This window comes from Vibrio sp. 10N.261.52.C2 (assembly GCF_041471425.1).
Taxonomy (GTDB): domain Bacteria; phylum Pseudomonadota; class Gammaproteobacteria; order Enterobacterales; family Vibrionaceae; genus Vibrio; species Vibrio crassostreae_C.
Window position 1 is genome coordinate 1 of the sequence record NZ_JBFROH010000045.1, and the last position, 115343, is coordinate 115343.

Sequence of the window (115343 nt, forward strand, 5' to 3'; positions counted from 1 at the left end):
TCTAAGCGGAGAAGAGCCCCCCTAGTAATCCGTTAAACGCTAATTTAGTAACCTATATAACCCAGTTTTGTCCAAAATCTTCATGATCTGAATTCTTACTCGCGGCGCTTTCTAGCGCGAAAATGTCCAACTATCAGTTAGCCTTTGTGGCTCATTCATCCAATATCAACCGTTTTACTCAGTACAGATGTGGTGTTGTAGGGTGGGAATGACAACGACCTAACCACGCTCTAAGCGTCGTTAAGTCGTTATTGGTTTGAGGTTAGGGATTAATTGAGCGCTTCAATCAGAGTGATTTCGCGTTTGATCTGCTTACTCTCTTGCTCAGTTGCCTGCGCCAGTTTCTTTTCGCGTGTGGTTATGGCTGTTTGTTTGGCTTCGTCAGATTTAAACATCAGCTCTTTCACGTTGATAGAAGCGATGTTTGTGTAGCGGCCATCGTCACTGGTCGGGATTGATATGGTTTCATCGTTAATCAATGACTTTACGATCTCACGCTGTTCATTATAACGGCTTTCTAAACCAGAAAGTGCCCATCGTTGTTGAGGTTTACCTTCATACTGACCGTTCTTTTCTTCTTTAAGATACTTGATGGTCATGTTACGGATTGTGCCTGCTTCTTCTCCATACTCGGCTTCAGTATCAAAGAGTACAGGGAACGATTCACCCTCTAGCACGCCGCCTTTCTTGGTTAGATGACCCATTCGATAGCTATTCATACCAATACGGATTTCGGTTTCATCTTTAACAGGTGTTCCATCAGCAAACGCGAGGTTGGTGATGCGTGTACCTGCAGGCTGAGTAAGGTCGATGGTATAAGCCACGCCCGCGAAGAAGTCATTGGTCGAGTATTTTGATGCTCTGCGTTCAGGGTTAAAGCTGTAGGTTACATCGCCAGGTTGTACTGAGTTGAAGTAGCCCGCAGACCATTCCATGTAGGTTCTCAGCTCTTTGCCTGTCATCTGGTAGACAGTGATTTCGCCACCTGCGTATTGGTAGTTGTACGCGATGTCTTTGGCTTTGATTGGGCCAACATCGAGCTTGGCATTGTCGTTGTCTATTTGAAGCGCGATGACATTGGCTTTAGGTGCATAGAAGAAGCTCGCTTCTTGGAATAGCGCACTGATGCCTGTGTCTTGAACATGGACTTGAGGGATACCGCGGATTTCGTTTTCTGGGACTAAATCAACGCCGGTAAGTTGAGCGACAGGTCTGTTCGCCATTTCTCGGAGTTGTTTGTGGTAAGGCTGGTATAACTCGTCCATATTCTCATCAGAGTCGATACCTTTAATTTTATAGGTGAAGCTGTCTTTGTTGACGAGAGTGAATGTGCCATCGCGCTCTTCAAATTGAAGATCGATACGAGATAGGGCGCGGCCATATCTGTCGGGTTCAGTAATAATAACGCCATTTACAACGGCTTTCTCGATGCGAGTGTGCATGTGGCCAGCGACGATGGCATCAAGCTCTGGGTTTGCATTGGCAATGTCGGTGACACCGGTGTCGGCAATGTCATTCTCGTTCTCAATTCCCATATGGGCAACCAATATGATGGCATCCACTTTATCATCAATCTCTTTGACGATTTTCTTCACTTCCAAGGTTGGATTAGTGAAAGTGACGCCTTCTAAACGGTTGGTACCTTGCGCAAAGACCTCCGTCATTGGGGTATCCATTCCGATCACGCCGATCTTAATGCTACCGCGTTCTAGGATGGTGTAACCAGGCAGGAATGGGTTTCCGTTTTTGTTCTTGATGTTGCCACCGAGAGACTGCCCTTTAAATTGGGTTACGGCCCTGTTGAGGGTTTTGAGGCCAAAGTCGAATTCGTGGTTACCTAAAACCCACACATCGTATTTCATGTGATTAAAGCCAAGCATCATTGGATCAACGGGCTCGTCTTTGAAGGTTTCTACGAAGTTGCCTTGGATGGTATCGCCAGCGTCGACAAGGATAATGTTAGATTGCTCTTTGCGGATCTCACCAACTTTGGTCGCGATTTGGCTCAAGCTACCACGAGTGTTGAGTTTATCTGCCGCGTAATCCCACGCCATAAAATGACCGTGGATATCTGAAGTACCCAGTATCGTGACATCGTGTATATCGCCATCAGCTGCAAAGGTGGGAAAGGCTAGAGAGAGTAGGATGGCGCTTGATAGTATGTGTCTTTTCATAAGTATGTTCACATCGTGGTTTTAAGTATGACGCTACCATATAGAATCGAGGTTATCTTATGGGTGATCAGTATCATATTTCTACTGATATAACTAATTGATGTTTCAAATAAATGTGATTCATGACCATCTCGTAACCACTTAAGTTATGGAGAAATGCACCACAACTCTTCGCTATCTTTTCAATCTTCGATTTCTTTAATCAAACTTCCTAAGCGATGGTGTATTAACAAGCACGCTTGTAAGCTGTTGAACGTCTTGCCTGTTGAAATAAACAAGGTATATATCGTCCAACTCTCACTTACTGTGGCAGTAAGATGATCTTGCCCTCTAGGCGTGTGGTTTTCGATTCAATGAGATCAATCGCGGTTTGCACTTCATCGAATGGTAGATAGCGGTCAACGTCGAGCTGAATGTCGTTTGTGATGAAGTGATCTAGCATGGTCGTGAACTTATCACGGCGAACATCTTTACCTTCTGCTTCCTCCCAATAACGCAAGAAGAAGGTGCTGAAATCGATGTGTTGGTTTTTCGCGTACTCAAAGAAGCGTGGCTCGTAAAAATCCAACGACAGCGTCCCATAGTTGATAAAGCGCCCGTTGTTGCCAAGGGTGTGAACAAGATCGGTTCCGGGTGAGCCGCCAATCGCATCAAAGGCAACGGTTGGCATAGGCAAGCCTAATGCCTTAATTTGAGAAACTAGATCAGCGTTCGCATCTATCACCCAACAGGAAGTGGCAGGGTATTGTGTCTGCTGTGATGTAACGACAATGATGTTGAAGCCGAGTGATGCTGATAACTGGGAGAAGACCTTACCGATGGCTGAACTGCCCGCGTTGATGATCAACACATCCTCTTGGGTCAGCTTGGCTATTTCTGTCGTTAGCACCCATGCGGTTAGCGCATTAATGTACAACTGACAGGCGTAGCCATTGTCTAAATGTTGAGGAATTTGGAACAGATCATCTGGTGATACATCGACATAGTTCTGCCATGTTCCACTGGTTGCCACAAGCACTCGTTGATTCACTATAAACTCAGCACTGCTGGATTCTACAATCCTTCCTACCGCTTCAAATCCCGGTACTCTCGGCGGCTGATGGCTATGTTTGTATTGGCCCACACCATAAATCGACAACAGATCACTAGGGTTGATGTTAGTCGCTTCAATTTGTACGCGAACTTTATCTTTGTCTAGTACCCCTAAAGCGACATGTTCTAACTTGAGAGATTCTTTTGGCTGACCGAAACGGAACTGGCTAATTCGGGTGTTTTGTTTAGTGTCAGTCATAGTTAGGGCACCTTTATGGATTATGAGTACTGTATTGATTTTAAGTGTAGCGTGTTCATAAACAATCTTGGGTCGGTAATATTGCTCAACATGGCTGGTGTTGGTAAACAGTCATCATCAACGTAGTCGACATAGTCTGCCGCCGAATCAAAGATCAAAATATCCAAAGCCAAACGATCCAAGCCATATCGGCCTCGGTGGATCATATCCGCTGAAAACACCAATAAGTCACCGGCGGCTAATGGTATCTGCTTACCACCAGAGATGTCATCGCTGCTCACTTTGCCGTTTTCTTCTTGGCGAACATTGTACTCTTCTTCGTTATCCCAACGTTTGTGCGTGCCGGGGATAAGTTCCATGCCGGGCTCATCAAAAAGGGGCACTCGCAGATGCAATACTTGGGTTTCCATGATGACTTTCATCTGGTCATCAATGTCGTAGTCGTATTGACAGTCACGATGCCAGAAGTCTTTTTGCTGCGGGTTTACTGGGTTGAAAAACAGCTGTGTATTCATGAATGCCGGCTTGTTCGGAATCACCGCATCAACCACATCCATCACTTGTTTCGAGCTGATGAAGTCGAAAAGCACGCTTCTATCGTCGGCAGGCAAATACTCGCTTCCCGTAATTAAAGACGAGTTAAATGCTTCTTCTTTATAGAATTCTTCGTTGTCTGCTTTCCATGATTCATGAAATTTCAGCACGACTTTTCTAAGCGATGCAATTTGAGCTTCATTGAAATAATTTCTGATAACAAAGTAACCATGTTCGTCGTAACGGTCACTTAATTGTTGGCTGTTTTCTACCACTGACTACCTTCGTTCATTCTTTGCTGTATAATAACTAAGGTCAACAGCCCTAGAGATTTCCTGGGCGCATAATGCCAGACAGTCGTCGTTCAACCAAGTAACGAGTGCAGAAGCCTGTAGATTCAGTGATGCGATAAAACTCTATGGGGGCGAGTGTTACATGCCTATCCATATCATGGACTCATGCGATAAAAATCTCCGCATATGTGATCTACCCCCTTTTTTTATAAAATAAAAAGATTCACATGGTGAATGTTTTTGTGGTTTGCATGATTATTGACCATGTTGAAATTTGGTTGCGTATGGAAGATAGAAAATCATGGATGGTTTTTCGCTGGATATGAGAACACTTAATTTTATTATTATTTTGTTCTCTTTCATTTACTGTATTGGCTTGTTGTTATTTCAATTCACTCAACAGTCCATTAAAGGGCTTTCAATCTTTTCCATTTCAATATTTGTTATCGGAACTGGGCCGTTGATGTTGAGCCTAAGAGGAGAGTTCCCTGATTGGGTCACCGTTATTGGTGCCAATATGGTCATTGCGCTTGGTTTTCATCTCGCCTTGTATAGCTTATGTCTGTTTCGAGAATACTCTCTCAAATGCACCTACCTCAGTAGTCTAATGATGTTGGCTCTTTTGCCATGTTTTATTTACTTCACGTTCTATGAGCCTTCCATAAAGGCTCGAATTATCCTCATTAGTTTATATCTGGCTTTTGTGACTCTTTGCACTGCCTTTGCGGTATTAAAGGGCCGGCGTGATGACTTGACTCTAGGTATTCGGATGATGGCCTTGTCATTTACGATATATGGCGGGTTTATGGTTTTTCGAGTTGTGGTGACACTATTTTCCGCTGAGCTCCAGGATTTCATGGCGGCCACTCTCATTCATCAACTTGCCTTTTTAGTGAGCATCGTTCTTATTGTGTCGATGAGCTTTACAATGCTTTGGCTGATTAACGCAAGGTTGCTTAGTTCTATTCACGAGCTGTCCTACAGCGATCCTCTAACGGTACTGGGAAACCGCAGAGCATTAGATGAGATGGTTCCAGTTATCATGAAGCAGGCGGAAACTGCACCTGTTAGTGCCATTATGATGGATATTGATAATTTTAAGTCGATCAATGACCAACACGGACACATTGTAGGTGACCTCGTGATCAAGTCTTTTGCTGAAATGGTTCAAAGTGCAATCAAAACATCGCCAACAGCCAGTGCGTTTCGTTTTGGCGGAGACGAGATAATGATTTTATTGCCCAATGTTAATTTCCTACAAGCACAGGCTATTGCTTGTAAGCTGCGATTATCTATTTCAGAGATCTCAGCCGTGCAAGGGAATGAGATGTTTCTGACGTCGAGTTTCGGTGTCGCTCAGCTTCACCCACATGAGAATTGGGATGGGTTTATTAGTCGAGCCGACAAAGCGTTATATCAAGCGAAAACAAACGGTCGCAATATGACTTCAATTTGTCCTAGTCATATTAACGAGATCGTCACTGCCACATCACCAATACCGCTGCAATAGAGAGTAAGATGAGTGCAAGAATGTCTTTGCGTGCGATGCTTTGTCCTAACCAGAAGTAGGATATCAACACCATGAAGATCACTTCGACTTGCCCAAGCGTCTTTACGTACGGAACGGCTTGAAGTGACATTGCGCTAAACCAACCCAGAGAACCGATAACACTCGCTAGGCTTGTCATTACGACCAGTTTCGACTTCTTGAATATCAGGCGCAGCGTGTCGCGTTCTCTGAAAAAGAGATACGTACAGATAATCACTGTCTGAAGGGAAATGACGAGGAACAGCACCCAAGCAGCGCTATGAGGGAACGGCAACCCTATGCTCAAACTTGCTTCCCGTACCCAAAGAGACGTTAAAGCAAAGGCGGTGCTACACGCCATACCTAATAAGAACACTTTTGGGGACAAGCTTCGCCAGCCAGAAGCGCTACTCATGATTAGCACGCCTAAAGTACCAATAAGTACGCCGACCCAACCTGTTAGTGTCAAAGCAGTACCAAAAAACAATACGGATAGCACAGCAGATACGGGGGCTTCACACTTGGCTAAGCCTGCGCCTATCGCATAGTTTTCGAGCTTGAACAGCATCACCATTAAGCCGGTCGCGAGGATCTGCATGATGGCGGCAGCAACAATATAGAAAACAAACTCACCCGAAAAATCCGGTGCGGATACGGGCTGCCATTGATAGAGGGCGCAGAGGTAAATAAGGGCGATAGGGCTAGCCCAAATAAATCGCGCTAACGTTACGCCAGCCACGCTCATGGTGCCACTTAATTTACTTTGAAAGGCATTGCGCCAAGATTGGCTAAAGGCGGCAAGGAGAGTAAAGGCTATCCAACTAAAAGACATGACGCGTCCATGTGTTATGTAATTTGGTGGTGATACTAACAAAAAATCACTTGATAAGAAGTGTCATTATCTGTTTATAGCCACAGGCTCACCTTTATTCTCTATTCGGCAGTAGAGATATCTTCAACAGTTCGATGCTTTCTTCAGAAGATCGGCTGTTTCTTGTTTTTGAAATAGAACAGCGCGCTGATCAAAACGAACAGTAAGGTGAAGTAATAGAAAAAAGAAGACAGTGAGGCCAAGAAGGCAAGGTTCTGTTCTATTTCTTGTTCGGTGTAGCCCTGAGACACCAACTTATAGTAGTAAGCGTACAAGATACCGATCAGACCGTATCCGAGGTTAAACATCAAACCTTTGAAACTAAGAACGGTGGCTCTGTTGTGTGATTCGGTTTTTTTATTCAGGTGGTAGCTGATGAAAATGTTCATCGTCATGATGATAAAGATTAATACTAGTGCCGGAATGACTCCGTAAATCGACCAACCTAAACTGATCCAGTAATAAGTCGCCATGCTTGCCAATCCCATAACCACAATGAAGGTTTTAGCCTCCATACTCTCTGCTAATCTTCGGCTTTGTCCTGCCAATATAATCTTAAGCAAGCTGATACCCGCACCAATAAAACCAAAGTAGATAATTGGAATATCAATGGCCAGATAGTATTGGCTGTTCATGGTTAGGAACATGCGTGAGGTGTGTTCGAATAGGCTGTAGTAGAGCAAGATGAACAGCACGTAAGGCGTAGCGAATACCCATTTACCCGCATCGATCGTCAATTTAAGACTTGAGATGGTGGTTGCCAATTTGGTTTGGTCGCTTGGCATCACCTTTTTCTCTTCGCGCATATTAATCGCGGCATAGATGGCGATCATCGCTACAAATAGGGTGGCGAACACAGGAATACGCATCAGGTCTTTAGTGCTTTCTGGTTCGGCTAGTCCAAGGAAATGAAAGATGTTCGTCATAAAGTTCACGTCGTACATCGCCGCACCAATCAGCGTGACAAAGATACCGACCGTTGAGGCGACACGAAGCTGGATTTGCAGCACTCGCGGCCACAACTCTTCATTACCTTGTTCTTTTAAGGTGTCGTAAGCCAATGCCTCGTCGGCGCCGCTGGCCAGTGCCATCGCTAAGCCACTGAGAATCCGGTTAATCAGAAAGACTATGAACACCAAGTCGGGGTTTCCGGTTGGCACTAAGGCGATCATTGCGATCTCAACAAACATCACAATCGAAGACAGCACCACCAGTTTCTTGCGGCCTAAGGTATCGGCGAATGCACCCGACGGTACTTCAGCAAGCACAATGGTGGCCGCCCAAACTACATTGAGCATCGCGAATTGAGACAGGGTTAACCCGTAATCTAAATAAAGTAGTGTGAATATAGGGTAGTAAAAACGCGCAAAGTAGCTGCTTCTAAACATCAATAAGTAGCGGACATTGGGAATTTTAAGGATCTCTTTGAGCGTCATGATAATTTCAGTAATTTAGATAACACATTATTATGTATAACCCTTTTACTCTTTTAAATCATGAATTGTTGTCAAATCCCTACAATATCTGGTTTGGGTGATCTTCGAGAGCATGGTTCATGGTGGGTTATAGGCTTCTGTTCTCCAAATCACTTCCCCCCATTCATTTAGTTTGTGGTGCTCGTTTCACTTGTTCGACTGATTTTGGTGCAAGATCGAAATTCTACAACGTCGCTCTCGCATTTACATCTTATTGTATGATTTAATTGTTGGTAGTAATGATACGCAATGAATCCAATGTAATTGAGGAAGCGAGCATGATCTTAGAGTCATTCAGTCTGGAAGGTAAAGTAGCGATAGTGACTGGCTGCAATACGGGTCTTGGGCAAGGCATAGCATTAGGCCTAGCGGAAGCTGGTTGTATGGTTGTCGGTGTTAACCGAACAGAACCTGAAGAGACTATTGAAAAAATGAGTGCAGCAGGCCATTCGTTCTTAAACGTGAGTGCTGATCTTCTCGATCAAGCGTGCATTCCAGGGGTTATAGAGCGCACTTTGGCTGAGTTTGGCCAAGTCGACATTCTCGTGAACAATGCAGGAATTATTCGCCGCCAAGATGCTATTGAGTTCTCAGAGCAAGATTGGGATGACGTAATGAACGTGAACACCAAGACAGTGTTCTTTATGTCTCAGGCTGTTGCAAAGCAGTTTAAGGCTCAAGGTACTGGCGGAAAGATCATTAACATTGCATCGATGCTCTCATTCCAAGGTGGCATTCGAGTTCCTTCCTATACGGCTTCAAAAAGCGCTGTGATGGGAGTGACACGTGCTATGGCGAACGAATGGGCGCGCGACAATATCAATGTGAATGCGATAGCACCCGGTTATATGGAAACGAACAATACTCAAGCTCTGCGTGAAGATGCTGAGCGCAATCAAGCGATTCTTGAGCGTATTCCGGCTGAGCGTTGGGGTAAACCGCAAGATATCGCAGGTCCTTGTGTGTTCTTAGCATCATCAGCATCGGATTACATTAATGGCTATACCATTGCTGTTGACGGTGGTTGGTTAGCACGCTAGTTGGTTTTTTATTCTAAATTTTGAGTTTGCAGCAATCTTGCAGGAGAAGATAAATGAAAATCGCTTTAATGATGGAAAACAGTCAGGCAGGTAAAAATGCCATGGTTGCAGCTGAGCTAGAGTCAGTGGCGGGTGGCATTGGTCACGATGTTTTCAACTTAGGTATGACCGACGAGAATGATCACCACTTAACGTATATCCACTTAGGTATCATGGCCAGTATTCTGATCAACTCAAAGGCTGTTGACTTTGTTGTGACAGGATGTGGCACTGGCCAAGGTGCTTTGATGTCACTGAACCTGCATCCGGGGGTGGTTTGTGGTTACTGCCTAGAGCCATCAGATGCTTTCTTGTTTAACCAAATTAACAACGGTAATGCTCTCGCTCTCGCTTTTGCTAAAGGCTTTGGCTGGGCAGGTGAACTCAACATTCGTTATATCTTTGAAAAAGCGTTCACAGGCGAGCGTGGTAATGGGTATCCACTAGAGCGTGCAGAACCACAGCAACGTAATGCAGCAATTTTGAATGAAGTGAAAGCGGCGGTGGTAAAAGATAACTTTATTGATTCTCTGAGAGCCATCGACCAAGATCTAGTGAAAACAGCGGTTGGCAGCGAGCGTTTCCAACAATGCTTCTTTGAGCATTGCCAAAACCAAGAAATCGCTGATTATGTTCGTTCACTTTTAGATTAATTAGAGCGTTTAGTTCTGATAGAGCCAGCCTTGTTCGGCTGGCTTTTTGATGAATAATTAAAGCAATGTAATGAGACAAACAGTAATCAACTGGCTAAATTGCGATTCGTGTTTTCCTGCATCTACTCTTCATCTTCGGTTTCTTTGGAAGCATTCGAGGCACAGCCTTTCTCTAGCCAGTTGTCCAGTACGTGTTGCAGTACCTTCAAAGAGGTTGGCTTCTCTAGGCGACCATCCATCAGTTTGCTGATCATATCTAACTCGTGTTGTCCTGATTCGCCAGACAAAGCAATGATTGGCGTTTGAGGAGAGCGTGCCTTGATAATTTGGCTTGCGTCAAAACCATTCATTATCGGCATTTGTACGTCCATTAAGATCAAATCGACCTTGTGTGTTTTGAACAGTTCGACGGCATTCTCACCGTTTTTGGCTTGTAAGCTATTGACGCCAAGTCGACTCAAGTACATTTGAACAAGCGTGCGTTGCACTTCTTTATCATCGACGATAAGCACGGTTGGAGCCAAATGGTTCTCTGGGGTTAGCGTACTTGTTGGCTCTGAACTTTGCGTTTCCGCTTGGTTATCTGGCTTAACTTCTGCGTTGGGTTTGTTTTCAGTTGTGGTTTGATTACTTTTCCAATCATTGAAGTAAGGCGTACGAAGTGCGTCTGCTTTGGGTGCATTGGGTACTACCGGGAAGTACAGGTGGAACTCAGTAAACTCCCCAAGTTTAGAGTGGCACTCAACTCGGCCGCCAAATGAACGCATCACACGTTGGCAATAGCCAAGCCCTAGGCCGCTACCACCGCTTTTTTGGTAAGAGAAGAAGTCATCAAAGATCTTATGTGCAATGGCTTCGTCAATGCCAGGGCCGGTATCTCGGAATATCAGAACGTTCTCGTAAGGCCCTGTGTTGGTGCTGATCTCAATTTGGCTTTCTGGATAAGAATCAAAGTAATAGATTGCATTACGTATCAGGTTGAAAATAACGAAATTGAATAAGGTTTCATTGAGCTTTGCCACAAAATCAGCATGTTGTGGTAAACGAATTCGCTCAATGATCTTCTCGTTCTCAAAGCCATAATGGCTGACGGCTTGATCCACGGCCTTGTGGATAGAGGTCATGGTGATTGGTCCATGCTCGGGTGAGCTGTCACTGACTTCTCGCAAGATGATATCAATCAGCTGTCGACCACGTTGAATCGCAGCTTGGCCGTTCTCAATATCAAGTAAGATCTGTTTCGCTGGTGCTTGATTATCAATGTGCTGTTTTAGTAGTTCAAATTGTAATTGCACTTGAGCCAGTGGATTACGCATTTCATGAGCGATTGAGTTAGCAAGGGCACGACTTTGGCGGATGCGTCTATCGGCTTCGATAGTGCTTTGTACTCGAGTTAACAAGGTTTGCAGGGCAGAGATCTCTTCGTTAGAGAACATCTGATCGTTGCTCTTGTGTGACGATACTAACAAGTGCGTGACCGATTTCCCCTGGCCGAATAGAGGCATCACCAAAGCGGTATCGTTGGAGCTCATTTTGTCATACAGGGCTTTGATTGAGCGCTTGGCTGGTGCGGTGTAATCAAGCTCCTGAGACAACTCATCGAACACTAAAACGGACTTGTTAGTAGACAGATAATCTTCGTAGAAGGTTTCGTTGTAGTTGCTGTTAACTAGACGTAGCTTATCTTCTGGAATTTGCAGTAGGCTACCCAAACGACGCATTGCATCATCAATTGAAAGCTTGAAATCCTCTTCTAGCGCGAGGATCTGTTGTACTGGCGTTTTCTTGTTTCCGTAGATAAAGAAGGAGGCGTAGTGGCTTACGCGTTTGTAGAGAACATGCCAAGTGATGCCGATAATCGCACAGATTGGGATAGCAACGAGCCATTGACTGTCATCTGTCAGCGGGATAAATATCGCGCCAAAAGGTATCACCAAAATTGCACACACCAACAACGTATTTAAGCTCATGTACGCAAGGTATTTCACGCTATAGAAGCGAGAGGTCAGTAGAGCATAGCCAACGAACAACATCTCACTGATCGATAAGGCTGGTGGCAGCCAAGTGAGTGAGAAGTCACGCAAGAAGTAGGTCATACCTAGATGGATTGTCGCAGTAGACAGCATGAAGACTAAAATGCCGGCGATCATATAGTTGGTTTTGGCTAAGGTAAGCTTGCTGCTGTTGGCGCGCATGGCCACCAGGTTGAGTAGTGTTAGCACTACAAAGCTAATCATCCCAATAAAGAAGTACGGCGTATGCGGGCCAAACTCAATCACGAACTGGCTTGGGCCTGCAATGGTGACGTGTTCAACGGTTAACCCCGGACTTAAATTGATAAAGAAGGAGTAGACGGTCAGGGTGACGAAAATGGCTTGCTGCCACACATGAACCTTACCATTACGTTGTTCAGCGGCGAGTTTGCACGAGAAGTAATAGGCAAAGGCAAACGCAAAGAACGAGGCGAGGTTGGCAAACTTTGCGGCGAACACGGCGGCCGAGGCCCCAAGTTCCGGTAATAAGTCGGTATGGAAATAAGCGTTACTGCTGATCCACGCAACAATGCAGATCGAATAGGCGATGTAAGGGGCATGGTGTGTCCCTGCGATCACTTCGTTCTTCTGTTTCAGGCGATAGCAGTAATAGAACAACCACATGACAACCACAGCCACGGTTGCAAGCAGTGTGATTGCTTTTGCATAGATGATCGCCTCTAGGCCGAAATCAAACATGTTCATCCTTTTTCACCGAGCTAGTTTTTCCTGCCGAGCGCGACTTTTCTAATGACTTTCTGCTTTCTCGCACTGCGCGTTTGTAGCTTCGAAAATCGACATTATTGAACGCTTTTACCATCATCTCAAAATTCCAGAATCCACGATAAATTGTCGTGCCATCGTCATTTAATTCGCAATATCCAGAATGGAAGTATGCATTGGAATCAATGGTTTGATAAAACTGAAGCATGAAAGGTTGCTCGATAATAGTGAAGCCAATCTTATAGCCTATTTGGTGTAACACACTCATCAGCTCTTTTTGAGAAAGGTAGAGGAAATAGAGCTTTTGTTGGGTATTGCCACTGACTGTCAGACGTAACACCTCACACAGGGCATCTTTGTCGGACAATTGTAACTGGAATTGTTGGTCAAATTCTGGGAGAGAGTAACATTTTGACAGTGTAGGCGGTGTGAAAAGTTGTAACCCTGCGAGTTCATCGTAGCCGTAATTGGGTAAACAGTATTGCCATTGCTCATTGCTGAACGGCGGTGCGTAACTTAGCCAAGTGTCATTCTTAGACCAGTCTTGAATCAGCGCAGAGGAAACCAGTGTTGGAAAGGCTTCATCGACTGGATGCTTGAGCAGAATAAAATGCTTACCTGCCTGAGAAAGGTGTAATAAAGGCAGCATCTCAAACCATTTCTCGCCCTTGATGAACACCTCGAGATTGCTTAAAGCAATGGCATCGCTGATTGGCATTCCTTGTGGGTGACTCGGTGTTTGTACCAAAAGTGGCTCATGTTCTATCTGTTCGATGATCGCACCGTAATAAGCACTGTCATTGATAGGGAGGTCGACATGAGAAATGGAGCTTGGATTTAATGGAGATTTTGCTTTGATCGCAGCAATTTCACACTCACACCAGAAATCTAGCCAATGCATATAGCACTGCCCTACAGCCTGTTCTAGAAGAGCAATTTCTGCAGATAGTGTATTTGGATAGCGCAGAATCAGATCGCGGTAGTCCATCACCTCAAACAATACAGAGTAGCTTTTGTTTTGATGCTCTGGGAAAAGCAATTCTAACTGGCTTCTACGATATTCAGTCACGCTTTGAAAAAGCTCAGTGCGCTCATGTGGCTGATAAGTGCTGATGACGAGCTCTATCAGCGCTCGCTGTTTTATTTCGATAGACAGACTGCTAGCCAACAGTGAGCCTAAAGACGACGTTAATTTCATGTTTAACCTAGCCTAGGTTTATATAATTATTTTTATTTGATCTGCACTATCTATAGGACACTGATTTTAGGTATGTGTTTGAAGTTACGTTACTTTGAGAGAGCTAATCGTAACTTTACTTGTGTCCATGTTGTGAGAAGTAAGTTGCATAATCGGGTGAGATTTTACTACTTGCACCCACCCTTAACAATAAAGATTTTCCATATTTGAATGAATTCACAGATGAACAAAGTACATTATTATCAACAACTTGTAGGGCTGGAACACAGTTTTAAAATCAGACATGATTAAGCCGAGCATAAACTTTTGAATTTATAAAATAATCTCAAATATCTATTTTTTGAACCAATATCATAATCCAAATCAACATGAGCTCATCTTATTAATTACAGCGTGAATGTATTTGGTGTGAGATATGTAATTAACTGATTAATTATGTCTGTATTATTACTCGCTTATTCTCTCGCTACTCATTTTAATGATTTAAATATCAGGTGGATAAAAGCAGAGCTCCAGTGCTCGGCTTGTTTTCCTGACAATCTCCTGTGTTTATAGAGTAGTTACACCATAATCTCTGATGAAGTGATGACATTCGAGGTTTAAGCTTGCCTGCATATGAAACATTATTGCGAGTAATCCCTCGTAAATGATTGAGGTAGAGAGAATTTATGAAGAACGTACGATTAACATCATTACTTGGAACAGCAACCTTGTTTAGTGTCGTGGCGTTAGCTGGGTGTAGTCAGAAATCAGAGGTACCAACTCAACCGCAAGAGAATGCGAACCCCATCTGCAGCACTAAAAACCTGACGGGTGGTTGGTCGAAAAGTGAGATAACACCAGAAGCCAAGCAAGCTTTAAACGCAGTTCTTAGCCAAATGAACACTTCAGCTGATCTCAAGCAGATCTTGAGTGTTCGAACTCAGGTTGTCGCGGGTTTGAATTACGCTATTGAGTTTGAAATGGATAATGGTGAAGTGTGGAACACCATCGTTTACCGTTCTCTACAAGGTGACATCGAAATGACGCAACCTGCACAGAAAGGTCTTCTGTGCTCATAATCTAGATGCGTCTGTATCTTGTTAGATAGGCTTATAGCAAATAAAAATGGCTCCGTATTGGGAGCCATTTTTGTTTTTAAGAAGACTGATTTGTTGAACGTTTTCAGTCGGCCAACTCGGGCTCGGCTAACTCCTGAACACAAGCTCGGCTGATGTCTTCATCAATGTAGGCCATACCGAGTTTATTGAGGTAGTCCATGCGATCGGCAGTGCGAAGCTCGATGTCGGGGCCTGCAATATTGTTGGCTTGATAAATTTCAGTGAGGTGAGACATGAATTGCTCGCCCACACTCATCATCAATAGACTCATTGCGCCTACGTCCGGTCTTACTTTAGCGCGTTGCTTTTCCGATAGGTTTACCGCTAATACGATAGGCTGCTCTTCACCTTCGAAGCGAACGCCTCGCTCACGAACGGTTTGTTGAGCCCAGTAGTACGCCAGTTCTTTGCTCTGGGTAAGAAACACTGGCTCAACCGATTCGGTATAGTTGTTGCCGATGGTCGCCATGGTTTTTGAAGCTGCTTCGTTGAGCGCTTTGTCACCAGAGCGTTTTAGACCTTGGCCTTGAATAGAAGCCAATAAAGCTGAAGATGTGCCGTGATACCAAGTATCACCCGTCGCGAAACCATTCTCTGATAACAGTGTTTTTGCATCTTGTAGGTGTGTAGGTATTGAAGTCATAGGCACTCTCAAAAAATAAGAATCTCAACAAATAGGAATCTGAACAAATATGTATACAGTTAGCTTAAACAGAAGTTGTTCGGTTAACCGTGGTGTGGAACACAAATCTGAGGCTTTGAGATAAAGCTGGCAGTACAAGCTTTATCTCAAAGCCTTCCCCCGGCTCTTACCTAAGTAAGAGAGAAGGACGGGGGAGGCTTTCGTGTTAGCGACTAATCAAAGTGTTAGCGATTAATCAAATTGGTTCGATGTATTCGCTTCGCCCGCTGCTTTTAGTGCGTTCTCACCAGCAAAGTACTCTTTGTGGTCATCACCCATGTCTGAACCAGACATGTTTTGGTGTTTAACACATGCGATGCCTTGGCGGATTTCTTTACGCTGAACATTCGCAACATAACCCAACATGCCTTGGTCGCCGAAGTACTCTTTCGCAAGGTTGTCAGTAGACAGCGCTGCAGTGTGGTAAGTCGGTAGCGTAATCAAGTGGTGGAAAATACCCGCTTCACGTGATGCGTCTGCTTGGAATGTACGGATCTTCTCGTCAGCGCTTGCAGACAGTTCAGTTTCATCGTATTCCGCGCTCATTAGGCTTGCACGGTCGTAAGCTGAAACATCTTTACCTTCTGCTACCATCGCATCGTAAGCTTGCTGACGGAAGTTTAGCGTCCAGTTGAATGATGGAGAGTTGTTGTAAACCAGTTTCGCATTAGGGTGTACTTCACGTACGCCGTCCATCATATCTTTGATTTGACCGATGTGTGGCTTCTCAGTCTCAATCCAAAGTAGGTCAGCACCCGCGTTGATTGCTTCGATACAGTCAAATACACAACGATCTTCACCAGTACCTTGGCGGAATTGGTATAGGCCTGAAGGTAGACGCTTAGGTCGAACTAGCTTGCCGTCACGGTTGAAGCAAACATCGCCTTCAGCCATATCAGCAACATCAATCTCTTCCACATCTAGGTAAGAGTTGTAGATGTCACCTTGGTCGCCCGGCTCTTTCACTACCGCGATTTCTTTTGTTAGGCCAGCACCTTGTGAATCGGTACGAGCAACGATGATGCCGTTGTCGATGCCTAGCTCAAGGAAAGCGTAACGAAGTGCGCGAAGTTTCGCGTGGAAGTCAGCGTGTGGAACCGTTACTTTGCCATCTTGATGACCACATTGTTTCTCATCGGCTACTTGGTTTTCGATTTGTAGACAACAAGCGCCTGCTTCAATCATCTGCTTAGCCATTAGGTAAGTCGCTTCTGCGTTACCGAAACCAGCATCGATATCGGCAATGATTGGCACTACATGTGTCACGTGGTTGTCGATTTTGTCTTGGATACGATCTTGTAGGTTCACATCGCCCGCTTCACGTGCAGCGTCTAGCTCACGGAATAAACCACCCAGTTCACGAGCATCGGCTTGGCGTAGGAAGGTGTATAGCTCTTCTACTAGACCAGCAACCGATGTTTTCTCATGCATAGATTGGTCTGGAAGTGGACCAAAATCAGAGCGAAGTGCAGCAACCATCCAACCAGAAAGGTATAGGTAACGACGGTCAGTCTTGCCATCAAAGTGCTTCTTAATAGAAATCAGCTTTTGTTGGCCGATGAAACCATGCCAGCAACCCAGAGACTGAGTGTATTGAGAGCTGTCTTCGTCGTAAGCCGCCATGTCTGCACGCATGATATCTGCCGTGTATTGCGCAATATCCAGACCTGTTTTGAATTTGTTTTGAGCTCGCATACGAGCAGCAGATTCAGGGTTAATTGCATCCCATGGAGCACCAGCAGCGCTTTTTGCAACTTCAATCATTTCGATATCTTGTGTAATTTGCGACATAACTATTCCTTAGTTTCACGTGGACATGTTGGCCAATTTGGCGAGGTCATTTGATTTGGATTAAATCTAACCATGGACAAATAATAATCATGTATGTGATAATTTTGTTAATTTATAGTTATTATATTCGGTATTTTTCTTATGAATATTGCTCGTATAGACCTTAATTTACTTGTGTATTTAGACATGTTGCTACGTGAAAGAAACGTTACACGAGCTGCAAATCAATTGGGTATTACTCAGCCAGCCATGAGTAATGGCCTTCGCCGATTGCGTGATCTGTTTGAAGATCCACTATTAGTGAGAACAAGTGAAGGTATGATACCGACCGAGCGCGCGCATAAGTTGCAGCCACTGATTCGAAACATCTTGGCGAATGTAGAGAAGACACTGCAGCCGACCACAGAGTTTAATGCAGAAGACAGCGAACGCGTGTTTCGTATCATGGCGAGTGACTATGCAGAGTCGACCATTATTCAACCTCTTCTTAAAAGGTTAAGTGAGATCGCACCGAAAATACGACTGGATATCATGACGCCAAGTGACGTGAGTTATCAGGATGTAGAGCAAGGTACCGTTGATATAATTATCAACCGATTTGACGATATTCCTCAGTCTTTTCACCAGATGAGCCTTTGGCACGACGGGTTTTCTTGTCTATTTAGTTGTGACAACCCGATAGCCGACAACTTCGATATTTTGTCTTATCTAAAGGCGCAACATATTTGGGTAAGTAAGACAGGTATGGGAACGGGAGTGGGGATCAACCCAAGCGAAGCACAAAAGCTTGGTTGGATAGATGAGGCATTAATGCGCATTGGTAAAACCCGTAACATCACGGTGTTTACGCGACACTATTTGTCGGCGATTCTCTTCGCTCAGCAGAAGAACCTTATCCTGACTATTCCTACCAAAGCAGCTCAACTGCAGCGCAATAACCCTAGATTGTTGATCAAGCCTGCGCCATTTGCGATTGAACCCTTTGAGGTGAAGATGGCGTGGAGTCCATTGTTACAAACCAATCCAGACCATCAGTGGATGCGTCGTTTGATTAAAAGTGTCGCTAACGAAATCGAGAGTGGAGTGACGGAATAACATAGTTTGTAGGGTATTTTTTATATGAATATCCAATATAACCGGCATAAATTAGCTAAATTCATGTCCGTTAAGTAAGTTTAAGTCAGTAAAGTAAATTTAAGCTAGTAACGTAAATTTGAGCTAGTCACGAAAATTTATTGAGTAGCCATCAATTAGTTTGAGAGAGATTTTATGAGCAGTCGTATTCAACAGGGAAGCTTGAACATTGATAGCACCCTCTACCAATTAATTAATGAGCAGGTGATTCCTGGAACAGGCATTGTCGCTGAAGACTTTTGGCAATCATTTGCAACCATTCTTGAAGATTTGGCGCCAAAAAATCGCGCATTGCTTATCAAGCGTGAAGATCTTCAACATCAAATTGACGTTTGGCACCAAGAGCGTGCCGGGCAAACGCTAGATCCTGTAGAGTACAAACAGTTCTTACAGCAGATCGGTTATTTGGTTCCTGAAGGCGATGACTTTCAAGTGACGACAGCCAGCGTAGAACCTGAGATCGCAACACAAGCAGGGCCGCAGCTTGTGGTGCCAATCATGAACGCACGCTTTGCACTTAACGCAGCCAATGCGCGTTGGGGCAGTCTATATGATGCGCTCTACGGAACGGACGTGATCAGTGAAAGTGATGGCGCGGAAAAGGGCGGAAGCTTTAACCCTGCTCGTGGCGCTAAAGTAGTGACTTATGCTCGTGAGTTCCTTGATGATGCAGCGCCATTAAACGGTGTCTCTCATAAAGACGTGACCAAATACAGCATCAGTAACGCTAGCATCGGCAATAAGCTCATAGCGACACTCGATAACGGCGAAGAAGTCACTCTCATTGATAGCGACCAGTTCATTGGCTATCAAGGTGACGCAAGTTCCCCTTCGTGCATTCTTCTTAAACACAATAATCTGCACATCGAAATTCAAATTGACCCAAGCGCACCGATTGGTAGCGTTGATGTGGCGGGTATTAAAGATGTGTTGGTCGAAGCTGCCCTAACAACCATTATGGATTGCGAAGACTCGGTTGCTGCAGTTGATGGTGAAGACAAAGCATTGGCTTACCGTAACTGGTTAGGCTTGATGAAAGGTGATCTGCAAGAATTACTAGAGAAAAACGGCAAAACTATTGTTCGTAACCTTAATCCCGATCGCCAATACACCAGCGTGACGGGTGGTGAGATTTCACTAAAAGGCCGCAGCATGTTGTTCATCCGTAATGTCGGCCACTTGATGACTAACCCTGCGATTATTGATGCCGAAGGTAATGAAGTGCCTGAAGGCATTATGGATGGCATGATCACTTCGTTAATTGCGATGCATGATTTAAAAGGCAACAGCGCGTACCAAAACTCGACTGCGAACAGTATCAACATCGTAAAACCTAAGATGCATGGCCCTGAAGAAGTCGCCTTTACTAATGAATTGTTTGGCCGTATTGAAGATGCATTAGGGCTAGATCGATTCACGATAAAAGTCGGCATCATGGACGAAGAGCGTCGTACTTCGGTTAACCTTAAAGAATGTATTCGTGCAGCTAAAGATCGTGTTGTGTTTATCAACACAGGTTTCTTAGACCGAACGGGTGATGAGATTCACACCAGTATGGAAGCGGGGCCTTTTGCTCCTAAAACACAGCTGAAAACCATGACTTGGATTGGCGCATACGAAGATCAAAACGTTGATCTTGGCTTAGCTTGTGGCCTGCAAGGTAAAGCCCAGATTGGTAAAGGTATGTGGCCAGAGCCGGATAATATGGCGAAGATGATGGACGCGAAAATCGGACATCCACAAGCGGGTGCCAATACCGCTTGGGTTCCTTCTCCAACCGCCGCGACTTTGCACGCGCTGCACTATCATAAGGTGAGTGTACCAAGCCGTCAGAAAGAGCTTCGTGAGCGAGTGAGAGCCAATGTCGATGATATTCTTACTATCCCGTTACTGGGCGATCAAAAGCTTACCGCGCAAGATATTCAAAGTGAACTGGATAACAACACCCAAGGTATTTTGGGTTATGTGGTTCGTTGGATTGACCAAGGCGTTGGTTGTTCGAAGGTACCTGATATTAACGATGTAGGGTTAATGGAAGACCGAGCGACGCTGCGTATTTCAAGCCAGCATATTGCGAACTGGTTACGTCACGGCATTTGCGAGGAAGCTCAGGTAATGAAAACCATGAAGCGTATGGCCGCAGTGGTGGATGAGCAAAACGCTGGCGACCCGAGTTACCGTAACATGGCGCCTGATTTTGAAAACAGCATTGCATTTTCAGCGGCGTGTCAGTTGGTATTCGAAGGCTGTGCTCAGCCGAGCGGTTACACCGAGCCAGTGCTGCACGCGATGCGTCTAAAACTGAAAGCGCAGGGATAGTGAAGCAACCGAATAACAAAAACAGAGAATGTAAAATACTAAAAAAAGAAACCCCCTTTAACCGAGCCCAAGGTGCCGCGCTTTTATAGCGCGGCTTTTTTTTGATTCATTTTTGTGGTGGGAAGGGGGGAGAATGGGGCAGGTTAGTGCTCACTAAGACTTAATTATTTCCGAGCCCTAATCACTGCCAGAACTTAGTTACTACCAACCTTATTTTCCGCCAAAGCAAAGATACTTAATGTCCATGTACTCATCGATGCCTTCTTTCGCACCTTCACGGCCAATACCTGATTGTTTCACACCACCGAAAGGCGCGACTTCGGTTGAGATTAGACCATCATTAATGCCGACCATACCGTACTCAAGCGCTTCTGCAATGTTCCACACTCGGTGGATGTTCTGACTGTAGAAGTAAGACGCCAAACCATAAATCGTATCGTTGGCCATCTCGATAAGCTCTTCGTCCGTGTCGAATTTCATCACGGGCGCGACTGGGCCAAAGATCTCTTGTTGAACGATGTCCATGCTGTGTTTTACATCTTTAAGAACAACAGGTTGAATGAAAAGCCCATTAAGTTCCTGAGTTGGCGTGACAGGCGTGGCACCTTGTTCAATCGCTCGGTTTACCAAAGCTTGGATGTTGTTCTTTGCGTTCAGGCTGACAACAGGGCCAATCGTGACACCTTCATCTAAGCCGTTACCAATCTTAAGCTGCTGAACCGCTTGATCGAATTTAGCCACAAACTCATCGTACACTTTACTGTGAACGTAGAATCGGTTTGCACAGACACATGTTTGACCTGCATTACGGAACTTCGACGCCATTGCCCCTTGAACGGCTGCATCGATGTCGGCATCGTCAAACACAATAAATGGTGCGTTACCGCCAAGTTCCATTGAGGTGCGTTTGATGCCTTTTGCTGCTTGAGCCATCAAAATACTGCCCACACGGGTCGACCCAGTGAAAGAGATTTTTTTGATAAGCGGATGCGAAGTGAATAGGTTGCCCACTTGTTCAGGGCTTTCACCAAGCACCACTTGAAGTAGATCTTTAGGGATACCCGCTTGATAAGCCAGTTCAACCACAGCAAACGCGGAAAGCGGTGTCTCATCCGAAGGTTTCACGACAAAGCTACAACCCGCAGCTAAGGCAGGAGCCGCTTTACGAGTGATCATTGCAATAGGGAAGTTCCATGGCGTAATCGCGCTCGCCACTCCGATCGGTTGCTTGATGGTCACCAAACGTTTGCCTGCGACTGTGCTAGGAATGGAATCACCATAAGTGCGCTTTGCTTCTTCTGCAAACCACTCAATGAAGCTCGCGCCATACACCACTTCGCCTGCCGCTTCGGCTAACGGTTTACCTTGTTCAATCGTCATGATTCGAGCAAGGTCATTCTTGTTTTCGAGGATCAACTGGTGCCAGCGATGAAGCAGTGCTGCACGAGATTTAGCAGGAATTTTTGCCCACTCTTTCTGCGCTACATGAGCTCGTTCAATCGCGCTCGCTAGCTCTGTTTCTGATGATATCGGTGCGTGCCCGATGAGTTCACCCGTTGCTGGGTTTGTGACTGCAACTGCGTTGTTCGCTTCTGTCACCATAAAAGAGAGTAAGTGCTGGTTATCAATGTTTAGCATCGTGATTCCTTTGTCGTGATTACTTTAGACGTGTTGCTGATGTGCGGGTTGGCGAGTGTTCAGATCACTTCGACCAAATGTTGATTAGTCGCAGATTGTGGTCGTTAATTCGATAGTTTTGAAGCCCTTGTTTGCGCAAGCATTGTTTACCAAATCATGTCTATCAAAGTAGGTTTTTCGAAATCCATGATCAGCTAAGTCATGGACTTCGAAATTCTCTAAGAAAGTGTTTACTGCTGACTCCAATTATCAGCTTCGATTTTCGCCAGCGCTTTTGCTGCTTTTTGAAGTGCGGGCAAGAATTTTATTGCTTCATCCGGTTTCACTCGAATCACAGGCGCTTGTATCGCTAGGCCTAGGTTTGATTGACCTGTTGGTGATGGGATCAGCACTGCGATACAGACTAAGCCTGGTAAAAACTCTTCGTCATCAATAGCAAAACCTTGGATTTTCGCTTCTTCAATGTCTTTCTCTAGAGTCGAATAGTCGGTAATCGTGTTTACTGTGTATTGAGTCAGCGGCACGTTTTCAATCAGTCTTCTGCGCTGCGACTTAGACATATGAGCTAAAAACAGTTTTCCAGTAGCCGAGCAGTGCACGGGAACGCGAGAGCCGGGGTGCAGGTGAAAGCGAAGGGGAGCTTCAGTTTCGGCACGATCGAGATAGATGATTTCACCACTTGAAAGAGCCGTCAGGTTACAACTCTCACCGACTTCTGCTCTTAGATTTTCAAGGATGGTGCGTCGCGCGCTGTGCATGGTGCTATTCAAAAGTAGGTTTTCGGCAAGTTTTCTTAGTCGAATGCCTGAGCTGTAGTGCTTTTCGTCGCCATCTCTTTGAATGATGCCCGCGGCTTCTAATTGCTGAAGCATTCGGTGCAGCGTGGGTTTTGGTAATCCGGTCTCTTCGACTAAACCTTGAAGAGAAATAAACTCGTCTTTTTGCGCTATCACCTCTAATAGTGCAAAAAGTCGGAGGGTCGGTGTATCCCCTTGAACTTGCGGTGTTTCTGTTTGCATACAGTGATTCATCCTTGCGATATGTCTATGCCTAAGAGTGTACATACCAAATCATTATTCTTCAATTATCTGAATAAAATTTGATCTTTTTTATTATTCCAATAATATAAATGTAAATTATGGAACAATTAATCTCAATAAATGGAATTTAAAGATGAAGGCGATTGAACGGATTATTGATAAAGCTCATTTAGATCGTAAGCGTGTTGTTTTGAGTGAAGCGGAGGACCCGCGAGTGCTAGCTGCTGCAAGAATGGCAATCGACAAACAGCTCGCTCACATCACACTCGTGGGCGATGAATCGGCGATCATCGCTGCTGCAGAACTGCATCACATTAACCTGGCTGGCATTCATATTGTTTCTCCTCAGGCGTCGTCACTCAAAGAGGTGCTCGCTGAGCGGCTGTATACATTAAGAAAAGCCAAAGGCATGACTTATGATGACGCTCTAGAGCTGGTTCAAGATCCACTTGTTTTTGCCAATTTGATGGTAAGGGAAGGGCTGGTCGACGGCACGGTTAATGGTGCGGTTTATACCACTTCTGATGTGGTGCGAGCCGCGCTGCAGATTATCGGCCCTGCACCGGACAGCGAATTGGTGTCCAGTTTCTTCTTGATGATGCTGTGTGAGCCTTTCCATAATCTTAAAGGCGGCATGATTTTCAGTGATTGTGGTTTGGTGATTAACCCCAATGAAACCGAGTTGGCATCGATTGCTGTGGCCGCATCAAACAGTGCTCAGACGCTACTGATGGAAGAGCCTAAAGTAGCGATGCTGTCGTTTTCTACCAACGGCAGTGCCAAGCACGAATCGGTCGATAAGGTTCGTAATGCGGCTCAACTCGTGAAACAACGTTGTCCCGGAATCGCCGTCGATCAGGATGTTCAACTCGATGCCGCGATTGTGACTGAGATTGCCGCAAAAAAGCTGCCAGATTCAGAGGTGAAAGGTCAATCGAACGTATTGATATTCCCCAATTTAGAAGCCGGTAATATTGGTTATAAGCTTGCGGAAAGATTAGGTGGGGCAGTTGCGATTGGCCCGTTGCTGCAAGGGCTGAATCAACCAGCGAATGACTTGTCCAGAGGCTGTAGTGCCGAAGATATCTTTAATGTCATTGCCGTTACCGCGGTACAAGCGCAGCAAGGGAAAGCATCTGACTCTAAGGCTGACTCTGAAGCTGATGTTGAAGAAAGAGAAGAGTCGGAGTTTGAATTCCGGTATTAACACTCGTTGCTTAAACTAATGCGGAATCTTGCACTCATATTTACCCCCAAATAACCTAATTAGGATAGCTAATGGAGTTACCTGTTTTACTCGCCATTCTTGCCACCATTGCGGTAGGTACTTATTTCCAAACTGTCACTGGATTTGGTCTCGGTATCATTGTGATTGGGCTAACGGTCAGCCTTAATCTTGTTTCCCTAAATGTTATTGCCGCGGTGGTGAGTATTGTGACCTTGTTCAATTGCTTGGTGGCGTTGATGGGTAAGCCACTGCTTGGGGAACTCAAGATTCTGGTGGTGTTAGTCATCGGTATTATTCCCGGCGTATCGATGGGCGTGTACTTGCTGGACGCGTTGAGCGAGTCGGCAACCCAAATCCTACGAGGGCTATTGGGTGCCATGGTGTTGTTCGCTGGTTTGAGCTTTATGTTTAAACCTAAAACTAGAACGGTCCGCTCGGCAACCGTATCTTTCCTTGTCTCAGGCTTTAGCTCTGGGTTAGCGGGTGGGTTGTTTGGGATGGCAGGTCCACCGATTGTTTATCATCTCTATCGGCAACCTTTTTCTCTCGATCTGGTGCGAAGCACACTGCTGATGGTTTTCGCTTGTACGTCGATGTCGCGTACTGTCAATGTCTACGCTGCAGGCGACATGGAACAGAGCATACTGTGGTTATCTGCTATTGCTGTTCCCTTGGTGGCGCTTGTCACGATGTTTGCTCGACGTTTCCCACCGCCGTTGTCTAATGATCAACTCAGAAAGTTAGTGTTTATTGTGTTGATGTTGATTGGTGGGTACTTGATGGCGGTCTCTGTATGGTCGTTGTTTTTGGCTTAGAACGTTTTCTTTATCAAAATTATCTTTGAAGGAGGAGGGCTTGATTCTCGTTTAATGCTTGATGACACCCTCCTCACTGACACGTCAGCGCTTTAGCATCTCAAAGATGTTCCTACATAGCCCGAACAAGCAGCTCTCTTGTACGTCCAAGGTAATGTTGTTGCGGTAATATGGGCTCAAATCCACTCCCATCCCCACGCCATGAATCTCAATTCCGTTTTTGGTCGACTCACGTTCAATCACTTGTTTGAGGTGGTTATCCAAATAGAACTGATCGTTGGCGGTGCTGGTGGCGGTATCCATTGGGCAGCCGTCTGAGAACACGATCAAAACCTTTCGTTGAGCAGTGTGCTGTTGCAACCGCTGGCTAGCGAACTGCACCGCTTCGCCATCAATCCCTTCTTTAAAGACATCTGCTTTACGAAGACTCGCAATGCCAAGGCGAGATCGTCTCCAATGCGTATCAAAATCCTTAAACACGATGTGCCGAACTTCGTTCAAGCGGCCTGGGTGCTTTGGTTGGCTTTGTTTAAGCCACTGTCGATAGACCTTGCCACCGTTCCAGTTGTTGGTAGTGAAGCCAATGATCTCAAATGGGATATCAGCCAATCCAACGGATTTGAGAATGGTGTCCATCAGCAGACTTAGCTTGTGACTGTGCTTTTGCATTGAGCCTGAGCAGTCCATCAAAAACGTGATGGCACATTGATGAGATGCACCGATATCAGGTTGATAAAAGACAGTGCGATCCAATGGCGACGTGACGAGCTTGGTGATGGTGGTGGCGTTAACAATGCCTTCTTCTAAATGGTCCTGACGTCGGTTCCTCTGTGGCGTGGCAACAAAGCTAGTGAGCATAGCGGCCAAACGGCGAGTGTTTACTTGTCTCGCCATGATGTCATCGGTGAGTTTCTGTCTCAGTTCGAGTAATAGGGCGCGCCTGACGAGTTTGTCTGCGGCGATGACTTGATCAAATTCTGAATTAAAGACCTGATAATTCGCGCCCGAAAGCTCGAAGACCTTGCTACTGCCCGTGATGTCAGTATCGACGTCTTGATCTTGAATGTCTCCATCAACGATAAGGGCAAGCTGCGCAAGGATTTTTATGTCTTCTTCAATGGTTGGCGTAGCCGAGCTATCGCTCTCTTGCTCTTGGTCGATGAGCTCTTGTGCAAGGGCTGCCAACTCGTTGGCGCAGTGTGCAAACTGTTGTTGGTCGGTTCTATGTTGTTTTAAGCGCTTCAGGCTATGCCCAAAAGTAGGCACGATGCCGGCGCGAGTCGATTCAATGGTCTCAGCAATGGGTTCCGAAACCGGAACACCGGTTAAGCGTGTGTGGATGACTTGCATTAGTGTAAACAGCAACATGCTTATTCGTGATTCGGTGAAGCCATTCTGATGATATTGGTCGCTCCAATACGCAAAGTTGAACTGAATGCTGGTGGTAACGCCTTTTAGATAAGATGGAACTTGCGATTCAATTCGCACCTGCTCGCAGAAGTCATATAACAGACGTTCGACCTCGTTTTTCGGTCGCAATGAGTAGTGAAGATCAGCATCTGAAAGCAAGAGTCGTAATGCCGATGAATCGATCTTGCCTTGCATCGAAAGCTTACTGTTTTTCAGCTCGTGGCGAGATACAAAGGTGAGATCGTTGGTGTGGGCAGACTGTTAATAACAGGGCTTATTGCCTTTATAGAGTCGTTCTCCCCGATAGTTCAGATCGAGTTCACCACTGATTGCTCTGGCGACAGACACACCAATATCGAGGATCTTTTTCTGCTGAGAAGAAATATTGGCCATGGTTTACGACTCCGAGTGCGAATAATTTTGAGTATGCGCTTCCAAGGCTTCACCAAAGCAACGGAAATAGTATTCGCTAACCAGTTCTTTCTCTTCGTCTTCGCAGCGATTTAAGAATGAAAGCCTAAATGCCGTCGCTACATCGTCGAATATTTGGATGTTTTCAGCCCAAGTGAGCACTGTACGCGGAGACATCACAGTCGAAAGGTCGCCAGCCCGAAACCCGTTACGCGTTAACCCTGCGGTCGCGATCATTTTCTCTACTAACTGCTGGCCACTTTCATTATTCAGCTCTGGAAGTTTGGATAACACTATCTTGGTTTCATGTTGTGGGTCTAAATAGTTGAGCGTAGCGATGATGTTCCATCTATCTAACTGACTGTGGTTAAGCACTTGAGTACCCGAATACAAACCTGAAAAATTACCCAAGCCAAGCGTGTTGCACGTAGCAAACAGGCGGAAAGAAGGGTGGGGAGTGATCACGCGGTTTTGCTCGAGAGAAGTGTATTTGCCGTCTTGCTCTAAGAGTTGCTGAATCACAAACATCACATCAGGTCGACCCGCGTCGTATTCGTCCAATACCAATGCGATGGGTTGCTGGATACTTTGTGGAAGAATGCCTTCCTTAAACTCTGTCACCTGCATTCCATCTTTAATGACGATGCTATCTTTGCCAATGAAATCCAATCGGCTTAAGTGCCCATCTAGGTTGATCCTCAAGCATGGCCAGTTCAATCTCGCGGCAATTTGTTCAATGTGAGAAGACTTGCCCGTCCCGTGCGTACCTTGTATCAAGGTGCGACGATTGGAAGTGAACCCCGCCAATATGGCCAGCGTCACTTCAGGATCAAAACAGTAGTTAGGATCGATTTTTGGCACATACTCTCCCGCATGTTCAAACGCCATCACCGTTAGGTTGCTGTCGATGCCAAAGCACTCTCTTACACTTACTTGTCGCGTTGGTATCAATTCCGACTCTTTCATCATTCTTCCCTCTATATAACCCATTACTTGTCGCAGCTATTGCGCTATGTCGTCGATTATTAACAGCTCAACCTAAGTTAACGGCACTTTTTGTACGAAAAACTACCAATAATGTGATCTAGTTTTATTAATTAGAATGAATTGTTCCAATTTAATATAAAAAGTTGACGCGCAAAAATTCTACTACTAAGGTGAAATTGAATTCGAAAAAGAGACAATTCATTCCGAAAAATGAAATTTTGATTAACTCAAGGAGAATGGAAGAATGAGCGAGCAAGAAAAACGTACGGTTGTTTCCGGCACAGTAACAATGACACCATCAGAAGCGTTCGTTGAAACTATGGTTGCTAATGATGTTACCGACATGTTCGGCATCATGGGGTCAGCATTTATGGACGCAATGGATATCTTTGCTCCTGCTGGCATTCGATTGGTCCCAGTAGTACACGAGCAAGGCGCTGCCCACATGGCAGATGGTTACTCTCGTGTATCTGGTCGCCACGGTGTGGTTATCGGGCAGAATGGCCCAGGTATCAGTAACTGTGTAACAGCAATTGCAGCTGCGTTCTGGGCACATAGCCCGGTCGTCATTGTGACGCCAGAGACAGGCACTAAAACAATGGGCTTAGGTGGTTTCCAAGAATGTAACCAGCTTCCAATGTTCCAAGAGTTTACTAAGTATCAAGGACACGTAACGCACCCAGATCGTATGGCGGAATTCACAGGTCGATGCTTCGACCGTGCGATGAGTGAAATGGGGCCTACTCAACTTAATATTCCACGTGATTACTTTTACGGTGAGACTCAAACTGAGATCCCTCAACCAGCACGTTTAGACCGTGGCCCAGGTGGTGAAAAATCTCTGAACGAAGCGGCAGACTTGATTGCTGAAGCGAAATTCCCAGTCATCATTTCTGGTGGCGGCGTGGTAATGGCTGATGCCGTTCAAGAGTGTGCGGCATTAGCAGAAAGATTAGGCGCACCCGTAGTGAACAGCTACCTGCACAATGACTCGTTCCCTGCTAGTCACCCATTATGGTGTGGTCCTTTAGGCTACCAAGGTTCGAAAGCAGCAATGAAGTTGATGGCTCAAGCGGATGTGGTTATCGCTTTGGGTACACGCCTTGGTCCATTTGGTACGTTGCCTCAACATGGTATGGACTACTGGCCGAAGAACGCGAAAATCATTCAGATTGATGCCGACAACAAGATGCTAGGTCTGGTTAAGAAGATTTCAGTTGGTATCTGTGGTGATGCGAAAGCAGCTGCGGTTGCTCTATCTGAAAGATTGGAAGGCCGTGCATTGTTGTGTGATGACAATAAAGGCGCTCGTCAAGACACGGTCGCAACAGAGAAAGCACTTTGGGAAAAAGAGCTTGATGAGTGGACACACGAACGTGACTCGTTCAGCTTAGATATGATTGAGGAAAACTCACACGAGACTCCGTTCTCTGGTGGTGAATACCTTCACCCGCGCCAAGTATTGCGTGAGCTAGAAAAAGCGATGCCAGAAGACGTAATGGTCTCAACCGATATCGGTAACATCAACTCGGTGGCAAACAGCTACTTACGCTTTGAAAAACCACGTAGTTTCTTTGCGGCAATGAGTTTTGGTAACTGTGGTTACGCGTTCCCGACCATCATTGGCGCGAAAGCAGCAGCACCTCATCGCCCAGCTATCTCTTATGCAGGCGACGGTGCGTGGGGCATGAGCCTGATGGAAACCATGACATGTGTTCGTCATAACATTCCAGTGACAGCCGTGGTATTCCACAACCGTCAATGGGGTGCAGAGAAGAAGAACCAAGTCGACTTCTACAACCGACGCTTTGTTGCCGGTGAGCTAGATAACCAAAGCTTTGCTGAAATCGCACGAGCAATGGGCGCTGAAGGTATCACGGTTGATAAGCTAGAAGATGTAGGTCCAACCTTGCAAAAAGCCATCGACATGCAGATGAACGAAGGCAAAACAACCATCATTGAAATCATGTGTACTCAGGAGTTGGGCGACCCGTTCCGCCGAGATGCACTATCAACACCGGTTCGTTTCCTAGATAAATACAAAGATTACGTATAAGTCATAGGAAGTTTGCCCGGCCAGCGCATCATCGAGAAGGTTATCGAGCGCATGGTCGGGTAATATTAACGGGTATTGGCAAGTGCTTAGGTGAAGAACATAAACGCTTAGTTCAATAATCTCTAGTTAAACATTAGAACACTAATTAAATGGCTCATAAGTATATAAGTGGTTTTAGATATATACACTTTGTCACTCGTTATTATTAATCGATCCTTAACTAATGGATCCAAAAATAGTTCTTTGACGAAGATGTATACCTATTATTATTTTGGGAAGTTATAGCTGACGATGTTAATTTTATAATCGTAAATGTTGATGCTTGGATTGTACCGAATTTAAATTAAGTGACCTATTACATGCATGTTGTGAAAAATAAACGTTATATAAGTTCAATAGAAGAACTGTATGAAATAATCGATTCGCTAATTGCTGAATGTAGTGGGTATCGTGGTTTAATTTATAACGTGTGTGATTATGAAAACAGTAATCTGATGCCAAGCTTAGGTCGCTCAAATCGAAAGAATATTCGCCGTGTCGAACAAGAGATTCTCTCGACCGTGAGAGTTTATGGCGGGCATTCGTTGAGTGCACACGAGATAAACGATTGGTTATTGATGTGTTTAGCCAAGAAACAGGGGTTTCCTACCCGTTTACTTGAGTGGACAGATAACCTGGTCAATGCGTTGTGGTCTGTGTGTCATAGCCAAAGTAAAGACTGTATCAATATTATAAAAGCTATTGATTATCAAAATGTTAGTGTTTTTAGCTCGCCGTGTGATCTCAACAAAACTCAGATATTTAATGTGGCGGACTGCGATCAGCAAGAGCCACGCAAGGAGAAGTGGTATTCCATTCACCCATTTAAGGAAGGTGGCAATGATGCCATTCAGCCTTTGTATGATGAGAAAGAGTATTCAAACGGTCTAGTGTCCGTTCATATTCTTCCATCAGTGAAAGTAAACCTGATAAAGGAGTTAATATCCATGAATGTTTTAAATGAACCGACAGAGTATGTCGAAGAGAAACTAACGGATTTAAAAAACGAAGCACATGCAGATAACAACCAAGTCATAAATAAAGGTGAGGGTAATATTGAATTACAAGTGAATACTCATGATCGCCAGCTTGAGCAGTATGGCCGAAAGTACCATCAAGATTTTGATTTCGACTAAAGTCTAATATTTCTACTGATTTTATTTAGAGCTCATATAGATCTAGTGATTACGAGATAAATAAAATTAGAACACCAATTAATTTATAAAAAGATGAAATCTGTGAGCTTAAAGATTGTTTATAAAGTAACTCGAAGTTAGAGTGATGAATCTTGTTATCAAGTTGTTAAATTTTTACAGATCTAGTTTAAACACTCTAATAAAAAAGTGGCGCAAAGCTACTGAAATTTAAACCAATAACGAAAACATAAAGGATTCTGGAATATGAATATGCAAACCAATGCAGCGACATTCGTGCTGGAAAACCAAGTCGACACCGCCTTTTTACAGTCTTTTAGTGATGCATGGAATAACCATGATATTGAAGCGCTAATGTCGTTTATGACCGAAGACTGTGTCTTCCACACCGTGGCAGGAGAAGGCGAACTTGGAAACACTATCGAAGGGTACGAAGCCGTTCGCAATAGCTTTGAATTGGTTTGGCAGAACTTTCCAGATGCAGCCTGGAGTGATCCTGTCCACTTTGTGTGTGGAGACCGCGCGGTAAGCGAATCAACGTTCTCTGCGACTAACCCAGATGGCACCGTCATCGAAGCTCGTATGGTTGATGTGTTTACCCTGAAAGATGGAAAAATCAGCGTAAAAAATGCCTTCCGTAAAACACGACCTCTTTTGACTCCTAACAACACTCCCAAGAGCTAGACACGAAACCAAAATCAGTCCACGTGTTATGACTAGGAGAGTCGAATTATGAGTTTAGTAATGGAACAACCGGCAGCCGATGTGCCGCCAAAGGTGACAAGCACCCAAGCAAAAGAAAGCACCCAAGCACAAGATAAATACGATCCAAAATACGATCCACTTAAAGACAAGAGCCCAGGTCACGGTAAGGAATACGCCCCGACTTATTGGGTAGATACCGCAGGCGCGCCACCTGAAGATGATGGTCCAATTACATCGGATATGGATGTGGATGTGGCGATAATCGGTTCAGGCTACACAGGCCTAAGCACCGCGATACACCTTGCTGAAATGTACGGCATTAAAGCGACTGTGATTGAAGCTAACCGTATGAGTTGGGGCTGCAGTACCCGAAATGGTGGCCAGGCTCAGTGTGCGTCAGGACGTTTGAAGCGTTCTCAGTGGATTGAACGCTGGGGACTAGAAACCGCACTGAAAATGCATCGCGAATGCGTCGATGGTATGAACACCTTTAAGTCTCTGATCAAAGACATTGATTGTGACCCACAGTCGGGCGGCCACTTATACGTTGCCCATCGTCCCAAAGTGATGGCAACACTTGAAAAAGAAGCCAAGTTGCTGCGCGACACGTTCGATTACGATGCGCAGATCTTAGATGCGGAAACCGTAAAGCGTGATTACGTTGGTGATCAAGAAGCGGCAGGCGCAATGCATGAGCCAGAAGGTATTGGTATCCATGCTGGGAAACTGGCGTTTGGTTATCTAAGAAAGGCGAGAGCACTCGGCGTAAAAGTTCACCCAGCAAGCCCTGTTATGGGTTGGGAAACACGTAACGGTGTGCACTACCTGAAAACACCAGGTGGTGTGGTTAAGGCTCGCTCTGTCGGTGTTTGTACCGGTGGTTACACCAGTCAAGGTTTGCATTCAGAGCTTAAGAATCGCCTATTACCTGTACTTTCTAACTCGATGGTGACACGTCCGTTAACTCAAGACGAAATCGCCGCGTGTAACTTCAAAACCAATCAGGTGATTACTGATACCAGAATCCTACGTCATTACTACCGTTTGTTACCCGATAACCGAGTGCAGATCGGTACACGCAGTGCCATCAGTGGCAAGAATGCGCCTGAAAAGAAATACGAAGACATGTTGAGAGCGGATTTAACCCGAAAATTCCCTTCTCTCGATCAGATCAAAATCGATTATTCATGGTGGGGTTGGGTGGATGTTAGCCACGACATGATGCCAAGAATCTATCAGCCGAATCCAAAGCAATCCATATTCTACGCACTAGGGTATGGCGGCAATGGTGTGATGTACTCCGCTCAAGCAGGCAAGCGCCTTGCCCAGTGGATCGCAGGTGAAGGTCATAAGCTTGACTTGCCAATATTTGAATCAAAACTTCCGTTCCCCAACGTGAGGGAAGTGGTGGAATCTGAGATGTTTGCACCATTTCGAAGAGTAGGGCAACAGTTCCTTTATCAGTGGTATTCGTTAAAGGATGAAGTGCTTTAGCTACTCGAACATTGTTTCCAAAATAGGGAAATAGAATTACGACCGGGAAAGTTGTACCAGGTCACCTTGTGAGCAAAGTACAGGCAGGACGTCTGTATGATAGGAAAGGTTAAGACTATGAAATTGATTAAAAATAAAATTATTGCTGGTGTCACTATTGTAGCAACAGCGGTGTTATCTCATACTGCGGCAGCAGCGAATTTTAAAATGGCTATCGGCGATGCTGCTGGTGGTACGCAGTGGGAATTAGCGACCTCATTCTCTGAACTGATGGAGCAAAAAACAGACGGTAAAGTGAAAATCGACCTGTTCCCGAATGGCCAATTAGGCAATGAGCAAGACACCGTAAACGACGCAGCAATCGGTCTTCTCGACTTCTCTGTACTGGCGATCAACAACGTGACGCCTTTCTCTCCAACCGTTGGTCTATTGACCATGCCTTACGTGATTCAAAGCGCAGAAGAAGCAGTGCTACTGACTCAAGGTCAAGTAGGCCAAGATTTAGTTGATAACACGATTCGTGACGCTGGTGTTCGTATTGTCGGTTGGGCTTATTCTGGCTTTAGGGTTTTGACCAACTCGAAAAAGCCTGTTGCTTCACCAGAAGATTTGAAAGGGCTAGTGATTCGTGTTCCTCGTAACGAAATCATGATCGCGTCTTATCAAGCATGGGGTGTAAACCCAACGCCAATGGCGTGGTCTGAGACTTTCACTGGCCTGCAACAAGGCGTGGTAGATGGACAAGATAACCCTTACATCACAGTCCACGCGATGAAATTCAACGAAGTACAAAAGTACGTGACCAACATTCGCTACATTTTCTCTTTGGAACCTCTAATTGTGAGTGAAACGGTCTTCCAACAACAGACTCCTGAAATGCAAAAAATCATTCTTGAAGCAGGTCAGGAAGCGACAGAGCACAGTTTTGCTTATCTAGAAAATACGGAAAACAAGATCCGTGAAGAGCTACAAGCGAAAGGCATGGTATTCACAGACCCAGCAGACAACGAGCAAGAGTGGATCAGCAAGGTGACTAAGTCAGTTTGGCCTAAGTTCTACTCAAGCATTGGAGGCAAAGACAAGCTAGACGACGTTCTTGAGTTACTAGGTAGAAAGTAACGATTAGATTCGCCCTATCTGCTGTTCTGCGCTACTTAATCACCTAGCGATAGAACAGTGAGATAGGGCATTTACATGGCTGTACTCGTTGATCTGTTCTGTACCTGATCTTTTTAGGACCGTGAGCGACTGGTTGTCATGTGGAAATCAACATTGGAGGTTATATGTCAGTCGCTAAAACAATAAAAACGCACCTAAACAACATTGAGGAATATACCTGTTGTCTGCTGCTCGCAAGCTTTGTCCTATTGCTGTTTACACAAATCCTTACTCGTCAGTTCTTTGATTACTCTATCCCTTGGGGGGATGAGGTCGCTACTTACATGTTCGTTTGGTTTGCCTATCTAGGGGCTGTTGTTGCGGCCAAGATGTCGGCGCACAACCGAGTGAGCTTTCACTTTAAATTCTTTCCGCCAATCGTGCAGACCGTGAGTGAAACCATCGCTGACTTCTTATGGCTCTGTTTCAACGGCTACTTCGTTTACCTCAGCTACGACTTCGTGTTCAACAAAATGAATCTGTTTTGGAAGTCTCAGACTACAGGTATCCCGATGAAGTACTTCTACATGATTTTACCTATCGCGTTTTCACTGATGATGATTCGAATTATCTGGAACAACTATGAGCGTTTATTCAAAGGCGCAACCAACGAAGATCCAGAAGTCAAAGAGCTGCGCAAAATGACGGCACAAAAGTCAGCGCAATAGTCATCACAGAGAATAGTCGTAATAGAGAGATGTAATAATGGAATCCTATTTAACTCTAATTTTATTTGGTGGCTTTTTAACGCTGTTAATTCTGGGCGCACCAATCACAGTATCACTGGCTGGCGCTTCGATGGCGGCCTATATGTTGCTCGACAAAAATCCCATCGCTTTAGTACAAATCGCGTTTACCTCGGTGGGTAACTTCCCGCTAATGGCCCTGCCAGCCTTTGTTCTTGCGGGTGCATTAATGGAGGCGGCGGGTATCTCCAAACGTCTGGTGGATATCGCCGAAAGCTTAGCGGGTCCCGTAACAGGTGGCCTTGGCGCAGCAACGGTAATGGCGTGTCTTTTCTTTGGTGCTATCTCGGGTTCAGGCCCTGCAACCACCGCTGCGGTAGGCATGCTAATGGTGCCTGCGATGGTCAAGCGTGACTACGATAAGAGCTACGCATCGGCAGTTACTGCTGCATCTGGTGGCTTGGGCATTATCATCCCACCATCCATTCCCTTGGTTATCTTTGGTATCTCCGCAATGGGCTTAATGGCGCCACCGGAAGCCATTGCTCAACACGGCCAGTTTGCTTCTTTGTCTATTCCAAAACTGTTTGTTGCTGGGGTTGTACCGGGCTTCATCATGGCTTCGACGCTGGTGGTAACCAACTACTTCATTGCTAAGCGAGAAGGCTATAAAGGGTTGACTGAAACCTGGTCGTTTGGCGATGTAAGGCACTACTTGCGCCGCGGTTTATGGTCGATATTAGCGCCGTTCTTGATTCTTGGCGGTATCTACAGCGGCATGTTCACACCAACAGAATCTGCGGTTGTAGCGATATTCTATTCGTTGTTTGTGGGTGTATTTATTCACCGCGAATTGTCGTTCAAAAGTGTGATGAAATCTCTATCGACCACGACATGGATCACCGGACGTGTGTTGTTGATCCTCTTTGCAGCAACAGTATTTGGACGCTTGTTGATCGAGCAAAAGATCCCGGTTGTCGTGGCTGAATCATTACTCAGTTTTACCGACAACATGTACATGGTGTGGGCGCTAACCATTACCTTGTTGTTGTTCATCGGCATGTTTATGGAAACCTTAGCGGCGATCATGATCATCGTGCCAGTGTTACTGCCAATCATGTACATGCTGGGCGCTGATCCAACTCACGTGGGCATCGTGGTGGTGTGTACCTTATCGATAGGTTTTGCAACGCCGCCGCTTGGGGAAAATATCTTTGTCGCCTCGGGAATAGGGGGTTCCACGGTTGAACAAATCACCGCGAAGATCCATCCCTTTGTTCTTGCTTCTGTTGTGGGCGTTTTCGTTATCGCTTTCTTCCCACAAATTACGCTTTGGCTACCGTCCTTAGTCGGCTATTAGGAGAGATAACCATGAATTTATCCAGAATCATCCTCATTGGTTGTGCCGTGTTTGCAGTGGTGAGTGGTATTAGTTTACGTGCGGAACACTCTGAAATAGAGAAAGAAGCCAAGCCTGTCAATGTGCTCGATATTTCTGAACCACATGTTGTCAGTAAGGCTGAAAGAAGAGCCAAAACCTTGCTTGCCAAGGCAGTGATACACGTTCAAAAAGAGGGCGACGATAGCGTCAAAGACTTCATGAGTGACCCTGAATATATCGATGGTGAGCTTTATGTGTTTGCGTTGGGCATTGATGGCCAATTCCTTGCCAGCGGCGGCTCGTCAATGGTGTTAGTGGGTGACAGTGTTTTAGATACGCAAGACGTCTACGGTAATCCTTTTTTCCGTGAAATGATCACCAAAGCAGTACACAACGGTTTTGGTGAAGTGAAGTATCACTGGACCAATCCGACCGATCGAATGGGTGAGCCGAAAACGACTTTCTTTGAACGTGTGGGTGATGTGATTGTCGCTGTCGGTTATTACCCTGAACGTTCCAGTGCGGCCGAAGCAAAGAATTTACTGGCGAGAGCGATGACCGCGATAGTGGAGTCAGAACAAGAGAGCCTAAATGAGTTTAATGATGCCGATGGCAGCTTTGTAGAAGGGGATTTGTATGTGTTTGTGATGGATATGAGCTCTGGAAAGTTGCTGGCGCATGGGGTCTCTCCTGAGCTAGTTGGGCGTTCGCACAGCGAGATTCTAAGCCCTGACGATAAGCCAATTCTTACTGAGATGTTGAACCTTGCGAAAGAAAACGGCCGAGGTGTTTACACTTATCGTTGGTTGAACCCGCTGTCGAGTAAAGTCGAAACCAAGCACACGTATTACCGTGTTATCGACAATAAGCTAGTAGGGGTCGGTTATTACACAAATTCAAACAAGACGTAAAAATGAATATTCTATGATCGTAAGTCTATTTAAATTAATGGCTTACGACTCTTTTTACCCCTAAAAATAGGAGTGTGTAAAAAAGCAATTTAGTAAAATTCACACTGTGAAATTTTTGTTGTGAAATTGTGGCAAAAATACAAGTAGTATGAAAAACATGGAAACCACACAGTAAAGAACAATTTTGAAAAGGGTCTATTGGGATGTTTGACCTAAATGAAATTTAAAGCCGTACGAGGGATAGACTATGAATATGCTGACACTAGACAAAACAGAACTTCACAGAAACCATTCAACATTTATTGCTGAAGCTGTCTTTGCCGTCGAAATGGTGAAAGCAGACAAGCAACTCGAAAAACAGAAAATGGCGAAACAGTTGCTTGATACTTTATTTCCTCTTGAGGCGGGTTCACACGAAGACGCGGTGAGCTACGAGATTGATTACCGACATGTTCAGGTTTACTTCAAAAACGGTGAGCACACCGGCCTAAAACGCGCTAAACACTTTGTAGCTTACACAGGTGATAAATCTAAGCCTTCAGCAATCCTATTCCGTGATGAAAGCGGTACGCACGTTGAAGTGACAATCGGCGCTCGTAAAGGCACAGGCCGTCTGGAGTTGGTTGATATTCAAGATATCCAATTAGAGACGTGCACTACGTTTGGTCAAACTGAGGCGAGCCGTTCTTCTGGCATCCGTCACTGGGTGAGCTTAGTAAAAGGTGATGAAAGTGGCCGCCCGAATGCATCAAGTGAAGACAAAGAGTTCACGGCGAAAAATGGTGAAGACTATAACCTAGGTTTTTGCTTCGCAATCTAACGAACTGTCTTTGAAATGTGCAGTGCTGATCTGTGAGACGCAGCACTGACATTTGAGCACTGATTTCTCTTTTACCTTTGGTAACTTTCCCCGCCCCTATAGCGGGGCTTTTTTATTAGAGCTATAAGTAAATTGGGCGATTATCAAAATTATATGCAGAAATTTTGGATGTGACGTTACAGTGTGTGGTTTTGATTTAAGTTGTTGTATTTAAATAATTTTGTTCTTTTGTTTTATTCTGTTTTTATTAGGTTAACTATCATTGTCAACGGTGGTTTGGGCGACTATTGAGCGAAATCTCAGTCAAAATGCTTTGAGCTGTGCTATAATACGCGCCTTGGGATTGAGCCAGTAAGTCCATTTATCACTAACTATTGTGATTTTTATTGCCTTTTATTTAGGCGATGCGGCGAGCCAATCAAGTAGTAGTTGGATATGGAGAGCGTCCTTATATTCGTTGAATCGGATATGCGAACATCATAATTTATGAGTTTTAAATCAAAAAAGTACAGTATTGATTCTACTGACTATCAAGTTGGTCAAGACAACGTCAGTAAATGGGGCATGGATGTCCATAACACAGTTTTCGTAGCCTCAGTTGGCTTATCTCTTCTCTTCATCATCACTCTTCTTGCTCTTCCTCCTGCAGATGCTAAAGCTGCAATTGATTCTATTAAGGGTGCTGTTCTATCAAAGTTTGACTTCCTGTTTATGTGGGGAGCTAACATCATGCTAGCGTTTGCTGTTGTTCTTGCTTTTTCACCGTTGGGTAAAATCCGTTTAGGTGGCGAAGACGCGACGGCGGACTATTCAATGTCATCTTGGATTGCGATGTTATTCGCAGCAGGTATGGGTATTGGACTTATCTTCTGGGGTGTTGCAGAGCCAACTGCGTTCTTCACTAACTGGTTCGGAACGCCATTAGACGCAGAACCTTTCACAGCCGCTGGTCGTGAACTGGCGCTAGGCGCAACCGTATTCCACTGGGGTTTTCATGCATGGGCTATCTATGGCATGACGGCGCTTTGTCTGGCGTACTTTGTTTATAACAAAGGCTTACCGCTATCAATGCGTTCTGTGTTTTACCCAATTCTGGGTGAGCGTGTGTGGGGCAAAACTGGTGATGTAATCGATGTACTAACCGTACTGGTTACTCTGTTTGGCCTTGCGACTTCATTGGGCTTAGGTGGTACACAAGCAGCAAGTGGTATTAGCCACGTGTTCGGCTTGGAAAACAACATCTTCCTTCAGCAATCTATCATCGTTCTGATCATGGGCTTGGCGATCATCTCTGTACTACGTGGTATGGACGGTGGTGTTAAGTTCCTAAGTAACCTGAACATGGTTATTGCATTCATATTCCTTGGTCTTATCGCTGTATTGAACTTCACAACTGTGCTTGATTCAATGGCAACGGCGGCAACGGGCTATGTGAAAAATATCGTAGCTTTGAGCCAAAGTGCGGGTCGTGAAGACACAACATGGCTGCATGGTTGGACTGTGTTCTACTGGGCATGGTGGGTAGCGTATGCACCTTTCTTCGGTATGTTCGTAGCGCGTATTTCTAAAGGCCGTACGGTTCGTGAATTCCTACTTTGCGTATTGATTATCCCAACATTGGTAACGTCGGCTTGGATGTCGATCTTCGGTGGCGTAGCTATCGAGCAAGTAATTAACCATGTGGGGCAACTTGGCCTCGACCAAGGCATTACAGACGTATCTCTAAGCTTGTTTTACATGCTAGATGCTTATTCGTTCGGTAGCATTCTGTCTGTTCTCGCAGTCGCGCTGATCATCGTGTTCTTCGTTACAACGTTGGACTCAGGTTCTATCGTTATCGATGGCATGACGGCGGGTGGTAAATTAGAAGTGCCAGTGAAACAGAAAGTCGTTTGGGCGGTTATCTCAGGTGCTATCGCGATGGTGATGCTGTGGATTGGTGGTACTCAATCAATCCAAGCTCTGCAATCTATTACGATTATTGCAGCACTGCCGTTTACGATCATTCTTTTGATTGGTTGTGTGAGCTTGTTGAAAGGCCTACTGACAGAAGTCGGTAAAGGGCAAGAAACCGTAACTCAAACTACAAAATAAATCGTGAATTAAGTAAGTCGCTAGATAGAGATTTACTTTACTCAGCATGATTCAAAGCTCTCTTGTACTTGGTGCAAGAGAGTTTTTTATGCCTAGGAAGAAATCAGAGACCAGATAAAAAAGAGCCACAAGTGAATCATCACTTGTGGCTCTTTTCGTTCTTAGTTCTAGGTGCTCGGTTCTAGTTATTAGCGGGTATGAGCTTATGCGTTCAATTCGTGCTGAATAACGTAATCCAAAGCACCAACAACAGCAGCAACTTGAGCATCATTACACTCTTCGTCTGTTACTTTGTCACTGTCTGGGTAAACCTCTGTGGTTGTACCGTACTTACAGTCAGTCACGCCGCCACATAAGCCAAGCTTCTTCATTGGGTAGTTGATCACGCCGTGTTGAGTGACGTCTGAACCAATGATCTTGCCTTCGTCATCCGCAGGCGCAATGTGGGTTACTTTTTCAACTGAAGCGATGACAGCAGCTTGGAATTCAGGTTGTGGGTTTTCAGTATCGCCAACAGTGTAGAAACCGTCTGGGATCATACCTTCGATGTACTCAATGCCATCACGAGCTGCGAGTGAAGGTCGGAATTCAGTTTCATCAGAGTCAGTCGTCTCATGCAGGTCAACGTGAACCAATACTTCTGGCAGAGACGCTACTAGAGCTCGTAGGTTTGCTGATTCTTCTGCTGGCGTACCGTCGTAGAAAGAGCGGTTTGGATCAACAGCATTTGGATTCCAGCGGTTGATCACTTCGTAGCCCCAAGGGCTCACACAAGGTGCGACAACAATGTTGAAGTGCGCCGTGTATTTTTCTGCTTGAGTCGCAGCGAATTTGATCGTGCCATGCACGCCACTGGTTTCGTAACCGTGAACACCACCTGTCACCAGAATCGTCGGCTTTGACTCGTCCCAGTTTTTGCTCTTGATAGCGAAGAGTGGGAAGCGAGCTTCGTCGTAGCTCAGTGCGCCGTATTGTTCGATGTCAAAGCGGTCTGCCAGTGCTTTAATCTTTGGTACAACTTCTTGCTGGTATTCACGCTTAACCGTTCGTTGAGCTAACCATGCTTCACGTTCTGCTTGTTGCCATTTTTGCCCTGGCTTACCAATCGGGTAGGTAGATTCACTTTTCATCAATACTTTTTCTTTTATGTTCGTGAAAGATTAAGACAGATTATTCCTGTCTAACAGAGACAGCAATAGAAAACACAACTTGTGACTTTATTTTTTACAGACTCATAACTTTGATGAGTGAATTGATGGTGTTACATTTTATTGATGGTTCAATTCTTTATAAAGAGACAACAAAATGGCTGGAGCAAGTTTACTAACACTGTTAGATGACATTGCAACCGTGTTGGATGATGTCGCATTGATGTCTAAGGTAGCCGCTAAAAAAACCGCAGGCGTATTAGGTGACGATTTAGCCCTTAACGCCCAGCAGGTATCCGGTGTTTCTGCTGAAAGAGAAATCCCAGTGGTATGGGCGGTCGCAAAAGGCTCATTTAAAAACAAGCTGATTTTGGTTCCGGCAGCACTATTGATCAGTGCATTCATTCCTTGGTTGATCATGCCACTACTGGTGATTGGTGGTCTGTTTCTTTGTTTTGAAGGGGCAGAGAAAATCTTAGAAAAGCTTTTTCCTCATGCTCATCAAGAGGATGAAAAGGGGGAGGATACGAGTACTGGTGAATCCATAGAGGAATATGAGAAGAGAAAGGTCGCAGGCGCGATTCGTACCGATTTCATATTATCCGCAGAAATCATCGTGATAGCACTTGGCACCGTGACAGGTACAAGCATCGTTACTCAGATTCTTGTCGTGAGTTTGATTGCGGTTGTGATGACGATTGGTGTTTATGGCTTAGTGGCAGGGATCGTTAAGTTAGACGATTTAGGCTTTTATCTGCAGCGAACATCGAATGGCAGTACCATTAAAACTCAATTGGGTAATGGGCTAGTCGCGTTTGCTCCCAAGTTAATGAAGACGCTTGCTGTGGTCGGCACTGCTGCGATGTTCTTGGTTGGTGGCGGTATTGTGGTGCACAACGTTCCTGCGATTCATCACTTAATTGAGCTGATTATTATGGACTTTCGTGGACATACGATAGCGACAGCGGTTGTTCCAACTCTGCTGAACGGTGTTATCGGTGTCTTAGCTGGACTGATCGTCGTTGCAGTTTGGACTGCTATCGGAAAAATTCGCGGTAAGTAATCGTTAAATTACTGCTGGGAATAAGACAGTCTTTCATCGAAACAAAAAAGGGTCACCATAATTACTATGGTGACCCTTTTCGCTAAATGGAGGGTGTTTATTTAACAGCCCAAGTGCTTATTTTACAGACCAAGCAATCGCCTCGCCGCCACGGATTGGCACAACGATGTCTGAACCGAAAGGCATCGTTTCAGCAACATTCCACTCTTCTTTAACGAGCGTAATTGTATCTGAGTTACGTGGCATGCCGTAGAAGTCTGGGCCATTGTGGCTCGCGAATGCTTCTAGGTTCTCAATCTTGCCTTCTAAATCGAATACTTCAGCGTACAGTTCAACCGCAGCGTGCGCTGTGTAAGAACCTGCACAACCACACGCTGACTCTTTTGCACCTTTAGCGTGTGGTGCAGAGTCTGTACCCAAGAAGAACTTCTTGCTGCCGCTTGTTGCCGCTTCGATAAGCGCTAATTGGTGCGTGTTGCGCTTTAGGATAGGAAGGCAGTAGAAGTGTGGCTTAATGCCGCCAACCAACATGTGGTTGCGGTTGTAAAGCAGGTGGTGAGCGGTGATAGTCGCAGCAACGTTGTCGTTCGCGTTCTTCACGAAAGTCGCAGCATCTGCAGTTGTGATGTGCTCTAGAACAATCTTCAGGTTAGGGAAGTCGTTCACAATCGGTGCAAGTACTGTGTCCAGGAACTGCTTCTCACGGTCAAAGATATCAACATCGTGAGTCGTTACTTCACCGTGTACCAAAAGTAGCATGCCAACTTCCTGCATTGCTTCTAGTACGTGGTAAATCTTTTGAGCAGAAGTTACGCCTGAATCAGAGTTTGTTGTTGCGCCAGCAGGGTATAGCTTCGCTGCTACAACAGCGCCAGATTCTTTCGCTTTACGAATTTCATCAGGTGTTGTGTTGTCTGTCAGGTAAAGTGCCATTAGAGGCTGGAATTGTTCACTTGGCTGCTCTGCCATGATGCGTTCACGGTAAGCAAGAGCCATTTCGGTATCGGTTACCGGTGGGATCGTATTTGGCATGATTAACGCTCGACCATTGTAACGGCTGATATCGCGAACTGTATCTTTTAATACTTCGCCATCGCGTAGATGAACGTGCCAGTCGTCAGGACGAGTAATCGTAAGTTGTGTCATTGAAGGCTCCCACCATTTGAAGTGTTATGTAGTTGGAGCCTAAACTCAGCGAAATCTGTGAAAGCAATCGCTTACGTTTAGGCGACAGGATGATAGTGGAAAAGTACTTTCATTTCATCCTATTTTTAACTCTTCATGGCTAGGAGCTTGTTTTTATGGATATTTTATTCGGTATCTATTTGTTAATAAGGGTTAGCGGGTGGCTACCCACAGACCATGGATCATTCCTGGAACCCAGAAGAAGAAAGTAAGAATGATATTAATCACCAAATCTTTCCCGGCGCCGCGAGCGAAGAACACGCCAACAGGCGGAAGCAGTACACATAAGATGATAATGACGAGTTTGTTCATGATAAATCCTTTTTATTCAATGAAAGTTCAATGCGGTAAACGTGTTCATATTATAGAACGTCTCGAGAGTGTTACGGCATTGCTGCCTTAATGTACCAAAATAGAAAGCTAAACATCTCAAGATACTAGCCTAGTATCAAGTGTTTAATGCCTGCCAGTTCGACTAAAGTTAGATTGGATGTAATAGTGAGGTTTGAGTTGAAATTGTTTAAATTGAAACATAAATAGTGTGCAGTCTAGCGTTAAACTAGTTACGAATAACTAGTTTAACGCTAGCGTCTTAGGATTATTCGGTATCAACCCAAAGCTCTAATCCATTTAGGTAGCTGTCTCCTGTGGCCCTAAAGCCTGTTAACTGCTCATCTGCGGTTAGAGTATATTCATCGCTATAGTGACCTGAGTAAGATTTGCTACCACAGGTTAACAGTAAGCCACCAGATTTATTATATAGAAAGAGTCGAGACATATCGTTTCCAGACCCAAACTCTGTGGGTCCCCAGACAGCTCTAACTCTACCTATGTCAGCAACGTTTATTGTATGTTTGGCTCCGCCAGTGCCTCCAATATGAGCACCTCCTACCTGCGAGATAGAATCTACAATAAACCCACAGCCAAACGTCACTTGAGCATTGATACGAGTATCAAATAGATAATCATTACCAATGTCATCACCAAGGAATTTAACTGGATACCCTAGAGGTGTTGCATCGACGCAAGCAGCAAATCGAACACTCGAATTGGCATCATATGTACTAACAACTCTATCTGCCATGTTTACGGAATGATGATAGCTAGTTCCACTTGCTCCTTGGTTACTAGCCCAGTAGCTAACGTCAATTGGCCAGTTGTGATTAGTAAACAAACGGCCACTAGTATTGCCATCATCATATAGGCTTCGAAGTTCCGTCACCGTTGGCAATCGTGCTCCTCTAGCTTGGCACAAGTGATTAGCAGTGTGCCAATCGTGAGAAGCCGTGGTGATACCATTTAAAGCGGTAGTACCGTTACCAACTTGAGGTGTGGCGATGATTTCAGCATCTTTAGCATCTGCGTACATCAACGGTGGTAGGTAGATATTCCCTGAGACGATTGGCTCATATGGGTTACCGACGTAACCTTGCAAAATTCCTGTGGCATAGCCCCCTTTTCCATCAGACACAACATAGGACACAGATGTTTCTCCAGGTTGGGTACTAGTGAAATCAAACTCAGTATCATTGAAAAGATTACCATCGTTGTTGGCATCGTTTGGAATTAAGATGGTTGCACCAAAGCTGTATATGTCAACGAGATGAAGAGTATCACCGTCAGGGTCACTTATAAGATCCGCAACATTGAACCTTAATTGTTTACCATAAGGAATTTTAGCTACCTCGTCACCAGAGTCTGGATCTATATAACTGATTTTCCTACGAGATTCTGCTGTTGGTGCACTGTTTGTGTCTGTTGAGACCGCGATATCAATACTACCAGCTAACACACTTGAACCATCACTATAGCTATATAGGATGCGTTCTACGCCGCTTGGTATGCCATCTCCTGGGGTGTAATCAATCGTATTAGTTGATGTGTTTGCAATAGCAGTTGAATTTGTCGCATCACCATTAGGCAATGTAACCGTGGTTGCTAATGCATATGTGCTTGTGTCTAGAGAGTACCCCGCGTTCCCAAGCTCTTTAGCGATATCTATTTGTACAGATGTGAAAGAGGAGGTTAGTCCTGAAATCGGTGTAAGTTGCTCAGTTGACTCACCGACAGCCGCACGAACTGTCGCTTCAGCAAAACCATCTCCTGATGTTGCTGAAGTAGCGCTAATACGCGCCTCTCCATGGTTACTATGGGAGCTCATAGCGATGTCAGAAGGTAGCGCAGCGCCAACTCGATAGCGGTAGTCGCACACTTTTGCACTTTGAGCGCTAATGGTGAAGCCATTGGCATTTTGGGATACAACATTACAATCATAGCTATTATTCAAAGACGTAACTGTCGTTAATGTAACTGACGAATCATCAGATGACTCCATATTATTCGACAAATCAACAAAAAAGGTATTTGTGGGAGTGCTTTGACGAATTACATCCTGAGCATAGTAAAGGGTATCTCCTGATGTTGGAGATTCGGGTTTGGAGTTAGTAGTCGCTTCGTCGCTAGATGCACCACACCCAAACAGCGCCAATGATATCGCTACTGACAGGGATAATTTATGAAAAGGTGCGTATGTACTTATTCTCATCATGTATTTAATACTCATTAGTGAATGTTATGGGAATTAAGCAAAGAGAGCACAGCCCATTATTTATTTGCGTATTCTAACAAGGCTAAATCACTTTAAATTAGCACGAGCTAGTATCTGGCACTGGTGAGTGCCTAGTTGACAGCTGGCGCTATTAGCAATGATATAAGTTAAAACTCAAACTGTTATACGTCTCTAGTATTTATATTGAAGTGGGGTTGTTCATGTGAATAACTACTTTTATAAGATAAGACCGAAGGTGGGATCTAATACCAGTTACTAAATTAGCGAATGAGTAACCTAAGGAATTAAATGCCTAGGTTATTTTTTAGGTGAATGGTTTTCTTGCTCAAATATCCACTAGGCATATCGGAAGGTCACTTTTCTTTACTTGCTAACCAAAACGTTTATTCATTGCATATCATACACCCGAAGTTAGCAAGGGGCTAACTAATCATATTATGAATATATCGAAGGAAATAAAAGTGAAAAAACTAACACTTATTACACTGCTATCTGCAATTACATCTGTTCCAGCTTTTTCTGCACCTGGCGATACCTCTATTGGTTCTGTAGTATTCAGCGGCTTTGTTCCTGGTTTTGTATCCAACGGTGACATCCTTGTTACTGGTGCGGGCGGTAGTGAAGACCCTGCTTCTTTTGTTGGTACGTTACAGGTGAACGCTGACGGTACGTTCGCAACGACTAAAGCAGTTGTTTTGGAAGCGCATGACTACACGGGGGCTGTGCTTGGGGCTTTAACTCCAGCTAACTGGACGGTATCACAAGTAAATGTGCTTCCAGCTTCAATGGGTGAAGTACAGCCTAACATTGTCGTCGGCGATAACCTTTCAGCGACGGAACTTACTGCAGCTGACTACTTAGCTTCAACTCAACTTTCAGCAGGCGATACGATTCAACTGTATGTTGCTAACGATACAGCACACTCAACTCCAGATGATATTGCTGGTACAGAAGTTATCGTTAACGTTGATATGATTGCAACTTTGCCATAAGAAAAAATCTCATTATTTGATAGGCACTTAATTAATTAAGTGCCTTGTTTTTCGAGGCTGATGAAAATGAATATCTATATAAATTATTTCTTTCTATTATTGCTTGTTATTTTTAGTTTCAATAGCTTTGGCTATGAAAGCTATTCATTTCCAGTAAATACACAAATAAATAGAGCGAATTTGTATGACTATTCTATAAATGTAGATTTATCTGATGAGTTTATTGCACTGAAGTATGATGGTGAGAACGAAACCTTTCTAAATGGGCGTTTTTATTCTTATATTAGAACGAATATACCAACAAGCTCTGGGGATTCGTTTGAATACAGTTATAACATATCAGAGTTCACTTCTAAATGTGTTTTCAACGATAGCGGTGAGACTATGTATGATGATTTTGTCGATCTCTATATCGATAGAAAACATTACTCTGATATTTCAGATATACCAAACTTTGAATTTAATAATATTAAAAATACTGAATATGAAAACTCTACCAATGAATTTGAATTAGTGACAAATAAAAATATACCGAGTGATGAGCCATTAGATTGCAATGGTCGTATTACGTTCAATGTGGAGCTTCAACTATAATGTTTATTAGACTTTGGTTTGGTTTAAACTTAATTATCATATTTTTCTTGGCCATAATATATAGTTCAAAATCCGTCGCAAATATTCCAGATGGATTTGAAGATATGTTTGAAGAGAAGTTGATAAGAATGCCACTAATTCTCTCGGCTGATAACAACAAATTATTCTATTCGGAAGCTTTCATCTCGGGTGATGAAGTAAGAATTCCCACTTCACAAAAACAACTTGTAGCACAAGCATTGGCGAATGAACTTGGTATTGAGAAAGATGTTAGCGATGCGATGGCAACAACACTGGTAAATGGGGTTGAATCGAGCCTAGATTGTAAAGGTTATCGAAGTGAATGTGGTCTACTACCTGATTTATATGATTTTGTTTATGTGCCAGATAGCCAATCATTGATTATTCATGTTAACTCACAATTCTTAACTGAGATAATAGAAGAGTCAGAAATAAAATTTGTAAAAGAAGAGATCGATCAAAACGCGATCATTATGTCACATGGTTTGAATCTATCTGGTTCTTATAGCGACAACACTGATTATACATCGTCTTATTCTTATCAACATGAAAATTATGCAGGTTTTGGCAAGTATGGCTATTTGCATAATGATCTAAACTTTAGTGATGTCAATGGTTTCAGTTCGGATGACTCATCGTATAACTATGTTGGTGGTAATACTCGTTTCTCTGTCGGGTATAAATACCAAGAACGCCCTTGGAATAGTACTCAGTTTTTAGAAAATGGCAGCAAAACTTCTGGTTACATGTTGTCGATTGGATCGACGAGAGAGCTAGTAAAAAAATCATCTTCTAATTCTAGACGAGTATATTTGAACATTTCAAGAGCTGGTCGACTAGAAATTAATGATGATAGAGGCCGTGTTCTATTAAGTCGTAATGTGGATGCAGGGCAAGAATACTTTGACTATAACGAGCTACCATTTGGTACTTATACTGCGACAATTCGAATATTTGATGGCAGTGAAGAGTTTTACACAGAAGATAGGTTGATAGTCAATACAAGCTCTTCGTCGATTAAAACCGGCGAACTAGATTATCATATTACAGCCGGTTATTTATCAAGAGACCTGACGAATACGGGACTAGAGGACGATTTTGACCAGAAATCCATCAACTTTGCTTATGATAATTATGAAAGTCCAATGTTCACCAATGGGAAATTGAGCTATCAAGTTACGGATTTTTTTGCACTGGGTGCAGGTTCGTTTATTACAGGGGAAGATAATTATAATTATGTTGGTGGTCACTTATCTTTAGGGGAAGTGTCCAGAATATCGGCAGTAACAGGATTATTTGACGATGGATCTAGTTTTTATAATTTTGATGTGGGGATTTATAACTTAAGTGTATCTTACACAAAATTTGATAGTGAAAATGATAATAGTATTGGAGATATTAGTTTGTCTCAACTTTTATTCAGTAACTCGAACTATACGTCATTATCAGTAAATTACAACAAGTACTTAACGAGAAATATATCATCATATATATCGGGTATATTAACAAAAAACCAATATAAAGATTTTAGTAATGGTTATAATAATGAATCAGAAAGTTGGTCTGCAAGAAGTGGCGTGCAGATATCATCATTACCACTTGACTCAAAGGTGAACTTAGAGTTATCAGCAAGTGAATCGAGCGATATAAATTATGGTGTTATGGCCTCAATAATTATTCCAATAGGCCAGGAAAACACATACACACATAGTACACAAGCACAAATAGATGATAGTGGTGATGTTGCGCTATCGCATAGAGATACAGTCTCAAGTAGTCTAATTAACAGAAACAATCTAAATGTATCAAGCTCTGCGGGACTTTATTATCAAGATTCTACTGAAGACCAAAGCAGTGCCGATTTATCATTGTCTGCAAATTATAAGAATAAATATATTGACTCAAACTCTTATACCTATATCAATTCAAGTAGCAATACAAGTGTTTCTGCATATATTGGTACAAGTAATATCGTAACTTCTCAAGGAATAGAGTTTACGAGTGAAAAGTCATCTTCTTATTTTATTTCGAATAATGATACAGGGGAACTGTCTTCGGATGGAAAATTCTTGGCGGTAGTTAACTCCGAGCAGAATGGAAAACAAAGCAATGCTTATGTTAGTGGAGATGCTTTGACGGTATATCCATTAAAAGAGTTCTATGAATATGAATTCAAGCTTGATACGGAAGCCTCTGATTTTTACAACAATGGTGAGTCTTATACGTCGGCTACTAGTTATCCAGGAACTGTTATCCGTTTGGATACGTCGTTGTCTGAGTTGAAATCATTTATATCGACGTTTAGTGATATAAATGGAAATCCAATAGACGGAGTTGAATGTATCGGTGGAGGTTGTGTTTCTACTGACAAGCTTGTTGAAGGTGTGTATCAATTTAAGGTGAAAGATAAACAACCTTACAAAATTATATCTAAGGAAAACCAATGTGTAATACCGGAGTTATCATCGGTTAATAATTTGAATTTAGGTAATAACTTCTGTATGCCATCATTCGAAGAAAATAGTGAAGGTTATCAGATAGCCCTAGTTGATGGTGTTTATTATTACTACTTAGGGCAATACAAGGATAGTAATATTGTATTGAACTATCAGAACAAACTGAACAACTCAGGTGTTGAAATTATAAACAAAAAGCTTGGCGGTTATTTGTATATATTCGCTAAGTCTCCTGAGCAACTAACTACGGCAAACAAACTGTATGTTGATGAACTCATTAATTATGCAGTTCATATGGAGATGACGCCATATGCTTATAACTAACATAGAGAAAATTATGCAACGTGTAATATTTACTTCGATACTATTAATGACGACCTCTTTTAGCCATGCATTTAGCATAGATAAAATGCTTCTTATAGCTGGAGAAGATGGTAATGGAGTTTTTACTCTGACTAGTTCGAAAACTGAACCTGAATATATAAAAGGTAACGTTAGCCAAGTAAAGGTTGAAAACGGAGAGTTAGAAAAGGTAGAGCTAACAAAAGATAATTTACCTTTATGGGATCTTGCGCTATTACCCAATAAACTGATATTAAATCCGGGGGAAAGACGTCGTGTATCAGTAAAGAATTTATGTCAGGTTAATTGTGATGATTTAGAGAAGGACAAAGTTTATCAAGTGACTTTCATGCCTAGCGTTATCGATGGAGATAAAAAAGAAAGTATAATTGGTATTAATTATGGTTATGCTCCTTATTATATTGTACCTGCAAAAAATACTAATGTTGACTACAAAGTTAAATATAACGGTTCAGAAGTTTATGTGGAAAATAATGGTAACACATTTTTCTACATACAGTTTGATAACTGTAAACCGAATTCTGTTAGTAACAAATGTAAACAAACTAATACAATACTATCTGGTCGAAAGAAAACCATAAAATTAGCAGAAGGCCTGCAAAATGTCGATTCGTTATCCGTTAAGGTAGCCAACCATGATTACAGTTATAACAAAAATATCACTATTAAAAAGAAATAGCCTAATTAGTATAGCGCTATTATTCACGGCTTTAGATAGTAGCCATGCTGCAGATGTATACGGAACGATTACAGCAAACAACTCTGTGGTTTGGAACAATGCGGCGCCAAATAGTTATTTCGGTAGTGAAGCTATATCTCCATCTGCATGGACGATAGCGCAAGAGCAACCAACGGCAGAGTGGTATCCCGCAACGATGGATAACCAACCCGTTAATAACGTTAGCTTTGTTAATCATTCTACAGGCGAAAGTTTTAACACCAGCCTGGAGTTGTTAGGCGTTGAGTATAATTTGGGTAGCTCGGCTAGTTATTTCACATCAAAAGACTACGGGTCAAATGTGGGAATGGGAGTTGCCAATGAGTGTGCAGCTACAAATATAAGTGGTTCGAGTGCGAAAGTGGGCCAAGAGTCGACTTTGTGTGTGTCGCGAATGGGTTACACAGCAACAAGCCGAATAGAGCCTTTTAAGTTTTATCGACCTGCTTTCGCTTTGCCTAATATCAGTAATGATGTGTTCGCAGCCCCTGTTGGATCTGGAACTTTTACGGCATCAATTAACCTTTCACCCACTTACTTTTTTACAAGTCAAACCGGTACGATGACTTATACCAGAGTGCCGGAGACGTTAATTATCACGATTGATTATCAAGCTGCGATCCTTGAATCATTAACGGTACTTGGAGACGGGAATATTGAACCCCAGTATGATACTGCAACAAAAAGGATCTCTGGTACAACGAGGTATGATGTTAGCTTGTTAGGGACTTTACCTACAGGCGTTATTATGACATTTAGCCCTACGTCAGGTGACTATGAGCTTACAAATATTGATAACTCGCTAGAAAAGATACCCTACACAATCACGTGTGCCATTGGCTGCGAAAGCCCTGACAAGGTGATTGTCCAAGACGGAGTACTTAATACCGTATCTTTTCCTGATTCAGAAGTGATTACAGTGAATGGAGAAGGTAGTAACAAAGTTGATGTAGCATACGATGTTAGTTTTGATGTCGATGGAAATGCACTCAGTTCAGGTAATTACCAAGGGTCGTTTAATGTTGTTTATGAGGTGAACCTGTGAACCGACTAATTAATAATATTTTTTTTATGTTTCTAGTACTAACCAGCGGTGCAGCGGTTGCTGAGAAGCCAACTGCTCATATTTTGGGGGTAGGGGCAAACTATGGCTATAATTTTGATGGAGATATGTTTGAGAATTCTCAATCTATTTATTTTCTCTACCAATATAACCGACTTCAATTGAATCTAGGTATCAAACATTATAAATTATTAGATGATTCTGAGTACATACCTGATTTAGGTTTGCTTTATAGTATACATGATGGAGAAGAAATTGATTTAAAGGTTGGAGTCGGATTTGAAGATAAATATCCAACAATAGAGTACCTTGCTGAGTATGCTTTGAATGAATATTTCGGTGCGAGTATCGCACTTAATCAAACGTTGAATGATGATTTTGGGCAAAATCAACGAGAAGCCGTGGTTGGATTATCTTATTATTTCAATGACAGCAAGCGTAAGATTGAGTCTGACCAAGTTGAACCTCGCCCTTCGTCACTTGAAATTACGAAAGCTCCGGATTGCACATCTGACCCAACTGATACGGACTGTGACTTCGATACTATGTCTAACAGTATATCCGAAGTTGCTGTTAAGCCGACATTACCTTATGTCGTACAAGAAGGTGATTGGTTATATGAACTACGTAGAAAGTTCGGCTTCGATTTAGAAGAGATCATTGAGAGTAATGATATTGAAAATCCTGATTTGATCATTCCTGGCCAAGTATTAGAATAAGCTCTTACCGGTAACCTGATCAATATTAAAGTATTACTAGACCTATTTCTTATAAGGTATGGTGATGTTTTTTTTTTGCACTCGATTAAATCTGTCTAACTATTCATCTATGATCTTACATAGCTTACGTTGATGTGAATAATCAAGTGTTGCCAAGAATCATGGTTTACATACCAGATCTTAGGTTCAGGTATTAAATATTACGAAGTTAGATAAAATTTAATTCTCTTAATGTAAAACCATTAAACTACTATGAAGACTTGCAAGATATGTATTAGCGTTTTACTCTTCGGTCTCTCCCTAAGGTTTAACTGCCATCAAATCGCTAACCAGTGCATAATATGCATAAGTCTGGTGAATTGATGTGGCCGTATCCATGCTATATCATGATCGTTATGAATGGACTTTTCTGAACAAATTAATGTTTACAAATCTAACATCACGGATGCAAGAGTGGCTGGTAGGCATTAGACTTCTTTTTTCCTGCGAATAAGCTAAACTCTCATATGTAACCAATTACATTTGAGGTGTTTATGAAGTCGTTTGTCAATATTAAGGTCGTTTTATGTTCGTTTTTATTTTTTGCAACCTCAGCGATTGCTTCTATTAGTGCTGATGATGTCACGTTTTCAGGCCGAGTCGATGGAGATATACGAGCAATTTATTCTGACAAAAGTCTAACGAATGTGGATGGCATGCAAAACACGAAAGCTGTAAGAGGCATGACTCAGAGCAGTTATGTAACATTACTAAACAATGAAGTAGATGATGTAATTGTTCGTGAGGTTGACATGTAGTCAAGCGAACATAGCATATTAGATTCTAACTTTTTACCATATGCTTTAATACTCAATCGCTTAATTACATAGTATATAGATTGTACTGATAATTTAAGTGGGAAAATAATGAGGTATATTGGTTCAATAATATCGAATACGAATGTCAAAACTGTAGAGCTGTGTTTTGAAAGATTGAAGCAAGCAGGAGTTCATCCATCAGAACTATCTTTCGATGGATTGGTACTCCTGTTAATGTGCGCGGAAAGAGACCGCTTAGCAACACTGAGAGCTAATTGAGCATGGGTTTGAACAGGTTTGACAGCCTGTAAGCAAGTTCAAGAACTCGGGTTGAGTAAATAGCTGGCTTGTTTTTATGTGCATTAAAGCTTTAGAATAATAGTGTTTACCAATTTTGATTGCACCGTTGGTTGATTTTTTCTCGTACGAAACAACAGAAAATCCCATTTTTTCGAGTACTTCTGCTGAGCTCTTTATAGCAACTGTTGTGTAGTAGTCGGTAATGTTAGCGTGTTTTGCTAGAAACCTGAATTCTCTATTTAATTGTAGACGAAAAGGTCGCTCGTACAGCGAATGATGGCTCACCGCAAAATAAGCTAATTTTCGTCTTTTATTATAAGGAACGGTTTTTCTTAAATCTATTTCATCAATCGACTTTTGAGAAAGTGTTTCAATTTCGGAGATCATACCTTCAGTCGTGAATATAGTGCCTATGTTATGTCCTAATAGCTCCCCTGTGACGCTGTCGACATATTTATAGGCAATGAAACGTTTTTCATTGCAATATTTTAAAAAATCGATTTTATAGAGTCCATGCTTAATATTCTCATCAGAGGTTTTCTCATGAAAAACAAGTACAGAATTTACAATCTCACTATCATTAGAATTTCCAATCGGATATTCACAAACAGGATTGTGTTCGATCATCGATGTTGACTGATAATTTGCTCTGGCGATCAAGTTATTTAAACTACGGTATTTCTCTTCCATCAGAGTATTGAATTGATCAACTCTATTTTTAGAACTAGGGTCTTGATGTTGTAAATGACTAACTTTAGATAGATAAGGCTCAAGATCGTTGGTAAATTCTCGCAAAACACGAATACTACGGCTAAGAGTTGGTTTAGTTGTTCCTCTTTCCCATCGACTAAGTGTAACGGTATCAATGTTCGATAGATCTCCTCCGAGTAAGTTGAGCTTTGTAGCTGCTTGACTTTGTGTTAGTTCATTCGCGATTCGATATTTTTTTAAGTATTCGCCAAACACAGTAGTTTTCTCCAATCTTTTGCATAAGGCGAAGTATTATTATGTGTAGAAACTTAAGATGGTAGGCATCTTAATTTAAAGTCTGTTTGGCTATGCCTAATGATTTTTGATTGAGTATTGGTTATCCCACTGGGTTGTTTTTATGAGGGTTATTATTTCGGGTTGAGAAAGAAGTGTCGCTGTATCAATTTCGTATAAGCAATGTTCGAATGAGCGGTTGCCTAATTTAAAACCTCCTTTTTCTGACTCAATATCAAATGCTATTTTCTTAAATCCAAGTTGCTCTAAAATTTGTCCGATTTCAGGCCATGCACTAAAGAAATAATAACGTTGAACATTTGAATAGTGAATTAGGTTTATAAATTGAGAAACTAACATACATCGAAATATCTGGAAATTAGAAGAGTAACGATTATAATTACAAACCGATAACTTAGTCGAATTTTTATAACTGACAGATTTTGTCAGGTCGATATCAATGATTTTTGAATGAGTAACTTTGTCAAAATAGTCACTTTCGAATATAAAACTAATTGAGTGACCTACCAACTGCCCGCTTTCTGTTATAAATCTTTTTAAAATAGCTCGTTTGTTTTGTTGGTAGTCATATAGATTAATGTCGAAAAAACCCTTCGGTGTATGGATGGCTGTTTCGTAAAAGATTTTAAGGCTAGATAGTATCTTGTCATCATCTTTCAAAAGAAGTGGCATCTCAGTAATTAAAGTTGATTGTGGCTCTTGTGGCTCTTCATAACTTAATGATGAAAGCTTCGTTACCCTGTTATTAAAACGAAGTTGTTCAACCTCGTCTAGTAGCTTTGTTTCGTTTGGATTAGGTATTAATTCATAAAAGTCACTCAGGTCAACCTGTAAACAACGCAAGATTCTTAGGCATTTTGCAAGTGTTGGTTTGGTTTTTCCTCGTTCCCAACGACTGAGAGTTACCACGTCTACAGAGCGAAACTCTTCATTTGCAAGGTTTAACTTAACAGCAAGCTCACTCTGAGTAAGACCTAGTGAGACTCTCAATTCCTTTAAATAGTCACCAAACATACATTATCCCTAAGCGTAATTTGATCTAATTGAAGTATAGTCATCTACGATAGTTTATGGCGTTTTTAATAACCTATCTAAATGTAACAGACTCGAGATTACCGTTTTGAAACGGCATTGTGTATTTGTACAGGAGTTCGTTTAACTACTTATGCAGTTTGTCTTCACGGTTAAGAAGTAGGCATGTAAAGCTACATATGATTTGTTCATGCTAATCCTTGCTAGTTATTGATCTGTAGTATGGATTAATCACAAAAAGAGGTTTGTTTATGAATACGAATATGTTGTCTGAAAATTTACAAGCCGAAGCACTTATTGACGATGTTAATCAGGGATTGTTTTATCCTGTTTTTCAACCGATAACTAATGGCAATGGAACTGTCGGTGCTGAGGTTTTGTTACGTTGGGAAAAAGGGCACGATGTTGAATCGTCAATTCGCTGTCTGTTAGACTCTAAGAAGATTGCATGGTTTACTCAAATATTCTTGTTAAGAGTGTCCGAGGAATTATTGTCTCAGAAGAAAATGATTGATTTTCTGACTATTAATATCTCCCCTGATCACGTTTTAAGTTTCACTTTTCTACGTGATATTTCCCCAATTTGGCAAGCATGTAATAAGTTGGGTATAACCTTATGGATTGAGCTTACTGAGAATGAACAATACCCGGTTGGCATTGACGAGAAAAGGATGATGTCCCAGTTTGGAGTATGTCGTGGTCTTGGAATTAAAATCGCGATAGATGACTATGGCAGTGGTTATAACACTGGTGAAGCACTGATTAGGGTTGTTAAACCGAACATAGTGAAAATAGATCGGTCGTTAATGAGAAACCGGAGTGATAATTCGACCTTTTGGGAGCGTCTTAGATTTTTAGCTCGGAAGTATCAGATTGAATTGTTATCTGAAGGTATAGAAAACCATGAAGATTTACGTTTTGCACAATCGCAGGGCATAGATTATTTTCAGGGCTATCACTTAGGCAAACCTGGCTCATTGAGTCAATTGTCGAAACAAGGTGCAGCATATTGCTGATCTACTTAAAAATAGCGTGAATAAATTCGGGTTACTTTTAGTGTGTAAAGCATCATCGTTAGTTTCAAGAGTTTTAGGTTTGCCGGAACATAATGCCATTCTATTAGTTTAATCATGCCTACTTAGTATCAAGTGTTTAATGCCTGCCAGTTTATCTATTTATAACCATTTGTTAGCATTGGGACAAACAACAAAACATTGGAATCGTTATGTCGCAGTCACCTTTGGATCAAAAGGCTTTGAAGCAAGAGCTTTCAGGTCAACAGCCCTCCTTATCTCAAATTAATGTGTTTCCGGTTAAATCAGTAGGTGGGATTGCACTCTCTTCTGCTTGGGTCGAAAAACAGGGCCTTACCTTCGACAGACGTTTTATGTTGGCCTTGGCTGACGGCTCAATGGTGACGGCACGTAAGTACCCTAAAATGGTCAAGGTATCTTCTAGCTTGCAACCAGATGGTTTGATCTTCACTTATGAAGCTAAAGAACCGCTGCGCTTAAAGTATGCGAGCTTCAAGATGCAAGAAGCGCCAGCAACGGTGTGGAAAGACAGCTTCACGGCATACACGACATGTGATGAAGCCGATGATTGGTTCAGTGATGTGTTGGGCGTGCGCGTTGAGCTACTGTTTTCTGGCGAGCAATCGAATCGTGTTCGTGAAAAGCTCGGTCACAATGTGAGTTTTGCTGACGGTTACCCAATGTTAGTGATCAGCCAAGCCTCTCTTGATGAACTCAATCGCCGCAGCCCTGAAACCCATTCAATGGATCAGTTCCGCACCAATTTTGTCGTCTCAAACACTGAAGCGTTTGCTGAAGATGGTTGGAAGCGCATTCGAATTGGTGAGGTTGAATTCGAAGCGGTGAAGCCTTGTGAGCGCTGTATCCTAACGACAGTCGATGTTGAGAGCGGCGAATTCAGAGCAACAAAAGAGCCACTCAATACCTTTTCTACGTTCAGAGCCAATGAACGTGGTGGCGTTTTCTTTGGTCAGAACCTTGTGGCGAAAAATGAAGGTCTGGTGAAAGCGGGTGACGTTGTTGAGGTACTTGAAACCAAAGAGAAAGAACATTACGAAGACTCTTGGGTCGAGTCACTGCACTTAACTTGCGTCGAGCGTGAAGAGATCGCTCGCGACTTCACAACCTTTTGGCTAGAGCCAGCGAAAGAGAACAATTTATTACCAAGCTATCAGCCGGGGCAGCATCTACCGATTGAAATGGTGATTAATGGCGAGAAAGTGTCTCGTCGTTACACGTTATCTTCTAGCCCTTCACGCGCAGGTCGTTTGGCGATTTCCGTGAAGCGAGTGGACGATGGTCAAATCTCAAACTGGCTCAATGATCACTTCCAAGTCGGTGACACGCTAGTTGCTCAGAATCCAGATGGCGCATTCTACTTAGAAGATAACCCAACACATCCATTACTGCTGTTATCAGCGGGAAGCGGCATCACCCCTATGTTGTCGATGCTTCGTTACTTAGCCGACCATGGTCAGATTGATGATGTGGTGTTCTATCACCAATGCAGCAGTGAAGAAGATATCCCTTATCAAGCTGAGATTGATAAGATCGCTCGCGAACATGCTGGTCTAAGTGTGATTTATTCACTAAGCCAACCAACGAAAGAGTGGGATGGTTTGTCAGGTCGTTTGAGTGTGTCTCATGTCGCCAAAATTGAGGACCTTCATAAGCGCCAAGCATTCGTGTGTGGCCCTGACGGCTTTATGGATAATGCCAAGAAATTGCTGATTCAAATGGGGCTGAATCCTCAGCATTATCATCAAGAAGCGTTTGGTGTTGCTCAATCAACGGAAGAAGCGGTGAAGCAACTGCAGTTGAGCGTTAACGGCTACCTGTTCGAAGGCAACAACCAATCAACACTACTAGAGCAAGCTGAGTCGGCAGGTGTGTCTATCGCATCAAGCTGTCGCGCGGGTTTCTGTGGTGCTTGTAAAGTGACCCTTGAGTCTGGGCAAGTTCATCAACCTGATGTACCGGCGTTGCAAGATCATGAACGCAACATGGGGCAAATACTGGCGTGTTGCAGTGTGCCTCAAACTGATATCGAAGTTGTAGACTAACTCGGTAGGTCGGAAGGCCAGAAAGAAAAGCACATTGAATAGAAAAGGCCGGAAGTTCACTGAAATGAACTTCCGGCCTTTTTGATTCTAAGATTAATTCAAACAATTAATCGTAGATCGTTGGGATCGGTTGACGCTTGTGCTGTGTTGCTTTGTAGATGCCTACTAAGCGGTCTGACACGTCTTGAGGGACTTCTTTACCTTCAAGGAAATCATCGATTTGGTCGTAAGAAAGGTTCAATGCTGCTTCGTCGGCTTTCTGTGGATCAAGCTCTTCTAGGTCGGCAGTAGGCACTTTCTTAACCAATAGCTCTGGCGCACCTAGCGTTGCTGCAAGTTCACGAACTTGACGCTTGTTCAGGCCAAACAAAGGCGCTAAATCACATGCGCCGTCACCGTGCTTGGTGTAGAAGCCAGTGATATTTTCAGCTGAGTGGTCAGTACCGATGACAAGACCGCCAACGTAACCTGCAATTTCGTATTGTGCGATCATGCGAGCTCGAGCTTTCACATTGCCTTTCACAAAGTCGATTTTTGCTGAATCTGTTGGTAGTAGGCCTGTGCCCTCTAGAGCAATGTGAGATGCAGCGTGAAGCCCATCAACACCCGCTTTAATGTTTACAGAAACAGATTGAGAAGGCTGAATGAAAGACAGCGCAAGTTGCGCTTCGTCTTCATCTTTTTGTTCACCGTAAGGCAGGCGAACCGCGATGAATTGGTAGTCGTTGCTACCAGCGTTTTCATTTAGGCTATCAACGGCCATTTGTGCTAAACGGCCACAAGTTGTCGAATCCACACCGCCACTGATACCAAGGATCAGAGACTTGCAGCCTGACTGCTGAAGTTTCGTTTTAATAAAGTCCACACGACGAGTCACTTCGAAGTGAGGGTCAATTGAAGGTAGTACGCGCATTTCGTCACGAATTAACTGTTCCATTCGTATTCCTTTCCTGCAAGCAAATTAAAAATCTAGTGTTATCATACCTAAATCATCCGATTTAAAAACCTCTTTGCACAAGCTTAGAAAGAGAAGGCAGTAATAAACAATGGAAAAAATAGCCATTTTCGGTAGTGCGTTTAATCCACCGAGCTTAGGGCACAAAAGTGTGATTGATTCGTTGGCTCACTTTGACAAAATTCTACTCGTTCCAAGTATTGCCCATGCTTGGGGAAAAGAGATGCTAGACTTTGATATGAGATGTCAGTTAGTTAACGCATTTATTAGCGATCTTTCACTGGATCAAGTGGAGCTTTCTTTGATCGAAAAGAGCCTATTTACCCCAGGTGAAAGCGTCACGACTTATGCAGTGCTCAGTGAACTTCAAAAGTTACATCGTGACGCTGAACTGACGTTTGTTATTGGCCCAGATAACTTCTTTAAGTTCTCATCTTTCTATAAATCAGATGAGATTACCGAGCAGTGGTCTGTAATGGCTTGCCCTGAAAAAGTGAAAATTCGCAGCACAGACATACGTAATGCACTGATAAGTGGAAGCGATGTTGCAAAACTGAGTACAAAGTCAGTTACAAAGATGTTGCAAGATAGTGGACTGTATCAGATAATGTAAGTTCACTAATCAAGAGGTCAGAGGACTATGCTAAAGAGCGCGATATCAGCGACGTTGATCATGGCAGCATGTAGTATGCCTGCGTATGCTGAGTGTGATTTTTTTAGCTTAGATTCAATCATGCTGACTTCTGATGAAGATGACAATTGTCTAGATTTCTCGACCAGCATTGAGTCTTTTGGCCAACGTATGATGGAAATCAGTGGGCTGAGCGATGATGAACCTGAAAGCACACCGGACTATTGGTCTGATTGGGTACTTCAAAGTAAAGACTCGCCATTGCTGACACAAAGCATTGAGTCAAACTATGTTGGCTTGGGTATGTGGTTTCCAGAAGACCTTGAAGACGAGGAGTATGATATGTCTACAGAGGAGTGGTTGATGAATCATGGTCTTCAACTCAGCATCGGTTTTGGCGAGAAAGTCGAAGGGCAGCCGCGTATGCGCTTTGATTATCGTTGGCACGACTCACGTGACGCCGACCTAATGATGCAGGTTGAGTTGCCATTTTAGACAGGCAGATACACAGATAGATTGCTATCTACGTCTAAATAGTAAGAATTAAAAAAGCCGCAAAAACTCAGTTTTTGCGGCTTTTTAGTATCTGGCTTGCGAGTTTTAATACCAGCACTCACTTTCCGCCAAGCTATAAATCTTCACCAAAAACAAGCATACACAGTTGCTCGAACTCTTCTTCTTTACCTGAGAACAGATCATCAATCACAAGTGAACGTTTTTGACCTGACTGCATGCGCTTCTTCGCTTCTCGCATCACCATCACCAGAGTGTGCTCTTGTGGCAAGTTTGAGTCATCAATGTTCCATTGATTGAATCGCTGAGAAAGAGCACTTTCGCAAAGCAGGGGTTTAAACGACAACACTTCTTGCTTCAATACAGAAAGCATATCTTTAAACGCTTGTTCCGTATTATTGGCATTAGAAGCGCGAGCTTTGGTTTGTTCTAGCTTTTCTAGTAGTGCCGAAGAGAGGTTCGTTTGCGTGATGTAACCCGCTTGTCTTGGGAATGAATCCGTCAAACGAACAGAAAAATCGACACGGTTAACCTGAGTGTTTGGAAAGTAGGTCAGTGACGTTAGGCAGTCGTGTGGAATCCAGACGCTTTGTCCTGGTTCAACGGCATACTCTTGTTTGCCTAACTTAATCAAAACCAAGCCACTTTGAACCGATACAAGGCTATGTTTAAGTACTTTCTTGCGTGGTGTGATCACCAAGTGTGAAAAGTAAGCCGATGTATATTCAATAGCGAAGTTCATAGATAGTACCTTAATTTTGGGGCGTCAAGATTACCGTTAATCTTAAAGAATGCCAACAATAACAGGGGATTTTCAATGTTTCTGGTCTGACCTTGTCAAAAGTATGGGCTCTGTAGCTGCGAGAAGTCAAAACAACGCGTAGAATGAGCCAGCTTTTTATTATATGAATTAAAAAATGACCTCTCCAACCGATCCATATGTTGATATTCGTCCTTACGGCGATGATGAAATTCCAGCGGCACTAAACCGTCTTATTAATGATGAAGAATTTATCAGTGCAATCTTGCACTACCGTTTTTCAAACCATGCGTCTTGGTTCAAAGCATTAATGAGCCCGATTTTGCGTGTGTACTTAAAAATGAAATGGAGCAAGCTGACTAGCGTTGAATCCATTCAGATTGAAGTGAAAAAGTACTTACGCGACACGTTAGCGAAAACCACTAGCGGTGTGACGTACACTGGTATCGAGTCACTGGATGCGAACCAAGCTTATCTGTTTGTATCAAACCATCGTGACATTGCTATGGATCCTGCGTTGGTAAATTACGCTCTGCATCAAAATAATCATCAGACTTGTCGTATCGCTATCGGAGACAACCTGTTGAAAAAGCCATGTGCGACTGAATTGATGCGTTTAAATAAGAGCTTCATCGTAAAGCGTTCTTTGAAAGGACCGCGTGAGATGATGAAAGCGCTAGGGCAGTTGTCTTCTTACATTAAGCACTCTCTAGAAACGGGCAACTCAATCTGGATCGCTCAAAAGGAAGGTCGTGCGAAAGACGGTAACGATTTTACTGAGCCAGCAATTTTGAAAATGTTCCACGTTGAAGGACGTAAGCAAAAAATTGCTTTCCCTGAATACGTGAAGTCATTGAAGATTGTTCCTGTGGCTATTTCTTACGAGAACGACCCATGTGACACGGCTAAAGCGATAGAGCTTTTCGAAAAAGACGTAAACGGCAGTTACGAAAAGGGTGAGTTTGAAGATATCGAAAGTATCATTCAAGGCATCATCGGTGATAAAGGACGCGTTCACGTTGGTTTCGGTCAGGTTATCGACCAAGATTTTGATACGCCTGAAGCGCTTGCTGAAGAGATCGATCGTCAGATCCACGATAACTACAATCTGTTCCCAGTAAACTTGCTGGCAGCAGAAAAAGAAGATGAGTCGATTACAGCGGCCGTTAAACAAGAGTTTGAAGCTAAACTGTCGAGCCTGCCACAAGGTGCGCGTCAGTACTTGATCGATAGCTACGCCAACCCAGTGAAGAACATTGGTTAACGAGCGTTAGTTAGCTTGCTAGTTGATTAGCAACTTGATTGAATTGAAAAAGGAGCCTTGGGCTCCTTTTTTGTTTCTGAATCACCATTTGTTGCTGCGATCGAGCATTAACGTATTAGAGCATTAGAGCATTAGAGCATTAGAGCATTAGCCTGAATTAGCGAGCGACTGCACCACCGAGATCTAGATTGGTTGGCCATTTGGTTACGGTGTTGCCGCCCAGATAGATGTTGCCTTTGACTGTCATGGTCTCGGGGAATGTTGTAATCCCAGAACCGCCTATATAAAGGTCGCCGTCAATCACGATCCCGTTGGGTAACTCGGTTAAAGGAGTGCGGATCACGCTCAGATCGCCTTTTACTCTAAAGCCATTCGGTAGCCTTTCCAGTGGAGTGTCGGTGAGGTTGATAAAGCCGCCCACTCTTACACCTCTTGGCCAGCTGGTGATTTGGCTGCCAATCAAGTCGACGTAACCTTTTATCTTAACCCCGCTTGGGACTCGAGCGAGTTGGCTGTTAGAGCCTTTAAGGCTGCCGTTCACTTCTAACCCTTTGGGTAGGCGTGTGATCGCAGTATTCTCTATATTGAGATTACCATCTACCACCAAGCCAGTTGGAAGTGATCTATAAGGCTTATTTCGTAGATATAAGTTTCCGTAATTATCGAGATGGTTCAATATTTGATAGTGATCGAGTGGTTCAGCACTGACATTTGTTATGGTTAAGGAACCAATAATAAGTGCAATTATTCTGAGCATAACAGGCTTCTTATTACGATAGACGCTTACACTATAATGGAAAAATTAATCTCGCATAGTGTTTTACCCATTTGGCGGTAGATTAACGAGGAATGGAGCAAAGATGATAGGTAAATTAATGATTAGAGTAAATATACGAATTATTAAGGTCTTTCTGATAGCCGCTTCAGTGTTTGGCTCAATGTCTGCGAGTGCCAACAAAGTAATTTCAACGCCCGGTAAAGCTGCGGTGGTGGTGACACAAGGCGGTCAACAGCAACGAGTTTGTTATTACGATGACAAGGCTTATAGCATTGGGGCAGTGTTAGAGGTGGGGGGCGTAGTGATTCAGTGCGCTGCAGAAAACGATTTTGAGCAAAATGGGTCACTGGCTTGGGTTCAATTAAAAAAAGACGAGTAATTCACTCGTCTTTTAATAAGCATATAAATGCTTATATTAACGCGCTAGAGAGCGAGTCTTAAGTTCAAAAATAATCTTCTCAGCGCTAACTTCAAATTTAAAGCGAGCGTGCAACTCTGTGCTTTCTTCAGTCATCTCTGATGCTTCGAACTCAACGTTGCTAGACACTTGTTTAGCAAGTTCAACATACTTAGCAAACTCAGCTTCAATCAGTGCTTTTGAGTTTCCGTAAACCGTTACTTCAGCAACATCGTCGCCTTCTTTAATGATGAACCCGATTTCGCCTGCACAGCCGCAAGCCTCACATACATCGTTGTTACCAATATCTTGGCTCATAAATAATCCTCTTACAAAGTCTGAGGTTATTCTAACGAGCAATTTGAACTGTATCTACAAAAATTAAAACCTTTGAACTAATTTATACTGGTATGCTATGTTGTTTGTTAAGGTGTTTGATGAATATCTATATTCGCGCCGCCAAATATGTATGTGATTTACCTCACGTTTTGTTGAAGAGGAATGTTATTAATATGTCAGAATATCATTCACTTAGTTGCGCCAGAAATGATTTTATAAGACTATCTATCGCTTGATAGGTATTTATACAATGAATTTTTCGTTGGGTATTTCATATTCTAAGTAGTTATTTAAACTTATCGACTTAGGATTGTAAGGTGATTTTCGAAGAATAATTAGACAAAGTGTCCAAAGAGGCATCACTGTAAAATTGTTCGTACATAGTATTTGTGTGAATTTAGTTATAAATACTTGCGAAAAAATACCTTGCTCACATAATGCTGATAACGATTTTCATTCTGACTTCATTTGATTGAGTTAGATGGATTTACAAAGAGAAGAGCCTGAATATGCCAAAGCGTAGTAAAGAAGATACAGAAATCACGATCCAGAAAATCATGGATGCCGTTGTAGACCAGCTACTAAGATTGGGTTACGACAAGATGTCATACACGACGTTGAGTCAACAAACGGGTGTTTCTCGTACAGGTATAAGTCATCACTTTCCAAAGAAAACGGATTTTACTGCTGCTCTAGACGGTCGTATTTTCAAGATGTTCGTGGAACACATTGACTTCGAAAATGGCCTTGACGCATTTTCAGCTAGCTGGGTTGCAGCACTTGAAGACGCTGAGTTCCTAGCAATCTTACGTTTACTTTTCCATCATATCGTTACTGCTGAGAGCGCGCATGAGTTCGCTGCAAACGGTATTGATCGTCTATACAAGCTGACTGAAACTCAGTTTGGCGATACTAGCGGTAAAGAACTAGAGTGGTTGATTGGTAAATCATTGATTCGTATGAGCCAATAATCAGCACTCAATAAAAGAAGCTCCTGCGGGGGCTTTTTTTGTGCCTGCCGTTTCACTTCTTGTGCGTTTTTCTCTCAATCCCACACCGATGTTGCTGTTTGCTGAATGATGTTATTTCTTTTCTTTTTATATGCTTACGCCCGCGGCTTGTTTTTCTCTTCAGTGTTAAAAGCTAAGTAACCCTAACAAGTAGAGTTCATTTCTAGAGCCTCAAATGCTCAAGGTGAGTCGTTTTGGTGCTTGCTGTTGTGGTTGTTAATAAAATTGAGTTTAAGCCGAGAGAGTGGCTGTGAGCCAATAAAAAGCCCCGAACAAATCGAGGCTTAGGATTACGTCATTGTTATCAAGAACGAATACTCAAAACGAGTCGCTCCTTAATCGGACTTATTGTGCGGGGTGAACCTGAGGGAAGCTCATGGTTGGGTGTTTTTCTACGATACTTTTGTAACCATACACATCTTCTATCATCGAAGGTTTCAGTGCATCCCAAGGCTTGCCATCACACACCAAATTGCCATCTTTCAATACCACCAATCGATCGGAATACTGCGCGGCTAAGTTGAGATCATGCAAAACCACGATAACCGCGGCATTGTGGTTATCGGCTAATTCTCTCGCAATCTTTAAGGTGTTGTGCTGGTGGGCAAGATCCAGTGCAGAGGTTGGTTCATCAAGCATCAAAATACATTGGTCACCAGAGTGGTGAAGCTGAGTTAATACTCGAGCCAAGTGCACTCGCTGCTTTTCACCGCCTGATAGTGAAGGGTAAAGCCTTTCACTCAGGTGAGTCACATCAGCAACATCCATTTTTTGGCTAGCAATGCTAGTTAGTTTTTTGTTGGATTCTTGCAGAGGAATCCCACCAAGCTCGACAACTTCATGTGCCAAGAATGGGAAGGTCAAGGTGCTGTGTTGAGGAAGCATAGCAAGGTGCTTAGCTAACTTGTGAGAAGGCCACTTGTCTTTGCTGTGTCCAAAATACTGGATATCGCCGTTGCTTGATATCTCTTGGCATAAAGCTTTAAGCAGCGTGCTTTTACCTGCGCCATTTGGTCCAAGCAGTGTAGTTACCTTTCCCGCTTCAATCTCAATAGAAACGCCATCTAATATCACTTTACTGCCGAACTTCACTTCGATATCGGTCGCTTTTAAAGCTGAAGGAAACATTAAAGGATTCTCCCTTTCTGTTGAAATAGTAGATATAAGAAGAATGGGGCGCCGATAATCGCAGTGACAATACCAACAGGAAGTTCAGCCGGAGCAAGTACCACACGTGAGAACATGTCTGCGGCGGTTAGCAGCAGTGCGCCTAGTACCGCTGATAGTGGCAACAGAACTCGGTGGTCAGGGCCTGCCAACATGCGACCTAAATGTGGGATAACCAATCCAATAAAACCAACCATGCCAGACAGGCTAACTGTGATACCAACGCCCGCAGCCGTCAGTAGAATCAGCTTTCGTTTCAGCTTTTGAACTGGGATACCAAGGTGTTGCGCTTCTGACTCGCCCAGTAATAGAGCATTTAGAGACATCGCTTGGCGGTAGAAAACAACAAACAAGCCAACGAGCGTGACAGCTGCCAGCAAAATTCCTGACCACTTAGCGCCCGCCAATGAACCCATCGACCACAATGAAAGATCGCGCAGCATTTGGTCATCAGCAATGAAATTCAAGAAGCCAATACCTGCGCCAGAGAGCGCACTGATCGCCACACCCGCCAACAACATGATGGTGACAGAGGTGCCGAATTTACCTGTACCCAGCTTATACACCAGCAGCGTGGTTAAAGCGCCGCCAAGAAAAGCGAACACAGGAACCGCAGCAAAGTTCATGAAAGCAGGGTATTGAAGCGATAGCTCAGAGAACAAAACGATAGCCAGTGCAGCACCTAATGCTGCGCCCGCAGACACACCTATGATGCCAGGTTCTGCAAGTGGGTTTCGAAACAAACCCTGCATCACTGCACCACACAAGGCGAGGATCGCACCAATCAGCATGCACAAGATGGTTCTAGGTAAGCGAATCTCTTGAATCACTAAATTGATGTGTGGGGCTAAATCATTGTTTGGTTGGAGTAAGCTCGCTGCACTGTCAGCTAAGCTAATGTTCATTGGCCCAACGGTAATTGAGAACAGTGCGACGAAGGCTAGGGTAGCCCCTAGGCCTAACATCGATGTTTTCAGTGGGACGGATCGTAACAACATAAAGGGCCTCAATGTCCGTCACTAACTTCAATATCCATCACCAACATTGCGAAAGTAGGCTGGTGATGGGCATTGAACTAGCAACAGTAAAAATAGGGTAGTCGCGTTATAGCGGGTAGATAAGTTATAGCGGATAGATAAGAGCGTTTAATCGCTTAGCTTCTGAAAGGCTCTCGAGACCAAGTCCGCCAACCAAAGCACTGCCATTTACGGTAATGATTTGCTTGTTCATACCTGCAGGCGTTGCCGCTAACATAGGTAGCGATTTCAGGATGGCATCAGCACCGCCCATTTTTTGGTAGCTACGACCACTGACTAAAATCACATCTGGCTGCATTTCTACCAGTGATTCCATCGACAGTGGCTTGTAAGACGTTAGGCTTTGAGCTGCAGGGTTGATACCGCCAGCTAACTCGATGATTGCGTTTGGCGAAGTTTCACCGCCAGCAACGTTCGCAGGGCGACCTTCGTGCAGCAACAGGAAAAGTACTTTCTTCGCTTCGTTACTTGGTACCTGGTTCGCTTTCAGTGCTGCAATCTTCTGATTTACTTCAGCTTTAACTTGCTGCGAGTGCGCTTCGGTATGGGTAATCTTGGCGATTTGGTCAATACGCTTTAACAGCCCTTCAACATTTGCTTCGGTGTTGACGATCTCTACATCGACGCCTGCCGATTTTAATTGAGAGATAGCGTTGTCTGGTCCCATTTCATCCGAGCCAATCAATGTGGTTGGTTCTAGGGCAAGTAAGCCTTCCGCAGACAGGTTTCGGTGATAACCAATCTTTGGCAGGTTTTCTCCTTGAGGGAAGTGGCTGGTCACATCAATCGCGACTAACTGCTCTTCGGCACCTAATGCCAAAACCAATTCAGTAACGGCACTGCCAGCACTGATGATTCGAGGTTGTTCAGCGTCGTTGGCCATTGCGGGTGCGCTAAGTGCCAGGCTGATTGCAGCTAATGAAAGAAGAGGTGTCTTGGTCGTTAATTTATTGAGCACGTTTAAGTTGTTCATAATAAGTTCTTTATATTTTCTTTTTGTATCGCGAAGATACTCAGTGAGCAGTCCGTTCGCATTGTGAGTTCGAATCGATAGAGAGGCTTAGTCTGCTTGTTTAGTTTTATCAACCAGAAGCCAAACCTCGTGAAAATTGAGTGTCGCTCTAGCCATCGTCCGTGAGCAATTGAGTCGCTGGTATTCCGTTCTCTTGAAGGAATGAAAGCAACTTCACTAGGTTCTCCACGTTAGCGGCTTTATCTGCGCCAATGATGATCGGTTTTTTATCCGTTGAACCAGTCTCTTCTAACAGGGCAATCTTGAAATTTTCCCAGTCGATGTATTCTTGGCCGTTAATTGCCCAGTAGGGTTCGCGGTCTAAAATATTGACGCTAATCGAATCCTTGTGGACTTCAGAAACGTTTTTGACATCCGAGCTTGGCAGCTCAACTTCCAGTGACTCCAGCTTTACTGATGCCGTAAGCAATAGAAAAACCATCACGATAAAAATGATGTCGAGCAGCGGTGTTAAGTCTGGCGCTAGGCTCTGTGTGTGAGATGAGTGGGGCGTTTTAATCATGCTTGACTCACATCACCGATAGAGGTTTTGTTGATAGGCCTACCTTGAGTATCATCAGACTGATTGGTTTGAATCGACATGCCTTCTAGCCACACATTCACATAGTTCAATGTATGCTCCAATTGAGCCAGCACTCGATCGGCCCATAGCCCTAGTAGCTGAGCACCAGAGATCGCAGGCAGTGCAATCATCAAACCTGCAGCTGTGGTTCTCATTGCTAAGCCAAGGCCGTCAGCTAGATCATTTGGTGTAATACTTCCGGTGGTAGCAGCTACACCTTTGAACATCTCAATAAGACCAAGCACCGTACCAAGCAAGCCAATTAGTGGACTGATCACGCCGATTAAACCAAGCAACCTTAAACCTGCATGCAGCTGGTGGCGTTTTTCTTGTAGCCAAATGCCTGCTGCATCTTCACGTAGTCCTTTCGAAAAAGAGTGGTGAGCAAGTAACATCGAGACGCCCTTGTACAGCAGCGGTCTTTTCCCTGAAATAGACTGAGCAAGCGCTTCAATCTCTTTGCTGTTGGTTGGTGATATTTGATTGAGTTCGCGACGAATGGCGCGTTTGCCAACACCAATGCTTAACATCACTTGGAAGACACGTTCAGCGATGATCATTGCGGTTAATGCTGAACAGATAAGAAGAGGCCAAGTCATTAAGCCAAGTTGATCTTGTAAGTAACTGATTTGTTGCATGATTATTCCAACCTAAAACGAACAGGTAGTTGTACTCGGTGAGCAATCGCTCGACCATTGACAGTGTGGGGTGAGAACTTCCATTTTTTAATGGCGTCTAAAGCGGCGTTGTCGAGTATTAGTACGCCTGATGAATTTACTAATGCTTGCTTAATTTGTTTGCCTTCCGCGTCTAACCAGACCTCGTAAATTGCGACCCCTTCAATACCACGACGTCTTGCCTGTCGAGGGTAAGTCGGGGGAGTCGGGGGAGCTGAAAACGAAGGCTTAGTGACTAGCACAGGCTCTTGGTTTGATACGCCTTGGTTTACTTCCTGAGGTTGGTTGGCAGACTCGGCCAGGTTTCTATCGACTTTCTTGTCGGCCAGTTTTTCTGGTTGAGGCGTTGGTTTGGACTTTGGTTCTGGGCGTTCTTTCTTAACGACCTTTTTCTGAGTCACTGGTTTCTTTTGAACCGGCTTCTTCTCAACTTTCTTCTCAACTTTCTTTTCAACAACCTTTTTCTCTACTTTCTTGGGTTGAGGCTTATTGGTGATCGCTTTTTTCTTTGGCGTCGGTTTGGCTTGCTTTGGCTCAATGGCCTTGGGTTCGACAGGTTTAGGTTCAGCTTGTGAGACCGTTTCTTTGATTGGTTCTGGTTCAACCGGCTCCGTGATGGTTTTTTGTTGAGCTGGAGAAGGCGCGCTCTTGGGAGTGAAGTTGATCGATACCGTGTTCGATTGGCTACCTGCAGGCATCGCGAATACTTTGGATTCTTGAGCAACAAATAATAGCGCCGCATGAATCACTAACGATGCACCGCCTGCAATAACATATCTAGGAACGTTCACACTCAATCCTTTACCAAATCCAAAATCTGTATCGGATTATTGCTTAGAATCTAAATAAGATCAATTATCAATTGCATTATCATTTGCGTCTATTTATGATTATTTCAGTTTTAGCGAATAGTCTTCCAGACTTTGCTATGTAAGTGTTTAGAGAGATTATATGAGTCTTAATATCTATAAGTATGACGAATCAATCTTGGGTGTTTCTAGCCCTGATCCGCTTCGTTTTGCGTTTGCTAAAAAGCATTCTGCCCATGCCGGAGGAAGTTCAATTCCGGTCGACCCCAGTAAGAAGTTAGAACTCTTTGACGAACTGATGCTGAGTGAAGGGAAAAAACAGGATAAGCGTTGCTTGTATATCCACATTCCTTTTTGTCGCGTGCGTTGTACGTTCTGCAATTTCTTCCAAAATGCCGCAAGCCGTAAATTAGTGGATGAGTATTTCGATGCACTGATGGTCGAGCTAAAGCAGAAAGCCAAAACACCTTGGGCTCAGTCTGGACTATTTCACGCTGTCTATATTGGTGGCGGAACACCCACCGATTTGTCACCTCAACAAGTTGAGCAGCTTGGTAAAGCCATTCGTCAATATTTCCCACTAGCAAACGACGTGGAAATGACCTTGGAAGGACGCATCAATCGCTTTGGCGACGAGATGTTTGATCGTGCGCTTGAAGGTGGCTTCAATCGTTTCTCATTCGGTATTCAAAGTTTCAATACTCAGGTTCGACGCAGTGCTAAGCGCTTGGATGACCGAGAAGTGGTGTTGGAACGTATCAGTTCATTGAGCCGCACTGAACAAGCTCCGATCGTTCTTGATTTGTTATACGGATTACCGCACCAGTCTATGGAAGTGTTCCAACAAGATTTAGAAGACTACATGTCTACTGGCGCACACGGCATTGACCTCTACCAACTGATCGTTTCGGGCAATGCTCCTATGCTTAATCTCGTTGAGAAAGGAAAAATCCCACCACCGGCCAATACGCCAGATAAGGCGAGTATGTATTTGGCGGGTGTTGAGTTCATGGCAAAAAATAAAGTGAAGCAACTGAGCGTGAATCACTGGACTCGTGATAATAGAGAACGCAGCATTTACAACAGCTTAGCGAAAACTTATGCCGAAGTTCTACCCATTGGTTGTGGCGCTGGTGGCAACATCGGTGGTCATGGTGTGATGCAGCATCGAACTTTAGACAGCTACATGGAGTCTATAAAGCAAGGTCAATTGCCTATCGCCATGATGACCAAGCAAAGCTCATTGGAGCCAAGCTTCTCTTCATTGAAGGCAGGTTTTGATTCTGGTGTTGTTAGAAGAAGCACATTACCGACCTTTATGGGACAAGACACGTTCGACTACCTAAAGCCTTTGTTCGTGCATTGGGAAAAGAACGGTTTAGTTGAGCTTTCGGAAGATTATTTGAGCCTGACTATCGCGGGTAGTTTTTGGGCGGTAAGCCTAGCGCAGAGTGTAATTCAAGTGCTTAACGCTGAATACCAAGCTATGCATCCAGCGCCTAAAGCATCAGGTTCGGGCGTTCACCCGCATGCAAGCTTGAAGCACGCTTAATATCGAATTTTTAGTTTATAACTTACGTAAATTACTCGTTTATACGGAACATATTCAATGACAGATACAACATTAGAAATGACAGAAACTCTAGAACAGCGCGTAGCTCTAATTTTAGAAGAAGAGCCAAAACTACTTCCAACAGCAATTGCTGAGAAGCTAGGCGTTTCAGAAGTTGAAGTGGTTGCTGCTTTTCCAAACGACATGGCGGTAATGCTAGATGGCAGCCGTGCTCAAGAGATTCTAGAAGGTTTGGTTGGTTGGGGCCCGGTGACCACAATTATGCATTCATTTGGCTCAATCTTCGAAGTAAAGGCGCCGTTCCCTAAAGGCAAAGTAGCACGTGGTTACTACAACCTAATGGGCAAAGAAGGCGAGCTTCATGGTCACCTGAAACTCGACAACGTTAAACAAATCGGTTTGGTGAGCAAGGCGTTCATGGGTCGTGAAAGTCATTACTTCGGTTTCTTCAGTGAAACGGGCGAGAACATTTTTAAGATCTACCTAGGCCGCAATGAAAAGCGTGAGCTTATTGCCGACCAAGTAGAACGCTTCAAAGCGCTAAAAGAACAAGCTTAAGTACAGTCAATAGTAAATAATCAGCAGCAATCTTACATAGGGTTGCCAACTGGCTTAAACAAGATATCAATGCTCGAGGATCGTTTAGTTCGCTCATGATCGCTCAACCTCGGGCAAAAAATAATAAATCAGAGAAAGTGAAGAAAGGAATTACCCATGGAACAGCAAGTAAAACAAGAACGTCTACAAGGTCGCCTAGGTCCAGAAATTAAAGAGTTTCGCCAAGAGCGCCGTACCCTTCAACTTGCAACGGTTGATGAAGAAGGTCGCCCGAACGTAAGTTACGCGCCTTTCGTTCAGAACCAAGAAGGTTACTTTGTTCTAATTTCTGATATTGCTCGTCATGCTCGTAACTTGAAAGCGAACCCTCAAGTCTCTTTGATGATGATTGAAGATGAAGAGAGCTCGAAGCAGCTTTACGCACGTAAGCGTTTAACGTTTGATGCTCAAGCAAGTGTTGTTGAGCGTGAAACCGAACTTTGGACTCAAGTGATTGGCCAGATGCAAGAGCGTTTTGGTGAAATCATTGATGGTTTGAGCCAACTTCAAGACTTCTCTCTATTCAACCTTAAAGCAGAGAATGGCCTATTCGTTAAAGGCTTTGGTCAGGCATACCAAGTGTCGGGTGACGACCTAGTAGATTTCGTTCACCTGCAAGAAGGCCACAAAAAAGTGTCTAACGAGTAATCTCGTTTAACCGATTTCTTCAGGAGCCCTCCAATGTGAGGGCTTTTTTATGTCTAAATCAAAGAGTTTGGTATATTGGCGTTTGATGACTATTTATGTGTAAGGATCGGTACGTGAAACCAGTAAGTCGAGATTGGGACGAGTTCTGTTACCCATTTATCTATGAAGACAGCCCTATCTGTGATTTTGAGATTTTGTCGGATGAACTTTGTTGCCGAGTTGGATTGGTGTTGTCTTTAGAGCTAGAGCCTCAGGTTCGTGAGATCCTGCAACGCTTGCAGCCAAACATCTACCATTTGAATGGTTCTGTGCGCGGTAAGCTTGCCATCACCGAATCTGAATTGGTCGAGCTCAAGCAAGATTATCATCGTATCCGTGAGCAGTTAGAAGGGGGGGTTAAAGGCTTTGTCTTACCCGGTGGACACCGAGTGTCTAGTGAACTTCACTTGTGTCGTTGTCAGGCTAAGAAAGTTGTGCGAGCTTTGGTGAGTATTGAACATCATGAAAGCAAAAAGTCGCCAGACCCGATTCTTTTTAAATACGCCAACCTAGTCGCGAACACTCTCTATGCATTGGCCTCTTTTACCAATCATGTGAATGAAGTCGAGGAAGTGGAATTTGTGAGTAAGAGCTACTTTATGCCGAAAAAGTCTATGCCAGAAAACAAAGACTAACGGTTAGCTCTATTCTTATTAAGATTTGAAGAAAGAAGAGACTAAGAAGCTAAACCATTGAGCACTATGCCAGGTTTAGCTTCTATAACAGAGCCTAAGCAGCCGTAGAGGCGCCGTTTAAGACTTTTGCTCCGCGTAGCATAGCTTCGATTAATTCACCCGCGTTGAACTTCTCAAGCGCTTCATGCGCCCCCACCTGATTAGCACGGTCGACACAGATCTCACTGGACAGTGAGGTATGCAAAATACAGTAAGCGTGACTTAAAGCGCTGTCATTTTGTACTTCAAACGCAAGCTCATAGCCATCGAGTCCAGGCATCTCAATATCACTCACGAGTAGATCAATTGCATTGCCAGCGCTGGCTTGGCGACGCATTAGATCGATCGCATCTAAGCCGTTATTACAAATGCTGTAAGGGATGTTGATGCTGTCTAAGGCATCTGATAGCTGTTTCCGCGCGATTAAAGAGTCATCAACCAATAAGATATTCAGCGCTTTGAGACGCTCCCTTTCTACATCGGTCAGCATTGGAATATGTGCGTTTTCATAAGCCGGGTAGATCTTAGAAAGTAATAACTCCACGTCGAGCATTTGCACGATACGATCTTCAAAACGTGTAATACCCGTCACAAACACATTACGACCGACACTGGTGGGTGGAGATTCAATGCTCTTCCAGTCGCATTCAATGATTTTATCAATTGAACGAACCAAGAACGCCACAACTGTTCTCAAACAGTCAGTAACGATGAGTACACAATCTTGGTATTCAGCGGGTGTTATCGGACGGAAGCCAATCGCAGCGGACATATCAATCACAGGAACTGTAAGGTCGCGGATAGTCACTGTACCAATCACGTGATGATGGGAGTAGGGGATCTGAGTCATCGGCTGAAAAGGGACGATTTCTCTGACCTTAAGCGTGCCAATCGCAAAACTTTGAGTGAGGGACAACTTGAACATCAACATTCCCTGTGACTGACTCGCTTTACTGATCGGTTTGGCCATAAGTGGCTCCTACTTAATACGCGCTTAATTTATAAGGATTAATTTAAAGGGAAATGGAAGCCGCAGCAAGTCGCGATGCGGTTTTTAATGGCCTTTAAGGCAGTTGTTTTCGGTTATAGAGTGAAGAATAGCGGTTCTTGGGTTAAAATCACGCTAAATACTCGCTGTCGATGGTTAGTCGACAAGCAGACAGCAACAAACTGAGAATTATCATGGCAAGAACAGCAGCAGCGCTTCATATTCTGGTGAAGCATAAAGAACTAGCAGAAGACATCATGACGCAGCTTAAAAAGGGCGCTAAATTTCAAACGCTAGCGAAGAAACATTCAACCTGTCCATCTGGTAAAAAGGGCGGCGACCTAGGTGAGTTCAAAAAAGGTCAAATGGTGCCTCAGTTTGATAAGGTTTGTTTCTCTGGCGAGACGCTTGTACCACACCTTGTGAAAACAAAATTTGGCTGGCACGTCGTGAAGGTTCTTTACAGAACTTAGTTATAAATATGTGTTAGATTGAATAAAGGGAGCGTATATACGCTCCTTTTTTGTGACTTTTGTGCGCGTTTTAAAGCACTACGGTTGAGTGTTCATCCCAGACGTTATGCGATAATTGGTGCTACGCCCTCAACCATCCACCGTGAGTAATTGGTAGGAGGAGGAGGGTTTTTAATGAGTAACTCATATAATAAATGCCATTCTTGAGGAAATTTATTGCAGCTTTGCCTTTTAGCCTTTGCCTTTTCTAAAAAGCTGTAAACGAGTTTGGTAGGAGAACAACATGGAGAGTTCAGCTATGTTAAGCAAACCAGCGACAGATGTCATATTGCATGCCTTTGACTGGTGCTACGCTGACGTAATGAAGAACGCCCCACTGATCCAAGAGTTGGGTTATAAATCTGTTTTAGTATCACCGGCGATGAAATCGCTGCGCGGCCCTAAAGGTTGCGATCGAAATTCTGGCACTCAATGGTGGCAACGCTATCAGCCCCAAGACTATCGTGTGATCGATAATCAGTTGGGTGACACACAAGATTTTAAAGCGATGGTCGACACGTTAAAGCGACATGGGCTTCGTACTTATGTGGATGTGGTGTTTAACCACATGGCCAACGAATCGGGTATCCGCGGTGATCTAACGTATCCCAATCAGCAAGACATGGCGTCTTATCAAAAAGATGCTGACTATTATGAATCCATACGTTTGTTTGGTGACCTTTCTGAGCCTCTTTTTGATGAGAACGACTTCGTGGAAGCGTTTGGTATCAAGAACTGGAAAGACACGTGGGAAGTGCAAAACGGGCGTATTACCGGTGGCGCCAGCGATCCTGGCCTGCCAACGCTACTCGATAACGATAATGTGGTGGCACAACAAAGAGCCTACCTAAAAGCACTGAAAGAGATTGGTGTGAAAGGATTTCGCATTGATGCGGCAAAGCATATGACACTGGCACACCTACGCAAGGTGTGGACGGATGACATCTGCGAAGAAATGCACATCTTCGGTGAGATCATTACCGATGGCGGCGCGACAGAAGAAGAGTATGAGCTGTTCCTTGAGCCTTATCTTAAACACACTCGCTTAGGCGCTTACGATTTCCCGTTGTTCAACACCATCTTCAAAGCATTTGAAGAGCAGGGCAGCTTTAAGTCTTTGATTAACCCATACTGTTTTGGTCAGGCTCTGTCGAATATGCGAGCGATCACGTTTGCGGTCACTCATGATATTCCCAATAACGAGGTGTTTTTGGAGCATGTGATGGATGAAGTGGATGAGCGATTGGCTCATGCTTTCATTCTTGGTCGAGACGGCGGTGTGCCGCTTGTTTACAGTGAACTGAGCACCAGCGGTATTCTGGACAAGAGCGGTCAGCCCCGTTGGCTTAACGACTGGCAAGCGCCTTACATGAAAAGCATGATTCAATTCCATAACCATGTTCATGGCGAAGCGATGCGTGTGGTTGAAGCGAATGATGATTTGTTGGTGTTTGTCCGTGGCGATAAAGGCATTGTGGTGATCAACAAGTCGAAGCGAAGCAAAACAGCCTCATTAAATTGGACTGGTGCGGTAACCGATTTACTGTCGGATGATGTGTTTGAATGTGTTGGTAAGGATTTAACCATCAAGGTGGAATCGAACCAATGCATGATGTTAACGACGAATGAATTGAAGCCTGTCACGAGTTAACTTGGATAGACTAGAAAGAGAAGCCCCGCTTACTGGCAATCAGTAATCGGGGCTTTTTATTTTAAGCTATTGCTCGGTAACTAAACCAAATGGCGACTCAGCCAAACCTTGGTTAAACCGTAAACTTATTCAATAGCTCGTCTTGTTGGCGAACATTGTCAGTTTGCTGCTGCATTGCGGTATTCGCTTCTTGGGCCGCTGTTGATACTTGTGTTGAAAGGTCTTTGATCTTAACAGTGTTGTTATTGATCTCTTCCGCTACTAAGCTCTGCTCTTCTGCCGCTGAAGCAATCTGGATGTTCATATCTGAGATGCGTTGAATCGCGTCACGGATACGGTCAAGTGAAGAGTTCGCTTGCTGAGCGCGTTCAACGGCGTCAGTGGCTGTGTCTTTACTTTGGTTCATCGCGTTCGATACTGAGCTTGCACCCGCTTGGAGCTGCTCGATCATGTTGCGGATTTCCGTAGTTGATTCTTGAGTACGTTGTGCCAGAGTACGAACTTCATCGGCAACGACTGCGAAACCACGGCCTGATTCACCAGCACGCGCCGCTTCAATAGCCGCATTCAATGCCAGTAGGTTGGTTTGGTCTGCAATATCGTTGATTACTTTTAGAATTGTTTCGATGTTGGCTGTTGCTGATTCAAGTACTTGTACTTCGGCAACCGCTTGGTCGATACGTGCTGAAAGGTTATCAATCGCTTGAGTGGTGTCACTTACGACAGATGTGCCGTCTAGCGTTGCTTCGTCTGCTTCACGGGCTGCCGCTGCTGCGCCTTGAGCATTGTTTGCAACTTCAGTTGCAGTCACCGCCATCTCGTTCATTGCAGTCGCTAACTGTTCAAGCTCTTCCAGTTGGGTATTCATCGCTTTCGCTGATTCGCCTGCACCTTTAACCGTGATTTCAGTACCACGCTTAATTTCAACACCAATCGCTTTCGATTGAATGATCTGATTTTGCAGGTTTTCAGTAAAGGTGTTGAAACCTTTCGCTAGGTCAGAGAACTCTTGGTCTGTGTTGGTATCTAGGCGCTTAGTTAAATCACCTTGACCGCTCGCCACATCTTGAATGGCTTGGTTAAGCGCATCCAGTGGACGCATTAACACACGAATCAGAACAGTCAGTGCAATGATGCTGAGAATAACTGCAATCAACGAGTAGATCATTGAGCTGTTCTTCAATTCTTCAACGGTTTGGAACGCGATCTCTTCATCGAGGATTGCACCTATATACCAATCTTCACTAGGGATGTGGGTGAAATTAACTAGGAACATTTTGCCGTCGACTTCAATTTCTTGAGAGCCTTCACGAATAGTCGCTTGTGGCATGTAGCTTGATAGCGTTTCACCGTTGTTTTTCGCATTTGGGTGAGCAATCGTGGTGCCGTCGGCTGTTACTAGGAACAGGTAACCCGCATCAAACAAGTTCACTTGGTTGACCAAGGTAGCAAGGTTCGTCAATTCTAGGTCGTAGAACATACCCGCAGTAAAGCGGCCGTTGTCTTTAACTGGAGTACCTACTGATATGATGACTTTCTTACTTGATGCATCCACATAAGGAGCGGTAACAACTAAACTGTTTTTGGATTTAGCATCAATGTACCAAGGACGAATTCGTGGGTCGTAGTCTGGACCGGCATCCCAACCATCATCATTTTCAATAACGAAACCGTTTGCTTCATAACCAAAACCAACCGCTAGGAAGCTGTTTTTAAGCTTTGGCTTTTCTAAGATTTCTTTAACGTAAGCGCGATCTTCAGGGTTGATCTCGATGACTTCAGTCGTCGATTGAGCCAACGCTTTCTTGGCGTTCATCTCCGATACGACGGTATTTTTCACGCCCGAGACCATCTCTTTCAGGCTCGCATTGACGTGGTTTTCTACTGCACTTCTTACAGTGTAAAGTTGTTGTATTGAAAGCAATGATACTGTCACTAGCAGCAAGGCTGATGATGCAGCAACCACCTTATGGCTAAATTTCATTGAGTTTTCCCCTTCTCACAGGCTTTGCGAAGACTAAAGTTAATCGTGTTTTTGTAATTATATATATCGACTCGATTGAGTTTTACTTGAATGTATTTTCACAAAATAGACTACAAAAATACAACAACCTAAACAATACAAAATTCACTAAAGCGCATATTTGTTACTTTTAGTATTTGGTTCAATGAGTTGGGGAATGGGGCTAGACGGAGTTTAAGGAGGAATTAAGAATCTATTAATTTGATGGTTATGCGCTCAGTTTTCTATTAACAAAAGGTGGGGTGAATAAACGATATGAAATCAAATGATATGCAGAACTTATAAATTAATTGAACTCCAAATAATACTGTGTATATATTTTGTGCTAATAAAAAGCCCCACAAAAGTGAGGCTTTATAAACTGAATCTTTATTGAATTATATAAGTAGTATCTAATTTAGAATATTAGATGCGCTACACCAGCGATAACTGGAAGTGTAATTAACGTACGTAGAATAAAGATAATAAACAGTTCTAAGATGTTCACTGGAATCTTACTGCCTAGAAGTAGAGCGCCCACTTCAGACATGTAGATCAGCTGAGTTACCGACATTGCTGCAATAACAAAGCGAGTCATCTCGTTGTCGATAGAAGCGGCAAGAATCGCAGGAATGAACATATCCGCAAAACCAACAACAATCGTTTCAGATGCTGCAACCGCTTCAGGAACACCAAGTAGCTCTAGGAATGGAATGAAAGGCTGACCTAGGAATGAGAATACAGACGTGTATTCCGCAATAACCAGTGCCATTGTACCTAAACCCATAACAACAGGCAGTACGCCAAATACCATATCTACGGCGTTACGAACGCCTTCGCCAAATACAGATTTAGCCGACTTTACTTGAGATGCTTTATTTACCGCTAGCTCAAGACCCCAAGAGAACGTTGAGTGACCTGCTGGGATCGCGTCAGCGTCTTTGTGCGGCTTGCTGCCATCAATGAAAGTATCTTTCTTCATGCTTAGTGGTGGAAGGCGAGGGATGATCACCGCTGCCACAATACCCGCTAAACAGATTGCTGCGTAGAAAGGTAGGAACAGGTGCTCTAGTTCTACCTGAGCAATAACCACAAGACTGAATGTGATAGATACTGCTGAGAAAGTCGTACCAACAACCGCAGCTTCACGCTGAGTGTAGAATTTCTTCTCGTACTGTTTGCTTGTAAGCAGGATACCAACACTGCCGTCACCCAACCAAGAAGCCATACAGTCAATAGCACTGCGGCCTGGTAGGTTGAAGATTGGACGCATGATTTTACTTAGTAGCGTGCCAAACAGCTCTAGTAGACCAAAGTTAAGTAGAAGCGGAAGTAGCAAACCAGCAAAGATGAATACTGAGAACAGTGTCGGAAGCAGGCCTTCTAGAACCAGACCACCAGTATTTTCTTCCCAAATAACCTCAGGGCCAACTTGGAAGAAAGCCATAACGGCTGCAGCACCACCAATTAAACGAACCAGCAACCACAGTGGAGATGGGTTGAAAAGGCCGTTTAAAAATGAATTTGATGTAATGAATGTAGGCTTAAAAATGGTGCTTAAAACTGAAGCTACAGACATGAAAGCAACGATCGCAGTGATGATAGGGACTAGATATTCACCGAAAACCGCTTGAATTGATTTGGCTAAGATAGCTACAGGGATGGTTAGATCACCTTGATAGCTGATTGGCGCCATGAAAAGGAATAAACCAATCAATGATGGGATTAAGAAAACCCAGAAACTGCCTTTAGATTTCTCTGTTTGAGCAGTATTCTTGTTGTTAGACATGTTATTGTTCTCGAATTTCTACACGTAAAAAAGCCACATCCTTGGCATTTTTATTCACTAAACGTCCGTATTTTCTCATTGGGTGCAAGATTACCCAGTATTAATATCGCTTGCAATACTATTCATCAAATATCGCTAAATATTCATACTGGTTATTCTGCAACGTATTAAGAGTTTAGAATAAAGTGTTGCGGATGTTACGTAGTTTGAGGTTATATTGCCAGATATTTATAAATTGACTGGGGTTTCAGTTCGATAGGTCAAGTATAACCAGTAGCTAAACGCAATAATGAAAGCAAAAGAGGCAGGGAAAGCCAATGCCAAGATTTCGAAGCGTTGGAACAGACAAGCGCCAATTAAGCCGCCAAACAGGAAGCCAACCACAATGAAAATTAGCAGTTTGGCTTTACGGCAGTCAAAAGGCATCCCCTTTAAGCGAGCGCCAATCATGATCCCAAGATCGGTAATGATCCCGCTCATGTGTGTTGTTCGAATGATTGCCCCGCTGTAAGTGGTGATCATCGCGTTCTGCAAACCACACGCGGCTGAAGCGAAATACTGACCTGAAGTATAGCCTTGCAACAGTGTCCACAGCGCCAAAAACAGCAATCCACCCTCAATACATAGTGCAACACCGTAACGGCGTCCTAACTTCAATGCTTGGTTTTCAATAAAGAACCCGCTGAACGCCGCACCTAACATGAAGCTCATGATCACCAATAGGAGGTGAACAGAAGCCGAGGTCGGTGTAAGCAGGCTACTGCCTAGCAAAGACATGGTGCCGGAGATATGGGAGATAGCTTGATGTTGGAAGCCAAGTAAGCCGATAGCATTAACACTGCCAGCAAGACCAGCTAACAAAAGGGCGCCGTATTCAACCCAGCGAGGTAACTTAGAAATCATGTGGTTCACCCTGGGTTAAATAGAGGAGCAAGATTATAACGCTAGACAAAAGATACGCTAGCGCTGTGAAGCGGTGATATTTGATCTTAGGCAACAGTATTGCAGTTTGTTTTAATACTGTTGCTATATAAAGATAACGGTCAATAACGAGATAAAGATAACGCTCAATGACGAACTAGTTGTAATGGCTCATTTGGTGGTCGAACTTAACCCAACCGTGTTTGCGTTCTTCATAAACCGAAAAGCTCGGCAGTGGGAAGTCTTGCTCTTTAAATAATCCGAGCGGGACGATATAAAAATCAGCGGCGGCAACCGACTGCAAAAGCATGGTGGTGCCACACTTGGGACAAAACTGATAGGTGACTTCATTACCCGTATCGCTGATGCGTGAAAAAGAGGTCACTTCACCGCTGAGTGTAACTTGTTCTATTGGGAACCGAGCCTGAATGCCGAACACACTTCCGGTGCGTTTCTGACACTCATAGCAATGGCAGACAGATGTACGTTGAGGTTCACCTCGGCATACTAGGTTGACTGCTCCACAGCGGCATTCGCAACTTCTGATATTTCTATCTTTAATATGATTGATATCCATCCATGCTCCACTTCTGGTTAACCCTGTATTGATAATTATACTAAAGCCCTTTATGGTCTGCACAACTGGATGAAAACAAAAGAATATAATTGCCCATGAAAAAGAAAATCTTACCTATCCCTCTGATTCTACTGATTCCAATTGTCATGCTGGTTGTGGTGATAGTAGCGGGTATTTATCGCTTTAGCTTAAGTGATGAAGAGATCTTGGCGAAGTTTCCTTCTTCTCAAGTGAGTTATGACCCAGTCGTAGAAACCGTTTTTGATTTGAAGACGACCAATCCATGGACAATTAAAGTTCCTGAGACTAACGCCTACGCTTTTATCAATGAAGTTGATGAGCCTAGAGCCATCGCGTTTGGACGCTATGACTCAGGTGTTGAGCGCGGTGTGGTAACGGTAGACACAAATAATCTTTCAGCCGCCACGCTGGGCAAGGCGAGTTTCTTTGTCGCGCCGATGTGGATATCTAACCAAGGCAGCGGTGTTTTCTATTATCTAGGCCTGTTTAAGCATGACCAGCAACGAAGCCGTGTGGTGTTAGTCGACCAACTTTTACTGGGTGATCGTATACAAATTCAGACATTGGAGGTAGCTCAGCAGCCAGGTTCGCAATCACAGAATAAACTTACTGGGGAAGGTTTTATCGGCTTTACTCAGCATTCTGCGGAACAATCATTTGCAGAACCCCCTTCTGAAAAGGTGTTAATGAGTTTTTCTTTTGATACGCAATCAATTGGTAAGCAATAACGTTTTCGTGAATGTAAGGATCTGTTGTTTATGTGAGCCAAATTACATATTATCTTAGTTAGATGAATGAAATTTAGACACAGTTAGCTTTGTGTCCGCTTATTATTACAAATGGAGCTTGCGAATGATTAATAAACGTTTTTTTAAGACGAAAGATGAAGTTGAAGTGACCTTCGAGCTAGAAGCTCAGGAAGCGAACTCTGTATCCATCGTTGCTGACTTTCTTGATTGGAAAGCCACCCCAATGAAAAAACTGGCCAAAGGGAAGGTTTACAAGTTTAAAACTCGTCTACCTAAAGATGGCGAGTTTCAATTCCGCTACCTAGTTGATGACCAACAATGGGTGAACGATGCGAATGCCGATCGTTACATCCCAAATGAATTTGGTGAAGACAACTGCCTAGTGTCGACGGTAAACGCATAATCTTTTCTTAAAACCAGCGACTAATTCGCTTCGTTTATTAATTATTCGAAACGGAATAACGTCAACCAATAGAAAGCAGAAACTAGCCGTTTCTGCTTTTTTATTTTTAAATTTAGCGGTTAATTTTATTTCTTATCTAGTGGCTCTTCATCTACGGCAACTCAATGACTTAGGCTAAGTTGGGAAGATTCACATCATATTATGACAATGCATTGATGATTTATGCGTTTGAAAAGCATATCCTATGCCTTTATATCGTAGAAAGACCTGTTTACCGTGTATTCAAAAATATTTCCCTCTCCGTTTGCTGAGCTTTCACCTGTAAAAAAAGTAGCTATTTTGGGACTGCCACTTATTGCTGCGATTGGTGTTGCTTTGCAATCGTCACAATCGGATCTGACGAAAACGATCGATCTTGATTTGCCCGACTCAACCGTTATTGAGTCAATTCTGTCACCATCTTCTGTTACCGTTATTGAGCCGCCGACATTTGAGTATCAAATTCAATCTGGCGATAACTTGAGTAGCATCTTCACTCAGCTTGGATTTTCTTACAAATCGATGATGAGCGTGATGGAAACTGATTTGAACTTCCTTGCTTTAGATACGCTTCGTCCGGGTAATACATTACGCTTTTGGCGTGATGAAGCGACCGGCGACCTTTCTAAAATGGAACTTCAATTTAGCGTCGCGGACAAAGTGGTTTACCGACTGCTTGATGACGGCAGCTACGAATTCGAAGACATCTCTATTCCTGGTGAATGGAAGCAAAAACCTTTAGTGGGTGATATTCATGGCAGCTTCTCAATGTCGGCGAACAAGGTTGGCCTGAGCAGTCTTGAGATTGACCATATTGTGACTCTTCTTAAAGATAAGCTGAACTTTAGCCGAGACCTACGTGTTGGCGATCAGTTTGAAGTGCTTCAAAAAGCGCAATATGTTGATGGTGTTGCAACCGGAAAACGTGAAATTGAAGCAATTAAGATCATGAATCGTAACCGCGTTGTGTCAGCATACTTACACACCGACGGACAATATTACGATGCTAATGGCGATAGCCTTCAACGTGCTTTCCAACGTTACCCAGTGAGCAGTAGCTGGCGCCAAAGTTCTCAGTTTAACCCTAAGCGCTTACACCCTGTGACTGGCCGCATTTCACCGCACAACGGTACAGATTTCGCGACGCCAGTTGGTACGCCGGTTCAAGCAACGGGTGATGGCAAAGTGATTATGACGCGTAAGCACCCATATGCGGGTAACTACGTGGTCATTCAGCACGGCGGTACTTACAAAACGCGTTATCTACATTTGAGTAAGATCCTCGTTCGTAAAGGACAAACGGTATCTCGTGGACAGCGTATTGGTTTGTCTGGCAAAACTGGCCGAGTGACAGGTGCACACTTGCACTACGAACTGATTGAACGTGGTCGTCCTGTGAATGCAATGACAGCAAATATCCCGATGGCAGATTCTGTGCCTAAAAAGGAAAAAGCGACGTTTGTAGTAGCAAGAGATGAAGCCGACAAGCTATTGAAGGCAGCGTTAGAAACGCGCAATCTAGCAATGGTTAATAATGCTAGTAAGTAGCTAGCCATTAAACTGTTTTAAAGCCGCAAGAGCATCACAAAGCACAGTCAGTGTTAAGTGATGCTCTTGCGGCTTTTTAGTTCTCAATAGAAGGTTCGGTAAGGGTTTAAACTAAAGGCTCTGAGTGCGCGACATAGCTAACGATAGCTTCAGGTCGCATTGGAGGTGAGTAGAGGTAACCTTGGATCTTGTCACATCCCATCGCGTGCAGCTTTTCTAATTGCTCACGCTTCTCAACACCTTCCGCAACCAAAGATACATCGAGTCTATGGGCCAGTTGAACAATCAGCCATACTACGCTCTCTGAGGTCGAACTAGTTAACAAGTCTCGGATAAAGGTCGCATCAATTTTAATGCAATCGATAGGGTAGCTGTGGATGTAGTTCAAACTGGAGTAGCCTGTACCAAAGTCGTCGAGTGCAATCGTGAAGCCTTGTCCTCTCAGAAAGTTAAGCGCGGATTTTGTCTCTTGTGTTGGCGATAACAGAACGGTTTCGGTTAACTCGATAACAAACTCATTCGCCTTAAAATGGTGCTGTTCAATGGTTCGAGTCAGGTAGGATATATAACGTTTCGAATCAGTAAGCTCGTGCGCAGAGCAGTTGATTCCAAGTTTAACCTTGTAGCCCAAGCCTTGCTCTAGTGTGGTTTTAGCGCGGCACACCAATTCAATAATGCGTTCACCTAATTCGACAATCAGCCCTGACTCTTCTGCCACTTGAATAAACTCTACGGGTGAGATGTCTCCATGTCTGGCGGTTTTCCAGCGAGTCAGTACCTCGAAATATTCCCATTGCGTTTCACCTTGACCCACAATCGGCTGTACAACTACGTACATTCCATTGCTGTCGGGGATATAGCTTTGTGAAATTGGGTTTTCCAGCTCACTTCGTAGCGCTGCGACTAGCTCGGTTTTTCTTTGGTAACGAACTCTTAAGTGAGTGTCATAACATTGAATATGAGTATCTTGGCTGTGTTTACACTCTTTAAGCGCCAAGCTGGTATTGAAGATGATTTGCTCAACGTCTTTGTTGTCTCCATCCGAACTGGCAATACCGATGCTGACGTCGAAATCTATCTTGATATCAACGCTACTGTAGCCCTGCTTAATTTTGGCCAGTATTTGTTCGCACACGGCTATCGGATCAGAATGGTAGGTGATGAAGGCGAACTCGTTGCCAGCAGTCCGGAAAGTCAGGTTGCTTTCAGGTAAAGTTCGGCGCAATATTTCTGCGACAAACTGCAGCACCTTGTCGCCAATATAATTACCGTGCATATCATTAATGGCTTTGAAGCTATTGATATCGAGTAAAGCCAATGTAAACGGAGTGACGCTCTGTTGAGTAATCGACTCTAAGGTATCTGATAAACAGCTTCGGTTGAGTAACCCGGTTAGGCTGTCGTGTGACACCTCATAACTAAGCTGATTTACAAGTTGTTCGGAACGATCGTTAAACCACATTTCACGCAAGGTGTGGATGATGATGTCGGCGAACAATTGATGGTGCTTTACCACGTCTTGTTGCTGATCAGGGCTAAGAGGCGAGGTGAACGTTGAAAACAGCACGCCCATCACTTCGCCACTTTGAGTTTGAGTCGGGATCGCGATGGAGTTTTGTGAGGTGATTTCCTGCCTAAATGCCGATGTTGGCAATGACTGGACGATGTACTGAGAAAATGAGCAATCTGGGTGTCTTTGATTGACGGCTTGTTGGTAGATGTGACCATGGCGCGCATTGATTTTGTCATGTAATACATGATCAGAATGGGCGATCACCAAAGGAACGGTTTGGTCAGGGAAGTACTTCTTCTCAATGATGCTAGTGTATTGAGTATCAAAGGTCTGATGTAAAGTAAGCACAGCTGACTCTAAAAGGTCGATACCTTCCAATTTCAGCAAACGGCCAATGCGCTCTGTGTCTATCATGCTATTGTGCGTATGTTGAGTCATAGCCACCACCCCTAGTTAACCAGATTCACTGTGTAAGCGGTATACGTATTATCTTGTATATGTGCGAACTTGTATAATCTATGTGCGTCAAGTTTATTATTAGCCGTGTTGTATAACTTTTCAAATTAAAATGTGACTTATTTCACAGAGCTTGCGTGCTACGCTCTTTGTCTAGCCTGTCTTTCAGATGGTCCAAAAAGAGCTTGGTTCGCGTGTGCGAGTAATCAAGCTTAGGGTAGTACGCGTAAACCATCACTTCGTCGGCGGTAATATTTGGCAATACTGGAACTAATGTCCCTTGCTTTAGATCCTCTTTGATCATCGCTTTGATGGTTAACAGTACGCCCATTCCTCGCTTCGCAGCATGAAACAAAGCCTCTGGATTGGTGGTCGCAAAGTTACCGTTTAACGTTATTCGCTGCCCTTTGGTGAGCGCTACTTCACGGGTCGGACGCTCTCCCCAAATTAACGAGTTGTGTTGCTCCAAATCTTGCTCGCAAGTGGGGTAGCCGTGTTTGGCAAGATAGCTTGGTGCTGCATAGAAGCTGGCTCTGTGTTCAAACAGCGGTGTTTTCTTGAAGCTTAATGAGTTGAGTTGTTCTAGTTCACGACTGATTACCAAGTCCAAGCCAAGCTCGGGTAATTGACCGGGCGTAGTGGTGATGAGTTGTACCTTAATATCAGGGTACTTTTCTAAGAAGTCGTCCATGTATTGCACCAGAAACTTAGAGCCAACCGCAATCGTAGCGCCAATCTTTAATAGGCCTGCTGGGGTTTGGTTAACCGAGCGAGTCTCATCAATAATGGACTGCCAATTGTCGAGCTGATCCTTGGCTCGCAGGTAAAAGAGCGCACCTGCTTCGGTTTGGCTAATTGATCGCGTGGTACGCTTTAACAGTTGGGTGCCGATGCGCTCTTCTAACCAGTTCACTCTTTTACTGATCGCCGAGCTGGTGGTGTTCAGCTTTCGAGCAGCACCATTGAAGCTGCCTTCTTCGACTACTCTGACGTAGCTTTTTACGTTAAGAATCCAATCCATATTATTTCCTGCTGGGACTTAATAAAATTCCAATTTAGCTAATTATCAATTATTGGTTTTGAATGTAAACTCGTCTAATGAACAAATATCAAACGAATAGGGAATTTTTTGAGCCAATCGACCTTTAAAAAAACACCGTTACTCTTAGCAATGATGATTATTGCTACGGGGCAGGTGGGTGTGAGCATCTACTTGCCAGCATTACCGTTAATTGCTTCTGATTTAAGTGCTACTCAAGTAGATGTACAGCTTCTCGTCACGCTGTTTCTGGTGGGTTTTGGCTTGTCTCAGCTATTTTACGGACCGATGTCCGATGCGGTGGGAAGAAGACCTATCTTCTTGTTAGGTCAGGGTGTTTATTTGATTGGTACAGTCGTTTGTGTTGTGTTTTCTGACAATATGACGGCGCTAGAAGTTGGTCGCTTGCTGCAAGGTTTAGGGGCGGGTAGTGCCTCGGTTCTTGGGCGAAGTGTGCTTCGTGACAGCTATGATGGTTCACAGCTTACCAAAGCGTTGTCTTATATCTCGATCACCGCGTCGATTATGCCGATCATCGCGCCTGTATTTGGTGGCTGGATTTCATTCCACCTTGGTTGGCAGGCGGTGTTCCTTTTCGTTCTATTGTATTTACTGGCGATATTCACACTGGGTTACTTCGTGTTGCATGAAACTTTGCCATACGGAAAGAGCCGCTTTGATGCGTGCCAAGTGGTGAAGAACTACGGACGCTTGTTGACCAATCGCCAAGTGTTGACCAGTGCCAGTTACAACTGGATGAGCTACATGGCGAGTTTGGTATCGCTGTCGTTGTTTCCATTCTTAATGCAAGAGCAATTGGGGCTGACCGCCGCTGAGTATGGTTCATTGATGATTGTCCCTTCGGCAGGCTTACTGATAGGTAGCGTCGCTTTAAACTTACTCAATCGTAGGTTTAGTACGCCCCAACTGATGAGCCTAGCTATTTTGATTATCTTGGCATCGGGAACTTGGCTTCTTACTCATGAGTTATCCATCTTTAACTTAGTTTGGGCGTTTACTTGGTTGGCGATAGCACAAGGCATCTCGTTCCCATTATCAATCAGCATGTTATTAGAACCTCATAAGAAACAAGCGGGCGCAGTATCGGCATTGTCGGGCTCTATTCAGATGTGTTTAGCGGGTTTATTGGGTGGGTATCTGGTAGAAAGTTGGGTCACGACTCATCTACAGTTAGGCGTGTTCTACCTCATTATTGGCGCAGCCATGGGCGGAGTGCTTTGGTCTTCAACCAAAATGAACAACAAAGGCGATACTGTTGAAGTGGAATATAGCTAAACACTAAATTCACTATCGTTTAACGCACCATCGTTAATACGTTGTATTTGTGCTGATGGTTTTCTACAATGCTTCGGTCCATTGAATAGGTAAGAACAAAATGCAGCAAAATGAATTTGAAGTACTGGTAAAAGCTATCTGCGCACTAGATGGCCTGCCTCAAGCGCTTGAGCTATTGAAATCCAATGAGGATACAGAAGTCGCTGAGGCTGCTGCATCACTGACTGGTCAATTTGCACTTGCTGAAGTGGAAGGCGAAAAGCGTATTTACCACGTGACGCTTCAAGAAAATGAACAAGGCGAAGAGCAAGAGTACATCGAACATGTTATGAATGAAGGCGATGACTTAATCAAATTTGCAGCTTGGTTCTTTGAAACGATGTTTGAATTGAAGCAAAAAGACACATACCAAATTGCCGGTAAAACTTACAGACAGCCAAAGCGCAGCTAGGTTTCTCAGTAAAGCATTTTAGAAAGCAGCTCTATTGAGCTGCTTTTTTTATCAGTGTCTAAATCAATGTCTTGGGTTGTTATTAGGAATGGAGCATTAAGCTCAAACCAGAATTTAGGTTAACTCATTGATATACAAAAACAATGCTGATTAGCACAGAGACAAAATTAGGCTAATTGCAAATGAACGCTTAATATTGCATTAAAGTGTGATTTAGATCTTGTTTTTGGGCGTTTTAAGTGTAGAATCCGCGCTAAAGAAAGTTGATTATGTGCGGAGATAAGCATGAATTACGAACTAGGCCACGCATACCTTGGTCAAATGGCAGCAAAAAACATGATGCACGAAGCATTGTACGGCACTTCAAAGCCAAAGAAACCATCGTTCTTTAAGCGAATGATGAAGAAAATGGCTAAATAAGCATTTTCAAAAACGGAATTTTAAAAGGCCTTAAACTCGATGAAGTTTAAGGCCTTTTTCGTTTTAGCGATTGGTGAAAGTTATCGCTTTGTTTTGTTGTGGATGGACACAAAAAATACCAATTAAGCTTCTGACTAATGGCTTTTAATGAACTCAGCCAGCAGATTGATTGGATAAGTCGACCACATTATTAGGGATGCTATCTAAGCCATTCTCTTTCATCCACGCTTCTAAGTTATCGGCACCACCGATGTACTTACCATCAAGCCAGATCTGCGGGACGGTGACCGGTGTTTTCTCACCAATGTGTGCTTTTACCTCTGGAATCATACGGTACAAAGCGGCGCTGTCTTTTACGACATCGTGGTATTGGTATTCAACACCCGCTTCATCCAGCATTTTCTTCGCTTTAACACAGAATGGGCAGGTCGCCTTACCATAAACGATGTTGCCTTTTAGGCTGTCTCGTTTGGTCCACTCTTTGATCACCGATTGGATTAACACACCGCGATTCAGCGCTTCACCTTGGCTGACCACTTTGCCTTCAACAACAAGGATTGGAGCATGCCAAGAGCCTAGTTTTAGCGGCTCCCACCAGTGAGACAACCAATCTTTCACTTCCAGTTCGACATCGACATCGGCCAACTCATTCTCAAAAGTATCCTTCAGAATGTCTTTGGTAAGGGTACATTCTCCACATGGGATGTTAACTTTAAATGGACCCCAGCTGCCTGCCCAACGGTATAGTGTAATCTTGACTGGTTTCTTCATGGTTACGGCCTCGTTTGAATTCTCTTATCCATATAGAACGGACTGTCGAACTATTTATTTCACCAACCTTAAACTTTCTTCACTTTTGAAGGTTTTTTAGTTTCCCAGTGCGTTATAAATGCAACTGACGCAATAATAATAGCAGCCCCTAGCCATAAACGACCCGGTGGAACCCAGCTAAATACAATCCAACCTGCTAGGACATTTAGCGGTAATTTTGCGTGGTCAAAAGGTTGTACGAATGAAGCATCAGCGACTGAGTAGGCTTTTACAATTGCCCATTGAGCAAGTGCCGTCATAACACCGATGACAATTAAGATCGCCCAAATCGTACCGCCACTTGGCGTCTGCCAATCTGGCGCAGCAAGTAGGATGTTAAATGGTGTAATCAATAGTAAAAGGTAGACCACCATGGTAGAAGGGCTGTCTTGTGAAGAGAGCTTTTTCACCATCAGTGAGTAGCATGCCCAGAAGAAAGCGGCACCGACTGGTAATAACGTTGCCCAGTTAAAATCTTCAGCCCACGGCTCTAGAATCACCATCGCACCCACGAAGCCTGCTAAGGTCGCGCCCCAGCGAGCAGCCCCAACTTTCTCTTTTAAGAAAAGCCCTGAACCAATGGTTGCAAACAATGGCGATGTCATGAGAAGGGCAATGCCTTGCCAAATTGGTACTGGGTAAGCCAGTGCCCATATCCAAAGTTGAATACCAATAACAGACAAGAAGACACGGAATACGTGCAATTTGAGGTTGTCGGTTTTTAGCGCGCGGCGAATACCCAGCGTTTTTAGGTAAGGAAGAATAGCGAATAACGCGATGGCGTATTGAATGACGGCAACGGTGGTAGAAGTCAGTCCGAAATGAATGCTAGCAATTTGAGTTAGGCTGTTAATAACGGCAAAGGCTAGGCCTGCGGTTAGCATCCAGCTAGCGCCTTGGATCGGATGGTGTTGTGACATGATGCTTCTAATTATTTGATGTGGTTCACCTATGATACGGATTTAGCACCACTTAACCAGAAAAAGCATTGATGAAGTCAGTCAGAATATTTGAATATGAAAAAAGGTTGAGCCATTGCCCAACCTTTTTAGTCTGTATCTAAAGTCGATTTAGATTAGAAGTCGTAACGTACACCTAGGCGAAGAGAGTCTTCACTTTGTGTTTCTAAACCTGCAACTTTTACGTCGTCTAGATTGTTTAATTGGTAAGCAACGTATGTACGGATAGATTTGTTGAACTTGTAAGTACCAGTCAGCTCAAAGAAGTCAGCTGTGTCTACAGTTAAGTTCTGTGTCGCGTCTTTTTCTTGTTTTTGGTACAAAGCAGCCAATTCAAACTGATCTGTTAGTTTGTACTTAGCCGCAACTTCTACACCAGAGAACTCAGTTTTTGCTTTGTCGTCTAGGTCACCCATTGTGTAGGTTGCACCTAGATATAGAGCATCCATTTTGTAATTAATACCAGCGATTACAGCCGTTGCTGAACCATTACCAGTACCGTTGTCGTTACCTGAGTAACCAAGACCAAAACCTAAGCCCATTGGTAGTGTGTAAATACCAGAGATACCGTAACCGTCAGTATCTTTGTCTTCACCAGCAATCAAACTTGCTTTAAGAGAAAGTGCGTCTGCGTCGTAAGCGTATACAAACGTGTTATTGATTTGCTCGTCACCTGCATTGATGAATGCTTTTTGGTCACCAGAGTAGATAGTAACATCCGACATTTCTGAGATTTGAGCTGCAGCTGTATCTTGACGACCTACTGATACTGCGCCGAAGTTACCTTCAAAACCTGCATACATGTAACGTTGCTTAAAGTTGTCAGTTTCATCATTGTCAGCTGAAGAATTTACGCCTTGTTCTGCTTCGTAGAAACCAAAACCAGATAGGTCGCTAGTGATTTCTGTAGTACCGCCAACATTTAAACGTACACGGCTTTTATTTTTCATTGTTCCGTCGATTTCTTTACCGCCTGAACCAATGAAATCACCACGGAATTCCGCACGACCGCCAATTTTAAGTTCTGTACCGTCAGAGCTGTAAACTGTTGCTGCTAGAGATGAACCTGAAACTAGTGCCGCTACCACTGCAGAAGCTAGAACTGCCTTTTTCATAATCACTTACCTTGTATTTTAAAATCCGTGAGCAATGTGCTCTCCGTTTCGATATGAAGCTAATTTAGAGCAGATAAATTAAGCTTTCATTTCCATAAAATTACATTTTCGTGAATGGGGAACTTTTTTAAGTGTTGATTTTATTGCATTTTTATTTCATGCGACTGAGTGTTCTATGAATAGTTATACAAGTTGCGTGTATTTCAAAGGTCACATTGGCAAGTTTTACCTTGCAATCACGTATGTCGATGGTGGTGAATTTTGGCTGCGCTGAGAGCTTGTTAATCTGATTAACTGCTTGTACTGGTAAGGATATCCTCTATGATGCAAAAACTTAGAAGAGAATAGATTCTGCTCAACAATATGGAGACGTTGGATGAAAACAGAGTACTTAGGCGATGTTTTACAAGGTAGGCAGGTTATTGGCTCCTTGAATGTTGAAGACCTACCCGTTGGAGAGCACCAGTTTTGGTTTCAAGTCACCAGTGATGGGCTAGGGCAACCTAAGAACATGCCGGTTTCTGTTTTCAAAGGCAGTCAAGAAGGTCCTAAGTTGATGATCACCGCCGGTATTCACGGTGATGAGCTAAACGGAGTGTTGGCTGCACAGCAAATTATCAGGGACTTAGTCGGTAAAACGCTCAAAGGTACGGTAACGATTGTGCCTACTGTGAATTTGTCTGGCTTGCTGAACCATAGCCGTGATTTCATCTCTTCGGATCCGGGCTCTTGTCCTGCCAATCTTAATCGACTCTTTCCGGGTGATGCTAATGGCTTGGCAGCGGAGCGCTTTGTTGCGTCTTTGTGGGAGCGTTTGCTTAAGCATAATGCCACCTTCGCCGTTGATCTCCACACTCAAACTCGTGGCGCAGTTTATCCACTTTATGTATTTGCTGATTACCGAGTTGAGCAATGTTTGGAGATGGCGAGGCTGATGCAGCCCGATTGTGTTCTGAATGACCCTGGTGACCCAGGTATTTTGGAAACGGTTTGGAATCGAAGTGGAATTCCGAGCATCACGGTGGAAGTTGGGATGGGGAAATTTACTCAGCCTGACATGATTCAACGAGCGGTAGACGGTGTTTTTAACATGCTATCTTATTATGAAATGTTCGAGGTTGAAATAAATCATCCCGAGAAAATGCAGCTGCCAAGTATGGACTGGATAGAAGGCAACAACGTCGTGTCTATACGCGCCGACATAGGTGGCTTTGTGTTGACTCAGGTCGAGCTTTTGCAAAGTGTCGAACAAGATGATCTGCTCGCCATCCAATATGATGCGTTCGGTAATGAATGTCGCCGCTACCACGCACCATCTTCTGGGCGTGTACTCAGCTATAACGTGGATGCATTAAGGGAGCCGGGCGCGCTTGTTTGTCGCTTGCTAAGTTAAGGCTCAGTCGGTTGGACGTTTCCGTGTTAATGCACTGTGTCGCCATTAAAACACGCAAAAAAAAGACCGAGCAGGGCTCGGTCAAAGGACAGTTGTCTAGAGTAAGCACGTCTTGGACTCATCGAGAGAACTGCTTTTAGAGTAGCGAGGCTAGATTAAGAATCCATTGCAAGATAGTGACACTTCGACTGCTTTTCTATTTCAAAAATAATATTGAAAACATTATCTTAAACTCATCAAAAACCCGACTGCGAGTTACGCGAGTCGGCTTTTTATTACTTCTCTTTTGAATCTTTATCTCTATCTACACTCGATTAAAAAGCGTCATCCACGACCTCTTTTAATCGGTCGTAAGGCACATATCCTGGTAAAACATTTCCGTTCATCATCATGGTTGGAGTGCCCGTTAAGCCGAGTGCACTGAACGTTTGATGGTTAGTGGTTAGAACCTGGTTTTGTTCTTGAGTTGTTTTTAGTTCCGCCTCTGTTCCCGTCTTCTTGGCAACGGCTTCTAGTGAGCTTTTCGAGTGAATACCGCTTTTCGCCATCAGCAATCTATCAACTTCAGGGAATGCTTCTGGGTTATCTTTCCATACTTTCATCGCGTATAGCGCCGCGTTGGTGTCTAGCCCCGAAACCTGTTGCTGCTTAAACGATAAGTACACGTTGATCACTTTAATGTCGCTGTTTTCAGAGGCTAATTGAACCAAGCCTTTTTCCAAGCGCTTACAGTAAGGGCAGTTATAGTCGGTAAAGTTAATGATGACCGATTTGCCATCCGGATTGCCCGTGATTGGGTGGGCGTCATTGTTGTATAACCAATCATGGCTTTCCGCTTGGGCTTTTTTCGTTTGCTCTTGACCTGCTACGTACTGCTCTAAGCTGGTATGTAAACCAGAGATCGTAGAAGGGTTCTCTTTCAGAAATTGGTTAATCTCTTCAAGTTGCTGGGTTTGTTCTGTGCTTAACTCAGCGAAGGCAGTGGTGCTCATTAGTGAGCCTAAAATCAGTGTACTAATCAGATGCTTTTTCATGCTATTTATTCTCTAATTCTTGATAATCGTGAGCGCTCATTGGGTCGCGCTCACGGAAATCCTGTTCGTTAAACGGGCTAAATCGAGTTGTTCACCTTGCTTTGCTCTGTTTTTCTTTGTAAGCGAGTTAGGCAAAGTAGGTTCTCAACCAAAGCCCTATCGGGGAAGTAATGCCTGTTGCGATACTGCTAATTTTTCCATCTTTGATGATGACGATGCTTGGAGTGACACTAACGCCCCAACTTCTGCTGATTGATCCAGAAAGATCATTGATCACAGGGAAGTCATACTCTTTCGCCTCTAAGTAGCGCTGAACACGCTCGTCTGGACCAGACGATAGAGCGACCGAAACCACCTGATGGGAATCACTGAAGCTATTGACGGTTGGGCTTACAAATTTGCAGGCACCACACCAAGTCGCCCAAAAATAGACAATGACTGGCTTACCATTTTTGCTTAGCTCGATAACATCAATATCTTCGCCTTGGAGCGATTGACCCACAATTGGAATCGCGTCGCCCTGAGGCATGCTTCTGCTGTGATAAAAGTCCATCGCAAATGAAACCACGCCAACGATCAATATCATTGAAACCAGTTCCTTTCCCCACTTCTTAAGACGACTTGGCTTTTTGGTTTCACCCTTTACAGCGCTGTCTTCAGTCGTGCTAGATTTCTCTTCATTGTTGGGAGTCTTCATCCATTATCTCGCAGCGTCGATGGCTTGAACGACAGTGTCACTGTCGAGAATGACAGGCAGTGGAATACCGCTTCTATAGCTTGGGCCGTAGACGATATTAAATGGCACACCAAATCGACCATTACTTTGTAGGTATTGAGTGACACTTTCACTTGGTGTTGTCCAATCGCCTTTCATCAAAACAATGTCTTCTTGCTGCAGGTGGCTGTAGACAGGGTCTTGGAGAATGACGCCGATCTTGTTGGCCTTACAGGTAATACACCACTCAGCGGTCACATCGACAAATACCGTTTTGCCTTGCTCAACCAATTGAGGGATTTGTTTTGCATCTAGCTTTTGCCAATCGAGATCGTCAACAATCGGTGTCGCCCAGTTATCAGCGGTGACACTACCGACGATCAATGCAGCACCAAACACCAAGGTTGTGGTTGCGACGATAGGAATAAGCACCTTGCGACCCAACTTACGGCCAATCCAAATCAATACTGAAATCACGATAAATAGCGACAGCAGGATAGTTGGGAATTTACCAATGAATGGGCTAAGGAGGCTTGTTAGCCATAGGCTGGTAATGAACATCATTAAGCCAAATACCAGCTTAACTTTGAACATCCACGCCCCAGGCTTTGGAAGCAATTTGGTTAGGCTTGGGAATAGCGCAAAGATCAACCAAGGCGCACTCATACCGATACCAAGCGTGATGAAGATAGCCCATAACTCTTGGTAGCTTGCTCCAAGTGCATACGCGACAGCGGTTCCTAAGAATGGCGCGCTACACGGCGTTGCTAACAGCGTTGCAAACATGCCTTGAACAAAGTGGCCTGAATGTGAGTCATCGCCTTTGGTTACCATCCAGGTGTTTAAACCTGATGGTAGTCTGAATTCGAATAACCCAAGCAGGTTAATCGAAAACAGCAAAGTGATGATCAGCATGAACCCGATGAACCAAACATTTTGGAACTGGATTCCCCAGCCAATTGCATTACCACCCATTTTTAGAGCGGTCATACCTAGGGCTAACAGCGCAAATGATGTAATGACACCTGAAGCAGAAGCTAAGAATGAGAGTCGAATATGACGATTAGATGCACCTTGGTTTTGAATGATGCTGTTTAATTTCATTCCTAAGACTGGCAACACACATGGCATGATGTTGAGGATCAAACCACCAATTAAAGCGAAGCCTATCATCGCCAAAAAGCCGTTGTTGCTTGTTTGGTAAGCGATCGGTTCTGAGCCAACTTTGGCCGTCATCTCTTCGGCGAAATTAGTGTCTGAAACGGTGACACTAACGGTGCGATCCGTTAAGGCGACTTCGCCTATCCAGTTGCTGACGTCAAATACAGCGGTCATCGTATTGCCGGTGATGTGGACGGTTGGTTGAGCAAAGAAATCATCGATGACTTCTTTGCCATCGATCAACACCATCGGCTTATCCCAGCCTTCGTTACTGGTTAGTTGAGTGACCAGTTGTTGCTTGCTTTTGTCCCAAAATAGACCGTTTACTGAAGTCCGGTTCGCTTCTCTTGGAGATTGGCTCATGCCTTGGTTGAACAAGAACATCGCTTCTTCATCGAACTGCAATTGCTGCGTGTCGATAGGGAGTTCGATGTCATAGTCAGTCAAAACACAAATATTGGTGCACGACGGGAACGAGAGAGAAGCCCTAAATACAGCAGGTTGCGTTTTGTCTTTCAACGTTAGGGTGACAGGAAAGCTTACGTGCTTTTTGTAGCCCAGCGTCATTACGTCAAGTTGTTCGTAGTATTTAGGGATCGGCCAATGCCAATCTACAGACTCTATATTAGTTGAATCAGACCAGTCCCAGCTTGGCGGAATGCCACCTTCGCCTGGGCTGCGCCAATAGGTTTTCCAGTCGCCGTCGAGCACGACATCGAGCACGGTTTGGATCTTAGAGCCGTCATCCGACTGTTCACCCGTCGACATCATTCGCATTTTAACAGGCGGATGCTCAGGCACACTAAGCCAGCCTGTTGTCTGTGCCAAGGCGGTAAATGACGTCATAACCAAAAGGGCAGTGACTAAGGTTTTCGCGCATGTACGCATAGAGAATGCCAATGAATCGACAAACTTAGTTAGTAGTGTGTTGTACACAAATGTATCTCCAAAAAATAAATAAAAGGGTGTAGTAGCCCGGTTATTTACTCTCTAAATATACAGTGCTTTAGATGCAATCGGTGTTTTGTCGGTCGAGTAGAGCGATGATTGTCTCTAGATAATCTCGAGATGTGAGGAGGTAAGTTAAACGCAACAGCAATAATAAGTACGAATGGGATCAGCCAGCCGGTTTTTGGGGCGGCAAAGGTCAGCATTTTTGAACTTAGGCTGCATGAACTTGAATTGGGGGACGTTAACATTTTTGAGGCTTCTAAGCCGAAAACACTGGCGTATAGAGTGGCCATTTTTTCTGAAGAAGCGATGTCGGTTTGAGGGTTACTGGTTTCTGTATGAGTTTGTGCACCAACTAGGACTGATTGACCATTAGCGGATGCAGATAACGATACTTTCTTTACGGCCAGAGTGCTCGCCAGACAAGTTACGATAACCAGTCCGGTAAGGAAGAGCGCCCAAAGCGAATGCTTTTGTCGGCGGTTCTTTGTGGATAAGAAAAGTAGTGATGTGTTCAGCAAATTAGTCAGTAATCAAATCTGTTAGTCGTTAAAGCAAGCTCATTGAATTGTGGTTAGCTTAGATAAGTTCTCTTCGTGCCACAAGTCATAAAATGGTTAAAGTGAAACTATGTATAAACGCGGAAAACGGCAGGTACACGATAAACGACGCATAAACACCAATTCACGCGTATACGACCTTGAGTTCTAGCTAAAGTTCACAACAACTGAAAGTTATCGCTAATTATTCTGTATCGAGTGGTCTAACCAAGATGAGGCGATACAAAAAAGCCCAACAGACCGTCAGTGAATGTGTTGGGCTTTAATCATTGGTGCTATTGGAAAGGCTTAGTGAGTGCGGCGAGGGCCGTTACGTACCAAGTCTTTACCGTTATCAAACACTTCTTTGGTGATCCAGCGAGCAAGCAGAACTTTGTGGCTGCTGTTGAATACAGCAACGAAGTGACGACCATCTGAATTATTGGTTGCCATGCCTACACCTTCAACCCCTTCAAGGCCTAAACCGCCAGCTTCCACTGAAATTAGGAATTGCTCTAGTTCTTCTAGAGACTCAATAATATCAAGTTCGTTGTTCATTTTTATGATCTCTTGCTGTGAGCCAACATCCTATTTAAGGCGCTTTAGTGCATGTGCCAGAATGAAGATATTGGTCGTTGTTCTTTGTTGGATGCGTACTCTACAGGTCATAAGAGGGGATTGGAACTCTCAAATATTAGAAGAAGGCTGATAATTTGCGAATTTTTAGCATAACATACGTTTAAATGCTTGTTATCCATATTCTTTTTACTACTATTTATAGGGTCAATTTAGACAGTAATAGGAATTAATATGATGAAGGTTTGGCGTTGTCTATTGTTAATGTTGGCGTTTGTCGCATTTGGAAGTTATGCGCAGAGCGTTGAGAAAATCGGAGAAGTACAAGATCAGTTAATGCTCGATCTAGCAACATTAGAAACGGCGCATGATGCTGAGAAGCCCTTTCTTGAAGATATCTTAAGGCGTAAGAATCAGGGTCTACGCGAAGAGATTTTTTCACAGCTATCGTCAGATAAAAAAGAGGGGCTGGATGTCACTCTTGCTCAGCAGGTCGAACTGCTACAAAAATTGCTGTCGTTGAATGAAACTAAAATCGTTTCAATGAGTAAAGAAAACCGTTCAGCTGAAGGTGACGCTAAAAAACGCCTTGAATTGCGTATTCAAAAACGAATCGGAATGATGGATGTCTATTATCAGCAGCTTGCTAAGACCTTAAATTGGTCGAAAGAGCGTGGTGTTGATGTTGCTGTTCCTGAAGGTGAACTTAAAACGGCGTTAATTGCTCGTTCTAAATACCTGACAAATGCCATTCTTTACACAGACACACAGCGACAAGATCTAGAAGCGCGTTTGTCTTTTGTGAATGAAGAAGAGAAAGCGACGATTAAAAAGGAGCTTGAACGTTTCAGCGAGCGCACTAGCGTTATGGTCGCGAGCTTAGAAGAAACCATCACGCTAATGGAACCGTTTGGCGTGGATGTGACTTCGTACAAACGTGTTTTGCTAGCGACGACAGGTGACATTAACGCCGATGTGTTGGATGTTGATGTTGCACTGGAGCTGTTGGATGGTTGGCTTCGTTCGTTCAGTTCATGGGCTTTTGAAAATACCCCTTCTTTTATCGTTAAACTTGCTCTGTTTCTCGGTATTTTGTATGTAACTCGCCTTATTGCTAACGTGGCTCGCAAAACCGTTCGTAAGAGTGTTTCGCACTCTAAAATGGACTTCAGTGTATTGATGCAGGACTTCTTTGTATCCATCGCATCTAAAGCGGTCGTGTTTATTGGTTTGCTTATCGCACTGTCTCAAATAGGGATAGAGCTAGCACCTCTTCTTACTGGTTTCGGTGTAGCCGGTGTCATCATTGGTTTCGCATTGCAAGACACACTATCTAACTTTGCATCGGGTTTGATGATCTTGATCTACCGTCCTTATGACGTCGGTGACATGGTTAAAGTGGCAGGCGTGCAAGGCACGGTAAAAGACATGAGCTTAGTATCGACGACTGTTCAAACCATTGATAACCAACGCTTGGTGATCCCAAACAACAAGATTTGGGGTGACGTGATCAACAACATCACGGCAGAACGTGTAAGACGTGTTGATATGGTTTTCGGTATTGGTTATTCAGATGATATCGATAAAGCGAAAGCGGTATTGAACGACATCATTCTTGCACACCCTCTAGTGTTGAAAAAACCAGAGCATATGATCAAGCTTCATACCTTGAATACGTCTTCTGTTGATTTCGTAGTACGACCTTGGGTTAAGACTGATGACTATTGGGATGTGTACTGGGATGTAACGGAAACCGTGAAGAAACGCTTCGATGAAGAAGGCATCACGATTCCATTCCCTCAACGAGATGTACATATTTACAATCACGAAGAGAACTAAACGAAAGATCTAGTATGAAAAGCTATTACGAAAAAGCTAAGCATGGCTTAGAGCCATCATTCTTAATGTGATATCAAATGGACGCTGAACAAGCGTCCATTTTTATTGGTTGCCGCTTATGTTGAGCTTCATTCTTTTATGTCACTCAACCACCTTAGAATTACGTTATGATGGGGTAGGCTTAATCTGGAAAGTTGAAATCGAATGGACGATTCACAGCAAAAAACGAATACTAGAAATACAACGGTAAGAAAAGCGACGCGAATTGAAAGTGTTATGAACTCTGCGATGTGGCATTTAACTCAGAGAGACATGACGGAAAGCGAGTTAGTGGCGAAGCTCAAAGTGAAAACCGACAATCAAGAATGGATCGATGAAACTCTAGGGACATTGAAAGGCTTCGGGTATCTCAAGTCTGACCAAGTGTTTGCAGAACAATTCGTGGAACAAGCTTTCTCTGGTGAATTCGGTTCTCGATACATTGTCGAAAAACTGAAGAAGAAGGGGCTGACCGATTCAGTGATTTCTGATGCAATCCATAAAGTGTCGTTCGAAAAGTCTATTGATGAACAAACCATCTTGATAGACCGAATCAACCACTACTATTCAAGCTTTACCATGAGCCGTGAAAAGCTGGTTGCGACACTGCAAAAGCGTGGCTTTAGCTATCAACAAGTTAAGGTAGCGATTGACCAGCACCCACAAGCGCATCAACTGAAAAGTAACATTCAAATTAAGGCCGAGAAAGCCGATTTGGAAAAAGAGGTGCTCAAGTATGCTCGTAAAGGCAAGGGACTGACTGCCATTCAGCAAGAACTTAGACAACGACAAATCGACACCAGTGAACTGTCATCGCTCATCGACCGATTGATTAATGAAGAGCAGCTAGATTTCTATTCTTCGTGTTTAGAACAGTTGCAGAAGAAGTCTTATGACCTAAACGATCATAAAGAACGCTCCAAGGCTTACGCGATGCTAAGTCGAAAGGGGTTCTCTTCAGACGAGATCAAATTTGCATTGAGTGAAGATAACGAATAACTAAGCCGGAAAAATTTCCTATTGTAGTATGTTGGTTTGTCCTAAGTAACTATTGGACAAAACCTTGCTAGCGTCTTTCTTAAATTAGCGAGTCATGAATAACTTCAGGTATTGCAAACCTCCAATCAAGTGGCCAAATTAACTCAGCCACTACAAGGCTCTAGTCCATTAGGCAAAGCGATAAAGTACACGCTTGGGCAGTGGTCAAAGCTTATTCGTTATATCGACGCACTCCTACCTTGGAACTTCAAACACTGATAAGTCGCCCCGTGGGTTCATGGGGCGGATACGATACACATGCGGACTCTCAGATAAGCAAAATAGGTTTGGGTTACTAGCCCCTTAGTGTAAGATTACCGCCTATTTCTGTGGTGCTAGGGAGTCGGCCCAAAAGAGTTTAAGGACATATTGTGATATGTATAGGCAGGAATGCTCTTACTTATCTATCTTGCACAGAGCTATCAAACAAACGACAGACAGAGTGATAAAACTGTCAATAAATTTAGTGACTGTATGATCAAAAATTTTGCTTCCTCGGAATACACAAGTGTTATTGAACTAAAAAATGACTTTCAACAACTTATCGGCAGTAGATTCTTTCTCGGCCCCCTTTCTGAAGAAGAAGCTCAAAAAGAGTTTGAACGATGCAAAACCCCCTTTACTGACGCGACTACAAACATAGATGGTAATGTAGTGACCCAATGCTACAAGAATGTAAACCCTATGCTTATTTTTATCTGTGAAGAGCAATATTTCATCGTATATCCATAACACGTGGGAGCAAGGGGCATGGAGTCTAACTTTTTACGATTACTAGATGAGGCACCAGCAAAGCTGTTTGAATCCATCGCGACGGCGGAACAACTCTTTGTGGACGAGCATTATCATTTTGTACCTACAGCAATTCGCTCCTTCTGTGAAGGGGTGTTGGCGACGGCTTTAGAGATCGACCCTGGTTCGAATTCTAAGTCTTTGGCAAAACTGATTGAAGAATTTTCAAACAAGTTCAACAAACCTCATATTTCCTATGCTGCCAAACGAATTCAAAAAATGGGAAATAAGGCCAGTCACTATGAACCTAGACAGTACTCCCGCTCTGACTTGCAGGTTCTTTTTCAGGATGCAAAAAAGCTCTACGAGTTCTTAATCATCGATGTCTATCACAAGAATATTGTTTCGGAACCTTTCTCGTTGGAGAAGTTAGGGCATGCAGAGTTAAAAGAACACGCGGCGAACCAAGACAAGATCAAAGAGCTATCCGAACAGGTCGACTTAAATGGGCGGTTGATGTTGGAGCTCAAAAACTACCAGCAAGTCAATCGTGAACTACGACAAAAGATGTCCTTGTATGAGGCGGATTACTCGGTTAGACAAAAAGAACTCGAAGCTTTGGCCAAACGCGACAGCGAGTTGAAATACGCCTTGGAAACGGCACTAGTTGACGACCAAGCTTCAGTACAAGATGAAGTAGATAGCATTAGACTTCAAAAAGATAAACTAGAAAAAGACGTTCAGTTTTATGAGCGTAAACTTACTGAACTCAAGGTTGAAGAAGCTACGTTATGGCAAGATAATCAAAAGCTAGAAAAAGACTTACTCCACGAGATTGACCAGTCTCAAAAGCTAGAGCAGATCCGCTCAATTCCACCGCTAAGCGAGCACCAAGAAAAGTTGATCCATATCGATTCAGGCAGGCACTTTCTTGAAGCCCCCCCTGGAGCTGGAAAAACCACGATCTTAATTCATCGTCTTGAGAAAGCGTTACTCAAGCATAATGATGACCAAGATATTGTGTGCCTAACCTTCACCACTCGTGCTGCAGAAGAGATGCACATTCGAGCAAAAAGCGTACTTAATGACAGGCAGCCATTCATTGGTAACTTCCATAATTTTTGCTTAGATAGCATTCGTAAGAGCAAAAGATTAAGTTTCCAAGAGAAAAGATTCGGTATTCTTGATGATGAGTACCGTGAAGTTCTTTTAGAAACAGCTAAGAAGTCTGCAAGCAGCACCGTCTCGAAAGTCATGAATCCACATTTCAAAAACTTAGTGGTTCAAACCGGTGATATTGCAAAGGTGGCGAGTTCTCATAGCTTCAACCGCACGTTCTTTGGTTCTTACCTTTTGATGTTGACACTGACATTGCTGGATGATGCTGAATTGATAAGTACGTTCTCGGACCTACTTGAGAAGAATATGGCGCAACTATTGTCTGAGGCTACACTGAATTTTGATAAAGAAGAACCGTCACAGGAAGAACTAGCACAGTATATATGGTCTGTGTTTATAGCCTTCAGAGAGCTTAAAAAGCAAAGTGGCACTTATGACTTTGATGATATTCTTTGTATAGGCTTACAGGAAATCATTGCAAGAAAAGATAAAAAGAAATACATCCAGATTGATGAAGTTCAAGACCTGTCTCCAATACAGTGGGAAATCATCAATGCCATGAGCGATGAAGACAGCCATATTTTCTGTGTAGGTGATACTTATCAGTCTATTTATAGCTTCTTAGGCGCAGATACTGAAAAGCTTAAAAAGCGCACGACCCACTATGAACGCCATGAACTTATTAATAACTTCCGTTCTGACAAAAACATTGTCGATCTGCTTAGCGCATACCGAAAGTTCAATTGGCAACTCCCAGAACTAAAAGGGAATAGTGACGCTGATGATAAGCAGTCGACATTGCTATTAGGTTATCCTGATAATGTGGCAGAAATTCACAACGTCATTCTGATGATCGAGAAAATACTAGAAAAAAACTCATCAAGACAAGTCGGACTATTGTGCTCAACGAACAAAATAGCGGAATCGTATTGTAACTTTCTTAATTTGAAAAAAATCGATTTTTTTAGGGTTAGTGAAAGTGATTTGATGCAGAGAAATGAGATTCAAGACTGGATGAGCTGCCTTCGAGCTTATCAAGGAGTGGCGACAAATAAAGACTGGTGGCGCTTGTCCTATAGATTTAGCAAGAAATGGGACGGCAAACTCACCAAATCCAGGTGCATTCAGTTTATAAATGCTTTGAAGCAGCATGGTGTTACTGTTTATGACATCCTCCAAAGTGGCAACCTTAGTAAGACAAGCAACAGCAATACTTATACTTATAACTTGAAAGAATTAGTCGCGAAATTCAAAGGGCAAGGGGTTGTCATTTACGATACAGAAACAACGGGGTTAAACTTTGAGTCGGACAAAATTGTACAAATTGCAGCGGTTAAAGTAGTTAATGGCATCATTACTGATGAGTTTGATAGATACGTACACCTGGATATTGAATCAGATTTAGATTTAAAAACACAATTTGAACAAAGCCAAAAAGTTCATAAGATAGAAGCAACCCAAGTTGCTAATGGCCAGCAGTTAGACCAAGTATTGATTGATTTCTTTGAATTTGTTGGAGACTGTGCCGTCGTCGCGCATAACCTTACGTTTGATGAAACAATGCTTAAGATGAACAGTAATGCGTTGAACGACTATCGTACGATAGATGCATACCACCGTTTTAAGCAGAATGTTCAAATGGATACGTTATTGCTCACCAAGCAGCATTTCCCAAATCAGGCGAACTATAAACTAGAGAGTCTTCTTAAAGATTTCGATTTGGAAGGCGTTAATAGCCATAATGCTTTAGATGATGTGAAAGCGACCGCATCGTTACTTAAGCACCTTATGGGCGTCATTACACCTAAACTTTCACACATTGATTCACTTATCGATGGAGAGGCTCAACTAGTCGAAGATCTTCGAGAAAATTGGGTAGAGATCGAGAAATTAATGGGACCTCAAACCATCGGAAATAGTACTTCATTAGCTGAAACGCTAGATGCATGGCTCATGTTCATTCAAGATAAATCGGATTGGTACAACAACGTTCAAGACGTGTCTTCGGAAGCAAGAGATAAGCTTATTCCTTGGTTGGAAAAAAGTGGCGAATACCAAGGATTACTCAACAACTTAGTTGATGACTCGAATCCATCGATTGCCAAACTATTCACATTAAAAGAAGTTGACCTGATTGATGACAAAAAACACCGCCTTATTGTGAGTACTATCCATAGAGCAAAAGGCCTAGAGTTTGAAACAGTGATTGTTCCTAATGCGGTCGGAGATACATTCCCTCCGTGGGTGCCTGATTCTGCGTCAAATCAAGAACGTCTGAGTCGTTCGAATGAGAGTCAGCGCCTGCTGTATGTTGCTTTGAGTCGACCTAAAAACAAGCTGATTGTGACATATCATGAACATCTTGCACCGAAAGGCTTCCCTAAGGGTTTAAGTCCTTTTATTGAAGGTATAAAAAGTACTTTTGGGTTCTCCAGAACATAATGTCACAGATGGTATGAACACTCGTCTATACAGTGTTAAATCTTCTACGAGTGGAACTTCAAACACTGACAAATCGCCCCGTGGGTTCATGGGGCGGATACGCTAAGAGAGCTATAAGAATAGATAACTTTTAGTAAGGGAAAAAACCATTAACAGGATATGAACGAGTAAAAGGTCTATCTAATAATGGGGCAAAAATGAGTTATGTCACTACTCATTTTTGCCTTTTTCATTAGCATTAAAACTCAATCTATCGACCGTATTGCTCAATAATAAAGTGCTCAAAATCATCACACATTTGGTCATTCGACTTTGCATTATTCGCTAATTCAGTTGCTCCATCAACGATCGATACCTTCGCATTCAAATCCGCGACTGGTGCACGTTCTCTTGTCGACAGCTGTTTGATTTTTTGCTCCTCAATCGCCCAAGCCTCCTCTGGCGATAAGTTACACTCGTCAGCGAGATATTTGGCATTAAAACCTTCCCCAGTCAGGCTTTCGATTGTACCGTTATGGTTCACGCTATTGCCTTTATGCCAATAGTGTTTCGCCAACAAAGGCCCGATCTCTGGGTTATCTGTTAAGTAACCAAACTTGTCGGTGAAATAAGCTCGTGTTTGATACACCGCCATATGAGCCAATAGATAACCTTGGTATGAGCAAGATGCTTCATCAGACAATAAGTGAGGGATCGCCATTAGTGGACGAGGGCTGCAAGACAATCCAAGAATTGCCTTTTCACTGCTACGAGCAAGTGCCGTGATTTTTTCAGGCGTGAGGTCTTCATCAGCTAATTCGTACAGGGCTCGCTCGAAATATGGAACCACAAGAATGCTGCGTTCTTGGTAAGCTCGGAAGGGCTGTTTATTGTCGATGATGGCTTTAATTAGATCATCTGGCACAGGTTGCCCGTCCGCATTTAGAGCGTACTGTTTTAGCCAGTCAGCGTCATTTAACAAGCTGTCGCAGAACATGGATTGTGTTTCAGCATAAGCCATCGAAGTCGGCGCAAACTCTTGAGAGAAACAAGGGGCGTTCATTTTTACATTAGCAAAATGCGCCGCGTGACCACCTTCGTGAAATAGTGTGTTAATCCCATCATAGCCACTGCCTATTTGATCGGGCTTAGCGTTGCTAGTGAAATTAACTTGGGCCGCAACCCAAGCATCTTGGTCATAGAAAGAAGGGATAGGGCCATGGCAGAAGCCATTAGGGTATTTTCCTTTGCGATCAAGTAAATCGAGTTTCAATGTCGCTTGAGAGTATTCAATGTTGAGGCGACCAAAAGACTCTATCCAGCGTCTTAATGATTTTGAGAACGGAACATACGGGTCAAGATCATTCATAACGTCACCTGCAAAAGAGTAGGTAAAGTTATGGGCTTGAAGTGCATTCTCGCCTTTCTGCTCTGCCAAATTGGCTAGGCTTTGCTGATGGCTATCACGCGTGCGTGCTTCGAAGTCATCCAGAATCGTAAACAGTTGTTCTGTCGTCATCTGTTCGGTTTTTACCACCGAGTAATCAAAGAAGGTTTTAAACCCCAGTGATTGAGCAAATTGGTTACGTTTTTTGATCAGCTCAATAAAGCCGTTAGCCAGCAGCCATTGCTCTAAATCTAATAATGCTTGATGTACAGAAAGCCTAACTTGTTCATTACCATTACTTCTAACGGCTGAACCTAAAACGGGCAGCGATCCTTCTGTTTCATCACCTGTTTCATTTACGTAAGTCATTACATGATTCTGTTTTTTCTCAAACAGTTCAGCCTCAAACTTTATGAGATCGGATTTAAGCTTCTGTGACTGCTCAGACTCAATAGCGTGAGATCTAAAGGTCGCCAACCAACCATTCAAGCCTGTCAGCGTACTCTCTTTTTCGAGAGGATCTTGAATTTCATCAATAGCAGCGAGTTGCGTTTCGATAGCAGTAATCTGTTCGGCAGAGCTTAGAAATTCCGTCCACTGAGTCTGCGCGAGTGTCGAGCCATCGTGGTCGTCACTGATCCCCATATATGTATCCCAAAAGAAGTCTTCTTTCGCTTTATGAGTCGCAAGATACTTTTGATTCAATTGGTTGAGATAGTTCGTTGCAGTCATGACATTCCTTGAAATTTAACCAGTAATTTCAACATTATGACACATTCATTGAATGTATTTTGTGACGATAGATATAACTGAATGCAGTCACAGCCTATCGGTTTTCTTTACAGCGTATTAGTGATAATTAACTGTTAATGGTTTGTTGTTTGCTAGTATTAACTAAAGAGAGTGTGCTGATTTCTCCGGCTTTTTATTGAGTAAATTGATGTTCTCAAGGTCAGCGTTTTTGTAAGGAAGAGGTTTAGGATGGATCCTATTTTATATATCGAAGTTGGTGGTGTTGTGTGGCAAGTATTCCCTGATGGGACTTGGCTTCAATTACCTGCTACGCAGCCAAAAGTTGAAGGCGTGCAAGTCGTCAGCATTGAACCTCAGAATTTACAAGAGGCTCAGCCCCTAACCGAACCACAAATCGCCGCAGTTGAACAACAGTTGGAAAAGGTGGTCACCGAACTCGTCAACAACATTGAAAGCGCACCTCAACAGCCTAACTCAGTAAATGATCAACCTAGTTCCAGCGCCTCTTTTATTGCTTATGTTCGTTCCACCTTAGATGAAACGCTCGCTGAGGCGGGTTTTGATACGCGTCCTGCAGAATATGCCGACGAAGATACAACCTCGAATGAGGGTAACCTTGATATTCTGTTACCTAGTGCACTATTAACCGTTGATATTTTGGATGGTGGAGACGGTTACGAAAATCAGTTTGAAGTACCAAGTGTCACGATTACGGGCACGGCAGTGGATGTTCGAGACGGGCGTACCGTTGTTCTGACCATCACTGATGTTAACGGAAACACAGTAACCACCACAGCCATCACAAGCGATGAAACGTATGTCGTCAATGGCGTCGACCTCTCTTCATTGGAGGAGGGGGATCTTCAAGTCGATGCTGTCATTGCTGATGATTTTGGCAATAGCATTGCAGCTAACGATTCCACAATCAAAGACACATTAGCCAACATTGAGGTTGACTTCGATGGCTTTGGTGATGAGTTTTACAATCAATTTGAAATATCGAATGGGGTGCTAGTTGGTACGATTGCCAATGTAGAAGATGGGCAAACCATCAACATTTCAATTACCGATAGCCAAGGAACGATACAAGAATACACAACGGAAGTATCCGGCGGAACTTGGACTCTGACTCTTCAAGACTACTCAAGCTTTGCAGAAGGTGAGCTAACCGTTGTTGCCAATACTATCGATATTGCTGGAAACCCTACAACAGCGACCGACACGATCGTGAAAGATACGCTAGCGGACATCACCGCTGCGGTTGATGATGGTGGCGACGGTGTCCTCAATAGCTTCGAAATTCAGTCGGCTAAATTCTTTGGTACGGTACAGAACGTAGAAGATGGCCAAACGGTCAATATTCGTATTTCTGACAGCACAACGAATGTCATTGTTCTGACGGCAACTGTGATTGATGGTGCTTGGTCAGTTGAAGGCGTGGATCTAACCAGCTTTTCCGATGGTGGCATTCAAATTGAGGCTGACACTGTTGACGTTGCCGGTAACCCTGCTTCTGCAATAAATAGCGCAGGGCAAATTGTTATTGATACTGTTTCGCCTGTTATAGACATTGATACGCTAGACGGTTTTAGTATTTTGGCATTTCGTGGCGGCCAACTTACAACCATGCAAGGCACAACCAATGTTGCCGAAGGTCTTCCTGTTTATATTGAAGTTAATGATGGCTCTCAGACTCTTGTGTTTGAGGGTGTTGTTGATGCATCAGGTAATTGGGTTGTTGAAAATATAGATGTCTCGTCCCTAAACTTGGCGTCAGAATGGACGGTTGATGCCAAAGTTTTCAATACGGTAGGCAATCAAGCTATCGATGATATGCCAAGCATTATACTGCCCGAGTCGGTTGTGTTCTCAGAAACTGTTGTCGGGATTTTTGGAAATCAAACTCAGACCTCTGATATTCGCATCGATTATGCGGATTTCTCTTTTAGCGATGATCAAAGCATCGCAGAGTCACTAACTTCTCAAACCCTATCGATAACCGTTGCTGTATCGGCTGATAAACAAAGCCTCATTGGCACACGAAGCGATGGGCAAAAAGTATTCGATGCGTCAATTTCCGGCAGCAACGTAAATATCAATTTTTATAAGGCGATTGATCAGGAAGCTGGGTTAGATTCAATTCTGACGGCTTTGCTCATCGAAGGTTTGCAAACCGATGCTGATGGTACAACGGAGTTAGTGATAGGACGTTTACCTATTGTCATCAAAGATTCTGAACCTCTGGTTTTTGATGAGTCTTATCAAATGATCGAGGGTGAGATTGCGTCAGGGAACGTGTTGAATAACGACATCGATTTGGATACTCAACTTACGATAAAAAGTGTTGAAGTTGATGGTACGACCAAGACGATTGTTGGTGGCTCTCCGGTTTCATTTGCTACTAGCGAAGGCACCTTGACCGTATTTGCGAATGGCCACTGGACGTTCGTCGCCAACAGGAATTTGGACCACACAGTTGATCAGAACATCACCTTCAACTATGTTGCTGGCGACATCAGTAATGATTTCGGAAACGGCACTGCGGTCATTGATATTTTTGATGGTGATGCAGGGCTAGTTGTTGATGGGACAACGACCAGCTCTGAAGGTGATGTGTCTGATGGAATTCAAACTGTAGTCGGCCAGTTTACCGTTTCCGCTGGATCAGATAATCCAGATCCCGCTTCTATTGTATTTAATGCTAATACTCTGGTGCAGTTAGACGCCTTGGGCTTGACGACCGGAGATGAGAACTTTCCTCTAACCTACACGTTAGCGAATGATGGTAAAACGATTACCGCACAAGCAAATGGTGAAACGATATTCACGCTAACGTTGAGTGCAGTCGCTAGTGGTATCGATGTTCTAGCAGATGTCACATTAGTGTTAGAACAGCCTATCAACCACCTGTTCAGCAACGACTCCATCACCCTGCCACTTATTATTGATGGAACGGATTTAGATGGCACTTCTTTAAAACAAGGGCAATTCGACTGGATCATCCAGGATGGAGCCGACCCAATATTAACTTCAACTAGCAATGCTGCTGTGGACGAATCAGATCTTATTCACGGCAGTGTTTCAGATACTGGCACTTTCAATCTCAACGTCGGAAGTGACTTTGTTGAGTCTGTATTTTTTGATGTTGGAGATCAGCCGCAGTTGTTTAGTGGGGGTGTACAGATCATCTATGTGGTCTCTGCAGACGGAAATGAACTTACTGGTTATGTTGGCTCTGAAAGTGCTGAAAATAAAGCGTTCACCTTGAGCTTTACCTCTCTGTCAGGTGAGACCGATACTGATGTCACTTACACCTTTGAACTATTCAAGGGCCTCGACCAAACGAATGGAACCGACCAAATTCCTTTTGTCATCACAGCAAAAGATGATGACAACGATGAAACTCAATTAACCTTGAACGTCTCGATTACGGATGGTGGGGAGCCTACGATTGGCTCTGGCATGGTCGAGTTGAGTGAAAACCCTGTTGCTGATACAACCCCGTCTGGTGTTGGAACAACAGCGAGTGCAAGCTTAGCCGTGAGTGCGGGCAACGATCCACTCGTGTTCTTGGGGTTAGATGTGACAACTGGCCAAGCCGTTCTTGATAGTGACGGTGAGGCGGTGACACGTAATGGTGAAGCATTGTCTTGGCGAGATAATGGGGATGGAACGTTTGATGCGGTATTGTCGAATGGCGATGCTGTTTTCCAAGTGAGACTTCCTGAAGATTTTAGCTTAGAAGCCAATGGTTCCACGAATGTCACGGTTGAGATTGATTTGTACCAGTCAATAGACCACGGAACCGGTGTGAAGGACACAGAGCTGTCGATTCCAGCCTCAATCGTCACAATCGATTCAGACGGTTCACGAGATACACAAGAATCTGATATTAAGATTTACGATGGTGCAAACCCTAAAATTACTGTTATCGGAAGCATTTCTGTTGATGAAGACGGTCTGCTTGGAGACAGCGAACAGGTTGGTGTTGAAGATTCTAGCCCTTCGTTAGGAATAATCGAAGGTTCCGATGATGTTGTCTCTGTGACGGTCGACACCGCTGCGTTTGATGCACTTTCATATTCGAGTGCAGGGAAAGACATTTCACTGCAAGCTGTCGATTCTGATGGTTGGTATTACGGTCAAGATTCTGATGGAAACAATATATTTAGGATTCGTTTTAATACTGAAGGGACAACAGAGTTCGACCTTTATGCACCTCTCGATCACGCCAATGCTGATGGAGAGAATAATCTAGCCCTCAATTTTGAATTGGTGGTCAACGATGCGGACGGCGATAGCTCTGATCCGGCAATTTATTCTGTCAACGTAACAGATGCTGTCCCAGTTGCGCGTTCAGGGGCAATTGAAATGGTTGAGGGTGATGACCTTAATGGACAATTTCTAACAGAAAAATTCGCAGGTGCCGATGGCGCAACCATTGTAAGTTTTGACTATCGCGGTACTACCTATACCTTTGATAACGCAGGCACTCCTATCACGATTAATCTAATTAATGATTATGATGGTGGGTCTACTTACGGTCAGTTTACGCTTTCTTCAGATGGTAGCTACCAGCTGACTACAAATCCCAATGTATCAACAAACCCTGCAGATCCTAAGATCGTCGATGACATCGATTATCTGGTGCGAGATGCGGACGGTGATAAAGTTACCAGTACTGCTGAGCTTATTCTGGATGATAACGAAGGTTTTATTCGTTATGAAGATTCTGAAACCACAGAAGACAATGACGCGATTATCGTTGTAAGTGTGGCAACCGGCGATGTCGACCAAAGCGAAACCGTTACTGCTATCGAGTTCTCAGAAGCATCGCTAAACGGTGGTAGCTTGTACCTTGATGGGGTGTTGCTTCAAGTTGTAGACGGCAAGGTCA

The 115343-nt window shown here is 43.6% G+C and carries 94 protein-coding genes and 1 pseudogene (1 of these 95 running past the window's edge); 51 read left to right on the top strand and 44 right to left on the bottom strand.

Annotated elements, in window-relative coordinates:
• Positions 1-269: 269 nt before the first annotated feature.
• The 3 genes from AB4307_RS16925 to AB4307_RS16935 all read right to left on the bottom strand — a co-directional run bounded on the left by AB4307_RS16925 (position 270) and on the right by AB4307_RS16935 (position 4274).
• Positions 270-2174, bottom strand: coding sequence for a bifunctional metallophosphatase/5'-nucleotidase (locus tag AB4307_RS16925; protein WP_372132676.1), 1905 nt, complete (start codon positions 2172-2174; stop codon positions 270-272).
• Positions 2175-2475: 301 nt separating this feature from the next.
• Complete coding sequence (locus AB4307_RS16930; RefSeq protein ID WP_372132679.1) at positions 2476-3465, bottom strand: zinc-dependent alcohol dehydrogenase family protein; 990 nt, start codon at positions 3463-3465, stop codon at positions 2476-2478.
• Between the two features lie 20 nt (positions 3466-3485).
• Complete coding sequence (locus AB4307_RS16935) at positions 3486-4274, bottom strand: phytanoyl-CoA dioxygenase family protein (RefSeq protein WP_372132682.1); 789 nt, start codon at positions 4272-4274, stop codon at positions 3486-3488.
• Positions 4275-4593: 319 nt separating this feature from the next.
• On the opposite strand from AB4307_RS16935, the gene AB4307_RS16940 reads away from it, so the two are divergent.
• A complete protein-coding gene (locus tag AB4307_RS16940) occupies positions 4594-5802 on the top strand; it encodes a GGDEF domain-containing protein (RefSeq protein WP_372102764.1) in 1209 nt (402 codons plus the stop codon).
• Here the strand turns inward: AB4307_RS16940 and AB4307_RS16945 are convergent.
• Entirely contained in the window at positions 5771-6652 is an 882-nt protein-coding gene (locus AB4307_RS16945; protein ID WP_229647398.1) for a DMT family transporter, read from the bottom strand. The genes AB4307_RS16940 and AB4307_RS16945 overlap by 32 nt on opposite strands.
• A 143-nt stretch (positions 6653-6795) precedes the next feature.
• Positions 6796-8127 carry an MFS transporter gene (locus AB4307_RS16950; RefSeq protein WP_372132684.1) on the bottom strand — a complete coding sequence of 444 codons (1332 nt, stop codon included), beginning with the start codon at positions 8125-8127 and terminating at the stop codon, positions 6796-6798.
• Between the two features lie 317 nt (positions 8128-8444).
• Here AB4307_RS16950 and kduD point away from each other — a divergent pair, with 317 nt between their 5' ends.
• Positions 8445-9206: a 2-dehydro-3-deoxy-D-gluconate 5-dehydrogenase KduD gene (gene kduD, locus AB4307_RS16955; protein WP_017059987.1), complete on the top strand. Its 762-nt coding sequence runs from the start codon at positions 8445-8447 to the stop codon at positions 9204-9206.
• A gap of 53 nt (positions 9207-9259) precedes the next feature.
• Positions 9260-9898 (top strand): RpiB/LacA/LacB family sugar-phosphate isomerase, encoded by a 639-nt coding sequence (locus AB4307_RS16960; protein ID WP_017059986.1) that lies wholly within the window; start codon positions 9260-9262, stop codon positions 9896-9898.
• Between the two features lie 122 nt (positions 9899-10020).
• Here AB4307_RS16960 and luxN read toward each other — a convergent pair whose 3' ends face one another.
• Positions 10021-12630, bottom strand: coding sequence for a quorum-sensing autoinducer 1 sensor kinase/phosphatase LuxN (gene luxN, locus AB4307_RS16965; RefSeq protein ID WP_372132687.1), 2610 nt, complete (start codon positions 12628-12630; stop codon positions 10021-10023).
• Complete coding sequence (locus AB4307_RS16970; protein ID WP_017064276.1) at positions 12623-13852, bottom strand: acyl-homoserine-lactone synthase; 1230 nt, start codon at positions 13850-13852, stop codon at positions 12623-12625. Before AB4307_RS16970 ends, luxN begins: the two co-directional genes overlap by 8 nt.
• Before the next feature lie 668 nt (positions 13853-14520).
• Between AB4307_RS16970 and AB4307_RS16975 the strand changes: the two genes are divergently transcribed.
• Positions 14521-14913 (top strand): cystatin domain-containing protein, encoded by a 393-nt coding sequence (locus tag AB4307_RS16975; RefSeq protein ID WP_017059983.1) that lies wholly within the window; start codon positions 14521-14523, stop codon positions 14911-14913.
• A gap of 103 nt (positions 14914-15016) precedes the next feature.
• On the opposite strand, the gene AB4307_RS16980 is transcribed toward AB4307_RS16975, so the two are convergent.
• Both AB4307_RS16980 and AB4307_RS16985 read right to left on the bottom strand, forming a co-directional pair.
• Positions 15017-15595 carry a hypothetical protein gene (locus AB4307_RS16980; protein WP_017067975.1) on the bottom strand — a complete coding sequence of 193 codons (579 nt, stop codon included), beginning with the start codon at positions 15593-15595 and terminating at the stop codon, positions 15017-15019.
• A gap of 231 nt (positions 15596-15826) precedes the next feature.
• Positions 15827-17425 (bottom strand): isocitrate lyase, encoded by a 1599-nt coding sequence (locus AB4307_RS16985; protein WP_372132690.1) that lies wholly within the window; start codon positions 17423-17425, stop codon positions 15827-15829.
• Positions 17426-17566: 141 nt separating this feature from the next.
• On the opposite strand from AB4307_RS16985, the gene AB4307_RS16990 reads away from it, so the two are divergent.
• Positions 17567-18520, top strand: coding sequence for a LysR family transcriptional regulator (locus tag AB4307_RS16990; RefSeq protein WP_012600244.1), 954 nt, complete (start codon positions 17567-17569; stop codon positions 18518-18520).
• A gap of 174 nt (positions 18521-18694) precedes the next feature.
• Positions 18695-20878, top strand: coding sequence for a malate synthase G (locus tag AB4307_RS16995; RefSeq protein WP_372132692.1), 2184 nt, complete (start codon positions 18695-18697; stop codon positions 20876-20878).
• 210 nt (positions 20879-21088) lie between these two features.
• On the opposite strand, the gene AB4307_RS17000 is transcribed toward AB4307_RS16995, so the two are convergent.
• Together AB4307_RS17000 and AB4307_RS17005 are read right to left on the bottom strand one after the other, a co-directional pair.
• On the bottom strand, positions 21089-22516 hold the full coding sequence (locus AB4307_RS17000; protein WP_372132695.1) for an NAD-dependent succinate-semialdehyde dehydrogenase: 1428 nt from the start codon (positions 22514-22516) through the stop codon (positions 21089-21091).
• A gap of 230 nt (positions 22517-22746) precedes the next feature.
• Positions 22747-23535 (bottom strand): IclR family transcriptional regulator, encoded by a 789-nt coding sequence (locus tag AB4307_RS17005; RefSeq protein WP_017065657.1) that lies wholly within the window; start codon positions 23533-23535, stop codon positions 22747-22749.
• Between the two features lie 154 nt (positions 23536-23689).
• On the opposite strand from AB4307_RS17005, the gene pta reads away from it, so the two are divergent.
• Complete coding sequence (gene pta, locus AB4307_RS17010; RefSeq protein ID WP_372132698.1) at positions 23690-24763, top strand: phosphate acetyltransferase; 1074 nt, start codon at positions 23690-23692, stop codon at positions 24761-24763.
• A gap of 71 nt (positions 24764-24834) precedes the next feature.
• The gene (locus tag AB4307_RS17015) at positions 24835-25599 is read left to right on the top strand and encodes a TSUP family transporter (RefSeq protein WP_372132701.1); all 765 of its coding nucleotides are present in this window, start codon (positions 24835-24837) and stop codon (positions 25597-25599) included.
• 84 nt (positions 25600-25683) lie between these two features.
• Here the strand turns inward: AB4307_RS17015 and AB4307_RS17020 are convergent.
• Both AB4307_RS17020 and AB4307_RS17025 read right to left on the bottom strand, forming a co-directional pair.
• Positions 25684-27402: pseudogene (locus AB4307_RS17020) on the bottom strand (cobaltochelatase CobT-related protein).
• 3 nt (positions 27403-27405) lie between these two features.
• The gene (locus tag AB4307_RS17025; RefSeq protein ID WP_048614697.1) at positions 27406-28389 is read right to left on the bottom strand and encodes an AAA family ATPase; all 984 of its coding nucleotides are present in this window, start codon (positions 28387-28389) and stop codon (positions 27406-27408) included.
• Between the two features lie 262 nt (positions 28390-28651).
• Here AB4307_RS17025 and xsc point away from each other — a divergent pair, with 262 nt between their 5' ends.
• The 10 genes from xsc (at position 28652) to AB4307_RS17075 (ending at position 40905) form a co-directional block, all read left to right on the top strand.
• Positions 28652-30463, top strand: a complete 1812-nt coding sequence (gene xsc, locus AB4307_RS17030) for a sulfoacetaldehyde acetyltransferase (RefSeq protein WP_372132704.1) — start codon at positions 28652-28654, stop codon at positions 30461-30463.
• Positions 30464-30822: 359 nt separating this feature from the next.
• Entirely contained in the window at positions 30823-31638 is an 816-nt protein-coding gene (locus AB4307_RS17035) for an FRG domain-containing protein (RefSeq protein ID WP_372132707.1), read from the top strand.
• Between the two features lie 264 nt (positions 31639-31902).
• Positions 31903-32340 carry a nuclear transport factor 2 family protein gene (locus AB4307_RS17040; RefSeq protein WP_017064287.1) on the top strand — a complete coding sequence of 146 codons (438 nt, stop codon included), beginning with the start codon at positions 31903-31905 and terminating at the stop codon, positions 32338-32340.
• A 48-nt stretch (positions 32341-32388) separates the two neighbouring features.
• Entirely contained in the window at positions 32389-33855 is a 1467-nt protein-coding gene (locus AB4307_RS17045; protein ID WP_372132710.1) for an NAD(P)/FAD-dependent oxidoreductase, read from the top strand.
• A gap of 117 nt (positions 33856-33972) precedes the next feature.
• A complete protein-coding gene (locus AB4307_RS17050; RefSeq protein ID WP_017059971.1) occupies positions 33973-34974 on the top strand; it encodes a TRAP transporter substrate-binding protein in 1002 nt (333 codons plus the stop codon).
• 164 nt (positions 34975-35138) lie between these two features.
• A complete protein-coding gene (locus AB4307_RS17055) occupies positions 35139-35681 on the top strand; it encodes a TRAP transporter small permease (RefSeq protein ID WP_017059970.1) in 543 nt (180 codons plus the stop codon).
• A 37-nt stretch (positions 35682-35718) separates the two neighbouring features.
• Complete coding sequence (locus tag AB4307_RS17060; protein WP_017064290.1) at positions 35719-37059, top strand: TRAP transporter large permease; 1341 nt, start codon at positions 35719-35721, stop codon at positions 37057-37059.
• 11 nt (positions 37060-37070) lie between these two features.
• Positions 37071-37991 carry a cache domain-containing protein gene (locus AB4307_RS17065; protein ID WP_171732748.1) on the top strand — a complete coding sequence of 307 codons (921 nt, stop codon included), beginning with the start codon at positions 37071-37073 and terminating at the stop codon, positions 37989-37991.
• Between the two features lie 247 nt (positions 37992-38238).
• Entirely contained in the window at positions 38239-38811 is a 573-nt protein-coding gene (locus AB4307_RS17070; protein WP_017070684.1) for an aldolase/citrate lyase/malate synthase family protein, read from the top strand.
• Between the two features lie 486 nt (positions 38812-39297).
• Positions 39298-40905, top strand: a complete 1608-nt coding sequence (locus AB4307_RS17075) for a BCCT family transporter (RefSeq protein WP_136980001.1) — start codon at positions 39298-39300, stop codon at positions 40903-40905.
• Positions 40906-41108: 203 nt separating this feature from the next.
• Here AB4307_RS17075 and AB4307_RS17080 read toward each other — a convergent pair whose 3' ends face one another.
• Positions 41109-42035 (bottom strand): M14 family metallopeptidase, encoded by a 927-nt coding sequence (locus tag AB4307_RS17080; RefSeq protein WP_372132714.1) that lies wholly within the window; start codon positions 42033-42035, stop codon positions 41109-41111.
• Positions 42036-42210: 175 nt separating this feature from the next.
• Here AB4307_RS17080 and AB4307_RS17085 point away from each other — a divergent pair, with 175 nt between their 5' ends.
• Positions 42211-43116 (top strand): DUF808 domain-containing protein, encoded by a 906-nt coding sequence (locus AB4307_RS17085; protein ID WP_372132716.1) that lies wholly within the window; start codon positions 42211-42213, stop codon positions 43114-43116.
• 117 nt (positions 43117-43233) lie between these two features.
• Here the strand turns inward: AB4307_RS17085 and pyrC are convergent, their stop codons facing one another.
• The 3 genes from pyrC to AB4307_RS17100 form a co-directional block, all read right to left on the bottom strand.
• Positions 43234-44262 carry a dihydroorotase gene (gene pyrC / locus AB4307_RS17090; protein WP_372129481.1) on the bottom strand — a complete coding sequence of 343 codons (1029 nt, stop codon included), beginning with the start codon at positions 44260-44262 and terminating at the stop codon, positions 43234-43236.
• A 192-nt stretch (positions 44263-44454) separates the two neighbouring features.
• The gene (locus AB4307_RS17095; RefSeq protein WP_017059962.1) at positions 44455-44613 is read right to left on the bottom strand and encodes a YqaE/Pmp3 family membrane protein; all 159 of its coding nucleotides are present in this window, start codon (positions 44611-44613) and stop codon (positions 44455-44457) included.
• Between the two features lie 286 nt (positions 44614-44899).
• Entirely contained in the window at positions 44900-46864 is a 1965-nt protein-coding gene (locus AB4307_RS17100) for an adhesion domain-containing protein (RefSeq protein WP_372074940.1), read from the bottom strand.
• A 467-nt stretch (positions 46865-47331) separates the two neighbouring features.
• Here AB4307_RS17100 and AB4307_RS17105 point away from each other — a divergent pair, with 467 nt between their 5' ends.
• The 7 genes from AB4307_RS17105 (at position 47332) to AB4307_RS17135 (ending at position 54593) form a co-directional block, all read left to right on the top strand.
• The gene (locus tag AB4307_RS17105; protein WP_102321323.1) at positions 47332-47862 is read left to right on the top strand and encodes a hypothetical protein; all 531 of its coding nucleotides are present in this window, start codon (positions 47332-47334) and stop codon (positions 47860-47862) included.
• 60 nt (positions 47863-47922) lie between these two features.
• A complete protein-coding gene (locus AB4307_RS17110; protein WP_017077372.1) occupies positions 47923-48456 on the top strand; it encodes a hypothetical protein in 534 nt (177 codons plus the stop codon).
• Entirely contained in the window at positions 48456-51257 is a 2802-nt protein-coding gene (locus tag AB4307_RS17115) for a CS1-pili formation C-terminal domain-containing protein (RefSeq protein WP_102321324.1), read from the top strand. Before AB4307_RS17110 ends, AB4307_RS17115 begins: the two co-directional genes overlap by 1 nt.
• Before the next feature lie 13 nt (positions 51258-51270).
• On the top strand, positions 51271-51975 hold the full coding sequence (locus AB4307_RS17120) for a hypothetical protein (RefSeq protein ID WP_229648578.1): 705 nt from the start codon (positions 51271-51273) through the stop codon (positions 51973-51975).
• Positions 51932-53059: a hypothetical protein gene (locus AB4307_RS17125; protein ID WP_102321325.1), complete on the top strand. Its 1128-nt coding sequence runs from the start codon at positions 51932-51934 to the stop codon at positions 53057-53059. Before AB4307_RS17120 ends, AB4307_RS17125 begins: the two co-directional genes overlap by 44 nt.
• Positions 53056-53796 carry a LysM peptidoglycan-binding domain-containing protein gene (locus AB4307_RS17130; RefSeq protein ID WP_065584792.1) on the top strand — a complete coding sequence of 247 codons (741 nt, stop codon included), beginning with the start codon at positions 53056-53058 and terminating at the stop codon, positions 53794-53796. Before AB4307_RS17125 ends, AB4307_RS17130 begins: the two co-directional genes overlap by 4 nt.
• A gap of 533 nt (positions 53797-54329) precedes the next feature.
• Positions 54330-54593, top strand: a complete 264-nt coding sequence (locus AB4307_RS17135; RefSeq protein ID WP_017062773.1) for a hypothetical protein — start codon at positions 54330-54332, stop codon at positions 54591-54593.
• Between the two features lie 255 nt (positions 54594-54848).
• On the opposite strand, the gene AB4307_RS17140 is transcribed toward AB4307_RS17135, so the two are convergent.
• Both AB4307_RS17140 and AB4307_RS17145 read right to left on the bottom strand, forming a co-directional pair.
• Complete coding sequence (locus AB4307_RS17140) at positions 54849-55859, bottom strand: helix-turn-helix domain-containing protein (RefSeq protein ID WP_102321327.1); 1011 nt, start codon at positions 55857-55859, stop codon at positions 54849-54851.
• Positions 55860-55955: 96 nt separating this feature from the next.
• Entirely contained in the window at positions 55956-56912 is a 957-nt protein-coding gene (locus AB4307_RS17145) for a helix-turn-helix domain-containing protein (RefSeq protein WP_102321328.1), read from the bottom strand.
• A 269-nt stretch (positions 56913-57181) separates the two neighbouring features.
• On the opposite strand from AB4307_RS17145, the gene AB4307_RS17150 reads away from it, so the two are divergent.
• Positions 57182-57946 carry an EAL domain-containing protein gene (locus tag AB4307_RS17150; RefSeq protein ID WP_017062770.1) on the top strand — a complete coding sequence of 255 codons (765 nt, stop codon included), beginning with the start codon at positions 57182-57184 and terminating at the stop codon, positions 57944-57946.
• A 209-nt stretch (positions 57947-58155) separates the two neighbouring features.
• A complete protein-coding gene (locus AB4307_RS17155) occupies positions 58156-60027 on the top strand; it encodes an MOSC N-terminal beta barrel domain-containing protein (RefSeq protein ID WP_372132719.1) in 1872 nt (623 codons plus the stop codon).
• Positions 60028-60133: 106 nt separating this feature from the next.
• On the opposite strand, the gene nadE is transcribed toward AB4307_RS17155, so the two are convergent.
• Positions 60134-60964: an NAD(+) synthase gene (gene nadE / locus AB4307_RS17160; protein WP_102393916.1), complete on the bottom strand. Its 831-nt coding sequence runs from the start codon at positions 60962-60964 to the stop codon at positions 60134-60136.
• A gap of 109 nt (positions 60965-61073) precedes the next feature.
• On the opposite strand from nadE, the gene AB4307_RS17165 reads away from it, so the two are divergent.
• Together AB4307_RS17165 and AB4307_RS17170 are read left to right on the top strand one after the other, a co-directional pair.
• A complete protein-coding gene (locus AB4307_RS17165) occupies positions 61074-61595 on the top strand; it encodes a nicotinate-nicotinamide nucleotide adenylyltransferase (RefSeq protein WP_017067959.1) in 522 nt (173 codons plus the stop codon).
• A 27-nt stretch (positions 61596-61622) separates the two neighbouring features.
• Positions 61623-62108: a hypothetical protein gene (locus tag AB4307_RS17170; protein WP_372112659.1), complete on the top strand. Its 486-nt coding sequence runs from the start codon at positions 61623-61625 to the stop codon at positions 62106-62108.
• Between the two features lie 133 nt (positions 62109-62241).
• Here AB4307_RS17170 and AB4307_RS17175 read toward each other — a convergent pair whose 3' ends face one another.
• A complete protein-coding gene (locus AB4307_RS17175) occupies positions 62242-62868 on the bottom strand; it encodes a hypothetical protein (RefSeq protein ID WP_017067957.1) in 627 nt (208 codons plus the stop codon).
• Positions 62869-63043: 175 nt separating this feature from the next.
• On the opposite strand from AB4307_RS17175, the gene AB4307_RS17180 reads away from it, so the two are divergent.
• Positions 63044-64150: a 1-acyl-sn-glycerol-3-phosphate acyltransferase gene (locus tag AB4307_RS17180; protein WP_372132722.1), complete on the top strand. Its 1107-nt coding sequence runs from the start codon at positions 63044-63046 to the stop codon at positions 64148-64150.
• A gap of 157 nt (positions 64151-64307) precedes the next feature.
• On the opposite strand, the gene AB4307_RS17185 is transcribed toward AB4307_RS17180, so the two are convergent.
• The gene (locus AB4307_RS17185) at positions 64308-64907 is read right to left on the bottom strand and encodes a hypothetical protein (protein ID WP_065583700.1); all 600 of its coding nucleotides are present in this window, start codon (positions 64905-64907) and stop codon (positions 64308-64310) included.
• A gap of 103 nt (positions 64908-65010) precedes the next feature.
• Here AB4307_RS17185 and AB4307_RS17190 point away from each other — a divergent pair, with 103 nt between their 5' ends.
• Entirely contained in the window at positions 65011-65307 is a 297-nt protein-coding gene (locus AB4307_RS17190) for a YnjH family protein (RefSeq protein WP_017067955.1), read from the top strand.
• 36 nt (positions 65308-65343) lie between these two features.
• Here AB4307_RS17190 and AB4307_RS17195 read toward each other — a convergent pair whose 3' ends face one another.
• Positions 65344-65643: a YfcZ/YiiS family protein gene (locus tag AB4307_RS17195; RefSeq protein ID WP_017062761.1), complete on the bottom strand. Its 300-nt coding sequence runs from the start codon at positions 65641-65643 to the stop codon at positions 65344-65346.
• 530 nt (positions 65644-66173) lie between these two features.
• Between AB4307_RS17195 and AB4307_RS17200 the strand changes: the two genes are divergently transcribed.
• Positions 66174-66635: a TetR/AcrR family transcriptional regulator gene (locus AB4307_RS17200; protein WP_017062760.1), complete on the top strand. Its 462-nt coding sequence runs from the start codon at positions 66174-66176 to the stop codon at positions 66633-66635.
• Positions 66636-67019: 384 nt separating this feature from the next.
• On the opposite strand, the gene AB4307_RS17205 is transcribed toward AB4307_RS17200, so the two are convergent.
• The 6 genes from AB4307_RS17205 to AB4307_RS17230 form a co-directional block, all read right to left on the bottom strand.
• Positions 67020-67802 (bottom strand): heme ABC transporter ATP-binding protein, encoded by a 783-nt coding sequence (locus tag AB4307_RS17205; protein ID WP_050620596.1) that lies wholly within the window; start codon positions 67800-67802, stop codon positions 67020-67022.
• Complete coding sequence (locus AB4307_RS17210; protein WP_372132724.1) at positions 67802-68839, bottom strand: FecCD family ABC transporter permease; 1038 nt, start codon at positions 68837-68839, stop codon at positions 67802-67804. Before AB4307_RS17210 ends, AB4307_RS17205 begins: the two co-directional genes overlap by 1 nt.
• Before the next feature lie 124 nt (positions 68840-68963).
• Entirely contained in the window at positions 68964-69851 is an 888-nt protein-coding gene (locus AB4307_RS17215) for a heme/hemin ABC transporter substrate-binding protein (RefSeq protein ID WP_372132727.1), read from the bottom strand.
• Between the two features lie 148 nt (positions 69852-69999).
• The gene (locus AB4307_RS17220) at positions 70000-70413 is read right to left on the bottom strand and encodes an ExbD/TolR family protein (protein WP_017062756.1); all 414 of its coding nucleotides are present in this window, start codon (positions 70411-70413) and stop codon (positions 70000-70002) included.
• Positions 70410-71111 (bottom strand): MotA/TolQ/ExbB proton channel family protein, encoded by a 702-nt coding sequence (locus tag AB4307_RS17225; RefSeq protein WP_372132730.1) that lies wholly within the window; start codon positions 71109-71111, stop codon positions 70410-70412. Before AB4307_RS17225 ends, AB4307_RS17220 begins: the two co-directional genes overlap by 4 nt.
• 2 nt (positions 71112-71113) lie before the next feature.
• Positions 71114-71941, bottom strand: a complete 828-nt coding sequence (locus AB4307_RS17230; protein WP_372132733.1) for an energy transducer TonB — start codon at positions 71939-71941, stop codon at positions 71114-71116.
• A 160-nt stretch (positions 71942-72101) separates the two neighbouring features.
• Between AB4307_RS17230 and hutW the strand changes: the two genes are divergently transcribed.
• From hutW to AB4307_RS17250, 4 genes are all read left to right on the top strand, one after another.
• Complete coding sequence (gene hutW / locus AB4307_RS17235) at positions 72102-73511, top strand: heme anaerobic degradation radical SAM methyltransferase ChuW/HutW (protein WP_372132735.1); 1410 nt, start codon at positions 72102-72104, stop codon at positions 73509-73511.
• Positions 73512-73568: 57 nt separating this feature from the next.
• Positions 73569-74090 (top strand): heme utilization cystosolic carrier protein HutX, encoded by a 522-nt coding sequence (gene hutX / locus AB4307_RS17240; RefSeq protein ID WP_102481887.1) that lies wholly within the window; start codon positions 73569-73571, stop codon positions 74088-74090.
• Between the two features lie 156 nt (positions 74091-74246).
• Entirely contained in the window at positions 74247-74777 is a 531-nt protein-coding gene (gene hutZ / locus AB4307_RS17245) for a heme utilization protein HutZ (RefSeq protein ID WP_004731858.1), read from the top strand.
• 113 nt (positions 74778-74890) lie between these two features.
• Complete coding sequence (locus AB4307_RS17250; RefSeq protein ID WP_372132738.1) at positions 74891-75451, top strand: ATP:cob(I)alamin adenosyltransferase; 561 nt, start codon at positions 74891-74893, stop codon at positions 75449-75451.
• A gap of 94 nt (positions 75452-75545) precedes the next feature.
• Here the strand turns inward: AB4307_RS17250 and AB4307_RS17255 are convergent, their stop codons facing one another.
• The gene (locus AB4307_RS17255) at positions 75546-76460 is read right to left on the bottom strand and encodes a chemotaxis protein (RefSeq protein ID WP_017062751.1); all 915 of its coding nucleotides are present in this window, start codon (positions 76458-76460) and stop codon (positions 75546-75548) included.
• A 170-nt stretch (positions 76461-76630) separates the two neighbouring features.
• On the opposite strand from AB4307_RS17255, the gene ppiC reads away from it, so the two are divergent.
• Both ppiC and AB4307_RS17265 read left to right on the top strand, forming a co-directional pair.
• A complete protein-coding gene (ppiC, locus tag AB4307_RS17260; RefSeq protein WP_017630085.1) occupies positions 76631-76951 on the top strand; it encodes a peptidylprolyl isomerase PpiC in 321 nt (106 codons plus the stop codon).
• A 283-nt stretch (positions 76952-77234) separates the two neighbouring features.
• Positions 77235-78641 (top strand): alpha-amylase family glycosyl hydrolase, encoded by a 1407-nt coding sequence (locus AB4307_RS17265; protein ID WP_017062749.1) that lies wholly within the window; start codon positions 77235-77237, stop codon positions 78639-78641.
• Between the two features lie 112 nt (positions 78642-78753).
• Here AB4307_RS17265 and AB4307_RS17270 read toward each other — a convergent pair whose 3' ends face one another.
• The 4 genes from AB4307_RS17270 to AB4307_RS17285 all read right to left on the bottom strand — a co-directional run bounded on the left by AB4307_RS17270 (position 78754) and on the right by AB4307_RS17285 (position 83993).
• Entirely contained in the window at positions 78754-80625 is a 1872-nt protein-coding gene (locus tag AB4307_RS17270; protein WP_017062748.1) for a methyl-accepting chemotaxis protein, read from the bottom strand.
• Positions 80626-81061: 436 nt separating this feature from the next.
• Entirely contained in the window at positions 81062-82432 is a 1371-nt protein-coding gene (locus AB4307_RS17275) for a YjiH family protein (RefSeq protein ID WP_372132741.1), read from the bottom strand.
• Between the two features lie 228 nt (positions 82433-82660).
• Positions 82661-83335 (bottom strand): YoaK family protein, encoded by a 675-nt coding sequence (locus tag AB4307_RS17280; protein ID WP_102427987.1) that lies wholly within the window; start codon positions 83333-83335, stop codon positions 82661-82663.
• Positions 83336-83510: 175 nt separating this feature from the next.
• A complete protein-coding gene (locus AB4307_RS17285) occupies positions 83511-83993 on the bottom strand; it encodes a GFA family protein (RefSeq protein ID WP_170791798.1) in 483 nt (160 codons plus the stop codon).
• A 32-nt stretch (positions 83994-84025) separates the two neighbouring features.
• Between AB4307_RS17285 and AB4307_RS17290 the strand changes: the two genes are divergently transcribed.
• The 3 genes from AB4307_RS17290 to shyA all read left to right on the top strand — a co-directional run bounded on the left by AB4307_RS17290 (position 84026) and on the right by shyA (position 86690).
• Positions 84026-84679: a hypothetical protein gene (locus AB4307_RS17290; RefSeq protein ID WP_017064322.1), complete on the top strand. Its 654-nt coding sequence runs from the start codon at positions 84026-84028 to the stop codon at positions 84677-84679.
• 124 nt (positions 84680-84803) lie between these two features.
• Positions 84804-85103: an isoamylase early set domain-containing protein gene (locus AB4307_RS17295; protein ID WP_009845720.1), complete on the top strand. Its 300-nt coding sequence runs from the start codon at positions 84804-84806 to the stop codon at positions 85101-85103.
• 276 nt (positions 85104-85379) lie between these two features.
• Positions 85380-86690: a peptidoglycan DD-endopeptidase ShyA gene (gene shyA / locus AB4307_RS17300; RefSeq protein WP_372132744.1), complete on the top strand. Its 1311-nt coding sequence runs from the start codon at positions 85380-85382 to the stop codon at positions 86688-86690.
• A 106-nt stretch (positions 86691-86796) separates the two neighbouring features.
• Here shyA and AB4307_RS17305 read toward each other — a convergent pair whose 3' ends face one another.
• A complete protein-coding gene (locus tag AB4307_RS17305) occupies positions 86797-88641 on the bottom strand; it encodes a putative bifunctional diguanylate cyclase/phosphodiesterase (RefSeq protein ID WP_017068381.1) in 1845 nt (614 codons plus the stop codon).
• Between the two features lie 142 nt (positions 88642-88783).
• Positions 88784-89680, bottom strand: a complete 897-nt coding sequence (locus AB4307_RS17310; RefSeq protein WP_017068382.1) for a LysR family transcriptional regulator — start codon at positions 89678-89680, stop codon at positions 88784-88786.
• A gap of 108 nt (positions 89681-89788) precedes the next feature.
• Here AB4307_RS17310 and AB4307_RS17315 point away from each other — a divergent pair, with 108 nt between their 5' ends.
• The 3 genes from AB4307_RS17315 to AB4307_RS17325 all read left to right on the top strand — a co-directional run bounded on the left by AB4307_RS17315 (position 89789) and on the right by AB4307_RS17325 (position 91865).
• On the top strand, positions 89789-90994 hold the full coding sequence (locus AB4307_RS17315; protein ID WP_048610725.1) for a multidrug effflux MFS transporter: 1206 nt from the start codon (positions 89789-89791) through the stop codon (positions 90992-90994).
• Between the two features lie 100 nt (positions 90995-91094).
• Positions 91095-91445, top strand: coding sequence for a hypothetical protein (locus AB4307_RS17320; protein ID WP_017057980.1), 351 nt, complete (start codon positions 91095-91097; stop codon positions 91443-91445).
• Positions 91446-91730: 285 nt separating this feature from the next.
• Complete coding sequence (locus AB4307_RS17325; RefSeq protein WP_010431176.1) at positions 91731-91865, top strand: hypothetical protein; 135 nt, start codon at positions 91731-91733, stop codon at positions 91863-91865.
• Between the two features lie 153 nt (positions 91866-92018).
• Here AB4307_RS17325 and AB4307_RS17330 read toward each other — a convergent pair whose 3' ends face one another.
• The 3 genes from AB4307_RS17330 to AB4307_RS17340 form a co-directional block, all read right to left on the bottom strand.
• Positions 92019-92636 (bottom strand): glutaredoxin domain-containing protein, encoded by a 618-nt coding sequence (locus AB4307_RS17330; protein ID WP_017062739.1) that lies wholly within the window; start codon positions 92634-92636, stop codon positions 92019-92021.
• Positions 92637-92704: 68 nt separating this feature from the next.
• Positions 92705-93595, bottom strand: coding sequence for a DMT family transporter (locus AB4307_RS17335; protein WP_017062738.1), 891 nt, complete (start codon positions 93593-93595; stop codon positions 92705-92707).
• A gap of 155 nt (positions 93596-93750) precedes the next feature.
• Entirely contained in the window at positions 93751-94749 is a 999-nt protein-coding gene (locus tag AB4307_RS17340) for a porin (protein ID WP_372132747.1), read from the bottom strand.
• 376 nt (positions 94750-95125) lie between these two features.
• On the opposite strand from AB4307_RS17340, the gene AB4307_RS17345 reads away from it, so the two are divergent.
• Entirely contained in the window at positions 95126-96142 is a 1017-nt protein-coding gene (locus AB4307_RS17345) for a succinylglutamate desuccinylase/aspartoacylase family protein (RefSeq protein WP_372132750.1), read from the top strand.
• Between the two features lie 314 nt (positions 96143-96456).
• On the opposite strand, the gene AB4307_RS17350 is transcribed toward AB4307_RS17345, so the two are convergent.
• The 4 genes from AB4307_RS17350 to AB4307_RS17365 form a co-directional block, all read right to left on the bottom strand.
• Positions 96457-97176 carry a DsbA family protein gene (locus AB4307_RS17350; RefSeq protein WP_372132753.1) on the bottom strand — a complete coding sequence of 240 codons (720 nt, stop codon included), beginning with the start codon at positions 97174-97176 and terminating at the stop codon, positions 96457-96459.
• Between the two features lie 127 nt (positions 97177-97303).
• Positions 97304-97873: a protein disulfide oxidoreductase gene (locus tag AB4307_RS17355; protein WP_151408427.1), complete on the bottom strand. Its 570-nt coding sequence runs from the start codon at positions 97871-97873 to the stop codon at positions 97304-97306.
• 3 nt (positions 97874-97876) lie between these two features.
• A complete protein-coding gene (locus AB4307_RS17360) occupies positions 97877-99940 on the bottom strand; it encodes a protein-disulfide reductase DsbD family protein (RefSeq protein WP_372132784.1) in 2064 nt (687 codons plus the stop codon).
• A gap of 911 nt (positions 99941-100851) precedes the next feature.
• Positions 100852-101100 (bottom strand): hypothetical protein, encoded by a 249-nt coding sequence (locus AB4307_RS17365; RefSeq protein WP_017062732.1) that lies wholly within the window; start codon positions 101098-101100, stop codon positions 100852-100854.
• 252 nt (positions 101101-101352) lie between these two features.
• Between AB4307_RS17365 and AB4307_RS17370 the strand changes: the two genes are divergently transcribed.
• From AB4307_RS17370 to AB4307_RS17385, 4 genes are all read left to right on the top strand, one after another.
• Complete coding sequence (locus AB4307_RS17370; RefSeq protein ID WP_372132757.1) at positions 101353-102957, top strand: mechanosensitive ion channel family protein; 1605 nt, start codon at positions 101353-101355, stop codon at positions 102955-102957.
• Between the two features lie 204 nt (positions 102958-103161).
• Positions 103162-103995 (top strand): regulatory protein RecX, encoded by an 834-nt coding sequence (locus AB4307_RS17375; RefSeq protein ID WP_017068390.1) that lies wholly within the window; start codon positions 103162-103164, stop codon positions 103993-103995.
• A gap of 513 nt (positions 103996-104508) precedes the next feature.
• Complete coding sequence (locus AB4307_RS17380; RefSeq protein WP_372132760.1) at positions 104509-104766, top strand: hypothetical protein; 258 nt, start codon at positions 104509-104511, stop codon at positions 104764-104766.
• Positions 104767-104784: 18 nt separating this feature from the next.
• Positions 104785-108327 carry a UvrD-helicase domain-containing protein gene (locus AB4307_RS17385; RefSeq protein ID WP_372132763.1) on the top strand — a complete coding sequence of 1181 codons (3543 nt, stop codon included), beginning with the start codon at positions 104785-104787 and terminating at the stop codon, positions 108325-108327.
• Positions 108328-108577: 250 nt separating this feature from the next.
• Here the strand turns inward: AB4307_RS17385 and AB4307_RS17390 are convergent, their stop codons facing one another.
• Positions 108578-110425 (bottom strand): M3 family metallopeptidase, encoded by a 1848-nt coding sequence (locus tag AB4307_RS17390; RefSeq protein WP_372132765.1) that lies wholly within the window; start codon positions 110423-110425, stop codon positions 108578-108580.
• Between the two features lie 249 nt (positions 110426-110674).
• On the opposite strand from AB4307_RS17390, the gene AB4307_RS17395 reads away from it, so the two are divergent.
• A protein-coding gene (locus AB4307_RS17395; protein WP_372132768.1) for a T1SS-143 repeat domain-containing protein crosses the window boundary here: on the top strand, positions 110675-115343 show its 5' portion. It continues 4508 nt past the right edge of the window; the window shows 4669 of its 9177 coding nt (coding positions 1-4669); the start codon lies at positions 110675-110677; the stop codon falls past the right edge of the window.

Excerpts from the sequence above, each read along its gene's own strand:
- AB4307_RS16925 (WP_372132676.1), bottom strand. The coding sequence starts at position 2,174 with ATGAAAAGACACATACTATCAAGCGCCATCCTACTCTCTCTAGCCTTT.
- AB4307_RS16930 (WP_372132679.1), bottom strand. The coding sequence starts at position 3,465 with ATGACTGACACTAAACAAAACACCCGAATTAGCCAGTTCCGTTTCGGT.
- AB4307_RS16940 (WP_372102764.1), top strand. The coding sequence starts at position 4,594 with ATGGATGGTTTTTCGCTGGATATGAGAACACTTAATTTTATTATTATT.
- AB4307_RS16945 (WP_229647398.1), bottom strand. The coding sequence starts at position 6,652 with ATGTCTTTTAGTTGGATAGCCTTTACTCTCCTTGCCGCCTTTAGCCAA.
- AB4307_RS16950 (WP_372132684.1), bottom strand. The coding sequence starts at position 8,127 with ATGACGCTCAAAGAGATCCTTAAAATTCCCAATGTCCGCTACTTATTG.
- kduD (WP_017059987.1), top strand. The coding sequence starts at position 8,445 with ATGATCTTAGAGTCATTCAGTCTGGAAGGTAAAGTAGCGATAGTGACT.
- AB4307_RS16960 (WP_017059986.1), top strand. The coding sequence starts at position 9,260 with ATGAAAATCGCTTTAATGATGGAAAACAGTCAGGCAGGTAAAAATGCC.
- luxN (WP_372132687.1), bottom strand. The coding sequence starts at position 12,630 with ATGTTTGATTTCGGCCTAGAGGCGATCATCTATGCAAAAGCAATCACA.
- AB4307_RS16970 (WP_017064276.1), bottom strand. The coding sequence starts at position 13,852 with ATGAAATTAACGTCGTCTTTAGGCTCACTGTTGGCTAGCAGTCTGTCT.
- AB4307_RS16975 (WP_017059983.1), top strand. The coding sequence starts at position 14,521 with ATGAAGAACGTACGATTAACATCATTACTTGGAACAGCAACCTTGTTT.
- AB4307_RS16980 (WP_017067975.1), bottom strand. The coding sequence starts at position 15,595 with ATGACTTCAATACCTACACACCTACAAGATGCAAAAACACTGTTATCA.
- AB4307_RS16985 (WP_372132690.1), bottom strand. The coding sequence starts at position 17,425 with ATGTCGCAAATTACACAAGATATCGAAATGATTGAAGTTGCAAAAAGC.
- AB4307_RS16990 (WP_012600244.1), top strand. The coding sequence starts at position 17,567 with ATGAATATTGCTCGTATAGACCTTAATTTACTTGTGTATTTAGACATG.
- AB4307_RS16995 (WP_372132692.1), top strand. The coding sequence starts at position 18,695 with ATGAGCAGTCGTATTCAACAGGGAAGCTTGAACATTGATAGCACCCTC.
- AB4307_RS17000 (WP_372132695.1), bottom strand. The coding sequence starts at position 22,516 with ATGCTAAACATTGATAACCAGCACTTACTCTCTTTTATGGTGACAGAA.
- AB4307_RS17005 (WP_017065657.1), bottom strand. The coding sequence starts at position 23,535 with ATGCAAACAGAAACACCGCAAGTTCAAGGGGATACACCGACCCTCCGA.
- pta (WP_372132698.1), top strand. The coding sequence starts at position 23,690 with ATGAAGGCGATTGAACGGATTATTGATAAAGCTCATTTAGATCGTAAG.
- AB4307_RS17015 (WP_372132701.1), top strand. The coding sequence starts at position 24,835 with ATGGAGTTACCTGTTTTACTCGCCATTCTTGCCACCATTGCGGTAGGT.
- AB4307_RS17025 (WP_048614697.1), bottom strand. The coding sequence starts at position 28,389 with ATGATGAAAGAGTCGGAATTGATACCAACGCGACAAGTAAGTGTAAGA.
- xsc (WP_372132704.1), top strand. The coding sequence starts at position 28,652 with ATGAGCGAGCAAGAAAAACGTACGGTTGTTTCCGGCACAGTAACAATG.
- AB4307_RS17035 (WP_372132707.1), top strand. The coding sequence starts at position 30,823 with ATGCATGTTGTGAAAAATAAACGTTATATAAGTTCAATAGAAGAACTG.
- AB4307_RS17040 (WP_017064287.1), top strand. The coding sequence starts at position 31,903 with ATGAATATGCAAACCAATGCAGCGACATTCGTGCTGGAAAACCAAGTC.
- AB4307_RS17045 (WP_372132710.1), top strand. The coding sequence starts at position 32,389 with ATGAGTTTAGTAATGGAACAACCGGCAGCCGATGTGCCGCCAAAGGTG.
- AB4307_RS17050 (WP_017059971.1), top strand. The coding sequence starts at position 33,973 with ATGAAATTGATTAAAAATAAAATTATTGCTGGTGTCACTATTGTAGCA.
- AB4307_RS17055 (WP_017059970.1), top strand. The coding sequence starts at position 35,139 with ATGTCAGTCGCTAAAACAATAAAAACGCACCTAAACAACATTGAGGAA.
- AB4307_RS17060 (WP_017064290.1), top strand. The coding sequence starts at position 35,719 with ATGGAATCCTATTTAACTCTAATTTTATTTGGTGGCTTTTTAACGCTG.
- AB4307_RS17065 (WP_171732748.1), top strand. The coding sequence starts at position 37,071 with ATGAATTTATCCAGAATCATCCTCATTGGTTGTGCCGTGTTTGCAGTG.
- AB4307_RS17070 (WP_017070684.1), top strand. The coding sequence starts at position 38,239 with ATGAATATGCTGACACTAGACAAAACAGAACTTCACAGAAACCATTCA.
- AB4307_RS17075 (WP_136980001.1), top strand. The coding sequence starts at position 39,298 with ATGAGTTTTAAATCAAAAAAGTACAGTATTGATTCTACTGACTATCAA.
- AB4307_RS17080 (WP_372132714.1), bottom strand. The coding sequence starts at position 42,035 with ATGAAAAGTGAATCTACCTACCCGATTGGTAAGCCAGGGCAAAAATGG.
- AB4307_RS17085 (WP_372132716.1), top strand. The coding sequence starts at position 42,211 with ATGGCTGGAGCAAGTTTACTAACACTGTTAGATGACATTGCAACCGTG.
- pyrC (WP_372129481.1), bottom strand. The coding sequence starts at position 44,262 with ATGACACAACTTACGATTACTCGTCCTGACGACTGGCACGTTCATCTA.
- AB4307_RS17095 (WP_017059962.1), bottom strand. The coding sequence starts at position 44,613 with ATGAACAAACTCGTCATTATCATCTTATGTGTACTGCTTCCGCCTGTT.
- AB4307_RS17100 (WP_372074940.1), bottom strand. The coding sequence starts at position 46,864 with ATGAGTATTAAATACATGATGAGAATAAGTACATACGCACCTTTTCAT.
- AB4307_RS17110 (WP_017077372.1), top strand. The coding sequence starts at position 47,923 with ATGAAAATGAATATCTATATAAATTATTTCTTTCTATTATTGCTTGTT.
- AB4307_RS17115 (WP_102321324.1), top strand. The coding sequence starts at position 48,456 with ATGTTTATTAGACTTTGGTTTGGTTTAAACTTAATTATCATATTTTTC.
- AB4307_RS17120 (WP_229648578.1), top strand. The coding sequence starts at position 51,271 with ATGCAACGTGTAATATTTACTTCGATACTATTAATGACGACCTCTTTT.
- AB4307_RS17125 (WP_102321325.1), top strand. The coding sequence starts at position 51,932 with ATGATTACAGTTATAACAAAAATATCACTATTAAAAAGAAATAGCCTA.
- AB4307_RS17135 (WP_017062773.1), top strand. The coding sequence starts at position 54,330 with ATGAAGTCGTTTGTCAATATTAAGGTCGTTTTATGTTCGTTTTTATTT.
- AB4307_RS17145 (WP_102321328.1), bottom strand. The coding sequence starts at position 56,912 with ATGTTTGGTGACTATTTAAAGGAATTGAGAGTCTCACTAGGTCTTACT.
- AB4307_RS17150 (WP_017062770.1), top strand. The coding sequence starts at position 57,182 with ATGAATACGAATATGTTGTCTGAAAATTTACAAGCCGAAGCACTTATT.
- AB4307_RS17155 (WP_372132719.1), top strand. The coding sequence starts at position 58,156 with ATGTCGCAGTCACCTTTGGATCAAAAGGCTTTGAAGCAAGAGCTTTCA.
- nadE (WP_102393916.1), bottom strand. The coding sequence starts at position 60,964 with ATGGAACAGTTAATTCGTGACGAAATGCGCGTACTACCTTCAATTGAC.
- AB4307_RS17165 (WP_017067959.1), top strand. The coding sequence starts at position 61,074 with ATGGAAAAAATAGCCATTTTCGGTAGTGCGTTTAATCCACCGAGCTTA.
- AB4307_RS17170 (WP_372112659.1), top strand. The coding sequence starts at position 61,623 with ATGCTAAAGAGCGCGATATCAGCGACGTTGATCATGGCAGCATGTAGT.
- AB4307_RS17175 (WP_017067957.1), bottom strand. The coding sequence starts at position 62,868 with ATGAACTTCGCTATTGAATATACATCGGCTTACTTTTCACACTTGGTG.
- AB4307_RS17180 (WP_372132722.1), top strand. The coding sequence starts at position 63,044 with ATGACCTCTCCAACCGATCCATATGTTGATATTCGTCCTTACGGCGAT.
- AB4307_RS17185 (WP_065583700.1), bottom strand. The coding sequence starts at position 64,907 with ATGCTCAGAATAATTGCACTTATTATTGGTTCCTTAACCATAACAAAT.
- AB4307_RS17190 (WP_017067955.1), top strand. The coding sequence starts at position 65,011 with ATGATAGGTAAATTAATGATTAGAGTAAATATACGAATTATTAAGGTC.
- AB4307_RS17195 (WP_017062761.1), bottom strand. The coding sequence starts at position 65,643 with ATGAGCCAAGATATTGGTAACAACGATGTATGTGAGGCTTGCGGCTGT.
- AB4307_RS17200 (WP_017062760.1), top strand. The coding sequence starts at position 66,174 with ATGCCAAAGCGTAGTAAAGAAGATACAGAAATCACGATCCAGAAAATC.
- AB4307_RS17205 (WP_050620596.1), bottom strand. The coding sequence starts at position 67,802 with ATGTTTCCTTCAGCTTTAAAAGCGACCGATATCGAAGTGAAGTTCGGC.
- AB4307_RS17210 (WP_372132724.1), bottom strand. The coding sequence starts at position 68,839 with ATGTTGTTACGATCCGTCCCACTGAAAACATCGATGTTAGGCCTAGGG.
- AB4307_RS17215 (WP_372132727.1), bottom strand. The coding sequence starts at position 69,851 with ATGAACAACTTAAACGTGCTCAATAAATTAACGACCAAGACACCTCTT.
- AB4307_RS17220 (WP_017062756.1), bottom strand. The coding sequence starts at position 70,413 with ATGATTAAAACGCCCCACTCATCTCACACACAGAGCCTAGCGCCAGAC.
- AB4307_RS17225 (WP_372132730.1), bottom strand. The coding sequence starts at position 71,111 with ATGCAACAAATCAGTTACTTACAAGATCAACTTGGCTTAATGACTTGG.
- hutW (WP_372132735.1), top strand. The coding sequence starts at position 72,102 with ATGAGTCTTAATATCTATAAGTATGACGAATCAATCTTGGGTGTTTCT.
- hutX (WP_102481887.1), top strand. The coding sequence starts at position 73,569 with ATGACAGATACAACATTAGAAATGACAGAAACTCTAGAACAGCGCGTA.
- hutZ (WP_004731858.1), top strand. The coding sequence starts at position 74,247 with ATGGAACAGCAAGTAAAACAAGAACGTCTACAAGGTCGCCTAGGTCCA.
- AB4307_RS17255 (WP_017062751.1), bottom strand. The coding sequence starts at position 76,460 with ATGGCCAAACCGATCAGTAAAGCGAGTCAGTCACAGGGAATGTTGATG.
- ppiC (WP_017630085.1), top strand. The coding sequence starts at position 76,631 with ATGGTTAGTCGACAAGCAGACAGCAACAAACTGAGAATTATCATGGCA.
- AB4307_RS17265 (WP_017062749.1), top strand. The coding sequence starts at position 77,235 with ATGGAGAGTTCAGCTATGTTAAGCAAACCAGCGACAGATGTCATATTG.
- AB4307_RS17270 (WP_017062748.1), bottom strand. The coding sequence starts at position 80,625 with ATGAAATTTAGCCATAAGGTGGTTGCTGCATCATCAGCCTTGCTGCTA.
- AB4307_RS17275 (WP_372132741.1), bottom strand. The coding sequence starts at position 82,432 with ATGTCTAACAACAAGAATACTGCTCAAACAGAGAAATCTAAAGGCAGT.
- AB4307_RS17280 (WP_102427987.1), bottom strand. The coding sequence starts at position 83,335 with ATGATTTCTAAGTTACCTCGCTGGGTTGAATACGGCGCCCTTTTGTTA.
- AB4307_RS17290 (WP_017064322.1), top strand. The coding sequence starts at position 84,026 with ATGAAAAAGAAAATCTTACCTATCCCTCTGATTCTACTGATTCCAATT.
- AB4307_RS17295 (WP_009845720.1), top strand. The coding sequence starts at position 84,804 with ATGATTAATAAACGTTTTTTTAAGACGAAAGATGAAGTTGAAGTGACC.
- AB4307_RS17305 (WP_017068381.1), bottom strand. The coding sequence starts at position 88,641 with ATGACTCAACATACGCACAATAGCATGATAGACACAGAGCGCATTGGC.
- AB4307_RS17310 (WP_017068382.1), bottom strand. The coding sequence starts at position 89,680 with ATGGATTGGATTCTTAACGTAAAAAGCTACGTCAGAGTAGTCGAAGAA.
- AB4307_RS17320 (WP_017057980.1), top strand. The coding sequence starts at position 91,095 with ATGCAGCAAAATGAATTTGAAGTACTGGTAAAAGCTATCTGCGCACTA.
- AB4307_RS17325 (WP_010431176.1), top strand. The coding sequence starts at position 91,731 with ATGAATTACGAACTAGGCCACGCATACCTTGGTCAAATGGCAGCAAAA.
- AB4307_RS17330 (WP_017062739.1), bottom strand. The coding sequence starts at position 92,636 with ATGAAGAAACCAGTCAAGATTACACTATACCGTTGGGCAGGCAGCTGG.
- AB4307_RS17335 (WP_017062738.1), bottom strand. The coding sequence starts at position 93,595 with ATGTCACAACACCATCCGATCCAAGGCGCTAGCTGGATGCTAACCGCA.
- AB4307_RS17340 (WP_372132747.1), bottom strand. The coding sequence starts at position 94,749 with ATGAAAAAGGCAGTTCTAGCTTCTGCAGTGGTAGCGGCACTAGTTTCA.
- AB4307_RS17345 (WP_372132750.1), top strand. The coding sequence starts at position 95,126 with ATGAAAACAGAGTACTTAGGCGATGTTTTACAAGGTAGGCAGGTTATT.
- AB4307_RS17350 (WP_372132753.1), bottom strand. The coding sequence starts at position 97,176 with ATGAAAAAGCATCTGATTAGTACACTGATTTTAGGCTCACTAATGAGC.
- AB4307_RS17355 (WP_151408427.1), bottom strand. The coding sequence starts at position 97,873 with ATGAAGACTCCCAACAATGAAGAGAAATCTAGCACGACTGAAGACAGC.
- AB4307_RS17360 (WP_372132784.1), bottom strand. The coding sequence starts at position 99,940 with ATGCGTACATGCGCGAAAACCTTAGTCACTGCCCTTTTGGTTATGACG.
- AB4307_RS17365 (WP_017062732.1), bottom strand. The coding sequence starts at position 101,100 with ATGAACAACGAACTTGATATTATTGAGTCTCTAGAAGAACTAGAGCAA.
- AB4307_RS17370 (WP_372132757.1), top strand. The coding sequence starts at position 101,353 with ATGATGAAGGTTTGGCGTTGTCTATTGTTAATGTTGGCGTTTGTCGCA.
- AB4307_RS17375 (WP_017068390.1), top strand. The coding sequence starts at position 103,162 with ATGGACGATTCACAGCAAAAAACGAATACTAGAAATACAACGGTAAGA.
- AB4307_RS17380 (WP_372132760.1), top strand. The coding sequence starts at position 104,509 with ATGATCAAAAATTTTGCTTCCTCGGAATACACAAGTGTTATTGAACTA.
- AB4307_RS17385 (WP_372132763.1), top strand. The coding sequence starts at position 104,785 with ATGGAGTCTAACTTTTTACGATTACTAGATGAGGCACCAGCAAAGCTG.
- AB4307_RS17390 (WP_372132765.1), bottom strand. The coding sequence starts at position 110,425 with ATGACTGCAACGAACTATCTCAACCAATTGAATCAAAAGTATCTTGCG.